Origin of the sequence: Streptomyces sp. NPDC002619, assembly GCF_042889305.1 — a bacterium.
Taxonomy (GTDB): Bacteria; Actinomycetota; Actinomycetes; order Streptomycetales; family Streptomycetaceae; genus Streptomyces.
Genome location: NZ_JBIAQV010000021.1, coordinates 39,310 through 138,516, shown reverse-complemented (window position 1 = coordinate 138,516; position 99,207 = coordinate 39,310). Strand labels below are relative to the sequence as shown.

Sequence of the window (99,207 nt, the reverse complement as noted above, 5' to 3'; positions counted from 1 at the left end):
CGACACCGGCAAGCCCACCAACAACTGGGATTCCTACGGGATCCTGTACGCGCTGCTGCACGTCAGCTTCTATGCCGCCCGGCCGGAGCCGTGGGAGCTTCTCCACACCGCAATGGCCCGGTTCGAACCGGAGGCGGTAACCCCGTTTCGGCTGTGCTACGACGCGTACGTCGATGCCACCCGCACCGCCGACACGGTCCGGGAGGGTCTCGCCGACGCCTTCGCGGCCCTGCCCGCCGACGCGGCACCCTGGCAGCTCAGGCCCCTGTTCGCCGCGGCCCAAGCGATAGACGCCCTGTCCGACTACCGCCACCTGGTCCGCAGCATGATCGAACGGGAACGCGACCGCGGCGCGATCGCCCTGGTCATTCCCGGGTTGCTGGCGCTCAGCAGCGACTCCTGGGTCCGCGGGCAGTGGGACGAGACCGAGAGCCTGGCGCGGGAGGGGCTGGACCTGGCGACGGTCTACGGCTATCACCTGTTTGAGGGCCAGTTTCGGTGCTACCTGGCACTCATCGCCGCCGCCCGCGGCAACGTGGACCTCGCCCAATCCCTGACCGACGAGATCACGACCTGGGCGGTGCCCCGTGGCATCAAAGTGACGCAGGCGTACGCCCCGCGGGCGCGCATGCTCGCGGCCCTCAGTCAGGGCGACTACGAGGCAGCCTACGTACAGGCGTCCCGGGTCAACCCACCCGGCACGCCCAGCCCCGGCATCCCCGGCCGCTGGATGGTCATGGACCTGGTTGAGGCGGCGGTCCGCACCGGTCGCATCGACCAGGCCCGCGCCCACGTCACCGCCGCTCAACAGGCGGGCATCCACCGCATCTCCCCCCGCACGGCGCTGATGACCGCCGGGGCTGCCGCCTTGGCCGCCGACGACGACGAAGCCGGCCCCCTGTTCGAGGCAGCCCTGTCCCTGCCCGAAGCCGCCAAGTGGCCATGGGAACACGCCCGCATCCAACTCGCCTACGGACAATGGCTACGCCGCACTCGCGACACCACCCGAGCACGCCTGCACCTGGGCGCCGCCCTCGAAACCTTCGACCGGCTCGGCGCCCAAACGATGGCGCAGCGGGCCCGCAACGAGCTACGTGCCACCGGCGTTGCCACCACCACCGGGCCCGACGCGCCGGCAGCCGCGTTGACCGTGCAGGAACGGCAGATCGCAGAGCTGGCGGCCATGGGCCTGACCAACAAGCAGATCGGCGAACGGCTGTTCCTGTCCCACCGCACGGTCGGCTCCCATCTGCACCGGCTGTATCCCAAGCTTGGTATCACCTCACGCGCCGCGCTCCGCGCCGCCCTGGAGCCGATGGCACCCGTCGAGGACGACCAGGCCGCACAGGCGGTATCCCTCACCGAAGACCAAGACAGCCGGCAATCCGGTCCTGCCACGCATGACTGAACCTTGCCGAATCGCATGACCGGTTGGTCAATGTACCCATCGTGCTGAAGTACCGGCGTTCCACCGATCACACTGAACCGCCCCGGCTCGAATGGAGACTCGGCGGCGACTGGAAACGGAGCCACAGCCACCGCGCCAGTCCCCGACCCTCCTCAGATCCACCCTCGCTTGGCGGCTTCGGTGCCCAGCTGGAAGCGGGTGTCGAGGCCGAGCTGGGACGCGATCGCGGCGATCCGGTGGGTCACGGTGCGCGCGCTCGTCCCCAGTTGCCGGGCGATCGCCTGGTCCTTATAGCCCGCTTGCAACATTCTCAACAGCAAGAGGTCATCCGTGCTCGGCTGGTCGGGGGTCTCCGGGGCCGTCGAGACGATGGGTTGTGCCCGCTGCCAGTAGACGTCGAACAGCTCGAGGATTGCATCGAGCAGACCCGACCGATGGACGACGGTGATTTTGTCGTACTGTCCTCCGATCAGTGCGAGCAGCGCGACATGACGGTCCATGATCCGCAGCCTGAACGGCAGGGTCGGCAGGAGCCGCGCCTGTTCGCCGAGTTGGGCGAGGCAGGTGATCAGCTCGAATCGGCCGGGCTGCTCCAGCTCCTCCGGGGTGTGGACGGCCCGTATGTCGACGCCGCGGCCCAGCAGGTCCCTCGTGAAGGTCTCCTCCAACTCGGTGCTGTACGGGCCCAGGTACGGGGGCCGGTCAAGAACCCAGAAGTGGGTGCACATCGATTGGGTCAGCTCGGCCACCCGTAGAGTGACCTCCGCCTCACCAGTGATCACCTCCACCAGCTCGGTCGGATCCCCCTGCAGCCGGTTGGCGCGGTACTCACTTGCCAGGTCATCGACCGCGTCCCACACCGCGGTGAACGCCGCCTCGGTATCGGCTCGGCGCCTGGCGAGCAGTGCGCTCAACGCGGTCCGCGGGCTGACCGGCTGGCACTGGCCGTGCCGTTCTCTTCGCAGCACGCCCAGTTCCACCAACCGGGCCACCGCGTGCCGTATCCGGCTGGGTGTAGTGCCCAGGTGTTCGGCGATCTCCCACGCTGTCCGGTCCGGCTTGGCCAGATAAGCGCGGTAGACCCGCTCGTCGAACTCGCTGATCCCAAGGGCACCGAGCACCGGACGTCCTCCTGGTCGGCACCGCCCGGCGGGCCTGTTGGCGCGATTCGCCAGCTGGCGATTTCAGACACGAGTCTGATCTGTACATCTCCCGGCCACAAGCCTTAACTCTGATCGTCCATGCCCACCGGCCGCGCGATCCCAGAACCCCCACGATCGGTCCACGGCGTCGGCCGTCCGATCCTCTGCCGATCCGTCACTTCACCCGACATGTCTGCCACGAGAACCGCGCCGCGCCCGCAATACAGGGAGTTGCACTTGCGCCCAGGAAGACGGTCCCCGCTGCCGTTGGTCGCGTCTGTGGTGAGCAACGGTGGGTTCGAGAGCGGAACCACACCGTCGACGACGACAGGGGTGAGATCGCCCACTTTGGCCCGCACTTCGCGTGGCTGGACGGGTAGGGCTTCCCGCACATCGACAACGCCACCAAGTCGGCGACCGTTCCGGCAGGCTGCAAGGCGTCGCTCAGCCTGTGGCTGCATATCGGCACCGCCGGGAGTGGCGGCATCGCCCACGTCACGATGACCGTCAAGGCAGTTGATCGGCCCGCCTCGGCCGAAAACCTACAACGGTGCCCCTTAGGCCGCCCTTTGACGTTTTTTGGCGTTCTATTCCCTCTTCATCAATGGAGTTCCCTTTGCCCACCCCATTCCCCCGCAGATCGAAGCTGATAGCTTTCGGGTCTGCCCTGGCGATCCTGACGGTCATCCCGCCGTCATTCGCCACCGCGTCGGCCACCACGCCCGGGGCGACGAACGCATCGGATGCCGCCGGAGCCCGTCCCGGCGTGCAACAGACCGTCACCCTGATCACCGGGGACAAGGTCACCGTCACCACCGCCGCCGACGGCACCGAGACCAAAGAGGTCAAGGGACCGCACGGTGAAGCCGTCGGGTTCCAGAGCAGCCAGCGCGGAAAAGACACCTACGTCTACCCCAACTCCACCCTGCCGTACGTCTCCGCCGGACTCCTCGACAAGAATCTGTTCAATGTCACGCAGCTCCTCGCCGACGGCTACGACGACGCGCACAGCAACCATCTCCCCCTGATCGTCAACTACACCGACAGCGCCGCCCGCGCCGGTGTCCGCGCCCCGGCGCTTCCCGCCGGAGCCGCGAAGATCCACACCCTCAGCAGCATCAAGGGCGCCGCGCTGACCGAGAGCCGCGACCACGCCGCCGACTTCTGGTCCGGGCTCACCAAGGGGACCAGCGCGCAGAGTTTCGCGCGTGCCACCGGCGGCGCCCAGCCCTCCTTCTCCGACGGCATCGCCAAGGTGTGGCTGGACGGGAAGGTCAAGGCCGACCTGGCCGACACCACCGCGCAGATCGGCGCCCCGGAGGTATGGGCGGGCGGCAACACCGCTAAGGGCGTCGACGTCGCCGTGCTGGACACCGGCGTGGACAACACCCACCCGGACCTGGCAGACCGCATCGCCGGCTCAGCCAGCTTCGTGCCCGACGAAGACGCTCTCCAGGACGTCGTGGGCCATGGCACGCACGTCGCCTCCATCATCGCCGGCACCGGCGCCGCCTCGGACGGCCAGGAGAAGGGCGTCGCCCCCGGCGCCTCGCTGCACATCGGCAAGGTACTCAAAACGAAGTGCGACGCCATTGGTTGCGATGGCGTGGGCCAGGTGTCGTGGATCCTTGCGGGCATGGAGTGGGCTGCCCGCGACCAGCACGCCAAGATCATCAATATGAGTCTCGGAGGCAGCTCGTCCGACGGCACCGACCCGTTGAGCCAGGCCGTCAACGATCTCAGCAAGGAGACCGGCGCGCTCTTCGTCGTCGCCGCGGGCAACGGCAGCGGAGCCCCGGGAACCGTCGCCTCGCCGGGCACCGCGGACGCCGCGCTCACCGTCGGCGCCGTGGACGGCTCCGACCAGCTCACCAACTTCTCCAGCCAGGGTCCGCGCGAGGGCGACTTCGGGATCAAGCCGGAGATCACCGCACCGGGATTCGACGTGCTTGCGGCAAATTCGTCCCAAGCCACCTGGACCAACAACACTGACCCCTACAGGGCGATGAGCGGCACCTCGATGGCCGCTCCGCACGTCGCGGGAGCCGCCGCGCTGCTGGCCGCAGCGCACCCGGATTGGACGGGCCAGCAGCTCAAGGATGCCCTGATCAACTCCGCCCAGGCCACCCCGCAGTACACCCCCTATGAGGCCGGTGCCGGCCGCGTGGACGTCGCGGCCGCTGTGCGGGACACGGTGTTCGCGACCGGCAGCGCCTACGCCGGCTACGACCTGTGGCCACATGAGCCCGGTAAGACGGTCGACAAGGAGGTGACCTACACCAACACCGCCGACACCCCGGTCACCCTCAACCTGGCGATCAACGTGATTGACGCGCCTGAGGGTCTGTTCACCCTGTCCGCCCCGCGGGTCACCGTGCCTGCCCACGGCACCAGCAAGGTCACCTACACGGCCAACCTGGACAAGGCCCCCCTGGACAGCCGCTTCAGCGGCATGATCGACGCCTCCGACGCCGACGGCAAGGTCCTCGCCCACACCCTCATCGGAGTGGGCAAGGAACCGAGGAGCTACAACCTCGCGATCACCGTCAAGGACCGCAGCGGAAAGCCGCTCCCCGGGATGCTCACCGTGGCGGGAAAGAACATCTGCAAGGCAGCGCTACCCTGCTCGGCGCCGGACTTCTCGCTCTACACGCTCGATTCGTCGGGCACGGGCACCATCCGGCTGCCGGTCGGCACGTACGCCGCGTGGTTCCAAGGCGACGTGCAGGGCACGCACGGCCCGCACTCCCTGGGCCTGGCGATGCTGAGCGCTCCCGAGATCGTCCTGGACCAGGATCGAGCGGTCACGCTGGACGCATCACAGGCACGGCAGGTCACGGCCGTCACTCCCCAGAAGACGGTCGACGCTGAGGCCCAGATGCAGGCCTACCGGTCCTTCGGCCCCGACGACAACGTGATGAGCATCGGGCCCGGGCTGGGAGACGGTGGGTACGGGTTCCTGCCCGAGCCCTATTACGACAGCTTGTGGGCGCTGCCCACCGGAGAGAAGGTCACTGAGGGTAAGTTCTCCTTCGGCGTGCGCTGGCGCAAGGAGGAGCCCAAGCTGACGGTGGACTCCGACACGCGGAGCTTCGACGACCTGCGGGTTCAGGTTGCCAAAACGCCTCTGCCCAAGGGCCGGATGAAGCTCGACACCGTCTTCGCCGGACAGGGCACCGAGGCCGACTACGCCGGACTGCGGGCCCAGGGCAAGGTCGCCGTGGTGCGGCAGCACGACGACGACCACTCGGTGGAGCAGCAGGCGGACGCGGCAGCGGCTGCCGGCGCACGGCTGCTGCTGGTCGTCAACGACGGGACGGGACGGCTGCAACCCTGGACCAACCCCGTGCTGGTGCCGGGCATCCTTCCGCCGGTCACGGTAGCCACGCTCACCCGTGACGAGGGCGAAGAACTGATCTCCGAGATCCAGCACGGTCCGACCCCGCTGACCGTGGGTTCCAACCCCACCACCGACTACCTGTACGACCTCTTCCATGTCTACGACGGCGCTGTGCCCGCTGACCTGACCTACCGGCCGGCGGTGAAGGACTTGGCCCGCGTCAACGTCTCCTTCCGCAACTACCAGCCGGACAGGGCGAACGAGTACCGCAAGGACATCTGGCACGGATGGGAAGTTTCCAGCCCTGTGGCACACGAGGCTCCGGCCCAGGGTGAGCGCATTGACTGGGTCTCCACAGAGGAGGACACCACGTGGGCGACCAAGGCCGAACTCCCCGGTGAAGTCCAGGAAAATTCCGCCCCGGTGCACTACAAGGCGGGCACGACCACCGATGAGCACTGGTTCGGCCCGATCGAGCGTCCCCGCGTCACTTTCCTGCCGACCCGGTTCAACAGCGAGATCTACGCGTCCATCCCGGGCTGGGGCGACTCCGGTACGGCACACATGGGCTCCGCCGCCGCCGCAGATAACCCCCAAGTCCTGGACAACGTGAAGCTCTACCAGGGCGACACGCTCCTGGCTGAGTCGGGCAGCGACTTTGTCGACCGTTTCGGACTCAGCCCCGAGCGCCTTCCCTACCGGCTCGTCTCGGAGAATTCCCGGGGCCTGTGGACGAACCCGTACTCCACCAGCACACGGACCGAGTGGGGGTTCACCTCGGCGGCCAATGAGCCCGGTACGCCCGCCGTGGCTCTGCCGTTGATCCAGCTCGACTACAACGTCGACACCGACACCGCGGGCAAGGCACGCCGGAACGCCGACCTCACGGTCACGCCCTCCCACGTTCCGCTCCCGGGAGTACCGAGCTCCAAGACGATCGGCGACGTCACCCTTGACGTCTCCTACGACGACGGCGCCACCTGGCACAAGGCGGAACTCAACCACATCGGTGACGGCTGGAAGACCACACTGCACGCCCCGGCCGACGCCACGTACGTCACCCTGCGTGCCTCCGCGCACGACGACCAGGGCAACAGCGTCACCCAGAGCATCACCCGCGCCTTCGGGCTGAAGTAACCACCCTCAACCCCGTCACCCGGGCGGGGCCGCCCACCGCGGCCCCGCCCGGGTGGACAGGCCTGGTTCCAGGCCGTCGTGGACTGGGCCGCGTTCCGGGGGCGAGGCCCTCGGCTACTGGCGCGGGGCCGTCTGTGGGCCGTCCCAGGGAGGCCAACGACGACCAATGACGATAGACAACGACGACGTCCGTGCTGGTCAGACCGACGGCGCCTTCGATCCGCCGAGGTGACTGACCCAGGTCATCACTTCTTCGACGTGTGAGATACGACGTCCGCTCGGACGTGGGATGTCCCGAGGGCCGCCACCTGCACAGTGCAGGTGGCGGCCCTCGGCCGTGTTTCGGCCATGTTCGGGACGGCCGTGCTTCGGCCGTGTTCGGGGACGGTGGCCTCAGCGCACCAGCACCACTACGACGCCGCCGCTGTTGAAGCCGTACCCGCCGTACCCTCCGTACCCGCCGTACCCGCCGTACCCGCCGAACCCGCCGTACCCTCCGTACCCGCCGTAGAAGCCGTTGCCGAAGAAGTTCCGGTTCCCGAAGCCGTAGCCGCAGTTGCCCCAGCTGTTGTAACAGCCTCGGTTGGTGGAGATCTGGGTCGAGACCTGGTTGGGGGTCGCGGCGGACGCCGCAGAAGCTGTGGCGATTGTGGCGCCACCTGCGAGCAGGACACCGACAGCGGAGACTGCGGCGAAACGCCTAGCACGTTGTGCCTTCATGGGGGATACCTTCCTTCCACCCTGTCGTGCGGTTTTCCTGCACGAGACGGATGGCCGCGACCTCAGAGCGAAAGTCGGGCGCGGTCCTTGGTCACCTATTGAGACTAGACCCGCCACGAGCAGTCAGCATCCTGAGGGCGACGGGGTGCGAAGCCGTGGCCCGTACAACCTTCCGCCCTTCCCAGAACTCCTACTGTCGGGAGATCATCCACCCTGGCTCTGTCCGACGAGAGAAGTGGCAACGGGGATGACGGAACAGGACGACTGGCAGCGCGAGTTCGACCACAGGTGGGCGAGCTCGGCCGAGCACAAGGAGCCCTCCGCGCGGGCCCGGATGCTCGCCGCCCGCTGGAAGGAGAACCCCCCGGACCCGACCCCGTTCCGCGCCGACCCGGACCCCGTGACGTCCCGCCGCTCGCCTTGGACATCGACGGCGATCGTGCTCGGCTGCGTGGCCGCGGTGATCGTCCTGCTGGGATACGCGCAGCTGCACGGGCCGTATTAGAGGGGACCGTACGGGTTCGCCGGAGCCCAGCGTGCGCGTGCGGTGGCTCACAGGGACCTTTTGCTGCTCCTAGGGCCGTTCGCGACCTGTTCATGGGAGTCCGTAGGTGCACACTGGATGGCGGGACGAGTGCATGACTGCGGGGTGATGGCAGATGCAGAGCCGCTTCCGGAGCGATCGGCGGTTGACCGCGCGCATGGGGATCACGCTGTTCCTGCTCGGGTTGCTGTACGTGGCGTTCGTGGCCGCGTTGATCGTGTTGCTGAAGTCTTGGGTGCTGGTCGTGGTGCTCGCGGCGGGGCTGCTCGTCGCGCAGTACTGGTTCTCCGACCGGGTCGCGCTGTACGCGATGCACGGCCGGACCGTGGAGCGGGAGGAGTATCCCGACCTGCACGGGGTGGTCGACCGGCTGTGCGCCCAGGCCGACATGCCCAAGCCGGTGGTCGCCGTCTCCGACATCGACATGCCGAACGCGTTCGCGACCGGCCGGAACCCCAATCACGCGGTGATCTGCGTGACCAACGGTCTGCTACGACGCCTGGAGCCGGCCGAGCTGGAGGGCGTGCTCGCGCACGAGCTGTCGCACGTCGCGCACAAGGACGTCGCGGTGATCACGGTCGCGTCGTTCCTCGGGGTGCTCGCGGGTCTGATGGTGCGGTTCGCCTTCTACTCGCAGCTCTTCCGCGGGCGCAAGGACCAGAACACGCTGATGGTGTTCGCCGGAATCATGGGCATCTCGGCGGCCGTCTACGCGCTCAGCTTCCTGCTGATCCGGGCGCTGTCCCGGTACCGCGAGCTGGCCGCCGACCGCGCCGCCGCGCTGCTGACCGGCCGCCCCTCAGCGCTGGCCTCCGCGCTGACCAAGGTCTCCGGGGACATCGCGAGGATCCCGACGAAGGACCTGCGTACGGCCCAGGCCTTCAACGCCTTCTACTTCACTCCGGCGCTGGGTGCCGAGCCCGGACTGTCCCGGTACTTCTCGACCCACCCCAGCCTTGAGCAGCGGCTGGAGCAGCTGGGCCGGATCTCCGCAGAGCTGGGTGAGGCGGCGACGCCGGGGAGGGCGGGCTGAGCATGGGCCTGATGGACATCCTCCTGGGCCGTACGAAGCCCGTCGCACCCGACCTCGACCAGCTCTTCGCGCTGCCCTCGGCGGCCGTGACCCTCGAGGCCGCGGCCGGGTTCACGCCGACCGGGGGCGGCGCGGTGTGTTTCGCGACCGTCGAGGGCGCGGCCTTCGAGCAGACGCACCGGGAGGTCCAGGCCCTGCTCGACGCGGATGCGGAGCGCAGTGGTCCGCCGGTGGAGCTGCGGCAGGACGCCTACGGCTACTCCTGGCTTGTGTCGCGGCGCACCCCGGACCAGTTGCCGCAGCTGGTCAACGATCTGCACGCGGTGAACAGTTCGATGGAGGCCAACGGCTTCGGCCCGCAGCTGCTGTGCTCCCTGGCCGGGTTCGAGGACGACGGCGGCCGGCGGCTCGCGCTCGTCTACCTCTACAAGCGGGGCACCTTCTACCCCTTCGCGCCGCTGCCCGGCGAGGCGCAACGGCGCGACAACGCTTTGGAGTTGCAGGTGAAGGCGACCCTCGCGAACGACCTGCGGATCGAGCAGGACCTGAGCCGGTGGTTCCCGGTGTGGGGAGCCCCCGGCCTGTGACCGAAGGCTCCCCGGGACCTCACTTGCCCCGCTCCTGGCGCCGGGTCTCGAACGGGCGCTCGCGGCGGTAGCGGCGCTCCCACTTGGCCTGGCGGTCACGGCGCTCGCGGTACGCCTGGTAGGTGTTGGGCGCGCCGGCTCCCCCACCGGGCGAGGACGCCGAGGTCGATGAAGAGGACGAGGACGAGGACGACCCCCGCCCGTACTGCAGGTACAGGAAGAGCACGGCGACGGCGGCGAGCCACCAGCCGTGGTTTCCGAATCCCAGGATCACCAGGACGACGGTCCCGGATATGACGATGGTGCCCATCACGGGCCTCCGTGTGCGTGGGTGGTTGAGCGGTGTCGAGACTAGCCCCGACTCCGCAGGGTGCTGCCGCTCCTGCGGAAAGCGGAGGTGAGCGGCTCCGCAACGCGTGTCCAGCGTAGGGAGCCGGTCACGCGCCGTGCATCTCCTTTTTGCGCTGGCTGTGACTGCCGTAACGGGTGTGACCGATGTGAGTGAATGGGCCGATGACCGAGCCCTCGAAGCGCATCGATTTCACCTACAGGTACGACGGCGAGGCACTCAGCGGTGTCCACGACGGCAGCCCCGGCCGGGCCGCCGTGGTCCTCCTGCACGGTGCCGGAAACGGCAGCAAGGAGCGACTGCTGCCGCTGCTCGACGAGTTCACCGCCCGCGGCTGCCAAGTCCTCGCCTTCGACTTCTCCGGCCACGGCGAAAGCACAGGCGAGCTGAGTGAGTTGAGCCTGCGGCGGCGCTACGAGCAGGCGGTGGAGGTGATGGACGCGTACGTGCCGCGGAACGAACCCCTGATCCTGGTCGGCTTCAGCATGAGCGGCCAGACGGCAGCCGACCTGGCCGGACACTACGGCGCCCGGGTCGCGGCCCTCGGCCTGTGCGCACCCGCGGTGTACGCACCGGAGGCCTGGGACCTACCGTTCGGCACCGGCGAGGCCCGATTCAGCGAAGTCATCCGCACCCCGGAAAGCTGGCGCCGGTCCCCCGCGTTCGACGTACTGCGGTCATACACGGGCCGAGCGGTGCTGGCGGTCCCGGGCACGGACACGGTGATCCCACCGGAGGTGACGGAGGCGATCCAGGAGTCCCTGACCGCCAGATCCCAGTACACCCGCTTCGAACTCCCCGACGCCGACCACATGTTGGGCCTGTGGTTCCGCGATCATCCGGGGGACTGCGGGGAGTTCGCGGAAGCGTTGCTCACGGGTCTGGGTGACGGCGGCTGGGCGGCAACGCGCGGCTGGGTGGCCAAGCAGCTGCCGGAGGGCCGTACGGTCGTCGACAGCCGTTTCCTGTCGGGCGGTTGGAGTTCCCAGATGCGCGGACTCACGCTCGACGACGGCACCGACCTTGTCCTGCGCACCTTCGTGAAGCCCTTCTTCCGCCATCACGCCCCGGGCCTGCTGACCCGCGAGGCCGACGTTCTCGGGCTGCTGGCCACGCACGAGGACGTCCCGGCCCCCGTGCCGGTCGCGGTGGACGCCACGGCCGAACACTGCGACCACCCCAGCCTGTTGATGTCCCAGCTGCCGGGCCGGGTCCGGGTGGACGACGACGATCTGGAGCACCGGCTCGACCTGCTGGCGGCCCAGCTCGTCCGCATCCACGAGGTCGTCCCCGACGAGCGTCCGCGCGCGTATCAGGCGTGGACCTCGGCGGACCGGGTGCGTGTCCCGCCCGGCGGGCTCTGGGAGCGGGCGGTGGACGTCCTGCGCCGCGACACACCGCCGTACGAGGGCTGCTTCCTGCACCGGGACTTCCACCCCGGGAACGTGCTGTTCGCGGGCGTGGGCGACGCGCTGCGGGTGACCGGGGTGGTGGACTGGGTGGAGACCTCGTGGGGTCCCGCCGACCTCGACGTCGCCCACTGCTCGACCGCACTCGCGCTGCTGCACGGCCCGGAGCACGGGCTGGGCTTCCGTGCCCGTTACGAGGCGGCGGGCGGCCGGGCGCAGGCCGCCGCACCGGACCACCTCTACTGGCGCCTCCTGGATGCCCTCGCCTACTCCCCGGACGCGGCCAAACTCGCCTCGCCCTGGCGCGAACTGGGCCGCACCGACCTCACGTCGGAGGTGCTGGCCGGGCGGCTTGAGGCGTATGTGGGCGGGCTGATGGAGTGGTACGGCTGACGTGCGCAGGTGAGCCGCGCGGCTGAGGCGGCCCGGTGAGTCGTGGCGCCGGAGTTGGGCGGACGCCCGGTCACGCGCCCGGGGCCGCCTCCACCACTCCTGCCGCGACCGCTGCGCCGAGGGAGGCGTGGTCGGTGTGGGTCTGGTCGGCGTAGCTTCTGGCGAAGTCGGCGATCGCTCGGTCGAAGGTGTCCGCCGTGCCCAGGTAGGACGCGATGGCGATGCGGTCGCCGGAGCGGGCGTGGGCGCGGGCCAGGGCCGTGCCGCACAGGCGGGCGTAGGCGAGCAGGCCGGCCGGGTTCATTCCGGCGACGTCGGCCGAGCCCTTCATGTCGCGCAGTTGGCGCCAGTAGAAGGCGCGGCCCTGCGGGCCGGTCATCCAGCCCAGGAAGATGTCGCCGGCGGCCTGGAGCAGACGCTGGCCCGCGACGACGCGGTGTCCGGGGTGGACGTACGGCCCGGTGGGCAGGTGCTCCTCCAGTACGGACTTGCGGGCCTCCTTGATCTGCAGGAACAGCGGGTCGTCGGTGTCGCGCCCGGCGAGCAGCACGATGAAGCACCGGGTGCCGACGCTGCCGACGCCGGCGACCTTGCGGGCCGCGTCCACGAAGCGGTAGCGGTCCAGCAGGAGGCGGCGCTCCTCGGAGAGGGTGGAGCGGTAGTCGCTGAAGATCTTCCGCAGGGAGGCCTCGTCGGAGGCTCCGGCGGGTTCGAGGAGCGGTGGGTCGTGGATGATGCGCCGACGGCCGTCGACCGTCTCCGTCAGTCTGCCGACGGCCTGGAGGTTGGTGCGGCGGCGGGCGCGGGTGAGGCTGGACGACAGGCGCCGGCGCTGCCGGGCGCAGCGCAGGAGCGGTACCAGGCTGTCGGCGTCGATGCGCTCGTACCAGACGGCCAGTTCGCCGAGCCGGGCCAGCCGCCGCATGCCGGTGCGGTAGGCGGCGACGGCGGCCAGGACCGCCCGCTGGACCTTGGCCTCGCCGTGCCCGTGCTCGCGCCCGGCGACGGCGATGGAGGCGGCGAGCCGTTTGACGTCCCACTCGAACGGGCCGGGGAAGGTCTCGTCGAAGTCGTTGAGGTCGAAGAGCAGGGACCGCTCCGGCGAGGCGTACACGCCGAAGTTGAGCAGATGGGCGTCGCCGCACAGCTGCACGGTGAGCCCGGTGTGCGGCTGGCCGGCGAGGTCGGCGGCCATGACGGCGGCCGCGCCGTTCAGGAAGGCGAACGGCGAGCCGGCCATCCTGCCGTACCGGATGGGCAGCAGTTCCGGGAGCCGGTCGCGACACTGTCGATCCAGTACGGCGACGGGATCGCGCCGGTCGACGGGCGGGAGCCAGAGGGCGTGCGCGGAGCGGGAGACGCGTTTGCGGGCAGCCTTGCCGCGGCCCACACGGTCGGCGGGGCTGTTCATACGGCGCGCCTTCCTCTGGTCTGGTCACCTCCTGATCGCAGTGAAAGCCCGACCGCGGGCGCCCGCACTCCGGGGATGGATGTTCGGGTGACGAGCGGACGGCCCGGGGCGGGGGCCGATTGTCAGTGGCATCGGCGAGGATGCGAGCCAAGGGACACCGGCCGGAAGGTGGCGGAGGCAGACATGAGCGGTGGCGGGCGGCGGCACATCGACGCGGCGGAGCGGCGGGCCCGGCTCGCCGTACGGCACCGACTGGCCGGTACGGCACGGGCGGCGGCTCCCGAGGAGGTCGCCGCGGCGCTGGTCGCGCTGCACGGCTCGGACCCGGCGACGGTGCACCTCGCGGTGGGCGCGCGGCTGGCGGAGCCGGTCAAGGCGGTGCCGGAGACCGAGCGGGCCCTGTACGAGGACCGCACGCTGGTGCGGATGCACGGCATGCGGCACACGGTGTTCGTGTTCCCGGCCGCGCTCACGGCCGTGGTCCACGCGTCGACGGGCCTCACGGTCGCCGCTCGCGAACGGGCCGCACTCTTCAAGGCCATGGCGAAGGCGGGTGCCCCGGACGCGGCCTGGCTGGCGGAGGTCGAAACGTCGACGCTGGCCGCCCTGGCCCGGCGCGGGCAGGCGACGGCGACGGAGTTGGCGGCCGACGAACCGCGCCTGCGCGAGCAGTTCGTGTACGCGGCCGGGAAGAGCTACGAGGGCATCCACACCGTCTCGACGCGCCTGCTGAAGGTGCTGGGCGTCGAGGGCAAGGTGGTCCGGGGGCGGCCCCTGGGCTCATGGACGTCGAGCCAGTTCCGCTGGGCGGTGGCGCCGGAGCACCCCGAGCTGGACGAGGCGGAGGCACAGGCCGAGTTGCTGCGCCACTGGCTCAGGGCGTGCGGCCCGGCGACGGAGGCCGACCTCAAGTGGTGGACGGGGTGGCGGGTCACGGAGGTCCGCCGGGCACTGACGGCGATCGGCGCGGAGCCGGTGTCGCTGGACGAGGGCACGACGGGATACGTGACGCGGGAGGACACCGAGCCGGTCGCGGCCCCGGGGGAACCCTGGGCGGCCTTCCTCCCCGCCCTGGACCCGACGGCGATGGCCTGGCAGCACCGAGACTGGTATCTCGCACCGGAACTACGGCCCCAACTCTTCGACCGCAGCGGCAACGTGGGGCCGACGGTGTGGTGGAACGGCCGGGTGGTCGGCGGGTGGGCGCAACGCGCGGACGGGGAGCTCGCGTGGCGGGTGCTGGACCCGGGCGTGGGGCGCGCGGCGGAGACTGCGATCGCGGAAGCGGCGGAACGGGTGCGGGGCGTGGTGGCCGAGGCCCGGGTGACACCTCGTTTCCGGACGCCGCTGGAGAAGGAGTTGTCGGCCTGAAGGAGCGACCTCTCTGTCGAGAGAACGCCGGGCGCCCCCAAGAAACAATGGGCACCCGGCGCCACGGCTCACCTCGAGTAGCGCATCAGCGCCCGCACCATGTGGCACGTGGTGTCCGACGGCGGATGCACACCGATCCGCGCGGCCGTGCTGCGGATCGTCTCGTTGCGGGCCTGGTTCGGGACGTACACGCCGGAGTCGAGCAAGGCTATGGCCAGACGCATGGCCTTGAGACGGCGGTTGTGCGTGACGTACCACTCGCGCGGGCGCCCCGGCGGCAGCTGACGCTTCGCCACGGGCGCGTACGGCAGATCGAGCTGGACGGGTCGCTTCGCGGTGGACTGGGTGGGCAGCGGCTTCGGCTTCAAGGCGGCAGCGGGCACGGGCATCCTCCTGTCGCGGTCAGGACGCCGTACGGAACTCCCGGCGACGCCCTCGAACACTGCTTCCAGTCTACTGCCGGGCACTGACATCCGGGGAGCCGAAAATTCCGCCAAAATCCCTGGTCAGCAAGGAAGTTGTGACCGTGTCACGGCAGGGCAGCGAGATACTCGTGAGGCGATGAGAATTCGAACAGGATACTCCTGGACCGACGAGACAGGCCTTGCCCGCCGCCCACGGTTACCGTGGCTCCATGGAAATCTGGATCAACCCCGCCTGTTCCAAGTGCCGCAGCGCTGTCAGTCTCCTCGACGCCGAGGGGGCCGAGTACACCGTCCGCCGGTATCTGGAGGACGTGCCGAGCGTGGACGAGATCAAGGGTGTGCTCGAGGGGCTCGGGCTTGAGCCGTGGGACATCACGCGTACCCAGGAAGCGGTGGCGAAGGAACTGGGGCTCAAGGAGTGGCCGCGGGACGAGGACTCCCGGGAGCGGTGGATCGACGCTCTCGTCGCGCACCCCAAGCTCATCCAGCGGCCCATCATCACCGCGGACGACGGCACGGCGGTCGTGGCTCGTACGGATGAGGCCGTGCGGGACGCTCTCTCGCGCACCCAGGACTGACAGCACCTCAATTCCACTGTGACGCAGGTTACTTCTGCGACTCGTGCAACCGCTGAGTAACCTCGTTCGGCATCTCGTACATAGCGGCGTACGCTCCCCTACCTCTTCAGGAGGCGCGCATGTCGCGTAGGAGAACTCCCGGCACGAAGAAGAAGATCGGCCTGCTCGTCGGTGCCGCGGCGGTGGCGGGCGGCGGGGCCTTCGTCATGGCGGCCACCTCGAACGCGGCCCAGAGCCCAACGCAGAACGCCCGGCCCCTGTCCGCCGCGAACTCGACGGTCTGCCAGGGGCTGGCCACCGCCCTCGGCAACAACGAGAAGTTCATCGACGGCCAGCGGGCCGCCCCGGACGCGCAGTCCGAGGCCCGGATCGCCAACCGGCAGGCCGTCATCGAGCAGATCAAGGTCCAGCAGAAGGCGGCCGGTTGTGTCGTTGGGGAGTCGGCTCAGGGCTCCCAGACGACACCGCCCGCGCAGAACGGACAGCAGAACCCGGCGGGCGGCCAGCAGTCCGCGCCGCCCGCGCCGCCCGCGCAGGCCGGGTCCGGGCAGCAGGTCTGCAACGGCTCCACGGTCACCCTCTCCGGCGAAGCCGGTGCCCCGGCGGCGTCCAGCAACCAGTTCCCCGCGGGGACCACACTGAAGGTCACCAACCTGGACAACAACAAGTCCACGACCGTGAAGGTGACCTCCGTGTCCGGGAGTTGTGTCCTTCTGAACAACGCCGCCTTCGAACAGGTCCGGGAGCCCGGCAAGTTCCTGATCCGCCGTGCGCTGATCGAGAAGGTGGGGTGAGGCTCAGCCGTCGAGGAACGCGGTGAGGCGGCGGCCGAGGTCCTTGGGCGCGGACTGGGGCAGCGCGTGGTGCGAGACGTCCGGGAGTACGGCCGTCTCCGCGTGCGGCAGCAGCCGGCCCGCTTCTGCCGCCACGCCGTAGGTGTCATGTGTCCTGCTGTTCCCGGCCAGGAGCAGCAGGATCGGCATGTCGAGGGCGCGTAGCGCGTCCGGCTTGGGGCGGGGGCCCGTCACCGGCCTCTCAGCAGGGAAGCCGGCCGCCCTCTCCTGGAGGCTCAGCCAGTCCGGGTCCAGGGGTGCTCCCCCTGTCTCCCAGGTCAGGAAGGCGCGGACGCGGGCCGGTGTGGGTCGCAGCAGCATCGGCAGAGCGTGGAGCAGGTAGGCCGCCTTGAATCCGGCGAAGCACTGGGTCGGATCCAGGAGGAACAGGCGGCGTATCCGGTCCGGTGCGTGCAGGGCTTGGTGCAGGGCGATCCAGGCGCCGTACGAGTGCCCGCCCAGATCCAACTCCCCGGCGCCCAGGGCGTCGAGCAGCGCGTCGAGCCAGGCGGTCAGGTCGGCGACCGTACGGAGGCCGCCCGGAGCGCTGCGGCCGGGGACGCCGGGCAGGTCCGGCGCCAGGACTCGGCGGGTGCGGGACAGGTCGGCGGCCTGGGCGTACCAGGAGGCGGAGGTCGCTCCGCCGCCGCCCGGCAGGAGGAGCAGCGGGGGTGCCGCGCGCGAGCCGCAGGCGTTGACGTGCGTGTCGCCGAAGGGTGTGGGGACCGTCAGCGCCTCGCGGTCCGCCGGCCACTTCGCCATGACCTTGTCGTACGCAACCCGGAAGGCTTCGTCGTCGTACGTGCCCATGGAACCCCCTTATTATCTCGTTGGGCGAGATACTTGCTCAACGAGATAATAGCCGGAGGTTCCGTATGTCAGCCCGCCCCGATCCCGAAATGGAGATCGTTCATCTGCTGCGCTCGGTGGCCCTCGAACTCGGCCTGCACAGTGCCCGGTTCGCGAGCCGGAACGGCATGCACCCGACGGACGTACGGGCCCTGATCGCGCTGATGGACGCCCGGCGGGCCGGCGAGGAGACGACCGCCGGGCGGCTCGGCGCCGCGCTCGGGCTCAACTCGGCCGGAACCACGGCACTGGTGGACCGGCTGGAGCGGGCCGGTCATGTGCGGCGGGTGCGCGGGGAAGGGGACCGGCGGAAGGTCGTCATCGAGGTGGACGAGCGCGCGGTCGAGCTCGGCTGGTCCTTCTTCGGGCCGCTGATCGACCGGTCTGTGGAGCTGCTACGGGGGTACGACGAGCGGGAACTGGCCGCGATCCGGGGCTTCCTGACGGGGGTGCGGGACGCCGCCGACGAGGACGGGCAATAGCCTCCCGAACCCTGCTGACCTGGCTGGCGAATTGTCCCCCCTACCCCACCCCAACCCCCCTCACAACGTGAGCCGCAGCACAGAACGAGCAGGTAACACGGGGTTCACAACCGGGCAATGATCGGGAAATCGCCTGTTGACAAGCTGCCGGGCATCACCCAGCGGTGCCGCAGCGCCGCAGCACCCGCAAGTGCGCCCAGACACACCCCGAAGGATGTGGCCCCGTGAGCTACAAGGCTGAGTACATCTGGATCGACGGCACCGAGCCGACGGCCAAGCTGCGTTCGAAGACGAAGATCCTCGCCGACGATGCCAAGGGTGCCGAGCTTCCGATCTGGGGCTTCGACGGGTCCTCCACCAACCAGGCCGAGGGCCACGCCTCGGACTGTGTCCTCAAGCCGGTCTTCTCCTGCCCGGACCCGATCCGCGGCGGTGACGACGTCCTCGTGCTGTGCGAGGTCCTCAACATCGACTTCACGCCGCACGTCTCCAACACCCGTGCCGCGCTGAGCGAGGTCGCCGAGAAGTTCGCCGCGCAGGCGCCGATCTTCGGCATCGAGCAGGAGTACACCTTCTTCGACGGCTCCCGTCCGCTGGGCTTCCCCGAGAGCGGCTTCCCGGCCCCTCAGGGCGGCTACTACTGCGGTGTCGGCGCCGACGAGATCTTCGGCCGCGAGATCGTCGAGGCCCACCTGGAGAACTGCCTGCAGGCCGGTCTGGGCATCTCCGGCATCAACGCCGAGGTCATGCCGGGCCAGTGGGAGTTTCAGGTCGGCCCGCTGTCCCCGCTGGAGGTCTCCGACCAGCTGTGGGTGGCCCGCTGGCTGCTCTACCGCACCGCCGAGGACTTCGGTGTCTCCGCGACCCTGGACCCGAAGCCGGTCAAGGGCGACTGGAACGGTGCGGGCGCGCACACCAACTTCTCCACCAAGGCGATGCGCGAGGGCTACGACGCGATCATCACCGCGTGCGAGTCGCTCGGTGAGGGCTCCAAGCCCCTCGACCACGTCAAGAACTACGGTGCCGGCATCGACGACCGTCTGACGGGCCTGCACGAGACCGCCCCGTGGAACGAGTACTCGTACGGCGTCTCCGACCGCGGCGCCTCGGTCCGTATCCCCTGGCAGGTCGAGAAGGACGGCAAGGGCTACATCGAGGACCGCCGTCCGAACGCCAACGTCGACCCGTACGTCGTGACGCGGCTGATCGTCGACACCTGCTGCACCGCGCTGGAGAAGGCCGGCCAGGTCTGATCCGCGCCATCGGCTCCTCGAAGGGGCGCCCACCTCCGAGGTGGGCGCCCCTTCGTGCTGTCCGCACTGTGGGACGGTGATCCGGACCAGCCGTCCGCTCAGTGAGAGGAGCTCCTGTTACGGGTCGGTGTCTGCTTCAATGGGCGCATGGCCAGCTTCCAGAAGTACACCGCGACGGGTCGCCATGACCTCGAGCCCTTCTGGCCTTCCCGTCAGCATCACGACTACGACCGGGTGTGTTGCCGCGCGACGAACGCGCCGGCCCTCTAAAGCCGCACACCCCGGTCTTCGGCCGGCGCGACACGACGTACGTCCCTCGACGGGCCCCGACCACGAATCGCGGCCGTCGTCCTGACCGACGAACCTCTCGCGTGAAAGAGCTGACCTCTCATGGCGACCACTCGTTCCTTCTCCACCGCCGACCTCACCGCCCCGGCCGCGCTCCCCGCGAACGGCTCCCGGCACCGGCTGCGCGCCGTCGACCGGGATGATGTGGTCGACGTGGCGGACTTTCTGCCGCCGGGCGCCACCTGGCTGCCGGCGCCGCAGCACACCCTGCCCACCCTGCCCGGCCAGCCGCCGATGATCGGCTACCTGGTGCTGGTCCCGGCCGACCAGCAGCCGCCGTTCCTGCCGGTCGCGGTGCCGGACCGGCCCGAGGAAGCCACTCAGGCTCCGCGGGGCGGCGGCTACGAACCGCTGGTCCGTATCGACTCCGTACAGCGCACCGCCCAGGTGGCCGGCCGGGATCTCGACCTCACATACCTGGAGTTCGAGCTCCTCGCCCACCTCGTGGCGCACCCGGGCCGGGTGCACACGCGGGACCAACTGGTCACCACGGTCTGGGGCTACGGGCACGTGGGCGACGGCCGCACGGTCGACGTCCACATCGCCCGGCTGCGCCGCAAGCTGGGCGTGGAGCACCGCCAGGCGATCCAGACGGTCCGCCGCGTCGGCTACAAGTACACGCCGCCGACGGGCCGCTGACCCCTCTGCCCTCGGCAGAAAGCGGTTCCGTCCCACGGCCCGGCCGTGCACGATCACCAGCATGAGACTTCTGATGCTGGGCGGTACGGAGTTCGTGGGGCGGGCCGTCGCGGAGTCGGCGCTGCGGCGCGGCTGGGAGGTGACCGTCTTCCACCGGGGCCGCCACCAACCCCCGGCCGGGGTACGGTCGTTGCACGGCGATCGCACCGTCCCGGACGGGCTCGCCGCGCTCGCCGACGGCGGCCCGTGGGACGCCGTGGTCGACACCTGGTCGGCCGCGCCCCGCGCCGTGCGGGAGACGGCGCGGCTGCTGCGGGGCCGCGCCGGGCGGTACGTGTATGTGTCGAGCCGGTCGGTGTACGCCTTTCCGCCGGCCGACGACCGGGCGCTGGTCGAGGGCGCCTCGGCGGACGCCGATCAGACCGAGTACGCGCTCGACAAGCGGGGCGGTGAGCTGGCCGCCGTCGAGGCCTTCGGCGCGGACCGCTCGCTGCTGGTGCGGGCCGGGCTGATCCTCGGGCCGTACGAGAACGTGGGCCGGCTGCCCTGGTGGCTGAACCGCGTCGCGCGCGGCGGACCGGTGCTCGCGCCGGGACCGCGTGACCTGCGCCTGCAGTACATCGACGTGCGCGACCTCGCCGAATGGATCCTCGGGGCGGTGGAGCGAGGGCTCGACGGGCCGTACGACCTCGTCTCGCCGCCCGGGCACACCACGACGAGCGCCTTCCTGGAGGCGTGCGTGAAGACCACTGGCGGCCCGGCCGAACTGCGCTGGACCGCGCCGGACGTCGTCCTCGGCGCCGGCATCCAGCCGTGGACCGAACTGCCCGTGTGGGTGCCGCCGGACAGCGACCTGTACGACGCCCTGCACACCGCGGACGTCTCGCGGGCGCTGGCCACGGGGCTGACCTGCCGTCCCGTCGAGGAGACCGTCGCCGACACCTGGGCCTGGCTGCGGGACATCGGGGGCACCGCGCCCCTGCGGCCGGACCGCACGGGCAAGGGGCTCGACCCGAAGGTGGAGGCAAGGGTGCTGGGACTGTCCGGGGGTGTACCTGGCACCACCCCCTGACATGGGACTTCGGGCCAGTGACCGGCACGTGCGGCTCGGCCAGACTGGGGCCATGAACACCGGGACGAAGAGCGGCGACGTACGTACGAAGGCATGGGCCGCGGTGCTGGCCGCCGTGCAGGGACTCTCGCTGGCGGTGGCGATGCTTCCGGTGGCGATCGTGTGCTTCACCCTGACCGTGGTGTCCATCGGGCTGATTCCGATCGGCATCGGCATCGTCACGACCCCGTCGGTCCTGGGCGCGGTGCGGCGGTTCGCGGACACGCGGCGCAGGCTGGCGGCCGAGTGGTCCGGGATCCGGATCCCCTCGGCCTACCGGCCGATACCGCCGGACGCCAACCCCTGGGCGCGCACCTTCGGCATGCTCCGCGATCCGCAGACCTGGCGGGACGTGCTGTGGCTGCCGGTGGACATGACGGCAGGCTTCGTCACGGCGCTGCTCCCGGCCGCCCTGCTCTTCTACCCCTTCGAGGGGTTCGTGGTGGCGGCCGGACTCTGGCGGGCGCTCTCGGACGGCAGGACCTACTGGTACGGCTTCGTGCCGGTCACCGGACAGCCGACCGCGCTCGCCGCCGCGGCCCTGGGCGCCGTACTGCTCGTGGTCGCCTACCACGTCACCCCGCGCCTGCTGCCCGTCCACTTCCAACTCACCCGGGCCATACTGGTCCCCGATCAGGGCGAACTGGCCGAACGCGTACGTGTGTTGACCGAGACGCGGCGCGACGCCGTCGACACCTCCGCGGCCGAACTGCGCCGCATCGAACGGGACCTGCACGACGGGGCGCAGGCCAGGCTGGTCGCCATGGGCATGGACCTCGGCACCATCGAGATGCTCGTGGACAAGGACCCGGCGCAGGCGAGGGAGTTGATCGCCCAGGCCCGCCGCAACTCCGTCGACGCCCTGGCCGAGCTGCGCGACCTGGTGCGCGGCATCCATCCGCCGGTGCTGGCGGAGCGCGGACTCGGCGACGCCGTGAGGGCGTTGGCGCTGCGGCTGCCGGTGACCACGGAGGTGACCGTGGAGCTGTCCGGCCGCGCGAAGGCGCCCGTCGAGTCGGCCGCGTACTTCGCGGTGAGCGAGGTGCTCACCAACGCGGTCAAGCACTCGGGCGCCGACCGGATCTGGGTCGACCTGCACCACGCCGACGGGATGCTGCGGGCCACCGTCACCGACAACGGCCGGGGCGGCGCAGCGATCGGAGCCGGTTCCGGGCTGGCCGGAGTCGAGCGGCGACTGGGTACATTCGACGGTGTCCTGGCCGTCAGCAGCCCCGCGGGCGGTCCCACCATGGTGACCATGGAGCTTCCGTGCGCGTTGTCCTAGCCGAAGACCTGTTCCTGCTGCGCGACGGACTGGTCCGGATGCTGGAGGCCTACGACTTCGAGATCGCGGCGGCCGTCGAGACCGGACCCGAACTCGCACGTGCCCTGGCCGAGTTGGAGCCGGACGTCGCCGTGGTGGACGTACGGCTGCCCCCGACGCACACCGACGAGGGCCTGCAGTGCGCGCTGGGGGCCCGCCGGGACCGGCCGGGGCTGCCGGTGCTGGTCCTGTCCCAGCACGTGGAGCAGCTGTACGCACGGGAGTTGCTGGCCGACGGCAGCGGCGGAGTGGGCTATCTGCTGAAGGACCGGGTGTTCGACGCGGAGCAGTTCGTGGACGCCGTACGACGGGTGGCGGCGGGCGGTACGGCGATGGATCCGCAGGTGATCCAGCAACTGCTGTCCCGGCGGGCCGCCGACGACCAGCCGCTCGGCCGGCTGACACCGCGCGAGCTGGAGGTGCTGGAGCTGATGGCACAGGGCCGGTCGAATGCGGCGATCGCCACGCAACTCGTCGTCACGGAACGGGCGATCGCCAAACACACCTCCAACATCTTCGCCAAACTGGGACTCGAGGTGTCGGACGACGACAATCGGCGCGTCCTGGCGGTGCTGGCCTACCTCGACCAGGGCCGCTGACGGTTCGCGGTGCGCCACAACTTCCGGTACTGAAGAGGAAGTTGCGGCGCGGTACCGCATGCGAAGCCGACAGAAGTCCGTGTGCCGGCTGAACACCTCTGCGTCGGCGTCCGTATGAGAGGGCGCCGCTTCACTTCGGTGGGGTGCCATTGCGGCGTGCCCCAGCGAAGTCAGAGGAGTTCCGTGACTCCGCTCCCCCTCCCGCAGAGGGGGGCTTCCAACCCGAAGGTTGCGGTCCAGCCCGAACCGATCCCGTGTGGGACAAACGGGAATTACCACACGACAGGGACGCGACTACCCCACCAGCCGAACCTGGTGGTGCTCTCGCTAGGAGACCGATGGGACGCAACACACGAAAACGCCGTACGCCGCTGGCTACCAAGGCCATTGCCGCATCGGCGGCCCTAGCGCTCGGTGGGGGCGGGCTGATCTGGGCGAACTTCTATGCCTCTGCGCACGAGTCGGACTCGGCGCAGAACTACACGAAGGCCGCGGGCACACAGGTGGCGACGATCTCCTGCCCGGACATCGGCCAGAAGCTGACGAACGTGCCGGACCAGGCTCGCGCCGACGTCGACGGTGAACTGGCCAACCTGGACGGCCAGATCACCGAGGCCTACCAGCGGCTGGCGACCACCCGGGACGCGCAGGCCAGGGACGCGAGTTTCGTCCAGAACTCCATCCTCCAGCCGCTGAAGGAACGCCGGGCGGTGATCATCGACCGCATCAAGCTGGAGATCACCCGCGTCGGCGGCACCTCGCCCGCCGGTCTGGAGACCCTGGCCGCCTGCACCGGCAGCAGCGCCGGACAGACCAACGCGGGCGGCGGGCAGAACACCGGCGGCAACACCGCGAGCCCTGCTCCCAGCGCGAGCGCCAGTGCCGGCGGCGGTCAGAACGGCGGTGGTCAGCAGGCGAACAACGGCGGCCAGGCCGGCAACGGTCCGGCGGCGGCCGACTTCGTCGACATCACGACGGTCCAGGCGAACGTCGCTGCCAAGCCGCGCCGCACCGGCAGCGCCTCGACGGGCTCGTTCACCACCCGGTGCGGTGTCAACGCCAACAAGAACCACAACACCGACAACGTGATCGTGGCGCCGGGCGTGACCAACGGCGCGCACCACCTGCACGACTACGTCGGCAACCAGAAGGTCAACGCGTTCTCCAGCAACGACACGTTCCTGCAGGGCGGAACCAGCTGCCAGAACAAGAACGACCTGTCGGCGTACTACTGGCCGGTGGTCCGTGTTCAGGACGGCACGCAGGACTTCGACCAGAACGCGGACGGCGGCGGCAAGGAGGGCAACGTCGGGCGGATCGCCGTCCCGTCGCAGGCCCAGATCAAGTACGTCGGCTCCCCGACCAGCAAGGTCGTCGCGATGCCGCAGTTCCTGCGCATCATCACCGGTGACGCCAAGGCCTTCGTCAACGGCACCGCGAACGCCAACGCGCACTGGAGCTGCACCGGGTTCGAGAACAAGGTCCAGCTGACGGACAAGTACCCGATCTGCCCGCGGGGCAGCCAGGTGGTCCGCTCGTTCGCGTTCCAGAGCTGCTGGGACGGGACGAACATCGACAGCGCCAACCACCGCACGCACGTGGCCTTCGCCGACGCGGGTGGCAACTGCCAGAACGGGTTCAAGGCGATCCCGCAGCTGACGATGCGCCTGGTGTACAACGTGCCGCGGCCGAGCATCCAGAACGGCGTGGTGAAGAACGCCTACGCGGTGGACGGCTTCCCGGAGCAGCTGCACAAGCCGATCACCGACCACGACGACTTCATCGCGGTCACGACCGGCGGCCTGGCGAACAAGATCGCCAGCTGTGTCAACCGGGGCCAGCGCTGCTAGTCACACCCCCCCAGGAAAGCGGGCGGTGGGAATCTCCCACCGCCCGCTTTTCTTGTGCCCGCGCCCGCCCGGCGCTCTGGTCAGCCGCCGTGGGCGTGGTGGTCGGCCCCGGTCTCCAGGTCGCCGCCGAGCGTGCCGCGCAGCGCCTTGACGACGCCGTCGTCACCGACGGCCACCCACTTGCGGCCCACGAGGTAGTAACCGCCGTAGTCCTTCGCATCGTTGATCCACTCGCGCTGGCCGCGGTCGGTGGCGAAGGTGGCGAGGACGAACTTGCCGTCGGGGTTCTTGCAGATGGCCTGGCGGAGTTCGTCGGCGTCGGTCTGGATGTCCGGCTCGCACTTCACCTCGGCGGCCAGGCTCTCCAGGCTTCCGGTGGCGGTGGGCGGCACGGCCTGCGCGCCGTTCCCGGAGCCGCAGCCCGCCAGCGCCAGTGCGGCCGCGCCGAGCAGCGCGCTTCTCAACCTCATCTGTTCCTCCGGTCCTGTGGGCGGACAGCATGCCGCACGAGGCCCCGGCGCGGGGCCCGCCCTTCGATACGGCCCGCACGGCCACCGCGCTCAAATTCGCCGCCCCAGCAGGCAGACGTGTGCGAGGGTGAGCCGGTGAACCGCGACTGGGAAGACCGTGTGACCGCCGCCTGGGCGACCCTCGACGACTATCCGGACACTGCATCAAATAGCAGCTCCGCTGCGGGTGCCGCCGACTTCCGTGCCGTCATCGACGCGCTTGTGGCCGAGCTGCCCGAGGACAGCCCGCTGGGCCCCTTCGAGCGGGCCTGTGCCTGGGACTCGACCGGGCACTCGGACCGGGCGGTGCCGCTGTACCGGGAGGCCCTGGCGCGCGGCCTGGACGGCTACAAGGGCCGCCGAGCCAAGATCCAGCTCTCCAGCTCGCTGCGGAACACCGGGCACGCGGAGGAGGGCGTCAAGCTGCTCACCCCGGAACTGGACGCGCCGTCCGATGAGTTGGACGACGCCGTGCGCGCCTGTCTCGCCCTGTGTCTGTCCAGCCTCGGCCGCGACCGCGAGGGCCTGTCCCTGGTCCTCGGCGCCCTGGCCCCCCATCTGCCGCGCTACCAGCGCTCGATGGCCAACTACGCGCGGCTGCTGGTCGATCCCGAGGACTGAGTCACCCGCGCTCGGGTGACCAACCAAGGAGTCGCTCGTTCTCCCGGATGTGCAGTCACAGGATGTAGCCCAGCGACACACGCCCGCCCACTCCAGCCCGGTGGTCGATGTCGAGCAGGCCGAGGCCGCGCTCGTCGAGCACTATCCGCGGCTGGTCCGGCTCGCCTATCTGGTGCTGCCGCCGGGCCTCGGCCGCAGTCGCCGCGTCCTGACCGCGCACGCCCTCGTCCAGCGGGCCCTGCCCCGGGGCCGCCGGCAGACGCCCGTGATCCCGGCCCAGTCGTCGGGCCGCGACGGCGACCCGGGGTACGCGTTCGTCCGGCTCCAGGTCGTGCGTACGGCCCTGGAGGCGGAGCTCCCGCTGTCGTGGAACGCGTGGCCCAAGCGCGCGCAGCTGCCGCCGCTGCTCCCCCAGGTGTGGGGCCTCAAGCTGTTCCCGCGCTCGGGCGGCGCCGACGAACTCGCCCTGGACCAGCGCCTCGCGGCCCTCACCGGCGCGGCCCGTGCGGCGTACGTGCTGCGAGGTCTGGAGCGGCTCCCGGACGGCGACGTGCAGCGGGTGCTGACGGCCGCCGGCGCCGAGGACCCGGACGCCGCGCTGGCGGAGGCGAACGGCGTGCCCGCGCAGTACGCGCTGCTCGGCTCCCCCGAGTTCGACCCGTGCTCGCTGCAGGCCCGGCCCACCGATCTGTTGCGGCGCAGGCAGCACACCCGGGCGGCACTCGCCGCGGCCGCCGCGCTCGCGGTGTGCGGGGTGCTGATCGCGCTGCCGGACGGCGGCTGGGGCCCGGACGGCGCCGCGGCTCCCGCGTACGCGAAGAACCCGGCGGCCGAAGCCGCCCTGGATCCGGGCCGGCTGGTCCGGGTGGCGCCCACCGCGTGGAAGTCCGCCGCCCGCACCGACTTCTCCGTGTGGCCCGCCCGCGGCGCCCTCACCGGCGACTCCGCGCTGCTGCGCCGCGCCCTCGCCGTGTGGGCCCGCCCCGGTGGGTCGGTGCGCGTCTCGGCGACCCCCGGCACCCAGACCGGCGGCCCGGCCGGACCGCCCCAGCTGCTGTACGCGGGCGAGGTCGACAGGGCGCGCGTGGTGATCCTGTACGACGGTCTGCGCATCGCCCGCTACGCCGAGCCGAAGAACGGCGACGAGGGTGCGGCGCTGGACTTCGCGCGCGTCGACGGCGCGACCGGTGCCGCGGCGAGCGCGCTCGTGCTGGGCCGCTCCGACGGCAACGTCCGCTATCTGACCGCGCCCTGGGTGACGAAGGCGGCCGAGCGGGACCTGCTGAAGCCCGGTGCGGGCGCGATGGACCTCGACCTGACCTACGGGGTCACCGCCCCGCTGGACAGCCCGGCGCTGCGGCCCGGGACGTGCACGTCGTGGAACGTCCTGCAGCTGACCGGCCCGTCCGGCACCGGGCTGTCCACGGACCTCGGCGAACTGGTCCCCGCGCACCTCACCACCGGCCGGCCCGGCCAGGTCCACGAGGCGTCCGGGGACGCGGCGCTGCGCACCTGGGCGCCGTACGCCTGCTCGCTGTCGGCGTCACGCGCGGCGGGCGTGAGCAGTGTCAACGCCTGGGCGTACGCCGACCAGCAGCTGCCCGAGGCGGGCGGCACGGCATCCTGGGTGTGCACCCGGGCCGAGACCTGGCGGGGCGAAGGGTCGCTGGCGCTGGCCCAGTTCCACACGCCGGGCGGGCCGTACGGGGCGGTCGCGGCGAAGGGTGCCGGTGTGCCGGCGTGCGGTCCTCGTGACCCGCACGTGCTGGCCGGGGTGCTGTGGAAGTCCGGCTCCGGGTCCTGGTACCTGCTGGCCGCGGGCGGCAGGGACACCGCGTCGGTCCGCACGACCGGCGGGGTCACCGCCGACGCCCGGGGCAGTCGGCTCACCGTACGGGCCAAGCAGGGGGCACAGGCCCAGCTGACGGGCACGCTGGAGGACGGGTCGTCGCTGAGCGGGCTGCACTGACGTCGCTGAGCGGGCTGCGCTGACCGGACCCACCAGTCGTTGACACTGGCGTCAACAAGTCCGCGCACGGGGGTTTCCCCCGGACTTACCCGTCAGTACATTGACGCCATGTCTAACACGCAGGCCCGGCCGCCGGAGTCCGAGCGCATCGCTCTCAAGGCCCGCAAGGTGTCCTTCTCGTGGGAGGACACCCCACTGCACTGGGTGCCCGGCGATCCGTTCGCCACGCACACCATCAACGTGCTCCATATGCTCCTGCCCGCCGGTGAACGCTGGTTCGTGCACGTCTACAAGCAGGCGCTGCCGCTCATCAGGGACGACCGGCTGCGCGAGGACGTCATCGGGTTCATCGGGCAGGAGGCGATGCACTCCCAGGCCCACGACGAGGTGCTGCCCCATCTGAAGGAGCAGGGGCTCGACCCGACGCCGTACACCGCGCAGGTCGACTGGTTCTTCGAGAAGCTGCTCGGCGACCGCACGCTGCCCCCGGGCAAGGCCCGCAGGTGGTGGCTCCTGGAGCGGGTGGCGCTCATCGCGGCCATCGAGCACTACACCGCGTTCCTCGGCGACTGGGTGCTGAGCGCCCAGGAGCTGGACCGGCGCGGGGCCGATCCGACCATGCTGGACCTGCTGCGCTGGCACGGCGCCGAGGAGGTCGAGCACCGGTCCGTCGCCTTCGACCTGTTCATGCACGTCGACGGGAGCTACCGGCGCCGGGTGCGCACCTGGGCGCTGGCCTTCTCCGCGCTGGTGTTCCTGTGGCAGCGCGGGGCGCGTTTCTTCATGGAGAACGACCCCACGCTCGCCGACGGCAAGGCGAGTTTCAAGGACTTCTACGCCGGCGGCAGGCGCGGCACGCTGCCCGCGACCGGCGACATGCTCAAGTCCATCCCCCGCTATCTGAGCCGGAGTTACCACCCCTCGCAGGAGGGCTCCACCGAGCAGGCCGTCGCCTATCTCGCGTCCTCCCCCGCAGCTGTCGCCGCCGTCGCCGCCGTCGCCGCCGAGAAGGGTGCCGCATGATGCCGAAGCTCCGGACCGTCGTCGTCCTCGCGGGTGCCGCGCTGCTCGCCCGGCGCGCGCTGCGGCGTCGTATCGAGGGCTCGCCGCTGTGGCCGATGCCGTCCCTGGACCCGCCGGTCTCCGGACGGCCGCGGTCGCGGGCGCTCCGGCTGCTGGTCACCTCGCACGAGACGGTGGCCGACGGCGTCGTACGACTGCGTCTGGAGGGACACGACCTGCCGCGCTGGGAGCCGGGCGCGCATCTCGACCTGGTGCTGCCGTCCGGGCTGGTGCGGCAGTACTCGCTGTGCGGGGACCCGGAGGACACCTCGTCGTACACGGTCGCGACGCGGCTGGTCGAGGACGGCCGGGGCGGTTCGCGCGAGGTGCACGAGCAGGTGACCGAGGGCATGGAGCTGGAGGTGCGGGGGCCGCGCAACCGGTTCCCGCTCGTCGACGCGCCGGCGTATGTGTTCGTCGCCGGTGGGATCGGGATCACCCCGGTGCTGCCGATGCTGCGGGCGCTGCCGGAGGGCGCCGAGTGGCGGCTGCTGTACGGCGGTCGGACGCGGGTGTCGATGCCGTTCCTGGAGGAGGTCGAGAAGCTGGCCGGGGACGGGCGGCTCACCGTCGTCGCGGAGGACGAGGACGGACGGCCGGACCTGGACGGGCTGTTGGCGGACCTGGCCGAGGGCACCGCCGTCTACTGCTGTGGTCCGGAAGGGCTGATGACGACGGTGGAGGAGCGGGTGCCGGTGAGCGCCACGCTGCACCTGGAGCGGTTCGCGCCGCGCAAGTCGGCCGGTGGCGACACGGAGTTCGAGGTCGAACTGCGAAGCAGCGGACGGACGTTGACCGTGCCGGCCGACTCCAGCGTGCTCGCGGCCGTGCGGGCGGAGTTCCCGTCCACGGCGTACTCCTGCGAGCAGGGGTTCTGCGGGACCTGTCAACAGCGGGTGCTGGAGGGCGATGTGGACCACCGGGACGAGCTGCTGACCGACTCCGAGCGGTCCGACTCGATGCTGATCTGCGTCTCGCGGTCCCGAAGTGAACGTCTTGTGCTGGACATGTGACGAATCCATGTGAACACGCCCGTCGATCCGGTCCGTTCGGGGCCGGAATCGATCGGTAGGGTGTTCGCATGAGTACCGGGGTTCGCCGCAGAATGGGAGTCGACGAACGACGGCAACAGTTGATCGGCGTCGCCCTCGAACTGTTCAGCCGCCGCTCGCCCGACGAGGTGTCGATCGACGAGATAGCGGCGACCGCGGGCATCTCGCGCCCGCTGGTCTACCACTACTTCCCCGGCAAACTCAGCTTGTACGAGGCCGCGTTGAAGCGAGCGGCGGAGGATCTGGCGGGCCGGTTCGCGGAGCCGCACGACGGTCCGGTGGGCGCCCGACTGCTGCGTGTGATGCGCCGGTTCTTCGACTTCGTGGAGGAACACGGGCCCGGCTTCTCGGCGTTGATGCGCGGCGGCCCGGCGGTGGGCTCCTCGACGACGAACGCGCTCATCAACTCGGTTCGGCAGTCCGCGTACGAGCAGATCCTCTCGCATCTGGAGATCTCCGATCCCCCGCCGCGCCTGGAACTCGTCGTCCGCTCCTGGATCTCGCTCGCCGAGTCGACCGCGCTGATCTGGCTGGACGGCCGCCGCATCCCGCGCGCCGAGCTGGAGGTCCAGCTCGTGCAAGACCTCGCGGCGCTCACGGCGGTCAGCGCCGCCCACGACGAGGAGATGGCCGCGCTCCTGCGCGGGATGGTCAGGGACGAACCGGCCGACGGCACCTTCGCGGAACTCGTCGGCCGACTCATCTCCCTGGCGCCCTAGACCGCCTTGCGGTAGGACGGGTCGAGGTCGCGCACCTCGGCCGACAGGTGCAGCGTGACCCCGTCGGCCGGCTCGATGCGCTTGCTCAGCAGCTCCACCACGGCCTCGGCGAGTTCCGCCTTGGCCTCGGTGGTCCGTCCGGCGAGCAGGGCGATCGTGACATGAACGATCGCCGGCCCGTCCGCGTCCGCCCCCACGACCTCGTCCTCGGTCCGCACGACCCTCGTCTTGCACGCTTCGAGCCGCGCGGACGCCTTCTCGACGACCACCGGGTGCAGTGCGACCGCGAGCTCGCTCCAGTCGACGTGATCGAGCGCCGGTGACCGGTCGATGGTGATCTGGGGCATGAGCACTCCTGTTCTACGGCAACGGCCTCACCCTAGTTCGCGGCCCGCGTGAACACCGCCACGGTCCGCGCCGGGACGCTGAACGTGCCCGATCCGGCCGCGTACGAGGAGGTCTTCACCACCGCGTCCGCGCCGTCGGCCTGCACCGGGTGCAGCCGGTACGAGGTCCCGGCGAGGGCGCCGATCCGCTGCTCCTGCTCCTGCGGGGTGGCGTTGAAGACCACGACCAGGTCACCGAGCTTCATGGTGATCACACCCGGCGTCTCGTCCTTGCCGGACAGCGGGAAGGACATCTGGTCCTGCACCTGCACGGCCGTACCGAGAGAGAACGCCTGCTCTGTCGTGCGAATCCGCAGCAGGTCCTGGTACGCCGCCGACGTCCCCGTGATCTGCGGGCACCCGACGCTCACCGAGCCCAGCAGAGGCTTCGCGTATGGCCACTTGGACTCGTTGTCGGCCGCCATCGGCAGACCCCGGCCGAAGCCGTTGCCGTCCGCGCAGTTCCAGTGGATGGCGTTGAACCAGTCGCCACTGTCGAACGAGTTGCGGTCCAGGGACTTGGAGCGCAGCAGGTCGGTGCCCGCCTGGGACAGGGCCGGGCCCTGCGAGAGGGCGGCCGTGGCCATCGCCAGCACCTGCATCCGGGCCCGGTCGGGCGCACTCGTCCCGGCGGGCAGCTTGTAGGTGAGGGCGTCGAACAGCGACTCGTTGTCGTGCGCGTCGACATACGCGAGGGCGTCGCCGGGCGCGTCCGCGTAGCCGGCGGGCGAGCCGTTGTAGTCGACCTCGGCGCCGGTGACCTCCTTGCCGTCGTCATCGGTGAAGTGGTACTTCGCCAGGTTGCCGGTCAGGCCGACCTTGATCAGGTCCTGGTAGTGCAGGAGGCGGGCCTTCTGCTCGGCCGAAGTGCCGTTGCTGGTCGATGAGTTGGGATCGGTGTAGAGCCCCGACGCGAAGCCCTGCACGCCCGGGTCCGAGTCGAAGGGACCGCCGCCGCGCACCGCGTCCCGGGCCCGGTCGGAGAAGGTGGCGATGCCGGTGCCGGCCATGTTCTGCTGCGTGGCCTGCACGAAGCGCGCGTCGTTCGCGACCTCGCCGAAGTTCCAGCCCTCGCCGTACAGAATGATCTTCTTGCCGTCGACGCCGTCCTTCTCGAGGGTCAGCGCGTCGAGGGCCTTGCGCACGGCGAGGATGTTGGCCTTCGGGTGGTGGCCCATGAGGTCGAAGCGGAACCCGTCGACCTTGTACTCCTTGGCCCAGGTGACGATCGAGTCCACGACGAGCTTGCCCATCATGGCGTTCTCGGTCGCGGTGTTGGCGCAGCAGGTGCTGTTGGCCACGCTGCCGTCGGCGAGGAGCCGCTGGTAATAGCCCGGCACGACCTGGTCGAGGACGCTGGTGTCCGCCTGTCCGCCGGCCGCCGTGTGGTTGTAGACGACGTCCATGACGACCCTGAGGCCGTCCTCGTTCAGCGACTTGACCATCTGCCGGAACTGGACCGTGCGCGCGGTGCCGTCCGGGTCGGTGGCGTAGGAACCCTCGGGAACCGTGTAGTGGTACGGGTCGTAGCCCCAGTTGTAGGCGTCCCTGGCGGCGGCCTTCGCCACGCACTCCTGCTGCTTCTCGGAGTCGGCGGCGTAGGAGGCGAGGTCACAGTCGGGGCTCGACTGGTCCGCCTTCTTCTCGGGGATGGTCGCAATGTCGAAGGCGGGCAGCAGATGGACGTACGACGTCCCCGACTTGGCGAGCTCCCGCAGGTGCTTCGAGCCGTCGCTGTCCTTGTCCGTGAAGGCGAGATAGCTGCCCTGGTCCTTCGCCGGGACCGTCTTGTCCGCGACGGAGAAGTCCCGGATGTGCAGTTCCTGGATCTGGGCGTCCTTCAGCGGTACGGCCTTGGGCTTGGCCAGGGTCGACCAGCCGCCCGGGGCAAGGGACCTGTCGTTCAGGTCGACGACCAGGCTGCGCTCGGAGTTCGCGGTGAGCGCGACCGAGTAGGGGTCGGTGACCTCGTTGGTGACGAGCTTGCGGACGCTGGGCGCCCAGACCTTCACGACGTACCGGTAGGGCTTGTTCTTCCAGGACGCGGGGCCGGTGACGGACCAGACGCCGGTGGTGCCGTCGCGGTGCATCGCCCGAAGGGTTCCGTCGAGGTCGAGCGCCACGCTCTGCGCGGTCGGCGCCCACACGGCGAGGGTCGGCTTCCCGTCGTGGAAGACCGGCCCGAGGTCCGCCTTCGTCGCGCCGGGGTACAGATCGTCGAGCACGCCGGCGATCTGTACGCCGGTCGCGGCCAGCACGGCACCGTTGGCCGCGCGCTGGGAGGCCACGAGCTGGCCGCGCAGTGCCTCACGCACCCGGTCGCGGTCGCGTGGGTCGACGGACCAGGCGGTGTAGTCCTTCAGGTGCGGGAACTTGGCCTTCTGGGCGTCGGTGAGCGTGGACTTCGTGAGGCGGATCCACCGCTCGTCGTCGCTGGTCAGCGTCCCGTCCTTGACGGCGATCGAGCCGTCGTGGGAGGCGAGCAGCTGGGTGGAGGCAGCGCCTTCGACGCCGTTCCAGGCGAGGGTGTCGCGGTCGATCCAGATCGCCTTGGAGGTGGTCAGGTCGAGGGCGGCCGCGCTGCCTGCGGGCTGCGGAAGCAGGTACTTCTCCTGGCCGTTCAACAGCCACACCTCGTAGCCGTTGGCCTTGAGGTCCAGGGACTGGTCGGAAGCGAGGTCCTTCTCGTCGCCCTTGTGGATGATGTAGCTGAGGCTGCCGGCACCCTCGGTGAGCGGTACCTCGAAGACCGCGCCATAGGCATCAGTCTTCACCGGCTTCAGGGGGTTCGACCAGTCGGTGGGGTTCGCGGCGCCCGTCCAGACGTGCAGGCCCCAGCCGTCGTAGTTCCCGTCGGCGCGGTGGTAGTGGATGACCGCCTTGGTCCTGTCCTGCGCCGGGTAGTCGGGCCGCTGCGTGAGTACGTCCGGCTTGCCCTGCTCGACCCAGACCTCACCGGTCTTGGTGACGTCGATGGACCGGTCGGCGGAGACGTCCTTGTTGCCGTCCTTGTCGATGACCAGGAACCCGACGTTCGACGCGCCCGGCTTGAGCTTGACGTAGGCGAAGGCGCCGTAGGCGTCGCGGCCGACGAAGGGGTGGCTGTTCGGCCAGGTCGTGGACTCGCCGTCGGCGAGGTCGCCCCAGGCGTACAGGCCCCAGTTCGCATAGTCGCCGTCGGTGCGCTTGTAGTGGACGATCGCGTAGTCCCGGGAGGAGGCCGTGGGGACCTCGGGCGCGGGCGGGGTGCCGGTGATGCTCGCGGCGCTGGCGCTCGCGGTGCGTCCGGCCGAGTCGATCACGACGGCCTTGTAGCGCAGGGCGGTGCCGGACGGTACGTCCTTGCCGATGGCCTGGGTGACCTTGTACGGCGCGTGGTCGGCGGAGCCGAGGGTGCGCCACTTGCCGTTGCCGACCTGGGCGGCGAAGACGACCCGGTTGAGCTGTCCTCCGTCGACGTCAGCTGACAGTTCGACGGTCCCGGTGGCTCCGCTGGCCGGGGCCTTGAGCGTGATGGTCGGCTCGGTGGCGGGCTCGGCGAGTGCGCCGACCGCCTTGAGGACGACGGCGGAACCGGCCGGGACGGTCACGGTGAGCTTGCGGTCGGCGCCGGTCGTCGCGGTGGCGTCCGTGCCGTAGACACCCCGGTACGACATGCCCGCCGAGCCGGTCGCGAAGGTGGCGGACTTCTCGGTGTCCGCGTTGTTGAAGGCGACGACGTACTCGGCGCCCGTCTTCGCGTCCGTACGGGTGAAGGCGTAGATCCCGGCGCCGTCGGCCGCGTAGCGCTCGGTCTGGACGCCGTCCGTCAGGGCCGGGTTGGCCTTGCGGAGCTTGGAGAGGGCGGCGATGTCCTTGTAGAGCGGTGCGCTCGTGTCGTAGGCGTCGTTCGCGTGGGTGCGGTCGGTGCCGATCTCGTCGTCGTCGAGGTAGTCGGCGACCTTGGACGCGAACATCGTCTGGCGGGCGTCCTTGTCGCCGCCGGAGCCGGTGAAGCCCTGCTCGTCGCCGTAGTAGACGACCGGGTTGCCGCGGCTGAGGAACATCAGCTCGTTGGCCAGCTTGTCCCTGCGCAGGATCTCGGCGTCGCTCGCGTTCGGGTTGTCCTGCTTGAGGAAGTACCCGATGCGGCCCATGTCGTGGTTGCCGAGGAAGGTGACCTGCTCGTAGGCGTTGGCCTTGTCGGTCGTGTACTTGTAGTCGTCGCCGAAGACCGATGCCAGCCGCTGCGCGCTGCCGCCCTGGGAGGCGTAGGCGCGGGCCGCGTCCTGGAAGGGGAAGTCGAGGGTGGCGTCGAGGCGACCCTGGGTGACATACGGGGACGTGATCGACGTGTCGGCGGAGTAGACCTCGCCGAACATGAAGAAGTTCTTACGGCCGTGCGCGGCGGCGTAGGCGTCCAGCGCGGTCGCCCACTGCGTCCAGAACTCCATGTTCACGTGCTTGACGGTGTCGATGCGGAACCCGTCGACGCCGAAGTCCCGTACCCAGCGCTCATAGATCTTCTCCATGCCGCTGACGACCTCGGGACGCTCGGTCCACAGGTCGTCGAGGCCGGAGAAGTCGCCGTAGGTGGTGGACTCACCGGCGTACGTGGAGTCGCCCCGGTTGTGGTACATCGTCGGGTCGTTGAGCCAGGCCGGGACCTTGCTGTCGCTCGTGACCTTCGGGGTGCGCGGGAAGGAGTCGGCGTCCACGGACGGGAACGTCCGGCTGCCGTCGGCGTAGTCGGCGTCGTCGAAGGGCCGGCCGTCCTTGGTCAGGTACGGGAAGGCGCCCTTGGAGAGATAGTCATAGGACTTCTCCTCGTAGTCGACGACGTCGGCCGTGTGGTTGGTGATGACGTCGAAGAAGACCTTCATGCCCTTGGCGTGCGCCTTGGAGATGAGGGTCGACAGGTCCTTGTTGGTGCCGAAGTGCGGGTCGACCTGGGTGAAGTCGGTGATCCAGTAACCGTGGTAGCCGGCCGAGGCGTCGCTGCCCGTGCCCTGCACCGGGCGGTTCTTGAAGATGGGCGCCATCCAGATGGCGGTGGTGCCCAGGTCCTTGATGTAGTCGAGCCGCTTGGTCAGGCCCTTGAGGTCGCCGCCCTGGTAGAAGCCCTTGTCCGTGGGGTCGTACCCGGTGCTCAGCCGTGAACCGGTCAGCCCGCCCTGGTCGTTCGACGTGTCGCCGTTGGCGAAACGGTCCGGCATGACGAAGTAGAACTGTTCGCGGGTGTCGTCGTGCCGGGCGGGCGCGGCGGCCAGCTGCTCGGTGGACGGGGGCGCGGGCGGAGTGGCCGCCGTCGCGGCGAGCGGCTGCACGAGGGCGGCGGTGAGGGCGGCGACGGCGACGGCCGCGACCCGTCTGACGTGTGGGGTGCGGCGCGTACGGGGCGCCGGCCATCTCGGTATCACAGGCATGAACTCCTTGCGCTTGCGGCTCTCTTGGGCTCGGCCCACACCGCGGCACGGCTCCGGTGCCGGGCGCCCGCGCGACCGTATCGCTGCCGAAAGGCTTACAGCAATAGTCTTGAAACTCTGAGAAAGAGTTTTCACGGGCGCCCTTGAATCATGTCGGGCACCGGAAGGTGCGGGTCAGCAGCTGGACTTGCCCGCGTAGATCGCCAGGGCGGTGTTCGCGCCCAGGGTCGCGGTGAACTGGCCGCTCGAATTGACCGTCACCGTCGTGTTGTTCTGCACGTTGCAGTACGTGCCCGCGGGCAGGGACGTCTGGTACGTGCGGCTCAGCGAGAAGGACTCGTGGTTGATGGCGACATAGCCCTTGCCGCCCCGGCCGAAGGCGATGGCCTGGTAGCCGTTGTCCCACCAGTTGGTCACCGACTGGCCGCGGGTCGCGTTGCGGAAGGCGACCATCGACTTGATCTCGGGCCAGGCGTGCTGGCACTTCCAGCCGTCCTGCCAGCAGGCGTTCACCGTGCCGCCGTTGGGCGGGCCCGCGTCCGCGTCCGACCACTCGTAGCCGGAGTTGATGTCCGGGGCGCCGTACGGATACGCCAGCATGAAGACGTTGGCCAGCGTGTAGTTGGCGCCGTCCTTGTAGTTGAGGGTGGAGCCGTTGCGCTCGGTGTCGTGGTTGTCGACGAAGACACCGGCCACCGAGCTGCTCATATAGCCCCAGCCCTCACCGAAGTTGCTCAGGTAGGCGAGGCGCTCGTTGTTGAAGACCCTCTTGAGGTCGTAGGCGTAGCGGAACTCCTGGACGTCGCCGTTGCCCGTGTACTCGGTGGGCTGGACCGCCTCGCCCGCGCCGTAGATGACCTCCTGCTTCCAGTAGGCGTTCGGGTTCGTCAGCCGGGACTTGATGTTCGCGAGGTCGGCGGTGTCGATGTGCTTGGCCGCGTCGATGCGGAAGCCGTCCACACCCAGGCTGAGCAGGTCGTTCATATAGCCGGCGATGGTCTTGCGGACGTACTCCTCGCCGGTGTCGAGATCGGCGAGGCCGACCAGTTCGCAGTGTTGGACGTTCCAGCGGTCCTGGTAGTTGGAGACCTGGGCGGTGCAGTCGTCGAAGTCGTAGACGGAGTACAGGCCGGGGTAGTCGTACTTGGTGTACGACGAGCCGCCCGTGCCGGTGCCGCTGCCCGCCGACATGTGATTGATCACGGTGTCGACGACGACCTTCACACCGGCCGAGTGGCAGGTGTTCACCATGTTCTGGAACGCAGTACGGTCGCCCAGGCGGCCGGCGATCTTGTAGCTGACCGGCTGGTACGACGTCCACCACTGCGAGCCCTGTATGTGCTCGGCGGGCGGGCTGACCTGGACGTAGCCGTAGCCGGCGGGGCCCAGGGTGTTGGTGCACTCGCGGGCCACCGAGGCGTACTTCCACTCGAAGAGGACGGCGGTGACGTCCTTGGTGCCGGGCGGGGAGGCCTGTGCGACCGTCGGGACCATGACAAATGTGGCGGCCGTGAGGGCGAGGGCCGCGGCGAGGGTTCTGCGTGCCATGTGGGGGTCCTTCTCCGTTGAAGGGGCGGAACCGAGTTGAAGGTTCTTGCTGAAAACTTTCAACTACCTTGCGGTGACGCAGATATTAAAGGCCCGCCGCCTGAAAAGGCAGCGGGCCGCGTGAAGTTGATGCAAGAACTTGCGCAGGGGCCGTCAGGCCGTGGTCCACCACACCGTGGTGTCGGCCGGGACCTTGGTCTCCCCGTCGGCCTCGGTCACCTCACCGCTGGTGAGCAGCACGCGCCCGTACGCCGGGGTCGTCACCGACTCCCCCGTCGTGTTGGCGACGCACACGAACTCCCCGCGCCGGAAAGCCAGGACGCCCTCCGGGGCGCGCAGCCACTCCACCGCGTCACCGGCGCCGAGGTCTGGCTGGGACCGGCGGGCGGCGAGCGCCGAGCGGTACAGCTCAAGCGTCGAGCCCGGCACCCCGTCCTGCGCCTCCACGCTCAGCTCGGCCCAGGCCGGGGGCTGCGGCAGCCAGCTCCCGCCGCTGCCGAAGCCGTACGACGAGCCCTCCCGCGTCCACGGGATCGGCACCCGGCAGCCGTCACGGAAGCCGTCCTGGCCTGCGCCCCGGAAGTAGGCGGGGTCCTGCCGGACGCCGTCGGGCAGGTCGACGACGTCCGGCAGACCCAGCTCCTCACCCTGGTAGATGTACGCCGAACCGGGCAGCGCCAGCATCAGCAGGGTGGCGGCACGGGCGCGACGCAGGCCCAGTTCGCGGTCACCGGAGGTACGGATCTGGGTGCCGAGGCCGGGCGGGTTGGCGAAGCGGGTGGCGTGGCGGGTGACGTCGTGGTTGGAGAGCACCCAGGTGGCGGGGGCGCCGACCGGGCGCATGGCCTCCAGGGTGCGGTCGATGACCCCGCGGAGTTCGTCCGCGTCCCACTCCGTGCTCAGGTACTGGAAGTTGAAGGCCTGGTGCAGTTCGTCGGGGCGCACGTAGTTGGCGGTGCGCTCGACAGTCGGGGTCCACGCCTCCGCGACGAAGATTCGCTCACCCGCATACTCGTCGAGGATGGTGCGCCACTGGCGGTAGATGGTGTGCACGCCGTCCTGGTCGAAGAACGGCATGACATCGTTGCCCAGCAGCTTCAGCTGGTCGTGGGAGCCCAGGTCCGGCAGGCCCTCGGCCTTGACCAGCCCGTGCGCCACGTCGATGCGGAAGCCGTCCACGCCCATGTCCAGCCAGAAGCGCAGGATGGAGCGGAACTCGTCGCCGACGGCTGGGTGTTCCCAGTTGAAGTCGGGCTGCTCCGGGGCGAAGAGGTGCAGATACCACTCGCCGGCCGAGCCGTCCGGTTCGGTGACCCGCGTCCACGCCGGGCCGCCGAAGATGGACTCCCAGTCGTTGGGCGGGAGTTCACCGTGCTCGCCCTTGCCGGGGCGGAAGTGGTAGCGGTCGCGGAGGGGAGAATCCGGGCCCTCCGCCAGCGCCCGCTTGAACCACTCGTACTGGTCCGAGGAGTGGTTGGGGACCAGGTCGACGATGATGCGCAGGCTCAGCTCGTGGGCGTCGCGGATCAGCGCGTCGGCGTCCAGGAGGTTGCCGAACATGGGGTCCACGGCACGGTAGTCGGCCACGTCGTAGCCCGCGTCGGCCTGCGGCGAGGCGTAGAACGGGCTGAGCCACACGGCGTCCACGCCGAGGTCGCGCAGATACGGGAGTCTGGACCGCACGCCCTCCAGGTCGCCCATGCCGTCGCCGTTGCTGTCGGCGAAGCTGCGCGGATAGACCTGGTAGATCACCGCGTCCCGCCACCAGTCGCGGTGGCCCGCGACGGTGGCGAGGGCGGTGTTCGGGGCCGGGTCGGCGGAGTGCTGGCTCATGGCGTCCTTGGTACGTAAAGGAGGTTGGATCGTGGGGGGCTTGGGTTCGGCGGCGGCCGTCAGCCCTTCGTGCCGCCGGCGGTGAGTCCGGTCACCAGGTTCTTCTGCACGAGGTAGAAGAACGCGGAGACGGGTATCGCGACCAGCACGGCGGTCGCCGCCATCAGGTTGCGCTGCGCGTCGTGCTCGCTGACGAAGCTCTGCAGGCCCACGGCGAAGGTGTACTTGCTGTCGTCCAGCATGAACGTCGAGGCGAAGGCGACCTCGCCGAACGCGGTGATGAAGTTGTAGAACGCGGCGACGGCGAGTCCGGGCTTGGCCAACGGCAGGATCAGCCGGGCGAACGTGCCGAAGGGGCTGAGTCCGTCGACGCGTCCCGCCTCGTCGATCTCGAAGGGGATCGTGTCGAAGTAGCCCTTGAGCAGCCAGGCGCTGTAGGGCACCGCGGTCGAGCAGTAGACGAGGATCAGGCCGAGGTAGCTGTCGATGAGCTGCAGGTCCGAGAGGATCTGGTACATCGGCACGATGAGCACGGCGATCGGGAACATCTGGGTGACCAGCAGGACCCACATCAGCTTCTTGTAGCCGGGGAAGCGCATACGGGAGACGGCGTAGCCGGTGGTCGCGGCGACGAGGACGCCGATGACCGTGGTGCCCAGGGAGACGATCAGCGAGCTCTTCATCCAGTCGAAGAAGCCCGTGTGCTGGAGGACGAACGAGTAGTTGTCGAACGTCATCTTCTTCCAGATGCCGCCCGGGTGCAGATAGTCGTCCTTGTCCGGGCCAAGGGACAGGAAGATCAGCCAGGCGATCGGGAAGAGCGCGACGAGGCTCGCGACGATCAGGATGCCGTGGGAGGCGAGGGAGGCGACGAGGCCGCGCTCGCCGCGGCGGCGCACGGGGCCGCGGTTCAGTGCGGCGAGTGCCTGGGGGGTCACCGGCTTGTCGGCGGTGATCTCGGGGGGCGTGGTGGTACTCATCGGAACTCCTTCCTCAGATCGCGAGCTGCTGGTCATTGCGGTTCAGCCAGCGACGGTAGAACGAGGTGAAGACGATCAGGATCGCCAGCAGCAGGATGCCGTAGGCGGCCGACTGGGCGAAGTCGCGCGGCTGCTGTCCGAAGCCCAGGTAGTAAGCCCAGGTCACGAGGATCTGCGCGTCGGGGGCGGTGTTGCCGAACAGCAGGAAGATCACGGCGAACTGGTTGAACGTCCAGATGATGCCGAGCAGTACGACGGTGGAGCTGACTGACCTAAGACCGGGCAGGGTGACATACCTGAAGCGCTGCCAGGCGTTCGCGCCGTCCATCTCCGCGGCCTCGTACAGGGTGGAGTCGATGGACTGCAGGCCACCGAGCAGCGAGACCATCATGAACGGCACACCGCACCAGGTGTTGACCATGATCGCGGCGAACCGCTGCCAGAAGGTGTCCTCCAGCCACAGCGGTGTCGGCAGATGCACCGCCTCGAGCGCGGAGTTGATGATGCCGCCGTCGGCGAGCATGAACCGCCAGCCGAACACGGTGACGAAGGTGGGCACGGCCCACGGCAGGATCAGGATCAGCCGGTAGAAGGTGCGGCCGCGCAGCTTCTGGTTGAGCAGCAGGGCCAGACCCAGGCCGATGGCGTAGTGGAGGGCGACACACAGGGCGGTCCACACGATCGTCCAGACGAAGTGCGACCAGAACCTGTCGTACGACGTCGGGCCGAACAGGATGTCCTTGTAGTTGTCGAGCCCGATGAACTTGTACGTGGCGTCGATGTGGTTGACGCCGATCGTCCGCGCCGTGTTGAGGCTGTTGGCGTCGGTGAGCGTGAGGTAGAGGCCGTACACCAGGGGGTACAGCACGAGGACGCCGAGCACGATCGCGACGGGCGCGATCATCGCGTACGCGTACCAGTGCTTCTGGTAGCCGTTCTTGATGCGCTGCCCCAGCCCGGGCCGAGGCGCGCGGTCACCGCGGCGCTTGCCGGTCGCGCGGTCGATGGCGACTGTCATGGTTCGACACCTTCAGAAAAGATCAGGGGTTGGGCTGGGCACAGGCCGGTGGCCGCCGGATCCCTCCCCCCGGATTACAGGGAGATCCGGCGGCCACTCGGGGCTTACTTGCTGAAGTCCGGGACCAGCTTGGCGATCGCCAGCTCGGCGTTGCTCAGACCCTTGTCCAGGGACTCCTTGCCACCGGCGATCTTCGGCAGCTCGGTGTCCAGCGGGCCCCACAGGGAGCTGTACTCGGGCAGCGCCGGGCGCGGCTGGGCGGCGGCCAGGACACCCTGGTAGCCGGCGATGCCCGGGTCCGCCTTGACCTCGGCCGTGTAGGCGTCGTCACGGGTGGGCAGCGTCGAGTTCTTCAGGGCGATGGTCTCCTGGGACTTCGCCGAGGTCATGAAGTTGACGAACTTCAGGGCCGCGTCCTGGTGGGCCTTGTCCGAACCGGCGTACACGGAGAGGTTGTGACCGCCGGTCGGGGCGCCCGCCTTGCCGGAGGAGCCGGCCGGGACGGTGGCGATGCCGAGGTTGGACTTGTCCGTGAACGCGGAACCCTTGTAGAAGTTCGTGATCTCCCAGGGGCCCTGGATGATCGCGGCGACCTTGCCGTTGACGAACGCGTCCTGGATGTGGGCGTAGGCGTCGGCGGTGGTGTCGGCCTTGTGCAGGCCCTTGCCGGAGTACAGGCCCAGCCAGGTGCCGTACGCCTTCTTCGCGGCGTCCGAGGTGATCGTGATCTTCTTGGCGGAGGCGTCGACGGTGTCGGTGCCCTCGCCGTAGAGGAAGGACTGCGCGTAGTAGGCCTGGGTGGAGCCCCAGTAGCCGTCCTGGCCGGTCTTGGCCTTGATCTTCGCGGCGTCGGACTTCAGCTCATCCCAGGTCTTGGGCGCCTCGCTGATGCCGGCCTTCTCGAAGAGGGACTTGTTGTAGACCAGCGCGAGGGTGTCGGTGACCAGCGGCACGCCATAGGTCTTGCCGTCGAACTGGGCCTGCTGGATCAGGCTGGACTGGAACTTGTCCTTGTCCGCGAGGGCCGCGGTGCCGTCCAGCGGCAGGAAGTAGCCCTTCTTCGCGAAGGCCGGGGTCCAGCCGACCTCGGAGCGCAGCACGTCCGGGGCACCCTTGGAGCCGGCGGCCGTGTCGAACTTGTTCTGCGCCTGGTCGAAGGGCACGTTGACGTACTTGACCTTGATGTTCTTGTTGGCGGCCTCGAACTGCTTGACCAAGGCCTGGTACGTCGGCGCCTCATTGGTGGCGTTGGAGGTGTCCCACCAGGTGATGGTGACCGGGCCGTCCGACTTGCTGTCGCTGTCGCTCCCGCCGCACGCCGTCGCCGTGAGGGCGAGGGACGCCACCAGCGCGGAGGCCGCTATGCCACGCCGCATGAGTTCTCCTTGAGGGTTAAAGCCCGTGTGATGCGGGGAGCGGTCCCGTCCGCTCCCTGCGACTTGCCGACTGCGCCGTTGCGGCCGCCGGGCGACGTGAACGTAACAGCGATGCAACCGTTGCGAAAGACCTTGCAGAAAAAAAGTGCAAGAGGACACTGTGGTTACCTTGTCGTGACCCGTCAGCGGGCCGCAGAGTCTTGTGCAAGACTCTGCAAGCTCTTGCCGTGCGAGACCGAACAGAAGGACGAGGGAGCGCGATGACGCAGCAACCGGCGGCGGGCCGTGGGACCGCTCGCGCACGTCGTCCCATCGGTGTGCAAGGCGGGGTACGGCCGGTACAGTCCGGTGGCGTGACCACACGGCTTGCCGACATCGCAGCGCAGGCGGGGGTGAGCGAAGCGACCGTCAGCCGCGTCCTCAACGGGAAGCCGGGCGTAGCCGCCACCACCCGACAGTCCGTGCTGGCCGCGCTGGACGTCCTCGGCTACGAGCGTCCGGTACGGCTGCGGCAGCGCAGCGAGGGCCTGGTGGGCCTGATCACCCCGGAGCTGGAGAACCCGATATTCCCTGCCCTGGCGCAGGTCATCGGGCAGGCCCTGACCCGCCAGGGCTACACGCCGGTGCTCGCCACGCAGACCCCGGGCGGGTCGACGGAGGACGAGCTGACCGAGATGCTGGTGGACCGCGGGGTCGCCGGGATCATCTATGTCTCCGGACTGCACGCGGACACCACCGCCGACATGCAGCGCTACGAGCGACTGCGGGCGCAGGGCGTGCCGTTCGTGCTGGTCGACGGTTTCTCGCCGAAGGTGCAGGCGCCGTTCATCTCGCCGGACGACCGGGCGGCGATGACGCTGGCGGTGACGCATCTGATCTCGCTCGGACACACCCGCATCGGTCTCGCCCTCGGCCCGAAGCGTTTCGTGCCGGTGCAGCGCAAGATCGAGGGCTTCGTGCGGGCGGTGCAGGACCAGTTGGGGCTGGACGCGGGGCGCATCGAGACGGAGCTGGTGCAGCACTCGCTGTACACCCTGGAGGGCGGCCAGGCGGCGGCCGCCGCGCTCATCGACCGTGACTGCACCGCGGTGGTGTGCGCCAGCGACATGATGGCGCTGGGCGCGATACGGGCCGCACGGCAGCGGGGTCTCGAGGTGCCCCGGGACGTCTCCGTGGTGGGCTTCGACGACTCCCCGCTCATCGCCTTCACGGACCCGCCGCTGACGACGATCCGCAAGCCGGTCCCGGCGATGGGGCAGGCCGCGGTGCGGACTCTGCTGGAGGAGATCGGCGGGACGCCCGCGCCGCACAGTGAGTTCGTGTTCATGCCGGAACTGGTGGTGCGGGGCTCTACCGCTTCGGCGCCCGGGGAGCGGGTTCGGGCCTGAGTTCCCCTGGATCCCTGGGAATCGTCCTCTCGTCGTAGAACATGCGGCCCGGACCCGACCTTGGGATGACCTGTCGGGGAAGGCTTTTCTGGCAGACTCTGTGCCTATGAGTGACTCGACCGTGACAGAGCCGGAAGGTCGCGAGCAGTCGGCCGTTCCGCAGGCCGTCACGGGTGGGGACGAGCGGGGTCTCCTGCGTCGGTTGCGCACTCCCCGGCGGCCCCGGTTGTGGTTCGAGATCCTTCTGATCGCGGTGAGTTACTGGACGTACTCGCTCATCCGCAACGCGGTGCCGGAGCAGAAGAGCGCGGCACTGCGCAACGCCGACTGGATCTGGAAGGCCGAGCACCAGCTGGGAATCGCCGTCGAGGGGTCGGTCAATCGTTCCGTGGACTCGGTGACTTGGCTGATCGTCGGCATGAACTACTACTACGCGACGCTGCACTTCGTGGTGACGCTGGGGGTATTGGTCTGGCTCTTCCGCAGCCACCCCGGGCGCTACGCGGCGACGCGGCTGGTGCTGTTCGCGACGACGGGTGTGGCCCTGGTCGGTTACTACCTGTATCCGCTTGCTCCTCCCCGGTTGATGAACGGCGGCCGCTTCACCGACACCGTGATGGTCCACCACACGTGGGGTTCCATGGCCTCCGGCGACCTCAAGCACATGTCCAACCAGTACGCGGCGATGCCGTCGATGCACATCGGCTGGTCCCTGTGGGCCGGGCTGACCGTCTTCGCGCTGGCGTCGGTGCCGTGGGTGCGGGTGCTGGGGCTGCTGTACCCGGCGCTGACGCTCCTCGTCATCGTGTCCACCGCCAACCATTTCTGGCTGGACGCGGTGGGTGGTCTGCTGTGTCTCGCCTTCGGGTTCGCCCTGGCACGCCTCTGGTACGGCGCCCTGCCGTACTCCCTGCCCCGCGTGGTGCCGGTGCGGGGGGTGCGCGGGACGCTGCTCGGGGCTCACGCGCCGTAGAACAGTTCCTCCACCACCGCCCGGGCCCTGCGGGTCGTACGGCGGTAGGCGTCGAGCATGTCGCCGACGTGGCCCGAGCCGTAGCCGAGGTAGCGGCCTACGGCGGCGAGTTCGCGGCCGTCGGTGGGGAAGGTGTCGCCGGCCCGGCCGCGGACCAGCATGACCGCGTTGCGGACGCGGGTGGCGAGCACCCAGGCCTCGTCGAGTATGGCGGCGTCCTCGCCCGAGATGAGGCGCTCCGCGCAGGCCGCCGCCAGGGCCTCACGGGTGCGGGTCGTGCGCAGGCCCGGTTCCGCCCAGCCGTGGCGGAGCTGGAGCAGCTGGACCGTCCACTCGACGTCGGACAGGCCGCCGGGGCCGAGCTTGGCGTGGAGCTTCGGGTCGGCGCCGCGCGGCAGGCGTTCGGACTCCATACGGGCCTTCAGGCGCCGGATCTCGCGGACCGCCTCGTCGCCCAGGCCCTCGGCGGGGTAGCGCAGCGGGTCGATCAGGTCGATGAATCGGCGGCCGAGGTCCTCGTCACCGGCGACCGGTTCCGCGCGCAGCAGCGCCTGCGACTCCCAGACCAGGGACCAGCGGCGGTAGTACGCCTCGTACGACTTCAGGGTGCGCACGAGCGGGCCCGACTTGCCCTCCGGGCGCAGGTCCGCGTCGATCAGCAGGGGCGGGTCCGCGCTGGGGATCTGCAGCAGGCGGCGCATCTCGGAGACCACCTTGTTCGCCGCCTCGGAGGCCTCCCGTTCGTCCACGCCGTCCCGCGGCTCGTGCACGAACAGGACGTCGGCGTCGGAGCCGTAGCCCAGTTCGTGGCCGCCGAAGCGGCCCATGCCGATGATCGTGAAGCGGGTGGGCAGGGTGTCGCCCCAGCCCTCGCGGACGACCGCGCGCAGGGTGCCGGCGAGCGTGGCCGCCGTCAGGTCGGAGACCGCGCCGCCCACCCGGTCGACCAGCGCGCCCTCGTCCGCCTCGGCCGGATTGGACTCGGTGCCGTAGGAGTCGACGATGTCCGCGGCGGCCGTACGGAACAGTTCTCGGCGGCGGACGCCTCGGGCGGCGGTTACTCCTTGTTCTGCGGTGGGTGCGCGGCCGACTGCGGCCAGGATTTCTTGTTCCAGGGGGGTTCGGCCGCGTGGTGCCAGTCCGCCGCCTTCGCCGTCGCCCAGCAGGGCCACTGCTTCGGGCGCGCGCATCAGCAGGTCGGGGGCCAGGCGGCCGGCGGACAGGACTCGGGCCAGGTTCTCGGCGGCTGCTCCTTCGTCGCGCAGCAAGCGCAGGTACCACGGGGTCTTGCCGAGCGCGTCGGAGACCTTGCGGAAGTTGAGCAGGCCCGCGTCCGGGTCGGCCGAGTCGGCGAACCAGCCGAGGAGGACGGGCAGCAGGGTGCGCTGGATGGCTGCCTTACGGGTGACGCCGGAGGCCAGCGCCTCCAGGTGGCGCAGGGCGGCGGCGGGGTCGGCGTAGCCGAGGGCGACGAGGCGTTCGCGGGCTGCCTCGGGGCTCAACCTGGCCTCTACGGGGGCGAGTTGGGCGACCGCGTCGAGCAGCGGGCGGTAGAAGAGCTTCTCGTGCAATCGTCGTACGACGCCGGTGTGCCGTTTCCACTCGCGGGTCAGCTCGGTCACCGGGTCGGCGCGCAGGCCCAGGGAGCGGCCCAGGCGGCGCAGGTCGGTCTCGTCCTCGGGGACGAGGTGGGTGCGGCGCAGGCGGTAGAGCTGGATGCGGTGCTCCATGGAGCGCAGGAAGCGGTACGCGTCGTCGAGTTGGACGGCGTCCGCGCGGCCCACGTAGCCACCGCTTGCCAGCGCTTGGAGGGCGTCCAGGGTGGTGCGGCTGCGGAGTGAGACATCGGCGCGGCCATGCACCAACTGCAGGAGCTGTACGGCGAATTCGACGTCCCTGAGGCCGCCGGGGCCGAGCTTCAGCTCGCGTTCGATCTCGGCCACGGGGATGTTCTCGACGACCCTGCGGCGCATCTTCTGTACGTCCGCGACGAAGTTGTCGCGTTCTGCCGCCTTCCAGACGAGGGGTTCCACCACCGCCATGTAGTCCTCGCCCAGTTCCACGTCGCCCGCTACCGGGCGGGCCTTCAGCAGTGCCTGGAACTCCCAGGTCTTGGCCCAGCGTTGGTAGTAGGCAACGTGGCTGCTGAGGGTGCGTACGAGGGGGCCGTTGCGGCCCTCGGGGCGGAGGTTGGCGTCCACTGGCCAGATGGAGCCCTCGACCGTGGTCTCCGAGCATATCCGCATCATGTGCGAGGCGAGGCCGGTCGCGGCTCTGATCGCCTTGCCCTCGTCCGCGCCGTCCGTCGACTCGCCTACGAAGATCACGTCCACGTCGGAGACGTAGTTCAGCTCGTGGCCGCCGCACTTGCCCATCGCGATCACCGCGAGGCGGCACAGCGCGGCGTCCTCGGGGGCGGCGGTGCGGGCGATGGCGAGGGCGGCGCGGAGGGTGGCGGTGGCCAGGTCGGCCAGTTCGGCGGCGGTCTGGGCGACGTCGATCGTGCCGTTCACGTCTCGGGCGGCGATGGACAGGAGGCAGCGGCGGTACGCGATGCGGAGGGTGACCGGGTCGGTGGCCTCGGCCAGGCCGCCCTCGAACTCCTCCACGCCGGGGTGGAGGTCCCGGGGCTCGTAGGTGACCAGGGTCTCCCAGTCGCGGGGGTGGCGGGCCAGGTGGTCGGCGAGGGCGGCGGAGGCGCCCAGGACTCCGAGGAGGCGGTCGCGCAGCGGCTTGGCCGCTATCAGGGTGTCCAGGAGTTCGCGGTGGGCGGTGTGGTCGGGCTGGGCCTCCAGGAGGCGTACGAAGCCGTGCAGGGCCAGGTCGGGGTCGGCGGTGGCGCCGAGGGCCTCCAGGAGCACGGGGTCGTTGCGCACGGGTGCGAGCTCGGGGCCGTCCAGGAGGCGCTCTGCGGCGGAGGGGTCGGTGAAGCCGTGCCGCAGAAGGCGTGTGAAGGTGCTGCTCCTGCGCCCCGGCGTCATCCGCGGCCTCCCCTCGGATCAAGGTCGTCCTCGATCGAGCGTAGCCGGATCGGAGTGGGGTGGCTCCGTGGCGGGAGGGTGCGACTTTCGGGGGTGCGTTCACGTGCGGGATGCCTGCGGCGCCTGTGCGTGTGTGGGGGCTTGTGCAGCGCCCTGGCGTGGTGGGTGAGTCGGTGCCGCGCCGGGGGGTGTCCGTCCTCGGTCCGGCGGGCTGGTTGTGTGTTTCGTACCCCGGGTTTTCGCCGGCCGCTGCGGGCGGACACCCCCCGCCACGTCCCCTTCCCACCGTGGGCGGCCGGCCCTCCGTGGCGCGTATTCGCCTTCTGCGTCCGTGGCGCGTATTCGCCTTCTGGTGGCACCGCCGTGCGTTTTCCGCTTCGGTGAAGGGAGCCGAGACGACGGAGGAGTCGTTCATGGACATGACGCTCGAAGTGATCATCCTGCCGGTCACGGACGTCGACCGGGCCAAGGAGTTCTACCGGGACAAGGTCGGGTTTCATGTCGACCTTGACGGCGAGGTGATGGAGGGCATGCGGATCGTGCAGCTCACGCCGCCGGGGTCGGGGTGTTCGATCGCGCTCGTGGATGGGTTGCAGGTGCCGACAGGGACGCCGGAGCCGGGGTCGTATCACGGTATGCAGCTGTGTGTGGCCGATGCGAAGGCGGCGTACGAGGAGCTGCGCGGGCGGGGGTTGGAGGTGAGCGAGCCGCAGCAGTTCGCGCCGCAGGACGGGGCCACGTTCATGTATTTCAAGGACCCTGATGGCAACGGGTGGGCCATTCAGGAGTATCGGCGGCGTGCGAGTGAGCCGTTGCACCAGGTGTTGGCCCAACTGGCGGGGCAGAGGCAGTAGTTCACACGCTCTTCATCCGCCCGGTTGGGTGAGGTCGGGCGGGGGAATGTTGGCGTGAGCATGCTCTGTCCGCATCGCCAACCCCGTCCTTCCCCCCTCCGGAGGTTGTTGTGTCCGGCAGTTCCGTGTACCGCCGTGCCCGCGCCGTCGTGGCGTCCGGTGCAGCCCTCGCCGCGGCCGCGTTCGGTCTGTGGACCGGGCTCGGTGGCCAGTCCGCGCACGCCGCGGGCGCCGTGCCGAGCCCGGACCACGTCGTTGTCGTGGTCTTCGAGAACCACGCCTACAGCCAGGTCATCGGATCCTCCAGCGCGCCCTACATCAACTCGCTCAAGACCGGCGGCGCCAACCTGAGCCAGTCCTACGCGATCACCCACCCGAGCCAGCCGAACTACTTCGCCCTGTTCTCCGGCTCCACCCAGGGCATCACGGACGACAGCTGCTACACCCCCGGCTTCTCCTCGGCCGCCAACCTGGCCTCCGAGCAGATCGCGGCCGGCCGCAGCTGGGCCAGCTACAACGAGACCCTGCCCAGCCAGGGCTCGACCACGTGCAGCAGCGGCAAGTACGCGCGCAAGCACAACCCGTGGTTCGGGTTCAGCAACGTGCCGACGTCGAGTGCCAAGACGTTCGCGCAGTTCCCGACCGACTACTCGACGCTGCCCCAGATGTCGTTCGTGGTCCCCAACCTGTGCAGCGACATGCACGACTGCTCGGTGTCGACCGGTGACACCTGGCTGAAGAACAACCTGGGCGCCTACGCGACCTGGGCCAAGACCCACAACAGCCTCCTCGTCGTCACCTTCGACGAGGACAACCGGCTGGCCGGCAACCGCATCCCGACCGTCCTGTACGGCCAGCCGGTGACCGCGGGTTCGTCGTCCACCACGACCTACAACCACTACGACCTGCTGCGCACCCTGGAGGACACCCAGGGCCTGACCACGCACGCGGGCAACGCGGCCTCCGCCAAGGACATCACCGGCATCTGGGCGTCGTGACGTGTACGTAGCGGACAGCCGCGCGAGTACGCCGGCGTCCGCGAGCGGTGCCGTCCGGTCTTCCGCCGGGCGGCGCCGTGCCGCGGTCGCTCCCACCGTGCTCGCCCTCGGCGCGGTCAGCCTGATCACCGACGTCTCGTCCGAGATGGTCACGGCGGTGCTACCGCTGTATCTGGTGGCGGGGCTCGGTCTGTCGCCGCTGGGCTTCGGGCTCCTGGACGGTATCTACAACGGTTTCTCGGCGCTGGTGCGCTTGGCGGGGGGCCACCTCGCCGACCGCGGCGGGGGCCGGCACAAGTGGGTGGCCGGGTTCGGTTACGGCATCTCCGCGGTGTGCAAGCCGCTGCTGCTGCTCGCGCACAGCCTGACGCCGATCGGCCTGATCCTGGCCGCCGACCGCACGGGCAAGGGGCTGCGCACGGCCCCGCGCGACGCCTTGATCTCCCTTTCCAGTACGCCGGAGACGCGTGGCCGCGCCTTCGGGGTGCACCGTGCCATGGACACGGCGGGTGCGCTGCTGGGTCCGCTCGTGGCGTTCCTGATCCTTCGAGCCACGGTGGACGGGTACGACGCGGTGTTCACGGTGAGTTTCTGTGTGGCCGTGATCGGCGTGCTGGTGCTGGTGCTGTTCGTGCCGGGTGGGCGGGCCGCGGGCCGCGTGGCGGAGGGGTCGGGCACGCGTCCCACCCTGAAGGCGGCCGTAGGCCTGCTGCGCCGCCGTGAGCTGCGCCGTATCACGGTCTGTGCGCTGCTGCTCGGGCTGGCCACGGTCAGTGACTCCTTCGTCTATCTGCTGTTGCAGCGGCGGCTCGGCGTCCCGGACCGCTGGTTCGCGCTGTTGCCGCTGGGAACGGCCGCCGCGTTCCTTCTCCTCGCGGTGCCGCTGGGGCGGCTCGCGGACCGGTGGGGGCGCTGGCGTGTGTTCCTGGCCGGGCACGGCTCACTGCTTCTGGCTTACGCCCTGCTGCTCACGTCCTGGCACGGCACGGCCCTGCCGTACGCGGTGCTCGCCCTGCACGGTGCCTTCTACGCGGCCACCGACGGCGTGCTGATGGCGGCCGCCTCGGACGGCGTCCCGGAGGAACTGCGCTCCTCGGGGCTGGCGGTGGTGCAGACGGGTCAGGCGATGGCCCGGTTCGCCTGCTCGCTCGGCTTCGGTGCGGCCTGGACGCTGTGGGGCGACCGTACGGCGCTGGCGGCGACCACCGTGGCGCTGGCGGTGTGCGCCGCGTTCTCCTTCACCCTCCGCCCGAACACCCTCGGCACGACCCGGGAGCCCGCTTCATGACCGTACGGTCCCGCATCATCGTTCTGCTGTCGGCCGTCGTCGTGCTGGCGGCGGTCGCGCTGGCGGCCGTCCTGCACGCCTCGGCACGGGCGGAGCGCCGTGACCACACTCAGGCGGGCGGCCCGGAGGTGACGTCGGGCGAGGTGAGCCTGACGATGCCGGGCCGCATGGTGTTCCGCAACATGGCGTGGGGCCCTCACCGCGACGAGCTGACCACGGTCCCGGCGTCGGACCCGGCCGGCCCGCGCACCGCCTCCGGCGTCAAGTGCCTGCGTTTCTACGCCACTTCGGGCACCGGTGTGTGTCTCCAGGCGGTGCACGGCGCGCTCTCGGACACGTACCGGGCGGTGATCCTGGACGCACACCTGAAGACCACGGCCCACTACGACGTCCCCGGCATCCCGTCCCGCGCCCGGGTCTCCCCCACCGGTCACTTCGCCGCCTGGACGGCGTTCGTCGGCGGCGACTCGTACGCGGGCACGAACTTCTCGACGCGCACGGCGATCGTGGACACGAGGACGGGTGAGCTGACGCCGTCCCTGGAGGCGTACCGAGTCATCAAGGACGGCCACACCTACCGGGCGTCGGACGTCAACTTCTGGGGCGCGACGTTCGCGGCGGACGACCGCACGTTCTACGCGACGCTGGCGACGAAGGGGAAGACCTACCTGGTCCGCGGCGACCTGCGCACCCGCACGGTCACCACCCTCCACACGAACGTCGAATGCCCGTCCCTCTCCCCCGACGGCACCCGCATCGCCTACAAGAAACGCGTCAAGGGCCTGTCCAAGGACGCCCCTTGGCGCCTGTACGTCCTCGACCTGCGGACGATGCACGAAACCCCGCTCGCCGAGCGACGAAGCGTCGACGACCAGGCGGTGTGGCGGGACGCACATACGGTCGTGTACGCACTGCCGGGCGACTACGGGGCGGATCTGTACGAGGTCCCGGCCGACGGCACGGGGAAGCCGCGGCGCATCAGCACGGCGGCGGTGTCTCCGGCGTTCCTGAGCCAGTCATGACGCTGACGTCACAGATCGTCGGGAAGAGCCGCATCTCGCACACCCGTGAAGTGGGCGAGCGGAGGTTCGCGTCCGCCGCCGCACCACGCCCGGGCCCGGCTGGTGGCCAACGTGGACACAACTGAGCCCCGCCCCTGTTGCATTGGGGTGGGGCTCCATCGCTGCTCAAGCAGAGTCCGCTTCTTTCAGAAGGAGTTCGTCACCCGCCGGGAAACGCGCCGTGCCGCCCTCTTTCCAGGTGACGACGACAGCTAACCCGCCCATTGGACCACGCGCCGTGGTCGCCGCCTTGACGGTGCGCCACCTGACCTCGTACCCGATCACGTCGCCCGGGGCGAGGAGGGCTGCACACTTGGTAGGGATCGTTAACCGTTCTCGTCGACGGGCCGGATGCGGGTCAAAGGGGCCTCCCACTCGATGCCACCCCCTTTCGGCCGCATGTACGCCGTTCGGCTGAAGAGCCTGTTGCCCTCCTTCGTGCGTTCCTCGATCACGCCTTGCAGCTCGCCCGTACGTCCGTTCTCGGCGTCTTCGACCAACGTTCCCTGCGGGTACGGCAGCTTGCCGTGGCTGAGCGTGGTCGGCGGCTTCTCTCGTGTCCGTGGCATGGCCCCTCGTCTCACCTGTGCATACGTCTCTCACACAAGAGAACTGCCGCCGAGCAGACCGAACTTGCACACCCCTTGCACAAGGCCCGGGCGTACCGGCTCATCGCTACTCCGTGCCCGCAGCCGACACTGCCGGGGCCGCTGTCCACGGCTTCGAAGCTCAGGACCGGAACCAGCGAGGTCGCGGCGGTCTTCGACGTGGGCGCGACGCCGGTTGCGACGTGGGAGGGACGGGATGAGGGTGGGAAGGGGGAATATCCGATCGAACATCGAACGGAGTTCTCATGGAAGCGAGAAAGTCCGACCTGTACGCGCGTGACCTGACGGAAGCGCACTGGATCAGGAGCAGTAAGAGCACGACGGGCCCGTACTGCGTCGAGGTGGCGGAGCTCGGCGACGGAGCCGTCGCGATCCGCGACTCGAACAACAGGGACCTGCCGTCTCTGCGGTTCACCGCAGAGGAATGGATGGCATTCCGGGACGGAGTGCGGAACGGCGAATTCGGCTAGGAAGCACCGCGTCTCACTCGCTTGACGGGCCGGCTCGCCGAGGCAGATCGACCGCCCTGGCAAGCGGGCCCGCCAAGTCCCGAGCTCGGCAGTCGCACTACGGGTCACTGTTCAGTTGATTCGGCGCCAGGCAGTCCCTGAAAAAGAACTCCCTCAATGCAGGGGCGAGGAGGGACCATTGCGCGGTGACCCAAATAAATCGCTAGTGGGCGATCAACAGGCTCAAGTCGTTCCTTGACACTGCCTCCATCACGTACGTGCCAGACGCTCCGAACACCATCGGGTTCGCGTACTACAAGCTCAACAAGCCCAAGGCCGAGGTGCAGTCTTCGGCTCAGATCACCGAGCAGGTCTTGGATCGAGTCCTCCCCGGCTGGCGAACCGCTGATTGGCCCGAAGCCAAGAAGCAGCCGTACTGGCGGCACCGGGAGGCGGCTCATCGGGCAATCTCGCAGCTGGAGGCTGAACAGGAACTGATCGAAAATCTCGGAAGCGGCGCACCCCAGCTTGATGCTGCGACGTTGCACCGATGGGTGTGGGGAAGCGTTCAGGGGCTTTGGAGCAGTGGGCACTTCCGTGAAGCGGTGGGAATGGCAGCCAAGGCGATCAACGCCCAGGCTCAGGCCAAGCTGGGGCGGAAGGACCTCTCCGAGGCGAAGCTCCTGGGAGAGGCCTTCTCCACCAAGCCGCCAAGCGGCGGGCATCCACGGCTCCGCCTCGGAGACGACGACGGAAGCGACACGTTCAGGAGCCGTCACGAAGGTGCGGCCGGCTTCGCCCGTGGTGTCTACTCCGCGATCCGCAACCCCATCGCCCACGAAATCGATCACGAGCTGGACGAGAACGAAGCACTTGAGCAATTGGCAGCGTTCAGCATCTCGCTCGATGGATCGACGACGCGGACGTGGAAACCACGCCGTGAGCGCGGACGACATCAGTAACGACGCGCTGTAGGCCTACGCCTCGCCTAGAGCCAGCGGTGCCGACACCCAGACGGGCTCGTTTCTCTCGCCCACAGACGGCCCAGGACCGCAGAACGGCTCCGGGGAGACAACCCTGTGGTCGTCTCTCCGGGGCCTCTTGGATCAGCAATACCGCTCTGACCTGCGCCTACAGCACCGGCAGGTTCTTCCGCAGCTCGAACGCGGTGACCTCGCTGCGGTACTCCTCCCACTCCTGCTTCTTGTTGCGCAGGAAGAAGTCGAAGACGTGTTCGCCCAGGGTTTCGGCGACCAGGTCGCTGCGTTGCATCAGGGCCAGGGCCTCGCCCAGGTTCTGGGGCAGGGGCTCGATGCCCATCGCTCGGCGTTCGGCGTCGGAGAGGGCCCAGACGTCGTCCTCGGCGCCCGGCGGGAGTTCGTAGCCCTCCTCGATGCCCTTGAGACCGGCGGCCAGCAGGACGGCGTACGCCAGGTAGGGGTTGGTGCCCGAGTCGATGGAGCGGACCTCGATCCGCGCGGAGCCCGTCTTGCCGGGCTTGTACATAGGGACGCGGACCAGGGCCGAGCGGTTGTTGTGGCCCCAGCAGATGTAGGACGGGGCCTCGCCGCCGGCGCCCGCCGTGCGCTCTGAGCCGCCCCAGATGCGCTTGTAGGAGTTCACCCACTGGTTGGTGACGGCCGAGATCTCCGCCGCGTGCTTCAGCAGGCCCGCGATGAAGGAGCGGCCGACCTTGGAGAGCTGGTACTCGGCGCCCGATTCGTAGAACGCGTTCCGGTCGCCCTCGAAGAGGGACAGGTGCGTGTGCATGCCGCTGCCGGGGTGCTCCGAGAACGGCTTCGGCATGAACGTCGCCTGCACGCCCTGCTCCAGGGCCACCTGCTTCATGACCAGGCGGAACGTCATGATGTTGTCGGCCGTGGAGAGGGCGTCGGCGTAGCGGAGGTCGATCTCCTGCTGGCCGGGAGCGCCCTCATGGTGGGAGAACTCCACCGAGATGCCCATCGACTCCAGCATGGTGATCGCCTGGCGGCGGAAGTCCATGCCCACGTTCTGCGGGGTGTGGTCGAAGTAGCCCGAGTTGTCGGCGGGCGTCGGCCGCGTGCCGTCCAGCGGGCGGTCCTTCAGCAGGAAGAACTCGATCTCCGGGTGGGTGTAGAAGGTGAAGCCCAGGTCGGAGGTCTTGGCGAGGGCGCGCTTGAGGACGTAGCGCGGGTCGGCGAAGGACGCGGAGCCGTCCGGCATGAGGATGTCGCAGAACATGCGGGCGGTGCCGGGGGTCTCGGCGCGCCACGGCAGGACCTGGAAGGTGGACGGGTCCGGCTTGGCGATCATGTCGGACTCGTAGACCCGGGCGAAGCCCTCGATCGCGGAGCCGTCGAAGCCGATGCCCTCGTCGAAGGCCTGTTCCAGCTCGGCTGGTGCCACGGCCACGGACTTGAGGAAGCCCAGCACGTCCGTGAACCACAGGCGTACGAACCGGATGTCGCGCTCCTCCAACGTACGGAGCACGAACTCCTGCTGCTTGTCCATCTTCCGCTTCCCCATCCTTGCTGGTCAGGCCACCTGCCCCGGTACCGCGGGAGAGACGGTCGGGCACCTGAGCATCCCACCACAACAGCATTTCGTGCGCGTTGCGGACCATGATCGGCCACCCGACTCGGCGCCGAACGCCTCACGTACGGCGGGTGTACCGCTCTGCCGCCCATCTTGCCTGCTCGGACCGACATCCGTAATGGCGGACCGTGCTCACCCCCCGAACTTTAATTTGCATCTCAGATGCAAGTTTAATTAACGTGGGCATCCGCCGAGTCCATAAGGAGTCACCATGCTGTCCGAGCAGTCCGCTGCCACCGTCCGTGCGACCCTCCCCGCCGTCGCCGCGTCCCTCGACACGATCACCGAGCGCTTCTACGCCGGGATGTTCGCCGCCCGCCCCGAACTCCTGCGCGATCTGTTCAACCGCGGCAACCAGGCCGCGGGCACCCAGCGCCAGGCCCTCGCCGGGTCCATCGCCGCCTTCGCCACCCACCTGCTGGACCACCCGGACCAGCGGCCCGACGCGATGCTCGGCCGCATCGCCCACAAGCACGCCTCCCTGGGCATCACGCCGGAGCAGTACGCGATCGTCCACGAGCACCTCTTCGCCGCGATCGTCGACGTCCTCGGCGAGGCCGTGACGCCCGAGGTCGCGGCCGCCTGGGACGAGGTCTACTGGCTGATGGCGAACGCCCTGATCGCCATCGAGAAGCGGCTGTACGACGAGCACGGCGGCCGTGACCTGCGGCGCTGGGAGGTCGTCGAGCGGGTCGCCGAGACCTCCGAGGTCGCCTCCTTCCGGCTGCGGCCGGTGGACGGCGGCCCGGTCGCCTCCTTCCGGGCGGGGCAGTACGTCTCCGTCCGCGCCGAACTCCCGGACGGCGCCCGGCAGATACGGCAGTACAGCCTCTCCGGCGCCCCCGGCGAGTCGGTGCGGCAGTTCAGCGTCAAGCGGGTGCGCGAGGACGGCGCACCCGACGGTGAGGTCTCCAACCATCTGCACGCGCGCGTGGACGTCGGCAGCGTGCTCGAGCTCTCCGAGCCGTACGGCGACCTCGTCCTCGAGGGCACCCAGGACACCCCGGTGCTCCTCGCCTCCGCCGGCATCGGCGTCACCCCCATGATCGCGATGCTGGCCCACCTCGCCGAGACCGGCCACCGGGCCCCGGTCACCGTCGTGCACGGCGACCGCTCCCCCGCCCACCACGCGCTGCGATCCGACCACGAGACGTACACGGAGAAGCTGCCGGACGCCTCAGCGCACTTCTTCTACGAGCGGGACGCGGAGCCGGGCACCCGCACCGGACGGGTGGACCTCGACGGCATCGCCGTACCAGAGGGCACGCGCGCGTACCTGTGCGGACCGCTGCCCTTCATGCGGGCGGTGCGCGCCCAGCTGATCGACAGGGGCGTGGCCCCGGCCGACATCCACTACGAGGTGTTCGGCCCGGACCTGTGGCTGGCCCAGACCGCCGCTTAGGGGCGCCGGGAGATTCCCAGCAGCAGCGGACCCGTCGGTGCCGCCACGACGTCCTCCAGTGTCAGCGGGTCCAGTGAGGCGTAGAACGCCTCCTGGGCCCGGCGCAGGGCGCCGCGCAGTTTGCAGGCGGGGCTCAGGGGGCACGGGGTGGCGCCCTCGCACTCGACGACCTCACCATCACCCTCGAAGCGGCGCACCACGGCCCCGACGGACGCCGTACGCCCCTTCTCCGTGAGAGCGAGCCCGCCGCCCCGGCCGCGACGGGCGTCGACCAGGCCCAGGTGCTGGAGCTCGGCGACCACCTTCGCGGCGTGCGTGTACGGCACGTCCATGTCCTCGGCGACCTGCCGGGTCGTGGGAGTGGACGCGTCAGCGACCGCGAGCCGCATCAGAACCCGCAGTGCCAGATCGGTGGAACGCAGCAACCGCATACGTGAATGGTAGGTAATACGCATCCCGCGTTCCAAATATCCGGTTCACATCACGATTCATCTTCTGGTTCCCGCGACCTCCCTACGGCAGGACGCCCCCGCCCCCTTACGATCAGTGGGCCCCACCGTCCCCGTACGTCCCGTCGATCCCCCCAGAAGGACACCGTCATGGGTTCCGGCAAGAAGAGCAGCAACGCGGCGCGCAAGGCGCGGATAGAGGAGATGCGGCGTGCCGAGCGGTCCCGCGAGCGCCGCAACCGGGCCCTCACCATCGGCGCGAGCGTGGTGGTCGTGGCTGGTCTGGTCGTCGGCGGTGTCGTCCTCGTGCAGTCGCAGTCCGGTAAGAACGACGCGGCGAGCGACTCCAAGGGGTCCGGGCACTTCGTGGCCGGCGCGGACGGCGTGCAGACCTGGTCGGGGAAGCTGTCGCGGACGCACGTCAGCACGGACGTGACGTACCCGATGCACCCGCCGGTGGGCGGCAACCACAATCCGGTGTGGCTCAACTGCAACGGCGACGTCTACACCTCGCCCGTCAAGGACGAGAACGCCGTGCACTCGCTGGAGCACGGCGCGGTGTGGGTGACGTACACCGACAAGGCGGCGAAGACGGACGTGGACGCACTCGCGGCCAAGGTGAAGAAGACGCCGTACTCGCTGATGAGCCCGTACGAGAACCAGGCGTCGCCGCTCGTCCTGTCGGCATGGGGCCACCAGTTGGCCGTGAAGAGCGCCGACGACCCGGCCGTGGACAAGTTCTTCTCGACGTACGTCCAGGGCAAGCAGACGCCCGAGCCGGGCGCCTCGTGCACCGGCGGGGCGATGAAGTGAGGCCGCGCTTCGCCTGGATCGCGGGGGCCGCGGCGGCCCTGCTCGTCGCGGCCGGCGCGATCACCTACGCGGTCGCCGAGGACGGCGGCTCCGGCACGGGGACGCCGTCCTCCGACTCCGCGGACGCGGGGTTCGCGCGGGACATGGCGATCCACCACCAGCAGGCCGTCGAGATGTCGTACATCGTGCGCGACCGGACGAAGGACGAGGAAGTCCGGCGGCTCGCCTACGACATCGCGCAGACGCAGGCCAACCAGCGCGGCATGCTGCTGGGTTGGCTGGATCTGTGGGAGCTGCCGAAGGTGTCCGCCAAGCCGCCGATGGACTGGATGGGCATGGGCGACATGGCCTCCGGCGAGGACGGCGCGCTGATGCCGGGCATGGCGACGAACGCCGAGATGAAGAAGCTCGGCACGCTGAACGGCAGGCAGGCGGAGGTCTTCTACCTGCAGCTCATGACGGGCCATCACAAGGGCGGTATCCACATGGCGGAGGGCTGCGTCGCCAAGTGCTCGGTCGGCGTGGAGAAGAAGCTCGCGCAGGGGATGGTCGACGCGCAGCAGTCGGAGATCCAGTTGATGTCCGACATGCTCAAGGAGCGGGGCGCCGCGCCGCGTTCGTAACACGACCGCAAGGACGAAAAGCCCAATTCGCCCTTTCTGACGCTTCCTTGAGCTTCTCTTGACTTTTACGTGCCCCAGGCATGAACGGTTCATCGCAAGAGTGGCCCTCATCGTGTGATCCATTACGGGCCACCTGCCGCCGCGGGCCCCCGGTGGATCGGCGACCACCAACCACTACATGCATGCGAACCGCAATGCAGGGGGTTCTATGAGATCCAACCGCGCCACCACGCGCGTCGGAGTGAGCCTGGCAGCGACACTGCCGATGCTCGCCGGCGCGCTGGCGTTCGGCATACCTGCGGCGCACGCCGCGGACACACCGGGCCGGGACTCGCTCGCGGGCACCAAGCCCGCGTGGGCCACGGCCAGGGCGGACAAGGGCGCCACCTCGAACAGCGCCCAGGTCTCCGCCCGCGTCTACCTGGCCGGCCGGAACGCCTCCGGTCTGGCCGCCTACGCGAAGGCGGTCTCCGACCCGTCCTCGCCGTTGTACGGCAAGTACCTGAGCGCCAAGCAGGTGCAGGCGCGCTTCGGCGCGACCAAGGCCCAGGTGGCCGCCGTCAAGTCCTGGCTGAACGCGGCCGGGCTGAAGGTCACCGAGGTCACGCAGCACTACGTCGCCGTCACCGGTGACGTGGCCGCCGCCGAGAAGGCGTTCGGCACCCAGCTGCACAACTTCGCCAAGGGCTCCAAGACGTACCGCGCGCCGTCGTCGACGGCCTCGGTGCCTCAGAGCCTGAAGGGCGCCGTCCTGACCGTGACCGGTCTGGACAGCGCGCCGCACCGGGCGAGCCACCAGGACCAACTGCCCCCGCCGGACGCCGTGTTCAATAACGCCGGGCCGTTCTCCTCGTACTACGGCTCGAACATCGCGAGCACGCTGCCGGACGCGTACGGCACGAAGATCCCGTACGCCGTCCAGGGTTACACCGGCAAGCAGCTGCGCGCCGCCTACGGTGCGGGCACCGCCACCGGCAAGGGCGTCCGCGTCGCGATCACGGACGCCTATGCCTCGCCGACCATCGGCTTCGACGCGGCCACCTACGCGAACAAGCACGGTGACGCGGCCTGGAAGACCGGTCAGCTGCACCAGGTGCTGCCGAAGAACTACAAGAAGACCGTCGAGTGCGGCGCGGCCGGCTGGTACGGCGAGGAGACCCTCGACGTCGAGGCCGTGCACGCGGTCGCGCCGGCCGCCGACGTCACGTACGTGGGCGCCGCCTCCTGCTTCGACGACGACCTGCTCGACTCGCTCGGCAAGATCGTCGACAACCACCTGGCCGACATCGTCTCCAACTCCTGGGGCGACATCGAGGCCAACCAGACGCCGGACCTGGCCGCCGCCTACGACCAGGTCTTCCAGCTCGGCGCGGTGGAGGGCATCGGCTTCTACTTCTCCTCCGGCGACAACGGCGACGAGGTCGCCCACACCGGCACGAAGCAGGTCGACACCCCGGCCAACTCGGCGTGGGTGACGGCGGTCGGCGGTACCTCGCTGGCCGTCGGCAAGGGCGACACGTACCTGTGGGAGACCGGCTGGGGCACCGAGAAGGCCTCGCTGTCCGCGGACGGCACCAGCTGGACCAACTTCCCCGGCGCGTTCACCTCGGGCGCGGGCGGCGGCACCAGCAGCACGGTGGCGGAGCCCTCGTACCAGAAGGGTGTCGTCCCGAAGGCGCTGGCCACGGCCAACAGCCCGGCCGGCAACCGCGTCGTCCCGGACATCTCGGCGATCGCCGACCCGAACACCGGTTTCAAGGTCGGCCAGACGCAGACCTTCCCGGACGGGTCGCAGCAGTACAGCGAGTACCGCATCGGCGGCACCTCGCTGGCCGCGCCGGTGATCGCGGCCGTCCAGGCCCTGGCCCAGGAGGCCCGGGGCGGCCAGGCCATCGGCTTCGCCAACCCGGTGATCTACGCCAAGTACGGCTCGAAGGCGTACCACGACGTCACGGACAACCCGACGGGCCACGGCCTGGCGGTCGCCCGCGTCGACTTCGCCAACAGCTTCGACGCCGCCGACGGCCTGCTGACCTCGGTCCGCAGCCTCGGGCAGGACAGCTCGCTCAAGGCCGTGAAGGGCTACGACGACGTGACCGGCGTGGGTACGCCCGCGAACGGCTACGTCGAGTCGTTCCGCCGCCACTGACCGGACAGTGAGTGGGGTGGCGTGGGGTGCACCACACCCCGCGCCACCCCATTGCGTCGTACTGACGATTACACTGGGCGCGTGCCTCAACTTCGTCTCGCCCTGAATCAGATCGACTCGCGCGTCGGCGACCTCGCCGCGAACGCCGACTCGGTCGTCCGCTGGACCCGGCACTCCGCCGAGCAGGGAGCGCACCTGGTGGCGTTCCCGGAGATGGTGCTGACCGGGTATCCCGTCGAGGATCTGGTGCTGCGCTCCTCCTTCGTCGAGGCCTCCCGCGCCGCGCTGCGCTCGCTGGCCGCCCGCCTCGCCGACGAGGGCCTCGGGGAGCTGCCGGTGGTCGTCGGCTACCTCGACCGCTCCGAGACCGCCCAGCCCAGGTTCGGACAGCCGGCCGGCGCCCCGCAGGACGCGGGCGCGGTGCTGCACCGGGGCGAGGTGGCCCTGGCCTTCGCCAAGCACCACCTGCCCAACTACGGCGTCTTCGACGAGTTCCGCTACTTCGTGCCCGGCGACACCATGCCGGTGATCCGGGTGCACGGGGTGGACGTGGCCCTCGCCATCTGCGAGGACCTGTGGCAGGACGGCGGCCGGGTGCCGGCGGCGCGCTCCGCGGGCGCGGGCCTGCTGCTGTCCATCAACGCCTCGCCGTTCGAGGTCAACAAGGACGACACCCGTCTTGAGCTCGTCCGCAAGCGCGCCCAGGAAGCGGGCTGCACCACCGCCTACGTCGCCATGATGGGCGGCCAGGACGAGCTGGTCTTCGACGGCGACACGATCGTGGTCGACTCCGCCGGCGAAGTGATCGCACGGGCCCCGCAGTTCGCGGAGGAGTGCATGCTCCTGGACCTGGACCTGCCGGCGGCCGAATCCGCCGCGCCCACGGGGGTCGTCGACGACGGTCTGCGCATCGACCGCGTGGTCCTGTCCGAGGACCCGCTGCCCGCGTACGAGCCGGAGCACAAGGGCGTGTACGCGGACCGCCTGGACGACGCCGAGGAGATGTACTCGGCGCTGGTCGTGGGCCTGCGGGCGTACGCCCGGAAGAACGGCTTCAAGTCCGTCCTGATCGGTCTGTCCGGCGGCATCGACTCGGCGCTGGTCGCCGCGCTCGCCTGCGACGCGGTGGGCGCACAGAACGTGTACGGCGTCTCGATGCCGTCGAAGTACTCCTCGGACCACTCCAAGGGCGACGCGGCGGAACTGGCGCGCCGTACGGGCCTCAACTTCCGCACGGTGTCGATCGCGCCGATGTTCGACGCGTACATGGACTCGCTGGGCCTGACGGGCCTTGCGGAGGAAAACCTCCAGTCCCGGCTGCGAGGCACGCTGCTGATGGCGATCTCCAACCAGGAGGGCCATATTGTCCTGGCCCCCGGCAACAAGTCCGAGCTGGCGGTGGGCTATTCGACGCTGTACGGCGACTCGGTGGGCGCGTACGGCCCGATCAAGGACGTGTACAAGACGTCGGTCTTCCGGCTGGCCGAGTGGCGCAACCGGGCGGCGCTGGAGCGGCGCGAGACCCCGCCGATCCCCGAGAACTCGATCACCAAGCCGCCGAGCGCGGAGCTGCGTCCCGGCCAGGTCGACACGGACTCCCTGCCGGACTACCCGGTTCTGGACGCGATCCTCGATCTGTACGTCGACCGCGACAAGGGCGCTGACGCCATCGTCGCGGCGGGGTTCGATGCGGCGCTGGTGACGAAGACGCTGCGGATGGTCGATGCGGCGGAGTACAAGCGCCGCCAGTACCCGCCGGGCACGAAGATCTCGCCGAAGGGCTTCGGCAAGGACCGTCGGCTGCCGATCACCAACGGCTGGCGCGAGTCGGTGTGAGCGGGGGGCTCCGCCCTGGGACGCCCCTTTTCGCCCACCCGACTCGGTCGGTTGAGAGGCTGGGCCACGTGCGGTTTGTGGTCGGGTGCGGGTTCGATGTGACTGGTCGCGCCCACGCGACGGAGCCGCACATCGATACAGCCCCGCGCCCCTTTCGGGGCGTTGTACAGCCGTCAGGGCTGCAATGCCTCCGCCTGCTCCGGCACATGTCCGGCCACCAACCGCTCCCGGCCAAAGGACAGCGCGCCCCGGCGGCGATCCACCCGGTACGCCACTCCGGCCACGCCAAGACCCAGCGCTGCCAGGGCTGCGCCCGCGACCGCCGGTGACGTCACGCCGAAGCCCGCTGCCAGGGCCAGGCCGCCGATCCAGGCGCCGCCTGCGTTGGCGAGGTTGAAGGCCGCCTGGTTCGCCGAGGACGCCAGGGACGGGGCGGCCGACGCCTTCTCCATGACCATCAGCTGGAGTGGGGAGCCCGTGACGAAGGCGGCCATGCCGAGGAGGGCCACTGCCAGGGCCGCGCTCCACTCCGCCCGCATCAGGACCGGGAACAGCACCAGCACCGCCGCCAAGGACGCCAGCCCGCCGAAGAGCGTGCCGCGCATCGCGTGGTCGGCGAGGCGGCCGCCCAGCAGGTTGCCCGCGGTCGCGCCCACGCCGAACAGCGCGAGGAGCAGCGTGACACTGCCCTCGGTGAAGCCGGCGGCGTCCGTCAGCATCGGCGTGACGTAGCTGTACGCCGCGAACAGGGCGCCGAAGCCCGCCACCGTCGTACCGAGGGCGAGCCAGACGGGAAGCGACCTCAAGGCCGCCAGTTCGCTGCGCAGTCCACCGGTCGGGGCGTGGGTGTGGTCGTGCGGGATCAGCAGGGCCAGCGACGCTATCGCCGCGAGGCCGATGACGCTCACCCCGAGGAAGGTCGCCCGCCAGCCCAGGTGCTGGCCGGTCAGTGTCGCCACCGGGACGCCCGCGACGTTGGCGATGGTCAGGCCGAGGAACATCAGGGAGACCGAGCGGGCCTTGCGTTCGGGGGCGACCATGTCCGTCGCGACGACCGCGCCGACGCCGAAGAAGGCGCCGTGCGGCAGACCGCTCAGGAAGCGGGCGGCCAGCAGGGAGTCGTAGCCGGGGGCGAAGGCGGACAGGGCGTTGCCCGCGATGAACAGGGCCATCAGGGAGATGAGGACCGTGCGTCGGGACAGGCGGGCGGTCACGGCCGCGAGCAGCGGGGCGCCGATCACCACACCCAGCGCGTACGCGGAGACCAGGTGACCGGCGCTGGGGATGGAGACGTGCAGGTCGTCCGCGACGTCGGGCAGCAGGCCCATCATCACGAACTCGGTCGTGCCGATGCCGAAGGCGCCGACGGCCAGGGCGAGCAGGGCCAGAGGCATGGAGTGCCTGTGCCTTTCACGGGGTCGCGGGAGTGCAGGGTCCGCACAGTTTATGTTCACGTACGGAACAAAGCCTCTCAGGCCCAGTATTCCGGCCGGTTAAGTCGGCATTCCGGCGGGTTAAGACGACGTGTCGACCTTCACCCGCGCCGCCACCGGCAGATGGTCGCTGCCCGTGGCGGGCAGGGTCCACGAGCTCTCCGGCTCGATGCCCTTGACCATGATCTGGTCGATCCGCGCCATCGGGAACGACGCCGGCCAGCTGAACCCGAAGCCGCTGCCGGCCGCGCCCTGCGTCGAACGCATCTGGGAGGTCACGGCGTTGAGCGCCCGGTCGTTCATCGTGCCGTTCAGGTCGCCGAGCAGCACGACCTGCTTCTGGGTCTCGCCGGCGATGGCCTCACCGAGCGCGTCGGCGCTCGTGTCGCGCTGGCGGGCGGTGAACCCGGCTTCCATCTTCACGCGGACCGAGGGGAGGTGGGCGACGTACACCGCGAGCGGTCCGTCGGGGGTCGTCACGGTGGCCCGCATCGCGCGCTGCCAGCCCAGCTTGATGTCGACGGCCTTGACACCGGTCATCGGGTACTTGCTCCACAGCCCGACCGTGCCGACGACCGCATGGTGCTTGTACGTCGACGCCAGCGCCCGCTCGTAGACCGGGACCGCGGACGCCTTCAGCTCCTCCAGCGCCACCACGTCTGCACCGGACGCGGCCACGTCACGGGCCGTACCGGCCGGGTCCGGGTTGTCGGCGTTGACGTTGTGGGTGGCCACCACGAGGTTGCCGCCGGAGCCGGTCCGGTCGGTGAGCAGCCCGCCGAAGAGGTTCAGCCAGACGATCGCCGGCAGCAGCACCGCGATCAGCGCGGTCGCCGACCTGCGGACCAGGCCGAGCACCAGCAGCACCGGGATCAGCAGGCCGAGCCAGGGCAGGAAGGTCTCGGTGAGACTGCCGAGGTTGCCCACGGTGTTGGGGATGCGCGAGTGCAGCAGCATCACCAGGGCGAGGAGGATCGCCACGGCCGCGAGGAGGAGGCCACGGCGCCAGATCCGGGGATCGCCGCGCCAGCCGTCGAGCAGGCGCCGGAGTCTGGAGCCCCGGTGCTCGGGCCCCGAGCCGCCGTTGTCCTTCTCCGTCATGTACGCCTGCTGCGCCATACCGTCTGCCTCACTGCCTGCCGTGCACACCGTCTTCCCCCGGGTTACGACCCTAGGGGATGATCGGTTCCGTTCCGCCGTCCCATGACGGCCGTACGGAAGACCAGGACGAACGAGCCCGCACCCTGGGTTCCGGTTACCGCCGGGACGGGCGGGGTCTGTGACAAAACGCGCACATTCGGGCTAGACGTCGGGCGCGCTGACGGGCCGCAGGCCTGCGAGCACGGTGTCGACGATCTGCTCCGGCAGGCCCTCGGGCAGGTCGAGGTCGGAGCGCAGCACGGACCGTACGAGCATGGGGCCGACGAACATGTCGTTGGCCAGCTCGATGTCGACGTCCGCTCGGAGTTCGCCGCCTTGCTGGCCCCGGCGCAGGACCTCCAGGCCCAGATTGCGCCGGGGCGCTATCACGTTCGCGTGGTACGCGGCCCAGAGCTTGGGGCTGCTCTTCATCTGGGCCTGGACGTTGTGCAGGATCGCCGACGACCGGTTGACGAGGCCCCGTTGGCGCAGGGATTCGAGCAGTACGACGAGGTCGTCGCGCATCGAGGTGCCGGGGAGTTCGGGGTCGGGGGGCTCGGCGGCGCGCATGACGTCGACGAACAGTTCCTCCTTGCCGCTCCAGCGGCGGTAGATGGTCGCCTTGCCGACGCCGGCCGTGCGCGCGACGCGCTCGATGGAGAGCTCGGCGAGGGGCACGCCCTCCTCCAGGAGCCTCATCACGCCTTCCAGGATGGCGCGTTCCACGGCCTCGCTGCGCGGGCGCCCCCGGGTGGGAGGGCACTGCTGCGACCGGCTCTCGGCAAAGCTCACGTCACTCCGTCCTTTCGCTGCGCTGCGGGGATTGTCCCGCAGCGCCCTCCTTCCCCCGTGACGCCTCTCCGCCGCTTCGTCCGCCGACTCTAGTCGGCGGCGGCGACCAACTCTTGTTCCTGATTGCCCTCCTGCGGTGCCGGCGGCTTGCCGGGCAGGAACAGCGCCGTCACCACGGCGCCGACGAGTGCGATGACGGTCCCGCACAGCGCGGTGACGTGCATGGCGTGCAGGAAGGCGTCGTTGGCGGGGCCGATCAGGGCGTTGCCCTGCGGGCCGAGCTTGGCGGCGACGCCCAGGGTGGCCTCGATGGACTCGCCGGCGGTGTCCCTCAGGCCGGGCGGCAGCAGGCCGAGCTTGTCCTCGATGCCGCTGCGGTACGCCGTGGCCAGGACCGAGCCGAGCACGGCGATGCCGAGGGCGCCGCCGACCTGGCGGAAGGTGTTGCTGAGCGCGGACGCGGAGCCCGCCTTCTCGCGGGGCAGGGCCTGCATGATGACGACGGAGGTCGGCGTCATGATGTGCGCCATGCCGGTGCCCATGAGGAAGAAGACGACCTCCAGGAACCAGATCGGCGTGTCCGTCTCGAAGGTGGCGAAGACGCCCAGCATCGCGGCGATCAGGATCAGACCGGCGGTCGTGGTCGCCTTGTTGCCGAAGCGGTCCACGACGAGACGGGCGCGCGGCGCGAAGATCATCTGTGCGGCGGCCAGCGGCAGCATCAGCAGTCCGGACTGCAGCGGCGAGTAGCCGCGCACGCTCTGGGTGTAGAAGACCGAGAAGAAGGTCACGCCCATCAGCGCGAAGAACACGAGCGCGATGGCGCTCATGGCGGCCGAGAAGACCTTGTTCTTGAAGTAGCTGACGTCCAGGGACGGGTGGTCGCTGCGCTTCTCGAAGATCACGAAGCCGGCGAGGACGACGACACCGGCTGCAATGGTCGCCAGCACCTTGGCGTCGGTGAAGTCGGCCAGCTCGCCGCCCTTGATGATGCCGTAGACGAGCAGGACAAGGCCGACGACGGACAGTACGACGCCGACGGGGTCGAGCCGGCCGGGCTTCGGGTCGCGCGAGTCGGGCACGAGCCAGACCATCAGCGCGAGCGCGAGGATCACGATCGGCACGTTGATGAGGAAGACGGAACCCCACCAGAAGTGGTCGAGGAGGGCGCCGCCGGTGATCGGTCCGATGGCGATGGCGAGGCCGACGCCGCCCGCCCAGATGCCGATGGCCTTGGGCTGCTCCTCGCGCTCGAAGACGTTCATCAGGACGGCGAGGGTGGCGGGCATGACGAAGGCGGCGCCGAGCGCCATGAGCGCGCGGTACGCGATGAGCTGGCCCGGGGAGCCGGATTCGGCGGCGAGGGCCGAGCCGACGCCGAACACGACGAGCCCGCCGAGCAGGACCTTCTTGCGGCCGAGGCGGTCGCCGATGAGGCCCGCGGTGAACAGCAGGCCCGCGAAGACGAGGGTGTACGAGTTGATGGCCCACTCGATCTCGCTCTGGGTGGCACCCAGCCCGGTCGGAGCCGGCGTGGAGATCGTCTTGATCGCGACGTTCAGGATCGAGTTGTCCAGCACCACGATCAGCAGGCTGAGCATCAGGACGCCGAGGATCGCCCAGCGGCGCCGGTGCACCGCTTCGGGTATCCGGGGGGCGTGGACGGCAGGAGTTGTCATGTGTACGACCCTAGGCTCATTCCGATACGGAACCGTCTCGTATCCTATTTCCTTTGCCGAGACCTTACGCGGCCCCGCGTACGGGAACGCGAGGCCGCGCAAGGGATCACACGGGGGGTCCTCTGGCCCCGTCCGGCAAGGGATGCCACCATGGAGAGGATCCGGGGACGCCGTCAGGGCGCCTCGAGATGACCTGAAGGAGCCGTTGCTATGACGCAGCTTCCGGCTGCCCAGACGAAGCCCTCCGACGGCAGCAAGGCGCTGTACGGGGGCAAGGGCACGCGCCGCATCACGGTCCGCGACATCGCCCTCGCCAAGGAGCGGGGCGAGAAGTGGCCCATGCTCACCGCGTACGACGCGATGACCGCGTCCGTGTTCGACGAGGCCGGGATCCCGGTGATCCTGGTCGGCGACTCGGCGGGCAACTGTCACCTCGGGTACGAGACCACCGTGCCCGTCACCCTCGACGAGATGACCATGCTGTCCGCGGCGGTCGTGCGCGGCACCCAGCGCTCCCTGATCGTCGCCGACCTGCCCTTCGGCTCCTACCAGGAGGGCCCGGTGCAGGCGCTGCGCTCGGCGACCCGGCTGGTCAAGGAGGCCGGCGTCGGCGCCGTGAAGCTGGAGGGCGGCGAGCGCTCGCACGACCAGATCCGGCTGCTCGTCGAGTCCGGCATCCCGGTGATGGCCCACATCGGCCTGACCCCGCAGTCCGTCAACGCCATGGGCTACCGCGTCCAGGGGCGCGGCGAGGAGGCTGCCCAGCAACTGCTGCGCGACGCCAAGGCCGTGCAGGACGCGGGCGCGTTCTCAGTGGTCCTCGAGCTGGTTCCGGCGGAGCTGGCGGCCGAGGTGACGCGTGTGCTGCACATCCCGACGGTCGGCATCGGCGCGGGTCCGGAGACGGACGCGCAGGTCCTGGTGTGGACGGACATGATGGGGCTGACCTCGGGTCGCGTCCCCAAGTTCGTCAAGAAGTACGCCGACCTGCGCGAGGTCATGGGCAACGCGGCGAAGGCGTTCGCGGAGGACGTCGTGGGCGGGACGTTCCCGCTGGAGGAGCACTCGGTTCACTGAGCTGCTCCGTCCACTGAGCCACTGCGGAAACACCACGGACAGCCCCGCCGATCTTCCCCCGTCGGCGGGGCTGTCCCCCTTTCTTTTGCTTGTCGGCGCTTTGTAGGCGCCCTGTCGGTGGTTTGTCGGTGGGGGCTGGCACTGTCCTTCCCATGACGCGAACCGACAAGAACCCAGGCGGCGAGAGCCACGCAGTGACCGTGCGGGGGCTGGTCAAGCACTACGGCGAGACCAGGGCGCTGGACGGTGTCGACCTCGATGTGCGCGAGGGCACCGTGATGGGTGTGCTCGGGCCGAACGGTGCCGGCAAGACCACCCTCGTACGCATCCTGTCCACCCTGCTCGCCCCGGACGCCGGCCAGGCGACCGTGGCCGGATACGACGTCGTACGGCAGCCGCGGCAGCTGCGCCGGGTCATCGGACTCACCGGTCAGTACGCGTCGGTCGACGAGAAGCTCCCGGGCTGGGAGAACCTGTACATGATCGGGCGGCTGCTCGACCTGCCCCGCAAGGAGGCCCGTAAGCGCGCCGACGAGCTGCTGGAGCGGTTCTCGCTGACCGAGGCCGCGCGGCGCCCGGCGTCGACGTACTCCGGCGGTATGCGGCGGCGGCTCGACCTGGCCGCGTCGATGATCGGACGGCCCCAGGTGCTGTTCCTGGACGAGCCGACGACCGGTCTCGACCCCCGTACCCGCAACGAGGTGTGGGACGAGGTCAAGGCCATGGTCGGGGACGGGGTCACCGTCCTGCTGACCACGCAGTACATGGAGGAGGCCGAGCAGCTCGCCTCCGAGCTGACCGTCGTGGACCGGGGCAAGGTCATCGCGGGCGGCCGTATCGAGGAGCTGAAGGCCCGGGTCGGCGGGCGCACGCTGCGGGTGCGGCCCGCCGATCCGCTGGAGCTGCGCCCGCTCGCCGGGATGCTGGACGAGCTGGGCATCACCGGGCTCGCCGCCACGACGGTGGACAGCGACAGCGGCACGCTGCTGGTGCCGATCCTCAGTGACGAGCAGCTGACCGCGGTGGTCGGCGCGGTCACCGCGCGCGGCATCACCATCTCCTCGATCGTCACCGAACTGCCCAGCCTGGACGAGGTGTTCCTGTCCCTCACCGGCCACCGCGCCAGTGCCCCGCAGGACGACGCCGCGTCGCACACCGACACCCGTGAAGAGGTCGCCGTATGACCGCCCACCCGTCTCCCACCGCCACCCTGCCCGAGGCGCTTCGCGCCGCCCCTTCAATCGCTGTATCTCCGACCGACGGCCGCATCCCGCTGCGCTCGCACCTGCGCCACACCGGTGCGCTCATCCGCCGCAATCTGCTGTGGATCCGCCAGGACCCGGAGTCGATGTTCGACGCGCTGCTGATGCCGGTCGTCTTCACCCTGCTGTTCGTGTACGTCTTCGGCGGCTCGATCGGGCAGGCGCTGGGCGGCGGACAGCAGGGGTATGTGCAGTACGTGATCCCCGGCATGATCTCGATGATGAGCATGACGCTGTCCCAGAGCGTCGGCACCGGCTTCAGCCAGGACTTCAACTCCGGTGTCATGGACCGGTTCCGGTCGCTGCCGATCGGGCGCGGCTCGGTGCTCTTCGCGAAGATCGCGGTGGAGCTGGCCCGGATGCTGTTCGCGACGGCGGTGCTGATGGTCGTCGCCGTGCTGGTCGGATTCGACATCACCAACTGGCTCGGTCTGTTCGCCGCCGTGGGGCTGTCCGCGCTGTTTGCCTCGTCGATCATGTGGGTGTTCCTCACCCTCGGCGTCGTCCTGAAGAACGCGCAGTCCGTGCAGGCGATGGGCTTCCTGGTGCTGTTCCCGCTGCAGTTCGGCTCGTCGATCTTCGCGCCGACCAAGTCGATGCCGGGCTGGCTCCAGCACTTCACCGACTACAACCCGCTGTCCACGCTCGCGGACGCGGCCCGTGGGCTCATGGTGGGCGGTCCCGTCGCCCACGACCTGTGGGTGACGGTGGCCTGGTCGGTGGCGATCACCGCCGTGATGGGGCCGGTCGCCATCCACAAGTTCCGTACGAAGAGCTGAGGTTCGGGAGCCGTGCGGCTCCGTGACTCAGACCAGGGCGGTGGCCTCCGCGAGGGAGAGGCCACCGCCCTCGGCGTACGCGGTGTCGTACGCGGCACCGTCGAGCCCGGCCCGCACCCGGGTCTCGGCCAGGTCCCACACCCGGCGTTCGAGGGTGGAGACGACGTGGCCGGACGGCCGCAGGGCCTCGGCGGCGCCCAGACAGCGGGCGGCGTCGGCGGCGCGGCCCGCGCCGTCGCGACCGGCCAGGGCCGTCGCGGCGACGGTCAGGCAGATGGCGTTCAGGTGCGGGGTGATGGCCTGGGCCAGCGGGTCGCCGGCGTACCGCAGCGCCGTGCGGATCCGGTCCACGGCGTCCTCGTCCCGCCCGTCGAGGGCTTCCACCAGGGCCTCCTGGGCGAGGATCATCGCATCGAAGACGATGAAGTGCGCGATCTTGAACTCCTCGCGCAGGAGCCGGAGTTGTTCGCGTGCGTCGGAGAGCCGGCCGGTCAGGACGAGCCAGCAGGTGAGGAACAGCCGGGCGGCGGGCATGCCCTCGTTGTGCGTGCCGTCGTTGGCGGCGAGGACCTCGCGCAGCAGGCGTTCGCCGCGCTCCCCCTCGCCGGCCTCGAGGAGCACCGCGCCGAGGCGGGCGCCTAGGATGGCCAGCTGGGCGCGGGCGCCGAGGCGTTCGGCGTGATCCATGGCGGCCCGGTAGTCGACGGCGGCCGACTGGTACTCGCCTTTACGCTCGTGCGCCTCGCCGCGCGCGGACAGCGCCTCGGCGGTGCCCCACTCGTCGCCGAGGCGGGTGAAGATCTCCAGTGACTCGTCGGCGTCGCGGCCCGCGTCGCCCGCCCAGGCGGTGCGGTTGGCGAGGAGGTTGGCGCGCAGTTGCAGACAGCCGGCCAGCTCCCACTCGAAGCCGGGGGTGGCGCGGCAGGTCTCGACACAGGCGTCGATGATCTCGGTCAGCCGCTCCGAGCCGCCGGTGAGCATGACGGCGTAGAACCAGACCAGGCCCGGGGACCGGCAGGTCTGCGGCATTCCCGGCTCGTACGTCTGGGCGACGGCCCGCAGCTTGGCCTGCGCCTCGGGGGTCTGCCAGCGCTCCATGTCGGTGTCCATACAGGCGAGATGGGCGAGATGGACACCGCGCCGGGCCTCGGTGAGGAGTTCGCCGGTGAGCGGGGGCGGGCTGTCGGTGCAGCGCTCCCACACCGGCCGGGCATGGCGGACTGGCTCGGTGAAGGGGTCCGGGCCCAGGTTCATGGCCTCCTGGCACCAGTTGCGGGCCTCGATGCGCAGGTCGCGCATCTGCCAGTACCAGACGAGGGAGAGGACCAGGCAGAGCGCCTCCTGTTCGTCACGCTGGGCGACGGCGTGCCGCAGGGCCGTGCGCAGGTTCTCGTACTCCAGCTGGAACCGTTCCACGGCGGCGCGCTGGCCGTGGCCGCGCAGCAACGCGTCGGTGGTGCGGGCGAGTTCGCGGAAGTAGGTGAGGTGAGCGCGCTCGGCCGCCGCCCGCTGTCCGGACTCGTCGAGGCGTTCGGCGGCGTACTCGGCGACGGTCTCCAGGAGCCGGTAGCGCATCGCGCCGTCGGGTCCGGGGGCGGCCACGACGAGGGACTTGTCGACGAGGGAGCCGAGCGCGTCGAGGGCGACCAGGCCGCAGACGGCCTCGGTGGCGGCGAGGTCGCAGCCGCCCGCGAAGACCGACAGCCTGCGCAGGACGTCCCGTTCGTCCTCGTCGAGCAGGTCCCACGACCAGTCGACGACGGCGCGCAGCGTCTGCTGGCGGGGCAGCAGCGTACGGCTGCCGGAGGTGAGCAGCCGGAAGCGGTCGTCGAGCCGGTCGGCGATCTGGCGCGGAGAGAGCATGCGCAGGCGGGCGGCGGCGAGTTCGATGCCGAGGGGCAGTCCGTCGAGCCTGCGGCAGATCTCGGCGCAGGCCGCGGCGGTCTCGTCGTCGGCCTCTATACGGAAACCGGGCCGGGCCGCCGCGCCGCGGTCGGCGAGCAGTCGCAGCGCGACCGGCTCGGGCAGCGGCTCCACCGGGCGCAGCAACTCCCCCGGCACGCCGAGGGGTTCGCGGCTGGTGGCGAGAACGGTGAGGCCGGGGCAGCGCTCCAGGAGCCGCTCGACCAGACGGGCCGCCGCGTCCACCACGTGCTCGCAGTTGTCGAGCACGATCAGCATGCGGCGTCTGGCGCAGTGTTCGACGAGGCGCTCGACGGGGTCGTCGTGCCGCTCGGAGACGGCGCGCATGCTCTCGGCGCCGGCGCCGTGCAGCACGGTCTCACGGGCGCCGAGCGCGGTGAGTACGGCCTCCGGTACGGCGTCCGGGTCGTCGACGGGCGCGAGCTCGGCCAGCCAGACCCCGTCCGGTGCGGCATCCCGCACCCCCTCGGCGACCTCCTGGGACAGCCGAGTCTTCCCGGCCCCACCGGGCCCGAGCAGGGTGACGAGCCGGGCGGTCGCGAGGTCGTCCCGGATGGCCAGCATGTCCGTTTCCCGGCCGACGAAGGAGGTGAGGCGGGCGGGGAGGTTGCCGGGGCGGGGGGTGGTGGGGGCGGCTTCGGGATGGGACGGGGCGCCGTTGGTCGGGGTGGCGCCGTTCGCCCGGGCGGGAGCGCCACCGGGCACAGGTTCTGGGCGGTACGCGGCGCCGTCAGCGGGGGCGGTGGGACGGACGGGCTCAGTGGGTCCGGTCGGCCCGGTCAGCCCAGCGGGCGGCGCGGTCGGCTCCGTCGCCTCATCCGGCCCGGTGGGCGCCGTGGGCCCGGTCCGGGTGATGGGCTTCGTGGTCAGCAACTCCGCGTGCAAGGACCTCAGTTCCGGTCCCGGGTCCGTGCCGAGGCGGTCCGCGAGCAGGTGGCGTACGTCCTCGTAGGCGGCCAGTGCCTCCGCTGTGCGGCCCGCGTCGCGCAGGGCGCGCAGGCGCAGGGTCTGGAGGGGCTCGTCCAGGGGGTGGCTGTCGCACAGGGCCGTGAGCTCGGGCAGGGACTGTTCCACGTGGCCGAGGGCGAGGGCCGCCGTGTGCCTGGCGCGCAGGGCGTCGAGGCGGCGGGCGTCCAGGCGGGCCGTCTCGGCGGTGCGGTCGGGCAGGTCGGCGAGGGCGGGGCCGTGCCACAGGGCGAGGGCGTCGTCGAGGACGGCGGCCGCCTTGGCGGGGTCGCTGTCGGCCAGGGCGCGCAGGCCGTCGCCGGTCAGCCGCTCGAAGCGGTGCAGGTCGATGTCGTCGGGGGCAGCGGCGAGCCGGTAGCCCCCGTCCACGGAGGCGACGGCGTCGGCGCCGAGTGCCCGGCGCAGCCGTCCGACCAGTGCCTGCAGCGCGCCGGTCGAGTCGGCGGGCGTGTCCGCGCCCCACACCTCGTCGACGAGCAGCCCCACGGGCACGGCCCGGCCGGGCCTGAGGGCCAGCACGGTCAGCAGGGCACGCAGCCGCGCCCCGCCCACGGGAACGGCCGTGCCGTCGGGGCGGAGTGCCTGGGTGGTGCCGAGGATGCGGTAGCGCACGGGGTCCATTGTCTCCGGTGGTGTCGGAACGGGTCACGGGGTTACGGCGGCGCGGCGGCAGGGCTTCCCACACACCACCTTCCTAGGAACCGAACACCGGCCGCGAGACGTTTTCCCCGTGCGCCCGGTACGGTCGGGCACGCCGTCCGCCCTCGGTCCACAGGAGCCCCGCCCATGACCACCGCCACCACCACCAGCCGCCACAGTGACCGGCGGGTCAGTCCCGTCTTCGTCGGGATCCTGGCCGTCACCGCCGTCGCCGGGTGGGCCACCTGGACCGGGTTCGCCGAGCAGCCGGGCGTCGCCGTGTTCCTGTTCGTGACGGCGGCCTGGATCGTGTCCCTGTGTCTGCACGAGTACGCGCACGCGCGCACCGCCCTGCACAGCGGCGACATCACGGTCGGCGCGAAGGGCTACCTCACGCTGAACCCGCTCAAGTACACGCACGCCCTGCTCAGCATCGTGCTCCCCGTGCTCTTCCTGATCATGGGCGGCATCGGTCTGCCGGGCGGCGCCGTGTTCATCGAGCGCGGCCGGATCCAGGGGCGGTGGCGGCACAGTCTGATCTCGGCCGCGGGGCCCCTGACGAACGTGCTGTTCGCCGCCGTGTGCACCGCGCCGTTCTGGCTGCACGCATTGGACGGCGTGCCGCTGGAGTTCCGGTTCGCGCTCGCCTTCCTCGCCCTGCTCCAGGTCACGGCGGCGATCCTGAACTTCCTGCCGGTGCCGGGCCTCGACGGCTACGGCGTGCTCGAGCCGTGGCTGTCGTACAAGGTGAAGCGCCAGGTCGAGCCGTTCGCGCCGTTCGGCCTGCTGTTCGTGTTCGCGCTGCTGTGGCTGCCGGCGGTCAACATCGCGTTCTTCGACATGATCGACGCGATCCTGCGGGGTCTCGGGGTCAGCGAGGCCTACACGTTCGCCGGCCGGCAGCTCTACCGGTTCTGGTAGGAGGCCCGGCCGCGCTTGACGTAGTACCACGTCATGTTGGACGACAGCCCCGCGAGCAGTATCCACACGATGCCCAGCCAGCTGCCCTGGACGAAGGAGACGATCGCCGCGGCCACGGCGAGGACGCAGACGACGAGGGTGTAGAGGGCGAGGCGGGGCATGTCGGTCGGCTCCTGTCGGGGGGACACTGCTGGGCACTGATAAGCACGGTTTGCGGCCACCAGTGTCCCCCATGCGCTCATACGTCCGTGACGCGGAGCCCGGCGTGTGCCTTGTAGCGGCGGTTCACGGAGATCAGGTTCGCGACCAGCGACTCCACCTGGTGGGCGTTGCGCAGCCGGCCCGCGAAGATGCCGCGCATGCCCGGGATGCGTCCGGCCAGCGCCTGGACGATCTCCACGTCGGCGCGCTCCTCACCCAGGACCATGACGTCGGTGTCGATCTCCTCGATCTCCGGGTCCTCGAGGAGAACCGCCGACAGATGGTGGAAGGCGGCCGTCACCCGCGAGTCCGGCAGCAGGGCCGCGGCCTGTTCCGCCGCGCTGCCCTCCTCCGGCTTGATCGCGTAGGCGCCCTTCTTGTCGAAGCCGAGCGGGTTGACGCAGTCCACGACGAGCTTGCCGGCCAGTTCCTCGCGCAGGGACTCCAGCGTCTTGCCGTGGCCGTCCCAGGGCACGGCGACGATCACGAGGTCGCTGCGGCGCGCGGTCTCGGCGTTGGCATAGCCCTCGACGCCGTGGCCGATCTCCTCGGCGGCGGCCTGTGCGCGCTCGGCGGCCCGGGAGCCGATGAGCACCTTCTGGCCGGCCCGGGCGAGCCGATAGGCGAGGCCCTTGCCCTGCGGGCCGGTGCCGCCGAGCACGCCCACGACGAGTCCGGAGACGTCGGGCAGGTCCCAGGGATCCTTGGCGGGGGCCTTCGCGGGCTGCTGTGCGCTGTCGTTAGAGGTCATGGGCCGACTCTACGTCCGCTCCCCCGCCTGATCAGGTCAGGTCCGCCACCGGGACCCGGCGGAAGGTGATCGTCTCGTAGGCGCTGAAGTCACCGGTCTCGTAGAGGAGTCCGACGGTGTCCCGGTCGACGCGGACGAGGTCGGAGTAGGCGGCGGGCAGTCCGTCGGCCGTGTGCACCGGGCGCCAGGTGGTGCCGCCGTCGGTGGAGGCGCGGAGGGTCATGAGGGCGCGGAAGCGGGCGTCGCCGGGGCCGGAGCAGAGGAGCAGGTCGGGGTCGCGGAGCTGGAGGACGCTCGCCTGGCAGACGGGGGCGGTGAGGCCGGCCTGCGGGCGGAAGGGCTTGACGAGCGTGCGCCCGCCGTCCGCGGAGTGGGCGTCGGCCCGGTTGCCGGGGGAACGGGAGTCGGTGCGGGTGTTGAAGTAGACGCGGCCGTCGGGGAGTTCGGCGGCGGTGGTCTCGTTGACGTTGATGTATCCGTCGGTGCCGTCGTCGAGGTAGCCGAGGTCCCAGGTCTCACCGCGGTCGTCGCTCAGCAAGCAGTGGCCGCCGTGGTGGTGGGGCTCGGTGCCGGTGTCGGTGCCGGTGGGCGGCACGGAGTGGTTGCCGGGGACGACGACGCGGCCGGTGCTCAGCTGGATCGCGTGGCCGGGGGTGGTGGCGTACCAGCGCCAGCCGGGCCGCTTCACCGACTCGGTGATCTCCCTCGGCGCGGACCAGGTGACGCCGTCGTCGTCGCTGTGCCGGACCCACACCCGGCGGCCGTCGGCGGGCGCGATCTCACCGCGCAGGATGGCGGCCTCGGTGGCGTGGGCGGCGGCGCGGACGTGGACGAGCAGGATGCGGCCGGTGTCGAGGACGACCGGGGCGGGGTTTCCGGCGAGGTCCGGGGCGCCGGGCGCGGCGACCTGGAGCGGGCCCCAGGTGCGGCCGCCGTCCGTGGAGCGGCGCAGCACGATGTCGATACGGCCGTGGTCGGCGGCGGAATCGACCCGGCCCTCGCAGAAGGCCAGCAGGGTGCCGGCGTGCGAGGCGACGACCGCCGGGATCCGGTAGCTCGCGTAGCCCTCGCTGCCCGCGCGGAAGGGGACGGTGACGTCGGTCATGCGGCGGCTCCTCATCGGTCCTGAGCTCAAGTGACCGTTGTCTTTCCCCGTGGCGGGCGAATTCGCGGTGAACTCGGCGTCAAGAGTGGCCGGTTGCGGCAGGATGCGGTCGTATGGATGCCGTACGGGTTGCGCTGCTGCGCGAAGTGCTCGCCGGGACCGAGTGGTTGGGGTCGACGCGGCGGTTCGCCGGGGTGCTGCGCGGGTCCGTGGTGGCGCACGGGGGCGGGCTGCTGCTCGTGGGCACGCCGGAGTACGAGCCGTGGCATCTGGCGGCGCATCTGGTCGACGAGGCCGCATGGTCGGGAACGCCGGAGCTGGCGCCCACTCTCGTACGGCACGACGCGCGCCCCTCGGATCCGGCGCACCTGGCCGTCGGGCCGGGGCGGCTCGGGGCGGCACGGCGCGGGGAGACGCTGCTGGTCGTGGCCCCGGTTCCGGCCTCGGAGCCCGCGCCGCTCCTCGAGCGGGTGCACGACGCGCGGCGGGCCGGGGTGACGGTGCTGGCCCTGGGGTCCGGTGACGGCGACCTGGCCACGATGGCGCACGAGACGCTGGCCGTGCCGGAGGGGGCGGAGCTGGACCTCGACACGGTGCAGCACCTGGTGAGCGCGGCGGCCGGCGAGAACGGAAGCTCTCCGAGAGCTCGCCGACGCTTCCGTGACCGTCTGTCCCGCCTGGCGGAAACACTGACGGCACCGCCGCCTGCCCCTTGGTGACTTGCCCCCCGACTTGGCCGGTTCCCTGCCTTCGGCAGAACAGCCACGAAGCCCGACGTGGCCGACGCGGGCGGGACCCCGGCGGCTGACCGGCCGCGCGAAAAACGTTTGCCCCACCGTCTCCCCCCGTCCGACCATGAACCCTCGTGACCACCCGTGCCCTTCTCCCCGATCTCGCTCCCTGGCGGGCCTCCGGTGACTTCCGGAAGTTGTGGGTCTCGGGGCTCGTCACCAACTTCGGCAGTTTCCTCACGTTCGTCGCGCTGCCGGTGCAGGTGAAGGAGCTGACCGGGTCCGCGGCGGCGGTCGGGGCGATCGGGGCCGTGGAGCTGGTGCCGCTGGTGGTGTTCGGGCTGTACGGCGGGGCGCTCGCAGACGCTCTGGACAAGCGGAAGCTGATCGTGTGGACGGAGGCCGCGCAGGGTCTGCTGAGCGCGCTACTGCTGCTCAACGCGCTGCTGCCGCGGCCGGTCGTCTGGCCGCTGTACGTCGTCGCCGCCCTCTCCTCCGCCGTCGGTTCGGTCCAGCGCCCGGCGCTGGACTCGCTGTGGCCCCGGATCGTGGCGCACGAGCAGCTGCCCGCCGCCGCAGCGCTGAACTCCCTGCGCTGGACGGTCGGCGGCGTCGCGGGCCCAGCGCTCGCCGGTGTCGTCGTGGCGTACGCCGGACTCGGCTGGGCGTACGCCGCCGACCTGTTGACCTTCGTCGTGTCGGTCGTCCTGATCGTCGGCATCGCCCCCGCCCCCGCGTCCCACGAGGCCGCGAAGCCGTCGCTGAGCGCGATCGTCGAAGGCGCCCGGTACGCCTGGAGCCGCAAGGAGCTGCTCGGCACGTATGTCGTCGACATCGCGGCGATGCTGCTCGCGATGCCGCTGGCCGTACTGCCGTTCCTCGCGGACGAGCTGCACGCAGAGTGGTCGCTGGGTCTGATGTACGCCACGATCCCCGCCGGGGCGCTGCTGGTGAGCCTGACCAGTGGGTGGGCCTCGCGGGTCCATCGGCACGGGCTGATGGTGGTCGTCGCGGCCGTGCTGTGGGGCCTGTCGGTGGCCGCCGCGGGCGCCGTCGCCAATGTGTGGCTCGTGCTGCTGTTCCTGACGATCGGCGGCGGCTGCGACATGGTCAGCGGGATCTTCCGCGCCGCGATGTGGAACCAGACGATCCCGGACGAGCTGCGCGGCCGGCTCGCCGGGATCGAGCTGCTGTCGTACTCGGTGGGGCCTCAGCTCGGCCAGGTCCGCGCGGGCGGCTTCGCCGCGTGGCTGGGCGTACGGGCCTCCGTCTGGTCCGGCGGGGTGCTGTGCGCGGGTGCGGTGGGGTTGCTGGCGCTGTGCCTGCCGAAGCTGATGACGTACGACGCGCGGACCAACGAGCACGCGGTACGACGGCGGGAACAGCACGCGGCCGCCACAAAAGCGGTAAAGGGCTGACCGGCCCCGTCGGTCACCGTCGGTCGAAGTCAGCCGCCGCAGGCCGGCGTCGGCCGTCGTCGGGCGCCATCAGTCGCCGCCGGCCAGTCGCCGGTCGCCGACCGGTCGCCGGCCGGCGTCAGCTGCCGTCGGTCGCTCGCCGGTCGTCGGTCGCTGTCAGCCATCGCTGGTCGTCGTCAGTCGTCGTCGGAGTCCCGGGCCGGGGCGTCGTGCCAGCGTGGGTCGTTCTCCCACTCGAGGTTCCGCTCGCGGGCGGTGTCCATCGCGTGCTCGGCCTCCGCCCTGGTGGCGTACGGCCCGAAGCGGTCCTTGGCCGGGCACTCCGGCCCTTCCTCGACCTTCTTGTGTTCCAGGCAGTAGTACCACTCGCCGGGCTTGGCGACCGTCCGCTTCTTGAACAAGGGCATGGTCTGCTCCTCTCGCCGGCGATCGCCACCGATCGCCACGGACATGTTCCCCCATGCCCGCTGGTTAGACTCGCTTGCATGTCAGGCCAGTCGCTGCTCGTACCAGGAGAGCTCTCTCCCACCCGTTCGGTACCCGGAAACATCCGCCGCCCCGAGTACGTCGGCAAGCCCGCGCCGACGCCGTACACCGGCCCGGAGGTGCAGACGCCCGAGACGATCGAGGCGATGCGTGTCGCCGGGCGGATCGCCGCGCGGGCGATGGAGGAGGCCGCGAAGATCATCGCGCCGGGCGTGACCACGGACCAGCTGGACAAAGTCGCCCACGACTACATGATCGACCATGGCGCCTACCCGTCCACGCTGGGCTACCGCGGCTTCCCCAAGTCGCTGTGCACCAGCGTCAACGAGGTCATCTGCCACGGCATCCCGGACTCGACGGTGCTGCGGGACGGCGACATCGTCAACCTGGACGTGACCGCGTACATCGGCGGGGTGCACGGCGACAACAACGCGACGTACCTGGTCGGGGACGTGGACGAGGAGTCGCGGCTGCTGGTGGAGCGGACCCGGGAGTCCCTGAACCGGGCGATCAAGGCGGTCAGGCCGGGCCGGCAGATCAACATCATCGGCCGGGTCATCGAGTCGTACGCCAAGCGCTTCGGCTACGGCGTGGTCCGGGACTTCACCGGCCACGGCATCAACGCGTCCTTCCACTCCGGGCTGATCATCCCGCACTACGACAGCCCGCACGCGACGACGGTCATGCAGCCGGGGATGACCTTCACGATCGAGCCGATGCTGACGCTGGGGACGCACGAGTACGACATGTGGGACGACGGCTGGACGGTCGTGACCAAGGACCGCAGGCGGACGGCCCAGTTCGAGCACACGCTGGTGGTGACGGAGACGGGCGCGGACATCCTCACCCTGCCCTGACCAGCCCTGATCGTGTACTGAGCCCGCTCTCAGGTGAGGGCGGGCTTTGTCTTGTACGCTTTTACCGACAGAGTGTCGGCAAAAAAGGTGGCCGCATGCAGTCCTTCTCGACAGTCATCCGTACCGCGTCCCACGAGCAGCACGTGGTGGCGGAAACCTCGACGTTCATGAGCGACCTGCTCGGCGGCAGGCTCGGCGTGGACGCGTACGCGCGATATACGGAGCAGCTGTGGTTCGTGTACGAGGCGCTGGAGGCCGGGGCCGAGCGGCTGGCGTCGGACCCGGTGGCCGGGCCCTTCGTCCGGCCGGAGCTGTACCGGCTCGCCGCGCTGGAGCGGGACCTGGCGCATCTGCGGGGGCCGGGCTGGCGGGCGGGACTGAGCGCCCTGCCGGCGACCGAGGCCTACGCGGACCGGGTGCGGGAGTGCGCCGAGCGATGGCCCGCGGGGTATGTCGCGCACCACTACACCCGCTACCTCGGCGACCTCTCGGGCGGGCAGATCATCCGCGACCGGGCGGAGAAGGCATGGGGCTTCGCCAAGAAGGGCGACGGGGTCCGGTTCTATGTGTTCGAGGAGATCCCCAACCCCGCCTCGTTCAAGCGGAGTTACCGGGAGCTGCTGGACGCGGTCGCCGCCGATGAGCTGGAGAGGCAGCGGATCGTGGCCGAGTGCGGGACGGCGTTCGCGCTGAACACCGGGGTGTTCAGCGCCCTGGGTGACGAGTTTCCGCTGAGTGCCTAGCCCTCAGGACTCAGGCTGGCGCTCCAGGAACACCCGCCCGCCGACCTCCACCCACCCCTGCGGCTGCGGTGCCGTCAGGATCTGGGAGCCCGCGCCCTGGCGGATGTTGAGCGCGCGACCCAGGCGGTCGGTGAGGAGCAGGGCCGCCGCGCCGGTCGCCTCGTCCTCCTCGATCCCGTCGTCACGGCCCGGGAAGGCGCGGGCGCGGACACGGCCGGCGGCCTCGTCCTCCCAGGCCCAGGCATATGTCCTCCCCCAGACTTCGTCCGGGGGGACCCCCATCTCGCTTCGCTCACCGGGGGGCGGCACCGTCAGCGCGTCCACCTCGGCCGCCGTGGCGTACTGACGCAGGGTGCGCGGCGGGACCCACTCCGGGCGGGCCTCGATCCAGCTGAACTCGCCGTCCAGACGGGCACCGACGACACCGGCGGGCGTGACCAGTTCGGGCACGTCCAGGAGCCAGGCCGCGCCGACGCAGGGGTGCCCGGCGAAGGGCAGGCGCAGGGTGGGGGTGTAGATGTCGATGACCCCGCGCTCGGGGTCGTCCACGAACACGGTCTCACTGAAGCCGAGCTTCGCGGCGAACGCCTGTCGCGCGCCCCGGTCCGCCAACACCGAGCCGTCGCGGACGACGCCGAGCTCGTTGCCGTATCCACCGTTCGGCGCGCAGAAGACACGCAGCACGTCGTAGTCAGTCACGGGGGCATTCAAACACCACGGCCTCCGCAAGTGCGTCCCAGGCGGGGGCGCCGCCAGGGATGCCGGACCCTCGCCTCCCGCTGCCCCGCGGTGCCGGCCACCCTTCCCCCTGACTCCGCCTTGCCGTTCATTGGCGTCCCTTTTGAGCCGTCGAGATCAAGCCGAGTCTGTGATCTTTTCGTGAGAACTGATTCACGACCCCGAGGGGTGTAGGTGAGGTAAGCCTCAGGTAAGTTAGGGCAGCCTCACCACACCGTTCCCGCTTGGAGCCCGTATGCGAGCCGTCCGACTTACCGTCACCGCCGCCGCCACGGTGGCCGCCCTGACCGCCATCACGGCCTGCACGGCGAAGAGCGACGCCAAGGACGGCGACGCCATCAAGGTCACCGCCGCGGACTCCACGTGCGAGACGTCCGCCAAGTCGGTCCCGGCCGGGCAGGTCACGCTGCAGATCGAGAACAAGGGGTCCAGGGCCACCGAGGTCGAGATCCTGTTCCCCGACGACCGGATCGTCTCCGAGAAGGAGAACATCGGCCCGGGCACCAAGTACACGCTGACCGCCGAGGTGAAGGCGGGCTCGTACGAGATAGCCTGTGTCCCGGGCATGAAGGGCCGCGGCGTGCGGCAGAAGCTGACCGTCACCGGCGGCTCGGCCGCCGCCAAGCGGGACCCGCAGCTGGACAAGGCGGTAGCCGACTACCGCGAGTACGCGCAGGAGCAGGCCGACGCGACGCTGCCGCTCGTCGGGACCTTCGTGAAGGCCATCAAGGACGGCGACCTCGCCGCCGCCCAGAAGGCGTACGCGCCCTCGCGCCTGGGCTGGGAGCGCACCGAGCCGGTCGCCGAGTCCTTCGGTGACATCGACCCCAAGGTCGACGTCCGCGCGGACGGCCTGGAGGACGGCCAGAAGTGGACGGGCTGGCACCGCCTGGAGAAGGCCCTCTGGCAGGACAAGAAGATCGGCGACGAGGAGAAGACCCTCGCCGACCAGCTGGTGACGGACCTCAAGGACTGGCAGGGCCGGGTCGGCAAGGCCGAGATCACCCCGACCTCCATGGCCAACGGCGCCAAGGAGCTCCTCGACGAGGTCGCCACCGGCAAGGTCACCGGCGAGGAGGACCGCTACTCGCACACCGACCTGGTCGACTTCAAGGGCAACGTCGAGGGCGCCCAGAAGGCGTACGAGCTGCTCAAGCCGGTCGCCGCGAAGAACGACTCGGCCCTCACCACGGAGTTGGACAAGCAGTTCGGCGCCCTCAACACGCTGCTCGACAAGTACCGCGCCGACAAGACCTCGTACGACTTCGTGTCGTACGACAAAGTCACCAAGGACCAGCGCAAGGAACTGTCGGACGCGGTGAACGCGCTCGCCGAGCCGCTGTCCAAGCTCGCCGCCGCCGTCGTGACGAAGTAGGGCCACCACCATGACCGAGACCCAGGCAAACGATTCCCCCTCGCGTCGCGCGCTGATCGGCTGGGGCGGGGCCGGGCTCGCGCTCGGTGCCGCCGCGGCCGGCGGCACGGTCGCGATGACCAAGGTCGGCAACGACGTGGACCCGGCCGCCGCCGAGACGGGCGGCGCGGTGGAGTTCCACGGCGCCCACCAGGCGGGCATCGCCACGCCGGTGCAGGACCGGCTGCACTTCGCCGCGTTCGACGTGAAGACCGAGGACCGCGCCGAGTTCATCCAGCTGCTGAAGGACTGGACGGCGGCGGCCCGCCGGATCACCGCCGGGCAGGCGGTAGGCGAGGGCGCGTACGGCGGGCTCGCCGAGGCGCCGCCGGACGACACCGGTGAGGCCCTCGGCCTCAAGCCCTCGCGGCTGACGCTGACGATCGGCTTCGGACCGTCCCTGTTCGAGAAGTTCGGCCTCGCGGACAAGCGGCCTGAGGCCCTGGTCGACCTGCCCAAGTTCCCCGGTGACAACCTGGACCGGACCCGCACCGGCGGCGACCTGTGCATCCAGGCCTGCGCGGACGACCCGCAGGTCGCCGTGCACGCCATCCGCAACCTGGCCCGCATCGGCTTCGGCAAGGTCGCCATCCGCTGGTCGCAGCTCGGCTTCGGCAAGACCTCGTCGACCACGCCGGACGCCCAGACGCCGCGCAACCTCATGGGGTTCAAGGACGGCACCCGCAACATCGCGGGCACGGAGACGGACCGGCTGAAGAAGTTCGTGTGGGTCGGGGACGGGGACGGTCCCGGCTGGATGGCAGGCGGCTCGTACCTCGTCGCCCGGCGCATCCGCATGAACATCGAGACCTGGGACCGGACCTCGCTGCAGGAGCAGGAGGACGTCTTCGGCCGTGACAAGGGCGAGGGCGCTCCGGTCGGCAAGGCCAAGGAGCACGACGAGCCGTTCCTGAAGGCGATGAAGCCGGACGCGCACGTGCGGCTCGCGCACCCCGACTCCAACAACGGGATCACGATCCTGCGCCGGGGCTACTCCTTCACCGACGGCACGGACGGCCTCGGCCGCCTCGACGCCGGTCTGTTCTTCCTGGCCTACCAGCGCGACGTCCGTGAAGGCTTCATCCCGCTCCAGCGGCAGCTGTCCGCCATGGACGCGCTCAACGAGTACATCCAGCACGTGGGTTCGGCCGTGTTCGCCGTCCCGCCCGGCGTCCGGGACAAGGACGACTGGTGGGGCCGCACGCTGTTCTCCAAGGAGGCGTAGCCCGTGTTCTCCAACTACCTGATCGGCCTGCGCGAGGGGCTGGAAGCCAGCCTGGTCGTCTGCATCCTGATCGCCTATCTGGTCAAGACAGACCGCAGGGACGCCCTGAGGCCGATCTGGATCGGCATCGCCATCGCGATCGCCATCGCGATGGGCTTCGGCGCCGCGCTCGAATTCGGCTCCCAGGAGCTGACGTTCGAGGCGCAGGAGGCGCTGGGCGGCTCGCTGTCGATCCTCGCCGTCGGCCTGGTGACCTGGATGGTGTTCTGGATGCGGCGCACCGCCCGGCATCTGAAGTCCGAGCTGCACGGCAAGCTGGACGCCGCCCTGGCGCTCGGCACGGGCGCGCTGGTCGCCACCGCGTTCCTGGCCGTCGGCCGGGAAGGCCTGGAGACCGCGCTGTTCGTGTGGGCGTCCGTGCACGCGGCCAGCGACGGCACCCCGCGCCCGCTGATCGGCGTCGCCCTGGGCCTGGCCACCGCGGTCCTGCTGGGCTGGCTGTTCTACCGGGGCGCCCTGAGGATCAACCTGGCCAAGTTCTTCACCTGGACCGGCGGCATGCTGGTCGTCGTGGCGGCGGGCGTGCTGGCGTACGGCGTCCACGACCTGCAGGAGGCCAACTGGATCCCGGGCATCCGCAAGTTGGCCTTCGACATCAGCGACACGATCCCGCCGGACAGCTGGTACGGGACGCTGTTGAAGGGCGTCTTCAACTTCCAGCCGGACCCGACGGTCCTTCAGGTCACGGTGTGGCTGCTGTACCTGATCCCGACGCTCGCGATCTTCCTCGCCCCGGTAGGGTTCGCCTCCGGGAAGGGGAAGGTGAAGGCACCTGATGAGCAGGGATCGCAGCCCTCGAAGGCTCCGCAGGCGTGACCGGAACGCACTCGTAGCGGCCTCGCTGACCGCGCTGTCCCTGACGGCGAGCGGATGCGTGGTGGTGCACGGGGAGCGCGAGGTGCTTCCCGCCACCACCAGGGCCGAGGCCGCGAAGGCGCTTCAGCGGTTCACCGACGCCTACAACGCGGCGGACAAGGCGTACGACCGCTCCCTGGACGCGGACTACGTCACCGGCGCCCTCGCCGACATCGACGGGGCCCGGCTGACGGCGGGGCACGCCAACAGCCCCGGCGGGAACGCCGCGCACCAGCCGCTGAAGCTGTCGGACGCGAAGTTCACCATTCCCAGGAAGGCCGGCTGGCCGCGCTGGTTCGTCGCCGACGCCCACGCCAACAAGGGCGGCAACGCGCGCTGGCTGTTCGTTTTCACGCGCCACAGCCTGGCCGAGCCGTTCCAGGTGGCGTATCTGACGCTGGTGGCGCCCGGTGCCGTACCCGCGATAAAGAAGGACAAGGACGGCTGGGCCGAGGCCGTACCGGCCGACTCTCCCGAAATGGCCGTACGGCCGCAGGACTTGAGTGCGCGGTACACGACGTACCTGAAGAGCGGCGGCAGCGGTTTCGCGGCCGGTCTGCACACCAGCGGGTGGCGCGCGACGCGGGCGAAGGAGGCCAGCAGGCCGGGACTCGCCACGCAGTACATCGACGAGCCGCTGACGAACGGGGACTACGCCCCGCTGGCGCTGCGCACGGCGGACGGCGGGGCGCTGGTGTTCTTCACCTCGCACCACTACGAGAAGCGCACCGCCGCCGCGGGCGCCTCGGTCCCGACCCCGAACAAGGACGTCCAGGCCCTGACGAAGGGCGAGATCAAGCAGTCCCTGACGCTGGAGTTCGTCTCGAACGAGATCGCCGTGGACCCGAAGCGGGGCACGGACACCGGCGACGTGTCGCTGCTGGGGCGCATCCAGGGGCTTACGGCGGCGCAGGGCGAGTAGAGCCCGACGTCAGTGGGGCAGGGGCCAGGCCGACGTCCCGTGGCAGGGTTCCGCGGCGGCGTGGCGGGCGCAGGCGTCCGTGAGGGTTTCCAGGAGGCTCAGCGGGTCGGGGAGGGCGTGTTCCGGGCCGCGTACCCAGCGGATCGTCCGGTCGTCGTCGCCGGGGAGCCGGGCGGGCGGTACGAGCACGTACGAGCCGCGGCAGTGCCAGCGCAGGCCGGGGTGCTCGTCCATGGTCTCGGGGTGGCAGTCCAGCTCGCAGGGCCACCACTCGTCCTCGTCCTCGGGCGTGCCCCGGGTGAGGGTGAAGAACAGCATGCGGCCGTCGTCGCTCTCGGCGACCGGGCCGGTCTCGACGCCGGCGGAGTCGAGGCGCTCCAGCGCTTCCCGGCCGGCTTCCAGGGGGACGTCCAGGACGTCGTGCGTCATGCCGGTCGCGGTGATGAAGTTGGCCTGCGGCTGGTGCCGGGCCCAGCGCTCGATCTGGGCGCGGTCGGTGGTGGACTGCGTCTGCCAGGCGAACGACACCGGGTGCCGGGCGGGGGTGGGACAGCCGACGCGGTCGCAGGAACAGCCGTAGCCCGGTGCGGGGTGCGCGGCGGGCGCCAGGGGCAGTCCCGCGTCGGCGGCGGCGAGCAGCAGGGCCTCACGGCCTCCGTCGTCGGCGGCCGCCTGTGGACGGCGTCCGCGCAACCACTGGGAGAGTTTGCCCTGCCTGCCGGTCCGGCCGCCGAACGTCGCGCTCATATATCCCCTCGCCTCGCCATCGTGTCAACGCCGTGTGCAATAGGTTCAATGGGATCAATAGTCGCACCATCCCGCGCCGCTCCCGACCAAGGCGGTGGTCAGCGCGGGGCGAGGCCGTACAGGGCGTAGTCGACCAGGGTGTCCGTGTAGTCGTACGAGATCGGTCCGGTGTGCTGGAGCCAGCGCTGGGCGAGGGGCGAGACGAAGAGTTCCAGGGCGATGCGCGGGTCCACCTCGGGGCGTACGGCACCCGCGTCCTGCGCGGAGCGCAGCCGGTCGACGTACAGCTGGAGCTGGGGTTCGAGGAGCTTCGCGACGAACTCGCGGCCGAGCGGCTCGTTGACCAGGCCCTCGGCGGCCAGGGCACGGGCGGGAGCCTCGAAGCGGGGGTCGAGCAGCTCGTCGACCGTGGCCCGCAGGACGGTCTTGAGGTCGGCGGCGAGATCACCCGTGTCCGGGATCACGTACGGCTCCTGCCCGAGGTCGCGGGCGGCCTGCTCGCCCAGGTCGAGAAAGGCCTCGAGGAGTACGTCCGCCTTGGACGACCACCACCGGTAGATGGTCTGCTTGCCGACCCCGGCCCGGGCGGCGATCCCCTCGACGGTGGTCTTCGGGTACCCGGCCTCGGCGACGAGCGCGAGGGCGGCGGCGTAGATCGCGCGCCGGGACCTCTCGCTGCGGCGGGTGGCGTCGGGGACGGGCTTCTTGACCATGGGGCCGAAGCTACCAGGGGGGTGAGACGGGGCGTCTCGCGAAGGGGCCCTAGGCGTCCGCCGGGGGCCAGCGGTCGCCCCAGTCCGAGTCCCGGGCCGCCTTGTACAGGTCGCCGTGGCGTTTGGTGACCGTCGTGCGGCGCAGCTGCTCGTCGGCCTCGCACAGGTCGAGGATCACCTGGCCCTTGCGGATCTGCGGGCGGCGGACCACGCGGGCGGGCGCCGGGTCGGCCGGGAGGCGGGTGGCGGCGACGTAGCTGAACTTCTCGTCCTCGTACGGCAGTGAGCCGCCTTTGACCTGCCGGTGCAGGGAGGAGCGGCTGACCCGCGCGGAGAAGTGGCACCAGTCGGTGCCGGGGACGATGGGGCAGGCGGCGCTGTGCGGACAGGGCGCGGCGACGTGGAACCCGGCGCGGACCAGCCGGTCGCGGGCCTCGATCACGCGGGCGTAGCCGTCGGGTGTGCCGGCCTCGACGATCACGACGGCCTGCGCGGCGGACGCGGCGGCGTCGACGAGCGCGGCGCGGTCGGGTCCGGCGAGTTCGTTGAGGACGTAGGAGACGGTGACGAGGTCGACGGGGTCGAGGGTGAGCGCGGCGCCGATGCGGGCGCGCTGCCAGTGGGCGTCCCGGAGCGCCGGGTTGGCGGCGGCGAGCTCCCGGCCGAGGGCGAGCGCGGGCTCGGCCCAGTCGAGCACGGTCACCGGGCGGGTGCCGTCCCAGGTGGCGCTGACCGCCCAGGTGGCCGCGCCGGTGCCGCCGCCGACGTCCACATGGCTGCCCGGGATCCACGCGGGCACGGCCGCCGCGAACGCGTCCAGCGCCGTGCGCACGGCCTCGAAGGTCGCGGGCATGCGGTAGGCGGCGTACGCGGCCACATCGGCGCGGTCCCTGAGGATCGGCGTGTCGGTCGGGGTACGGCCGCGGTAGTTGGCGATCAGCCTCTCGACGGCTCCGGCGGCTTGTTTGGGCGGGAGCCCGTCGAGCAACTCCGTGAGCGCGGAGCGGAGGGTGTCGGACGGGGAGACTGGGGCGTTCACCTGGCGATTCTAAAAGGGCCGGGGTAGCGCCCCAAAGGGGCGCGGGGCTGTGCCAATATGCGGCTCCGCCGCGCGGGCGCGACCAGCCACATACGTGCCGCAGACGATCGACGACATATCGCGGCACTTCCAGCGAAGCGTCAGGTCCCCCTGACCGCCCGCGCCAACCGCGTCGCCAGGTTCGCCCGCGGCCCGCTGTCCGCCGGTCGTCTCACCGGATGCACCGTGTTCGCCAGGATCACCAGGAATGTCTCTGTCATCGGGTCGAGGACGAGCGACGTGCCCGTGAAGCCCGTGTGGCCCGCCGCTCCGCTGCCCGCCAGCTCGCCCATGAACCAGGGCTGGTCCACGGCGAAGCCCAGCCCCGGCGCGGTCAGCAGAAGCTCCACGAGGTCGGGGCCGAGTATGCGGGCGGGGCCGTACGAGCCGCCCGCGAGCAGGGTCCGGCAGAACACCGCGAGGTCCCTGCCGGTGGAGAACAGGCCCGCGTGGCCCGCGACCCCACCCAGCGCCCAGGCGTTCTCGTCGTGGACCACGCCCCGCAGCATCCCGCGGTCCGCCTTGGCCCAGGGCCGCCGCTGGTACTCCGTGGCGGCCGCCCCGGGGCACGGTCCGAAGCCGGTCGCCGTCATGCCCAGCGGCCGGGTGATCCCCTCGTGGACGAGGACGTCGAGCGTGCGGCCGGTGACGCGTTCGAGGGCGAACTGGAGCAGCAGCATGTTCAGGTCGGAGTAGAGATACGTCCCCGGCTCCCCCGTCGGCGGCTCCACGCGCAGCAGGGCCAGCCGCTGCGCGTCGTCCCGGCAGTCGTACAACGGGAGTTCGGGGCGCAGCCCTGAGGTGTGGGTGAGCAGCTGCCGTACGGTGATGCCGTGCCTGGCGGCCGCCCGGAACTCCGGCAGGTAGTCGCCGACGCGGGCGTCCATGCCGAGGGTGCCCCGCTCGATCTGCTGCACGGCGGCCACCGACGTGCACAGCTTGGTGAGGGAGGCCAGGTCGAAGGGGGTGTCGACGGTCGCCGGCACCCGGACGGCGCGCGGCAGTTCGACACCGGTGTCGGTGATGGGGTCGTAGGAGGCGTAGCGCACCGCGAAGCCGGCCGCCTCCTGGACGGCGATCACCGGGCCGCGTCCGGCGACCACGACGACACCCGGCGCCCAGGGGTGGTCGCCGGTGGTGAGGTCGTGCGCCTCGCGGACCAGGTGCCGCAGTTCCGTGGGGTCGAGCCCGGCCTTTTCCGGTGTGTCGACGCGCAGTCTCGGTGCGCTCAGCTCCCCGCTCCCTTCACACTCGCACGGGCGTTCCAGGGTCGGCACATTCCCATGAAGCAGGCCAGCGCCACCAGCGCGCCCGCCAGTTGGACGACGGCCATCGGTACGGCGGTGTGCTCACCGGCGACGCCGACGAGCGGCGAGGCGATCGCGCCGACGAGGAAGGAGGAGGTGCCGAGCAGCGCGGAGGCCGAGCCGGCGGCGTGTCGGGTGCGCAGCAGGGCGAGCGACTGGGCGTTGGGGAGGGTCACGCCCATCGCGGACATCAGCACGAACAGCGCGGCGGCGACGGGCCCGAGGCCGACGTGCCCGAAGGCGCCGGTGGACATCAGCAGCAGGGCGGTCGCGGCCAGGACGGTGACCGCGAGCCCTGCGGCCAGCACCTTGTCCAGGCTCACCCGGCCGACCAGCAGCTTGCCGTTGACCTGCCCGGCGACGACCAGCCCGACCGAGTTGAGGCCGAACAGCAGGCTGAAGGTCTGCGGAGAGGCGCCGTAGATCTCCTGGATGACAAAAGGAGACGCCGCTATATATGCGAACAGCGCGGCGAAGGCGAAGCCGCCCGCGAGCATGTAGCCGGTGAAGGGCAGGTCGGTGAGCAGGCCGCGCATCGCGCGCAGGGCCTCGCCGACGCCTCCCGCGTGGCGTTCGGCGGGCGGCAGGGTCTCGGGCAGCCGCGCCCGGACGACTGCCGCGAGGACGGCTCCGACGACCGTCAGGACCACGAACACGCCGCGCCAGTCGGTCACACGGAGGATCTGTCCGCCGATCAGCGGGGCCACGATCGGGGCGACGCCGGAGATCAGCATCAGGGTGGAGAAGAAGCGGGCCATCGCCACCCCGTCGTACAGGTCGCGTACGACGGCCCGGGCGATGACGATCCCGGCGGCGCCCGCGAGGCCCTGCGCCAGCCGGAACGCGACCAGCGTCTCGACGTTCGGGGCGAGTGCGCACAGGGCGGTGGCGACGAGGTAGACGGCGAGACCGGCGAGGAGCGGGCGGCGGCGGCCCCAGCGGTCGCTCATCGGGCCGACCACCAGCTGGCCGAGCGCCATCCCGGCGAGGCATGCGGTGAGCGTGAGCTGGACCGTCGCGGCGGGCGCGTGCAGGGAGCGGGTGACCTCCGGCAGGGACGGAAGGTACATGTCCATCGCGAGCGGGGGCGTGGCGGTGAGGCCACCGAGGACGACCGTGACGAGGACGCCGGTACGGCGTGCCGCGCGGCCGGCGGGCTTGCGGACCGCCGGGCCCTGTTCCCGTTCCGGTGTCGACGCCGCCGCGTGCTCCGCCATGTGCCCCTCCCCTTCCGATGCCTTTGGTTGAACCGGCACCTATGCTCTCAGCTCGTACACAGTGCCGAGGTCACACGAGCGAGGGCGGGCCGGGATGGCGGAGCAGAGCGTGCGGTGGGGGATCCTGGCGACGGGCGGGATCGCGGCCGCGTTCGCGGCGGACCTGGTGGATCTGCCCGACGCGGAGATCGTGGCAGTGGCGTCGCGCAGCCAGGACTCGGCCCGGGCGTTCGCCGAGCGGTTCGGGATCGGCCGGGCGTACGGCGACTGGGAGTCGCTGGCGCGGGACGAGGACATCGATGTCGTGTACGTCGCCACGCCGCACTCGGCGCACCGGGCGGCCGCCGGGCTGTGTCTGGAGGCCGGGCGGAACGTGCTGTGCGAGAAGGCGTTCACGCTGAACTCGCGCGAGGCCGAGGAACTGGTCGCGCTGGCGAAGGAGCGCGGCAGCTTCCTGATGGAAGCGATGTGGATGTACTGCAACCCCCTGATCCAGCGGCTGAAGGCACTGGTCCGCGAAGGCGCGATCGGCGAAGTGCGCACCGTGCAGGCCGACTTCGGTCTCGAGGGTCCCTTCCCGCCCGCGCACCGACTGCGCAACCCCGCGCTGGGCGGGGGCGCGCTGCTCGACCTCGGGGTCTACCCGGTGTCGTTCGCGCAGCTGCTGCTCGGCGAACCGGCGGACGTCACGGCGCGCGCGGTGCTCTCCGAGGAGGGCGTCGACCTCCAGACGGGCGCCCTGCTCGCGTGGGAGAGCGGCGCGCTGGCCTCGGTGCACTGCTCGATCGTCGGCGGTACGGCCATCACCGCGTCGGTGACCGGGTCGCACGGCCGCATCGACGTGCCGTCCGGGTTCTTCCACCCCGAGCGGTTCGTCCTGCACCGCGACGGCCGTGACCCGGAGGAGTTCGGTCTCGACCCGGCCGACGGGCCGCGGCAGACGATGCGGCACGAGGCGCGGGAGGTGATGCGCGCGCTGCGCGCCGGCGAAACCGAGTCGCCGCTCGTCCCGCTGGACGGCACGCTCGCGGTGATGCGGACCCTGGACCGGGTGCGGGAGCTGACCGGGGTGCGCTACCCCGGCGAAGCGTGACCTGAGCCGAGGGGCTCCCTAGGCTGCGGCCCCATGAATGCCAAACAATCGAGGATCGCGGTGGTGACCGGTGCCGGTTCCGGCATCGGGCGGGCGGTGGCCGTGGAACTGCTGCGCGCCGGCTGGTCGGTGGCGCTGGCCGGGCGGCGTGCTCAGACGCTGGAGGAGACGGCCGCGCTGGTTCCCGAGAGCGCCGCTCTCGCCGTACCCACCGATGTCGCGCGGCCGGACGAGGTCGCGGAACTCTTCGCCGCCGTGCGGGACCACTTCGGGCGGGTCGACCTGCTGTTCAACAACGCGGGGACCTTCGGCCCGGGCGGGGTCCCGGTCGAGGAGCTGCCGTACGACGCGTGGCGGCACGTGGTGGACACCAACCTCAACGGGGCGTTCCTGTGTGCGCAGGCGGCGTACCGGCAGATGAAGGAGCAGGATCCGCAGGGCGGCCGGATCATCAACAACGGCTCGATCTCCGCCCACACGCCCCGCCCCCACTCGGTGGCCTACACCGCGACCAAGCACGCGCTGACCGGCCTGACCAAGTCGCTGTCGCTGGACGGGCGGCCGTACCGGATCGCCGTCGGGCAGATCGACATCGGCAACGCGGCGACCGACATGACGGCGCGCATGCAGACGGGTGCGCTCCAGGCCAACGGTCAGGTCGCGCCCGAGCCGGTGATGGACGTCGCCGATGTGGCACGCACCGTACGGCACATGGCGGAGCTGCCGCTGGAGGCGAACGTGCAGTTCGCGACGGTGCTGGCGACGGCGATGCCGTACGTCGGGCGGGGCTGAGAACTCCCGCGACAGGCAACCTAATTCGTCAACTCGTCAACTTGCACAAACGGAGTTGAAACCTCCGGACCATTGCAGCCGGTCAGGGCCTTATGCTCAACTTACCTACACGAGAGCTTCACAGTTGAGGCACACGGGTTCCGTTGACCATTCCGAGGGGGAGTCGGCAGCCGTTCCACCGAGCCGGGTTGGGGGTGGACCTCGCGAGGGACCGCGGGGTACGCACCGGCGGGTGGAACGGCTGCCGCGAAAGCCGTCCGGCGAAGGCGCGGGGCGCTCAGCCGCGGTGCCTGCCCTTCCGGTCGGTTCCGGCCGTCGTCGCCCTGCGCCGCCGTAGCGCCAACGCGCCCGCACCCAGCACCGCGACCGCTCCCGTGGCTCCCTCCAGCAGGCGCCAGGACGATGTGCCCTTGGCCGCCGGGACCGGGGCGCTCGCTGCCTCCTGGGCCGGTCGGGCCGCGGGGTTCGGGGCGCCGCCCTCGCTCAGCGGAGTGACCAGCGTGCCCACCGGACGGAGCGAACTCCCCTTGTCGAAGCCCCAGTCGAGCAGTGCGGCGGTCTCCTCGTAGACGGCGTTGCTGCCGTTGGCGGGGTGCATCACGGTGACCAGGAGGGTGCGGCCGCCGCGGGTGGCCGCACCGGTGAAGGTGTTGCCGGCGTCGCTGGTGTAGCCGTTCTTCACCCCGATCAGGCCGTCGTACGTGCCCAGGCCCCACGCCCCCGTCAGCAGCCGGTCGGTGTTCTGGATCTGGAACGTCTTCTTCCCGCCGGCCGGGAAGTCGGCGGTCCGCGTGCGGCAGTAGGCGCGGAAGTCGTCGTCCGCCAGCCCGTGCCGGGCGAACAGCGTCAGGTCGTACGCCGACGACAGCTGGCCCGGGTGGTCGAAGCCGTCGGGGCTGACCACATGGGTGTCCAGGGCCTGCAGATCCTCGGCCCTGGCCTGCATCTCGGCGACCGTCCGCGCGACCCCGCCGTTCATGTGGGCGAGCACGTGCACCGCGTCGTTCCCGGAGCGCAGGAACACGCCCTGCCACAACTGCTCGACGGTGTAGGTGATCCCGGGCTTGATCCCGACCAGGCTGGAGCCGTAGGGGATGTCGGCGAGGTCGGCGTCGGTGACCTGGTGCCGGTCGGTCCGCGCGAACTTCTTCAGCAGGGTGTCCGCGAACAGCATCTTCAGCGTGGACGCCGGCGCCAGCCGCCGGTGCGCCCCGTACGAGGCGAGCACCTCCCCGCTCGCGGCGTCGGCGAGGAGCCAGGAGCGTGCCGTGAGCTTCCCCGGCAGCCCCGTGGCACCCCGCACCTGGATTCCGTCACGGGCCAGCCGTTCCCCGCCGACGACGCGCGGGGCGGCGGAGGCGGAGGGGGCCGCGGACAGGGGAAGGGCGGCGGCCGTGAGTCCGAGGGCGGCACGTCGCGTGAGCCGAGTGGAATCGCGCATTCCGGGACCGTACACGCCACCCAACAGCGTTTTCCTGGGAGGAACCCCTCTACGGCCTAGGAATTTACTGTCTTATGAAAATCTGGCCCCTAGTGTTCACTTTCTCAGGCCTCGCACACCCCGTGCTCAGCCCCCCGCAAAGGTTCGTCCCTAGGTTGTGGCCGCGCCCACAGCGGGCGCCAAGAACCTTCGAGGAACGGGATGTTTGGCATCTATCTCAAGCGCGAACTGGGCCGCAGAAAGAAGGCGGCCCTGGTCATCGCACTGGGTCTGGCGCTCGGTATCGCGCTGGTCATCACCGTCGACTCGGTGTCGGCCGGTATGCAGCAGGCTCAGGACAAGGTCCTCAAGTCCCTCTACGGCCTCGGCACCGACATGACGGTCACCAAGGCCCGGACGGCGCCGGGGAGCGGGAGCTCGCAGGGGCCGAGCTTCCGGTTCGACGCCAAGTCGAGCTCCACGTCCACCCAGAGTTCGGACCGGGTGATGACGCAGGGTGGTCAGGCCCTGAAGTCCTCGCTGGTCGCACAGGTCGCGGCCCAGAAGGGCGTCGCGGGCGCGGTCGGCGCGCTCTCCCTGAACGTGACCAAGGTCGACGGCTCCTTCACCCGGGGCAAGGCGCAGAGCTCCGGTGGTGACACCGGCGGTGGTCCCGGTGCCGGCGGCGGGAGCGGTCAGCCGCAGGTGCAGGGCGGCGGCGCCGACTTCAACGTCAACAGCTACTCCGTGGCCGGCGTCGACGTCACCGACCAGGACCTCGGCCCGCTCGCCGCGATGAAGATCACCTCCGGCCGGACGTTCACGGCGGCACAGACCGACGCGAAGGTCGCGGTCGTGAGCAAGTCGTACGCCAAGGAGAAGAAGTACAAGGTCGGCTCGACCTTCAAGATCTCCGGCACCAAGTACACAGTCATCGGCGTCGCGACGCCGGACAGCAGCGAGTCCACGACCGACGTCTATCTGCCGCTCAAGCAGGCGCAGACGCTGGGCGACGCGAAGAACAAGGTCACCACCATCTACGTCAAGGCGACCGACTCCCAGCAGATCGCCGTCGTCAAGAAGACCATCCAGAGCAATATCTCCGGTACGACGGTCACCACGTCCTCCGATCTCGCCTCCACCGTCTCGGGCTCGCTGTCCACCGCCTCCGATCTGGCGGCCGGCGTCGGCAAGTGGCTGTCGGTCGCGGTGCTGGCCGCGGCGTTCCTGGTGGCGGCGCTGCTGACCTCCTCGGCCGTGTCCCGGCGGGTGCGGGAGTTCGGCACCCTGAAGGCGCTGGGCTGGCCGAGCCGCAAGGTCACCCGGCAGGTGGTCGGCGAATCCCTCGTCAACGGACTCATCGGCGGCGCCCTCGGCATCGCGCTGGGCCTGGTCGCGGCGTACACGGTGACAGCGATCAGCCCGAAGCTGACCGCGCAGCTCGGCGGGACGGGCGGCGGACCCGGCGGCGGCATGGGCGGCGGGCCCGGCCGGCAGTCCGCGTCGAACACCATGGAGATTGCGCTGTCCGCGCCGGTCTCGCCGACCACCATCGCGCTCGCGGTGGGTCTCGCGGTCGCCGGCGGTCTGATCGCCGGTGCCATGGGCGGCTGGCGCGCGTCCCGGATGCGCCCGGCGGACGCGCTGCGCAGCGTGTCGTAGCACACCCCCAAGCCGGGGCGCCGCCTCCACTCCCCCCGAGACGCGGCGCCCCGCCCCTCTCCCACGACCTCAACGGAGCACCCATGTACAGACTCAGCGGCGTCAGCAAGCGCTACACGCGCGGCAAGGAGACGGTGGAGGCACTGCGCGGCGTCGACCTCTCCATCGAGGACGGCGACCAGCTCGTCATCCAGGGCCCCACGGGCGGCGGCAAGTCCACCCTCCTGCAGATGATCGGCGGCCTGGACCGCCCCACCTCCGGCAGCGTCGAGCTGGACGGCGTCGACCTCGCCACGATCGGCGAGGCCCGGCTGACCCGGCTGCGCGCCGAGAAGATCGGCATCATCTTCCAGGCGTTCAACCTGATCCCGACGCTCACCGCCCAGGAGAACGTCGAGACCGCCCTGGTCCCGCTCGGCGTGCAGCCCGCCGAACGCCGTGAGCGCGCGGCCGAGGCGCTGCGCTCGGTCGGCCTCGGCGAGCGCCTCCGGCACGTCCCGTCCGAACTGTCCGGGGGCCAGCAGCAGCGCGTCGCGATCGCCCGCGCGCTGGTCAAGCGGCCGAAGGTGCTGCTCGCCGACGAGCCCACCGGCAACCTCGACGAGGGCACCCGCGACGACATCATGGGCCTGCTCGAAGGGCTGTGGCGGGAGCACGGGCTGACCTTCGTCATGGTCACCCACGACTCCGCCATCGCGCGCCGCGCTCCGCGCGTAGCCACCATCAGGGCCGGGCAGATCTCCCTGGCCGAGCAGCGCCTGACCTCCCGGTGAGGGGCGGCCCGCTCACCGCCCGAGCAGACGGTCGACCTCGGTCAACTGCCCGACGGTGAGCGGCCCGTGGACGAGGGTGCCCGCGTTCTCCTCGGCCTGGGCGACCGCGCCCCGCGCGTAGCCACCTTCAAGGCCGGGCAGATCTCCCTGGCCGAGCAGCGCCTGACCTCCCGGTGAGGGGCGGCCCGCTCACCGCCCGAGCAGACGGTCGACCTCGGTCAACTGC

Annotated in this window: 84 protein-coding genes; 50 read left to right on the top strand and 34 right to left on the bottom strand. The window is 70.4% G+C overall.

Translation table 11 applies throughout. The features are described from left to right. On the top strand, positions 1–1,408 hold a 1,408-nt coding region (locus tag ACFYXB_RS28400), incomplete at its 5' end, for a response regulator transcription factor (RefSeq protein WP_389587129.1). 152 nt (positions 1,409–1,560) lie between these two features. Here the strand turns inward: ACFYXB_RS28400 and ACFYXB_RS28395 are convergent. Further along, positions 1,561–2,529, bottom strand: a complete 969-nt coding sequence (locus tag ACFYXB_RS28395) for a helix-turn-helix domain-containing protein (RefSeq protein WP_389587127.1) — start codon at positions 2,527–2,529, stop codon at positions 1,561–1,563. Between the two features lie 787 nt (positions 2,530–3,316). Here ACFYXB_RS28395 and ACFYXB_RS28390 point away from each other — a divergent pair. Further along, positions 3,317–7,027: a S8 family serine peptidase gene (locus tag ACFYXB_RS28390; RefSeq protein WP_389587126.1), complete on the top strand. Its 3,711-nt coding sequence runs from the start codon at positions 3,317–3,319 to the stop codon at positions 7,025–7,027. Between the two features lie 393 nt (positions 7,028–7,420). On the opposite strand, the gene ACFYXB_RS28385 is transcribed toward ACFYXB_RS28390, so the two are convergent. Then, positions 7,421–7,747: a hypothetical protein gene (locus ACFYXB_RS28385; RefSeq protein ID WP_389587124.1), complete on the bottom strand. Its 327-nt coding sequence runs from the start codon at positions 7,745–7,747 to the stop codon at positions 7,421–7,423. Between the two features lie 247 nt (positions 7,748–7,994). Here ACFYXB_RS28385 and ACFYXB_RS28380 point away from each other — a divergent pair, with 247 nt between their 5' ends. The 3 genes from ACFYXB_RS28380 to ACFYXB_RS28370 all read left to right on the top strand — a co-directional run bounded on the left by ACFYXB_RS28380 (position 7,995) and on the right by ACFYXB_RS28370 (position 9,911). Continuing rightward, the gene (locus ACFYXB_RS28380) at positions 7,995–8,252 is read left to right on the top strand and encodes a hypothetical protein (protein WP_351362236.1); all 258 of its coding nucleotides are present in this window, start codon (positions 7,995–7,997) and stop codon (positions 8,250–8,252) included. A 154-nt stretch (positions 8,253–8,406) separates the two neighbouring features. After that, complete coding sequence (gene htpX / locus ACFYXB_RS28375; RefSeq protein WP_389587122.1) at positions 8,407–9,324, top strand: zinc metalloprotease HtpX; 918 nt, start codon at positions 8,407–8,409, stop codon at positions 9,322–9,324. Between the two features lie 2 nt (positions 9,325–9,326). Further along, positions 9,327–9,911, top strand: a complete 585-nt coding sequence (locus ACFYXB_RS28370; protein WP_351362230.1) for a hypothetical protein — start codon at positions 9,327–9,329, stop codon at positions 9,909–9,911. 19 nt (positions 9,912–9,930) lie between these two features. Here the strand turns inward: ACFYXB_RS28370 and ACFYXB_RS28365 are convergent, their stop codons facing one another. Next, a complete protein-coding gene (locus ACFYXB_RS28365; protein ID WP_389587120.1) occupies positions 9,931–10,221 on the bottom strand; it encodes a hypothetical protein in 291 nt (96 codons plus the stop codon). A gap of 203 nt (positions 10,222–10,424) precedes the next feature. On the opposite strand from ACFYXB_RS28365, the gene ACFYXB_RS28360 reads away from it, so the two are divergent. Continuing rightward, positions 10,425–12,062: an alpha/beta fold hydrolase gene (locus ACFYXB_RS28360; RefSeq protein WP_389587118.1), complete on the top strand. Its 1,638-nt coding sequence runs from the start codon at positions 10,425–10,427 to the stop codon at positions 12,060–12,062. A gap of 70 nt (positions 12,063–12,132) precedes the next feature. Here the strand turns inward: ACFYXB_RS28360 and ACFYXB_RS28355 are convergent, their stop codons facing one another. Further along, a complete protein-coding gene (locus ACFYXB_RS28355) occupies positions 12,133–13,473 on the bottom strand; it encodes a DUF2252 domain-containing protein (protein WP_389587116.1) in 1,341 nt (446 codons plus the stop codon). Positions 13,474–13,656: 183 nt separating this feature from the next. Here ACFYXB_RS28355 and ACFYXB_RS28350 point away from each other — a divergent pair, with 183 nt between their 5' ends. Further along, positions 13,657–14,844 (top strand): winged helix DNA-binding domain-containing protein, encoded by a 1,188-nt coding sequence (locus ACFYXB_RS28350; RefSeq protein WP_389587114.1) that lies wholly within the window; start codon positions 13,657–13,659, stop codon positions 14,842–14,844. A gap of 68 nt (positions 14,845–14,912) precedes the next feature. Here the strand turns inward: ACFYXB_RS28350 and ACFYXB_RS28345 are convergent, their stop codons facing one another. Continuing rightward, entirely contained in the window at positions 14,913–15,227 is a 315-nt protein-coding gene (locus tag ACFYXB_RS28345) for a hypothetical protein (RefSeq protein ID WP_389587112.1), read from the bottom strand. Positions 15,228–15,478: 251 nt separating this feature from the next. Here ACFYXB_RS28345 and ACFYXB_RS28340 point away from each other — a divergent pair, with 251 nt between their 5' ends. Together ACFYXB_RS28340 and ACFYXB_RS28335 are read left to right on the top strand one after the other, a co-directional pair. After that, positions 15,479–15,847 (top strand): arsenate reductase family protein, encoded by a 369-nt coding sequence (locus tag ACFYXB_RS28340; RefSeq protein ID WP_389587110.1) that lies wholly within the window; start codon positions 15,479–15,481, stop codon positions 15,845–15,847. 119 nt (positions 15,848–15,966) lie between these two features. Then, positions 15,967–16,641, top strand: coding sequence for a hypothetical protein (locus tag ACFYXB_RS28335; RefSeq protein WP_389587108.1), 675 nt, complete (start codon positions 15,967–15,969; stop codon positions 16,639–16,641). Positions 16,642–16,644: 3 nt separating this feature from the next. Here the strand turns inward: ACFYXB_RS28335 and ACFYXB_RS28330 are convergent, their stop codons facing one another. Beyond that, complete coding sequence (locus ACFYXB_RS28330; protein ID WP_389587106.1) at positions 16,645–17,490, bottom strand: alpha/beta fold hydrolase; 846 nt, start codon at positions 17,488–17,490, stop codon at positions 16,645–16,647. Between the two features lie 65 nt (positions 17,491–17,555). Here ACFYXB_RS28330 and ACFYXB_RS28325 point away from each other — a divergent pair, with 65 nt between their 5' ends. The 7 genes from ACFYXB_RS28325 to ACFYXB_RS28295 all read left to right on the top strand — a co-directional run bounded on the left by ACFYXB_RS28325 (position 17,556) and on the right by ACFYXB_RS28295 (position 25,135). Beyond that, entirely contained in the window at positions 17,556–18,011 is a 456-nt protein-coding gene (locus ACFYXB_RS28325) for a MarR family winged helix-turn-helix transcriptional regulator (RefSeq protein WP_389587104.1), read from the top strand. A 224-nt stretch (positions 18,012–18,235) separates the two neighbouring features. Continuing rightward, complete coding sequence (gene glnII / locus ACFYXB_RS28320; RefSeq protein WP_389587102.1) at positions 18,236–19,264, top strand: glutamine synthetase; 1,029 nt, start codon at positions 18,236–18,238, stop codon at positions 19,262–19,264. A 390-nt stretch (positions 19,265–19,654) separates the two neighbouring features. After that, positions 19,655–20,251: a winged helix-turn-helix domain-containing protein gene (locus tag ACFYXB_RS28315; protein ID WP_389587100.1), complete on the top strand. Its 597-nt coding sequence runs from the start codon at positions 19,655–19,657 to the stop codon at positions 20,249–20,251. A gap of 61 nt (positions 20,252–20,312) precedes the next feature. After that, a complete protein-coding gene (locus ACFYXB_RS28310) occupies positions 20,313–21,323 on the top strand; it encodes an NAD-dependent epimerase/dehydratase family protein (RefSeq protein WP_389587098.1) in 1,011 nt (336 codons plus the stop codon). Positions 21,324–21,375: 52 nt separating this feature from the next. Continuing rightward, positions 21,376–22,647: a sensor histidine kinase gene (locus ACFYXB_RS28305; RefSeq protein WP_389587096.1), complete on the top strand. Its 1,272-nt coding sequence runs from the start codon at positions 21,376–21,378 to the stop codon at positions 22,645–22,647. Then, a complete protein-coding gene (locus ACFYXB_RS28300) occupies positions 22,632–23,285 on the top strand; it encodes a LuxR C-terminal-related transcriptional regulator (RefSeq protein ID WP_388508833.1) in 654 nt (217 codons plus the stop codon). Before ACFYXB_RS28305 ends, ACFYXB_RS28300 begins: the two co-directional genes overlap by 16 nt. Before the next feature lie 338 nt (positions 23,286–23,623). After that, a complete protein-coding gene (locus ACFYXB_RS28295) occupies positions 23,624–25,135 on the top strand; it encodes a DUF1996 domain-containing protein (RefSeq protein ID WP_389587094.1) in 1,512 nt (503 codons plus the stop codon). Positions 25,136–25,215: 80 nt separating this feature from the next. Here ACFYXB_RS28295 and ACFYXB_RS28290 read toward each other — a convergent pair whose 3' ends face one another. After that, complete coding sequence (locus ACFYXB_RS28290) at positions 25,216–25,605, bottom strand: hypothetical protein (protein WP_389587093.1); 390 nt, start codon at positions 25,603–25,605, stop codon at positions 25,216–25,218. 135 nt (positions 25,606–25,740) lie between these two features. On the opposite strand from ACFYXB_RS28290, the gene ACFYXB_RS28285 reads away from it, so the two are divergent. The 5 genes from ACFYXB_RS28285 (at position 25,741) to ACFYXB_RS28265 (ending at position 31,067) form a co-directional block, all read left to right on the top strand. Further along, positions 25,741–26,265 carry a tetratricopeptide repeat protein gene (locus ACFYXB_RS28285; RefSeq protein WP_389587091.1) on the top strand — a complete coding sequence of 175 codons (525 nt, stop codon included), beginning with the start codon at positions 25,741–25,743 and terminating at the stop codon, positions 26,263–26,265. 49 nt (positions 26,266–26,314) lie between these two features. Then, complete coding sequence (locus tag ACFYXB_RS28280) at positions 26,315–28,234, top strand: hypothetical protein (protein ID WP_389587089.1); 1,920 nt, start codon at positions 26,315–26,317, stop codon at positions 28,232–28,234. Between the two features lie 108 nt (positions 28,235–28,342). Beyond that, positions 28,343–29,257 carry a metal-dependent hydrolase gene (locus tag ACFYXB_RS28275; RefSeq protein WP_389587087.1) on the top strand — a complete coding sequence of 305 codons (915 nt, stop codon included), beginning with the start codon at positions 28,343–28,345 and terminating at the stop codon, positions 29,255–29,257. Then, positions 29,257–30,309 (top strand): PDR/VanB family oxidoreductase, encoded by a 1,053-nt coding sequence (locus ACFYXB_RS28270; RefSeq protein ID WP_389587133.1) that lies wholly within the window; start codon positions 29,257–29,259, stop codon positions 30,307–30,309. Before ACFYXB_RS28275 ends, ACFYXB_RS28270 begins: the two co-directional genes overlap by 1 nt. Positions 30,310–30,377: 68 nt before the next feature. Then, the gene (locus ACFYXB_RS28265; RefSeq protein ID WP_351359312.1) at positions 30,378–31,067 is read left to right on the top strand and encodes a TetR/AcrR family transcriptional regulator; all 690 of its coding nucleotides are present in this window, start codon (positions 30,378–30,380) and stop codon (positions 31,065–31,067) included. Here ACFYXB_RS28265 and ACFYXB_RS28260 read toward each other — a convergent pair. The 7 genes from ACFYXB_RS28260 to ACFYXB_RS28230 form a co-directional block, all read right to left on the bottom strand. Then, a complete protein-coding gene (locus ACFYXB_RS28260) occupies positions 31,064–31,414 on the bottom strand; it encodes a 5-carboxymethyl-2-hydroxymuconate Delta-isomerase (protein ID WP_388503800.1) in 351 nt (116 codons plus the stop codon). The two genes, ACFYXB_RS28265 and ACFYXB_RS28260, sit on opposite strands and share 4 nt — an antisense overlap. A 32-nt stretch (positions 31,415–31,446) precedes the next feature. Then, positions 31,447–36,858: a pullulanase-type alpha-1,6-glucosidase gene (gene pulA / locus ACFYXB_RS28255; RefSeq protein WP_389587084.1), complete on the bottom strand. Its 5,412-nt coding sequence runs from the start codon at positions 36,856–36,858 to the stop codon at positions 31,447–31,449. Positions 36,859–37,032: 174 nt separating this feature from the next. Beyond that, positions 37,033–38,406: an alpha-amylase family protein gene (locus tag ACFYXB_RS28250; RefSeq protein WP_389587082.1), complete on the bottom strand. Its 1,374-nt coding sequence runs from the start codon at positions 38,404–38,406 to the stop codon at positions 37,033–37,035. 153 nt (positions 38,407–38,559) lie between these two features. Further along, positions 38,560–40,239, bottom strand: coding sequence for a glycoside hydrolase family 13 protein (locus ACFYXB_RS28245; RefSeq protein ID WP_351359323.1), 1,680 nt, complete (start codon positions 40,237–40,239; stop codon positions 38,560–38,562). 59 nt (positions 40,240–40,298) lie between these two features. Then, positions 40,299–41,219 (bottom strand): carbohydrate ABC transporter permease, encoded by a 921-nt coding sequence (locus tag ACFYXB_RS28240; RefSeq protein ID WP_351359326.1) that lies wholly within the window; start codon positions 41,217–41,219, stop codon positions 40,299–40,301. A 13-nt stretch (positions 41,220–41,232) separates the two neighbouring features. After that, complete coding sequence (locus ACFYXB_RS28235; protein ID WP_351359329.1) at positions 41,233–42,237, bottom strand: sugar ABC transporter permease; 1,005 nt, start codon at positions 42,235–42,237, stop codon at positions 41,233–41,235. Between the two features lie 104 nt (positions 42,238–42,341). After that, a complete protein-coding gene (locus tag ACFYXB_RS28230) occupies positions 42,342–43,613 on the bottom strand; it encodes an extracellular solute-binding protein (RefSeq protein WP_351359332.1) in 1,272 nt (423 codons plus the stop codon). Between the two features lie 353 nt (positions 43,614–43,966). On the opposite strand from ACFYXB_RS28230, the gene ACFYXB_RS28225 reads away from it, so the two are divergent. Further along, positions 43,967–45,001 carry a LacI family DNA-binding transcriptional regulator gene (locus tag ACFYXB_RS28225; RefSeq protein ID WP_389587079.1) on the top strand — a complete coding sequence of 345 codons (1,035 nt, stop codon included), beginning with the start codon at positions 43,967–43,969 and terminating at the stop codon, positions 44,999–45,001. 106 nt (positions 45,002–45,107) lie between these two features. Continuing rightward, positions 45,108–45,974 (top strand): phosphatase PAP2 family protein, encoded by an 867-nt coding sequence (locus ACFYXB_RS28220; RefSeq protein WP_389587077.1) that lies wholly within the window; start codon positions 45,108–45,110, stop codon positions 45,972–45,974. On the opposite strand, the gene ACFYXB_RS28215 is transcribed toward ACFYXB_RS28220, so the two are convergent. After that, entirely contained in the window at positions 45,962–48,955 is a 2,994-nt protein-coding gene (locus ACFYXB_RS28215) for a bifunctional [glutamine synthetase] adenylyltransferase/[glutamine synthetase]-adenylyl-L-tyrosine phosphorylase (protein WP_389587075.1), read from the bottom strand. The two genes, ACFYXB_RS28220 and ACFYXB_RS28215, sit on opposite strands and share 13 nt — an antisense overlap. A gap of 413 nt (positions 48,956–49,368) precedes the next feature. Here ACFYXB_RS28215 and ACFYXB_RS28210 point away from each other — a divergent pair, with 413 nt between their 5' ends. From ACFYXB_RS28210 to ACFYXB_RS28195, 4 genes are all read left to right on the top strand, one after another. After that, complete coding sequence (locus tag ACFYXB_RS28210) at positions 49,369–49,809, top strand: VOC family protein (protein ID WP_351359343.1); 441 nt, start codon at positions 49,369–49,371, stop codon at positions 49,807–49,809. 110 nt (positions 49,810–49,919) lie between these two features. Continuing rightward, complete coding sequence (locus ACFYXB_RS28205) at positions 49,920–50,807, top strand: alkaline phosphatase family protein (protein WP_351359346.1); 888 nt, start codon at positions 49,920–49,922, stop codon at positions 50,805–50,807. Position 50,808: 1 nt separating this feature from the next. Then, a complete protein-coding gene (locus ACFYXB_RS28200; RefSeq protein ID WP_389587073.1) occupies positions 50,809–52,095 on the top strand; it encodes an MFS transporter in 1,287 nt (428 codons plus the stop codon). After that, entirely contained in the window at positions 52,092–53,117 is a 1,026-nt protein-coding gene (locus ACFYXB_RS28195) for a TolB family protein (RefSeq protein ID WP_389587071.1), read from the top strand. The genes ACFYXB_RS28200 and ACFYXB_RS28195 overlap by 4 nt, the downstream gene beginning before the upstream one ends. A 365-nt stretch (positions 53,118–53,482) precedes the next feature. Here the strand turns inward: ACFYXB_RS28195 and ACFYXB_RS28190 are convergent, their stop codons facing one another. Further along, a complete protein-coding gene (locus ACFYXB_RS28190; protein WP_389587069.1) occupies positions 53,483–53,725 on the bottom strand; it encodes a hypothetical protein in 243 nt (80 codons plus the stop codon). A 284-nt stretch (positions 53,726–54,009) separates the two neighbouring features. On the opposite strand from ACFYXB_RS28190, the gene ACFYXB_RS28185 reads away from it, so the two are divergent. Next, entirely contained in the window at positions 54,010–54,234 is a 225-nt protein-coding gene (locus ACFYXB_RS28185; RefSeq protein WP_389587067.1) for a DUF397 domain-containing protein, read from the top strand. Between the two features lie 257 nt (positions 54,235–54,491). Then, positions 54,492–55,175, top strand: a complete 684-nt coding sequence (locus ACFYXB_RS28180) for a TIGR02391 family protein (RefSeq protein ID WP_389587065.1) — start codon at positions 54,492–54,494, stop codon at positions 55,173–55,175. 169 nt (positions 55,176–55,344) lie between these two features. Here the strand turns inward: ACFYXB_RS28180 and ACFYXB_RS28175 are convergent, their stop codons facing one another. Then, positions 55,345–56,706: a glutamine synthetase family protein gene (locus ACFYXB_RS28175; protein WP_389587063.1), complete on the bottom strand. Its 1,362-nt coding sequence runs from the start codon at positions 56,704–56,706 to the stop codon at positions 55,345–55,347. A gap of 295 nt (positions 56,707–57,001) precedes the next feature. Here ACFYXB_RS28175 and ACFYXB_RS28170 point away from each other — a divergent pair, with 295 nt between their 5' ends. Continuing rightward, entirely contained in the window at positions 57,002–58,192 is a 1,191-nt protein-coding gene (locus ACFYXB_RS28170; RefSeq protein ID WP_389587061.1) for a globin domain-containing protein, read from the top strand. Here ACFYXB_RS28170 and ACFYXB_RS28165 read toward each other — a convergent pair. Continuing rightward, positions 58,189–58,623, bottom strand: coding sequence for an Rrf2 family transcriptional regulator (locus ACFYXB_RS28165; RefSeq protein WP_351352253.1), 435 nt, complete (start codon positions 58,621–58,623; stop codon positions 58,189–58,191). The two genes, ACFYXB_RS28170 and ACFYXB_RS28165, sit on opposite strands and share 4 nt — an antisense overlap. A 168-nt stretch (positions 58,624–58,791) precedes the next feature. Here ACFYXB_RS28165 and ACFYXB_RS28160 point away from each other — a divergent pair, with 168 nt between their 5' ends. The 4 genes from ACFYXB_RS28160 to ACFYXB_RS28145 all read left to right on the top strand — a co-directional run bounded on the left by ACFYXB_RS28160 (position 58,792) and on the right by ACFYXB_RS28145 (position 64,062). Beyond that, positions 58,792–59,454 carry a DUF3105 domain-containing protein gene (locus ACFYXB_RS28160; RefSeq protein ID WP_389587059.1) on the top strand — a complete coding sequence of 221 codons (663 nt, stop codon included), beginning with the start codon at positions 58,792–58,794 and terminating at the stop codon, positions 59,452–59,454. Continuing rightward, positions 59,451–60,077, top strand: a complete 627-nt coding sequence (locus tag ACFYXB_RS28155; RefSeq protein ID WP_389587057.1) for a DUF305 domain-containing protein — start codon at positions 59,451–59,453, stop codon at positions 60,075–60,077. Before ACFYXB_RS28160 ends, ACFYXB_RS28155 begins: the two co-directional genes overlap by 4 nt. Positions 60,078–60,285: 208 nt before the next feature. Beyond that, positions 60,286–62,226, top strand: coding sequence for a protease pro-enzyme activation domain-containing protein (locus tag ACFYXB_RS28150; RefSeq protein WP_389587055.1), 1,941 nt, complete (start codon positions 60,286–60,288; stop codon positions 62,224–62,226). A gap of 81 nt (positions 62,227–62,307) precedes the next feature. Further along, entirely contained in the window at positions 62,308–64,062 is a 1,755-nt protein-coding gene (locus tag ACFYXB_RS28145) for an NAD+ synthase (RefSeq protein ID WP_389587053.1), read from the top strand. A 173-nt stretch (positions 64,063–64,235) separates the two neighbouring features. On the opposite strand, the gene ACFYXB_RS28140 is transcribed toward ACFYXB_RS28145, so the two are convergent. The 4 genes from ACFYXB_RS28140 to ACFYXB_RS28125 form a co-directional block, all read right to left on the bottom strand. Beyond that, positions 64,236–65,456 (bottom strand): MFS transporter, encoded by a 1,221-nt coding sequence (locus tag ACFYXB_RS28140; protein ID WP_389587051.1) that lies wholly within the window; start codon positions 65,454–65,456, stop codon positions 64,236–64,238. A 120-nt stretch (positions 65,457–65,576) separates the two neighbouring features. Further along, a complete protein-coding gene (locus tag ACFYXB_RS28135) occupies positions 65,577–66,614 on the bottom strand; it encodes an endonuclease/exonuclease/phosphatase family protein (protein WP_389587049.1) in 1,038 nt (345 codons plus the stop codon). 183 nt (positions 66,615–66,797) lie between these two features. After that, positions 66,798–67,427, bottom strand: coding sequence for a TetR/AcrR family transcriptional regulator (locus ACFYXB_RS28130; RefSeq protein WP_389587047.1), 630 nt, complete (start codon positions 67,425–67,427; stop codon positions 66,798–66,800). Positions 67,428–67,516: 89 nt separating this feature from the next. Then, a complete protein-coding gene (locus ACFYXB_RS28125) occupies positions 67,517–69,106 on the bottom strand; it encodes an MFS transporter (RefSeq protein WP_389587045.1) in 1,590 nt (529 codons plus the stop codon). Between the two features lie 210 nt (positions 69,107–69,316). Here ACFYXB_RS28125 and panB point away from each other — a divergent pair, with 210 nt between their 5' ends. The 3 genes from panB (at position 69,317) to ACFYXB_RS28110 (ending at position 72,224) form a co-directional block, all read left to right on the top strand. Continuing rightward, positions 69,317–70,183 carry a 3-methyl-2-oxobutanoate hydroxymethyltransferase gene (gene panB, locus ACFYXB_RS28120; protein ID WP_351352226.1) on the top strand — a complete coding sequence of 289 codons (867 nt, stop codon included), beginning with the start codon at positions 69,317–69,319 and terminating at the stop codon, positions 70,181–70,183. A gap of 152 nt (positions 70,184–70,335) precedes the next feature. Beyond that, the gene (locus ACFYXB_RS28115) at positions 70,336–71,367 is read left to right on the top strand and encodes an ATP-binding cassette domain-containing protein (protein WP_389587042.1); all 1,032 of its coding nucleotides are present in this window, start codon (positions 70,336–70,338) and stop codon (positions 71,365–71,367) included. Then, a complete protein-coding gene (locus ACFYXB_RS28110) occupies positions 71,364–72,224 on the top strand; it encodes an ABC transporter permease (protein WP_389587040.1) in 861 nt (286 codons plus the stop codon). Before ACFYXB_RS28115 ends, ACFYXB_RS28110 begins: the two co-directional genes overlap by 4 nt. A gap of 27 nt (positions 72,225–72,251) precedes the next feature. On the opposite strand, the gene ACFYXB_RS28105 is transcribed toward ACFYXB_RS28110, so the two are convergent. Then, complete coding sequence (locus ACFYXB_RS28105) at positions 72,252–75,734, bottom strand: BTAD domain-containing putative transcriptional regulator (protein WP_389587038.1); 3,483 nt, start codon at positions 75,732–75,734, stop codon at positions 72,252–72,254. A 165-nt stretch (positions 75,735–75,899) separates the two neighbouring features. On the opposite strand from ACFYXB_RS28105, the gene ACFYXB_RS28100 reads away from it, so the two are divergent. After that, positions 75,900–76,673 carry a site-2 protease family protein gene (locus tag ACFYXB_RS28100; protein ID WP_389587036.1) on the top strand — a complete coding sequence of 258 codons (774 nt, stop codon included), beginning with the start codon at positions 75,900–75,902 and terminating at the stop codon, positions 76,671–76,673. Here the strand turns inward: ACFYXB_RS28100 and ACFYXB_RS28095 are convergent. The 3 genes from ACFYXB_RS28095 to ACFYXB_RS28085 all read right to left on the bottom strand — a co-directional run bounded on the left by ACFYXB_RS28095 (position 76,658) and on the right by ACFYXB_RS28085 (position 78,730). After that, positions 76,658–76,834 (bottom strand): hypothetical protein, encoded by a 177-nt coding sequence (locus tag ACFYXB_RS28095; RefSeq protein WP_389587034.1) that lies wholly within the window; start codon positions 76,832–76,834, stop codon positions 76,658–76,660. The genes ACFYXB_RS28100 and ACFYXB_RS28095 overlap by 16 nt on opposite strands. 77 nt (positions 76,835–76,911) lie before the next feature. Then, a complete protein-coding gene (gene npdG / locus ACFYXB_RS28090) occupies positions 76,912–77,625 on the bottom strand; it encodes an NADPH-dependent F420 reductase (protein ID WP_389587032.1) in 714 nt (237 codons plus the stop codon). Between the two features lie 31 nt (positions 77,626–77,656). Further along, positions 77,657–78,730, bottom strand: coding sequence for an exo-alpha-sialidase (locus ACFYXB_RS28085; protein WP_389587031.1), 1,074 nt, complete (start codon positions 78,728–78,730; stop codon positions 77,657–77,659). Between the two features lie 113 nt (positions 78,731–78,843). Between ACFYXB_RS28085 and ACFYXB_RS28080 the strand changes: the two genes are divergently transcribed. Next, the gene (locus tag ACFYXB_RS28080; protein ID WP_351352202.1) at positions 78,844–79,449 is read left to right on the top strand and encodes a hypothetical protein; all 606 of its coding nucleotides are present in this window, start codon (positions 78,844–78,846) and stop codon (positions 79,447–79,449) included. A gap of 146 nt (positions 79,450–79,595) precedes the next feature. Then, positions 79,596–80,879: an MFS transporter gene (locus ACFYXB_RS28075; protein ID WP_389587028.1), complete on the top strand. Its 1,284-nt coding sequence runs from the start codon at positions 79,596–79,598 to the stop codon at positions 80,877–80,879. A 176-nt stretch (positions 80,880–81,055) separates the two neighbouring features. Here ACFYXB_RS28075 and ACFYXB_RS28070 read toward each other — a convergent pair whose 3' ends face one another. Further along, entirely contained in the window at positions 81,056–81,286 is a 231-nt protein-coding gene (locus ACFYXB_RS28070; RefSeq protein WP_351352196.1) for a hypothetical protein, read from the bottom strand. A gap of 78 nt (positions 81,287–81,364) precedes the next feature. Between ACFYXB_RS28070 and map the strand changes: the two genes are divergently transcribed. Both map and ACFYXB_RS28060 read left to right on the top strand, forming a co-directional pair. Continuing rightward, positions 81,365–82,222, top strand: coding sequence for a type I methionyl aminopeptidase (gene map, locus ACFYXB_RS28065; protein ID WP_389587026.1), 858 nt, complete (start codon positions 81,365–81,367; stop codon positions 82,220–82,222). A gap of 95 nt (positions 82,223–82,317) precedes the next feature. Further along, positions 82,318–82,965: a heme oxygenase (biliverdin-producing) gene (locus ACFYXB_RS28060; protein ID WP_389587024.1), complete on the top strand. Its 648-nt coding sequence runs from the start codon at positions 82,318–82,320 to the stop codon at positions 82,963–82,965. Positions 82,966–82,968: 3 nt separating this feature from the next. On the opposite strand, the gene ACFYXB_RS28055 is transcribed toward ACFYXB_RS28060, so the two are convergent. Further along, the gene (locus ACFYXB_RS28055; protein ID WP_389587022.1) at positions 82,969–83,664 is read right to left on the bottom strand and encodes a PhzF family phenazine biosynthesis protein; all 696 of its coding nucleotides are present in this window, start codon (positions 83,662–83,664) and stop codon (positions 82,969–82,971) included. A gap of 274 nt (positions 83,665–83,938) precedes the next feature. On the opposite strand from ACFYXB_RS28055, the gene efeO reads away from it, so the two are divergent. The 4 genes from efeO to ACFYXB_RS28035 are packed head-to-tail and all read left to right on the top strand — an operon-like array spanning position 83,939 to position 88,179. After that, complete coding sequence (efeO, locus tag ACFYXB_RS28050; protein ID WP_351352184.1) at positions 83,939–85,078, top strand: iron uptake system protein EfeO; 1,140 nt, start codon at positions 83,939–83,941, stop codon at positions 85,076–85,078. Positions 85,079–85,088: 10 nt separating this feature from the next. Next, positions 85,089–86,342 carry an iron uptake transporter deferrochelatase/peroxidase subunit gene (gene efeB / locus ACFYXB_RS28045; protein ID WP_389587019.1) on the top strand — a complete coding sequence of 418 codons (1,254 nt, stop codon included), beginning with the start codon at positions 85,089–85,091 and terminating at the stop codon, positions 86,340–86,342. Positions 86,343–86,345: 3 nt separating this feature from the next. Beyond that, positions 86,346–87,218 (top strand): iron uptake transporter permease EfeU, encoded by an 873-nt coding sequence (gene efeU / locus ACFYXB_RS28040; RefSeq protein WP_389587017.1) that lies wholly within the window; start codon positions 86,346–86,348, stop codon positions 87,216–87,218. Further along, entirely contained in the window at positions 87,178–88,179 is a 1,002-nt protein-coding gene (locus tag ACFYXB_RS28035; RefSeq protein ID WP_389587016.1) for a hypothetical protein, read from the top strand. The genes efeU and ACFYXB_RS28035 overlap by 41 nt, the downstream gene beginning before the upstream one ends. Positions 88,180–88,188: 9 nt before the next feature. On the opposite strand, the gene ACFYXB_RS28030 is transcribed toward ACFYXB_RS28035, so the two are convergent. From ACFYXB_RS28030 to ACFYXB_RS28010, 5 genes are all read right to left on the bottom strand, one after another. Continuing rightward, positions 88,189–88,926 carry a bifunctional DNA primase/polymerase gene (locus ACFYXB_RS28030; RefSeq protein WP_389587014.1) on the bottom strand — a complete coding sequence of 246 codons (738 nt, stop codon included), beginning with the start codon at positions 88,924–88,926 and terminating at the stop codon, positions 88,189–88,191. A 98-nt stretch (positions 88,927–89,024) separates the two neighbouring features. Next, the gene (locus tag ACFYXB_RS28025; protein WP_389587013.1) at positions 89,025–89,639 is read right to left on the bottom strand and encodes a TetR/AcrR family transcriptional regulator; all 615 of its coding nucleotides are present in this window, start codon (positions 89,637–89,639) and stop codon (positions 89,025–89,027) included. 49 nt (positions 89,640–89,688) lie between these two features. After that, entirely contained in the window at positions 89,689–90,678 is a 990-nt protein-coding gene (locus tag ACFYXB_RS28020; protein WP_389587011.1) for a small ribosomal subunit Rsm22 family protein, read from the bottom strand. A 140-nt stretch (positions 90,679–90,818) separates the two neighbouring features. Further along, positions 90,819–91,994, bottom strand: a complete 1,176-nt coding sequence (locus tag ACFYXB_RS28015; RefSeq protein WP_389587009.1) for a serine hydrolase domain-containing protein — start codon at positions 91,992–91,994, stop codon at positions 90,819–90,821. After that, positions 91,946–93,241, bottom strand: coding sequence for a multidrug effflux MFS transporter (locus ACFYXB_RS28010; protein ID WP_389587007.1), 1,296 nt, complete (start codon positions 93,239–93,241; stop codon positions 91,946–91,948). The genes ACFYXB_RS28015 and ACFYXB_RS28010 overlap by 49 nt, the downstream gene beginning before the upstream one ends. Before the next feature lie 94 nt (positions 93,242–93,335). On the opposite strand from ACFYXB_RS28010, the gene ACFYXB_RS28005 reads away from it, so the two are divergent. Continuing rightward, a complete protein-coding gene (locus tag ACFYXB_RS28005; protein WP_389587006.1) occupies positions 93,336–94,334 on the top strand; it encodes a Gfo/Idh/MocA family protein in 999 nt (332 codons plus the stop codon). A 33-nt stretch (positions 94,335–94,367) separates the two neighbouring features. Continuing rightward, on the top strand, positions 94,368–95,126 hold the full coding sequence (locus ACFYXB_RS28000) for an SDR family oxidoreductase (protein WP_389587004.1): 759 nt from the start codon (positions 94,368–94,370) through the stop codon (positions 95,124–95,126). 277 nt (positions 95,127–95,403) lie between these two features. Here ACFYXB_RS28000 and ACFYXB_RS27995 read toward each other — a convergent pair whose 3' ends face one another. Beyond that, positions 95,404–96,567: a D-alanyl-D-alanine carboxypeptidase family protein gene (locus ACFYXB_RS27995; RefSeq protein ID WP_389587002.1), complete on the bottom strand. Its 1,164-nt coding sequence runs from the start codon at positions 96,565–96,567 to the stop codon at positions 95,404–95,406. A gap of 201 nt (positions 96,568–96,768) precedes the next feature. Between ACFYXB_RS27995 and ACFYXB_RS27990 the strand changes: the two genes are divergently transcribed. Both ACFYXB_RS27990 and ACFYXB_RS27985 read left to right on the top strand, forming a co-directional pair. Continuing rightward, positions 96,769–98,208, top strand: a complete 1,440-nt coding sequence (locus ACFYXB_RS27990) for an ABC transporter permease (RefSeq protein WP_389587000.1) — start codon at positions 96,769–96,771, stop codon at positions 98,206–98,208. An 83-nt stretch (positions 98,209–98,291) separates the two neighbouring features. After that, positions 98,292–98,981: an ABC transporter ATP-binding protein gene (locus ACFYXB_RS27985; RefSeq protein ID WP_351352146.1), complete on the top strand. Its 690-nt coding sequence runs from the start codon at positions 98,292–98,294 to the stop codon at positions 98,979–98,981. Positions 98,982–99,207 lie beyond the last annotated feature (226 nt).

Bases quoted from the DNA above. Each gene is read 5' to 3' on its own strand.
- ACFYXB_RS28385 (WP_389587124.1), bottom strand. From the start codon at position 7,747: ATGAAGGCACAACGTGCTAGGCGTTTCGCCGCAGTCTCCGCTGTCGGT.
- ACFYXB_RS28380 (WP_351362236.1), top strand. From the start codon at position 7,995: ATGACGGAACAGGACGACTGGCAGCGCGAGTTCGACCACAGGTGGGCG.
- htpX (WP_389587122.1), top strand. From the start codon at position 8,407: ATGCAGAGCCGCTTCCGGAGCGATCGGCGGTTGACCGCGCGCATGGGG.
- ACFYXB_RS28370 (WP_351362230.1), top strand. From the start codon at position 9,327: ATGGGCCTGATGGACATCCTCCTGGGCCGTACGAAGCCCGTCGCACCC.
- ACFYXB_RS28365 (WP_389587120.1), bottom strand. From the start codon at position 10,221: ATGGGCACCATCGTCATATCCGGGACCGTCGTCCTGGTGATCCTGGGA.
- ACFYXB_RS28360 (WP_389587118.1), top strand. From the start codon at position 10,425: ATGACCGAGCCCTCGAAGCGCATCGATTTCACCTACAGGTACGACGGC.
- ACFYXB_RS28355 (WP_389587116.1), bottom strand. From the start codon at position 13,473: ATGAACAGCCCCGCCGACCGTGTGGGCCGCGGCAAGGCTGCCCGCAAA.
- ACFYXB_RS28350 (WP_389587114.1), top strand. From the start codon at position 13,657: ATGAGCGGTGGCGGGCGGCGGCACATCGACGCGGCGGAGCGGCGGGCC.
- ACFYXB_RS28340 (WP_389587110.1), top strand. From the start codon at position 15,479: ATGGAAATCTGGATCAACCCCGCCTGTTCCAAGTGCCGCAGCGCTGTC.
- ACFYXB_RS28335 (WP_389587108.1), top strand. From the start codon at position 15,967: ATGTCGCGTAGGAGAACTCCCGGCACGAAGAAGAAGATCGGCCTGCTC.
- ACFYXB_RS28330 (WP_389587106.1), bottom strand. From the start codon at position 17,490: ATGGGCACGTACGACGACGAAGCCTTCCGGGTTGCGTACGACAAGGTC.
- ACFYXB_RS28325 (WP_389587104.1), top strand. From the start codon at position 17,556: ATGTCAGCCCGCCCCGATCCCGAAATGGAGATCGTTCATCTGCTGCGC.
- ACFYXB_RS28315 (WP_389587100.1), top strand. From the start codon at position 19,655: ATGGCGACCACTCGTTCCTTCTCCACCGCCGACCTCACCGCCCCGGCC.
- ACFYXB_RS28310 (WP_389587098.1), top strand. From the start codon at position 20,313: ATGAGACTTCTGATGCTGGGCGGTACGGAGTTCGTGGGGCGGGCCGTC.
- ACFYXB_RS28305 (WP_389587096.1), top strand. From the start codon at position 21,376: ATGAACACCGGGACGAAGAGCGGCGACGTACGTACGAAGGCATGGGCC.
- ACFYXB_RS28295 (WP_389587094.1), top strand. From the start codon at position 23,624: ATGGGACGCAACACACGAAAACGCCGTACGCCGCTGGCTACCAAGGCC.
- ACFYXB_RS28290 (WP_389587093.1), bottom strand. From the start codon at position 25,605: ATGAGGTTGAGAAGCGCGCTGCTCGGCGCGGCCGCACTGGCGCTGGCG.
- ACFYXB_RS28275 (WP_389587087.1), top strand. From the start codon at position 28,343: ATGTCTAACACGCAGGCCCGGCCGCCGGAGTCCGAGCGCATCGCTCTC.
- ACFYXB_RS28270 (WP_389587133.1), top strand. From the start codon at position 29,257: ATGCCGAAGCTCCGGACCGTCGTCGTCCTCGCGGGTGCCGCGCTGCTC.
- ACFYXB_RS28265 (WP_351359312.1), top strand. From the start codon at position 30,378: ATGAGTACCGGGGTTCGCCGCAGAATGGGAGTCGACGAACGACGGCAA.
- ACFYXB_RS28260 (WP_388503800.1), bottom strand. From the start codon at position 31,414: ATGCCCCAGATCACCATCGACCGGTCACCGGCGCTCGATCACGTCGAC.
- pulA (WP_389587084.1), bottom strand. From the start codon at position 36,858: ATGCCTGTGATACCGAGATGGCCGGCGCCCCGTACGCGCCGCACCCCA.
- ACFYXB_RS28250 (WP_389587082.1), bottom strand. From the start codon at position 38,406: ATGGCACGCAGAACCCTCGCCGCGGCCCTCGCCCTCACGGCCGCCACA.
- ACFYXB_RS28245 (WP_351359323.1), bottom strand. From the start codon at position 40,239: ATGAGCCAGCACTCCGCCGACCCGGCCCCGAACACCGCCCTCGCCACC.
- ACFYXB_RS28240 (WP_351359326.1), bottom strand. From the start codon at position 41,219: ATGAGTACCACCACGCCCCCCGAGATCACCGCCGACAAGCCGGTGACC.
- ACFYXB_RS28235 (WP_351359329.1), bottom strand. From the start codon at position 42,237: ATGACAGTCGCCATCGACCGCGCGACCGGCAAGCGCCGCGGTGACCGC.
- ACFYXB_RS28230 (WP_351359332.1), bottom strand. From the start codon at position 43,613: ATGCGGCGTGGCATAGCGGCCTCCGCGCTGGTGGCGTCCCTCGCCCTC.
- ACFYXB_RS28220 (WP_389587077.1), top strand. From the start codon at position 45,108: ATGAGTGACTCGACCGTGACAGAGCCGGAAGGTCGCGAGCAGTCGGCC.
- ACFYXB_RS28215 (WP_389587075.1), bottom strand. From the start codon at position 48,955: ATGACGCCGGGGCGCAGGAGCAGCACCTTCACACGCCTTCTGCGGCAC.
- ACFYXB_RS28210 (WP_351359343.1), top strand. From the start codon at position 49,369: ATGGACATGACGCTCGAAGTGATCATCCTGCCGGTCACGGACGTCGAC.
- ACFYXB_RS28195 (WP_389587071.1), top strand. From the start codon at position 52,092: ATGACCGTACGGTCCCGCATCATCGTTCTGCTGTCGGCCGTCGTCGTG.
- ACFYXB_RS28190 (WP_389587069.1), bottom strand. From the start codon at position 53,725: ATGCCACGGACACGAGAGAAGCCGCCGACCACGCTCAGCCACGGCAAG.
- ACFYXB_RS28185 (WP_389587067.1), top strand. From the start codon at position 54,010: ATGGAAGCGAGAAAGTCCGACCTGTACGCGCGTGACCTGACGGAAGCG.
- ACFYXB_RS28175 (WP_389587063.1), bottom strand. From the start codon at position 56,706: ATGGACAAGCAGCAGGAGTTCGTGCTCCGTACGTTGGAGGAGCGCGAC.
- ACFYXB_RS28170 (WP_389587061.1), top strand. From the start codon at position 57,002: ATGCTGTCCGAGCAGTCCGCTGCCACCGTCCGTGCGACCCTCCCCGCC.
- ACFYXB_RS28165 (WP_351352253.1), bottom strand. From the start codon at position 58,623: ATGCGGTTGCTGCGTTCCACCGATCTGGCACTGCGGGTTCTGATGCGG.
- ACFYXB_RS28160 (WP_389587059.1), top strand. From the start codon at position 58,792: ATGGGTTCCGGCAAGAAGAGCAGCAACGCGGCGCGCAAGGCGCGGATA.
- ACFYXB_RS28150 (WP_389587055.1), top strand. From the start codon at position 60,286: ATGAGATCCAACCGCGCCACCACGCGCGTCGGAGTGAGCCTGGCAGCG.
- ACFYXB_RS28140 (WP_389587051.1), bottom strand. From the start codon at position 65,456: ATGCCTCTGGCCCTGCTCGCCCTGGCCGTCGGCGCCTTCGGCATCGGC.
- ACFYXB_RS28135 (WP_389587049.1), bottom strand. From the start codon at position 66,614: ATGGCGCAGCAGGCGTACATGACGGAGAAGGACAACGGCGGCTCGGGG.
- ACFYXB_RS28125 (WP_389587045.1), bottom strand. From the start codon at position 69,106: ATGACAACTCCTGCCGTCCACGCCCCCCGGATACCCGAAGCGGTGCAC.
- panB (WP_351352226.1), top strand. From the start codon at position 69,317: ATGACGCAGCTTCCGGCTGCCCAGACGAAGCCCTCCGACGGCAGCAAG.
- ACFYXB_RS28115 (WP_389587042.1), top strand. From the start codon at position 70,336: ATGACGCGAACCGACAAGAACCCAGGCGGCGAGAGCCACGCAGTGACC.
- ACFYXB_RS28110 (WP_389587040.1), top strand. From the start codon at position 71,364: ATGACCGCCCACCCGTCTCCCACCGCCACCCTGCCCGAGGCGCTTCGC.
- ACFYXB_RS28105 (WP_389587038.1), bottom strand. From the start codon at position 75,734: ATGGACCCCGTGCGCTACCGCATCCTCGGCACCACCCAGGCACTCCGC.
- ACFYXB_RS28100 (WP_389587036.1), top strand. From the start codon at position 75,900: ATGACCACCGCCACCACCACCAGCCGCCACAGTGACCGGCGGGTCAGT.
- ACFYXB_RS28095 (WP_389587034.1), bottom strand. From the start codon at position 76,834: ATGCCCCGCCTCGCCCTCTACACCCTCGTCGTCTGCGTCCTCGCCGTG.
- npdG (WP_389587032.1), bottom strand. From the start codon at position 77,625: ATGACCTCTAACGACAGCGCACAGCAGCCCGCGAAGGCCCCCGCCAAG.
- ACFYXB_RS28085 (WP_389587031.1), bottom strand. From the start codon at position 78,730: ATGACCGACGTCACCGTCCCCTTCCGCGCGGGCAGCGAGGGCTACGCG.
- ACFYXB_RS28080 (WP_351352202.1), top strand. From the start codon at position 78,844: ATGGATGCCGTACGGGTTGCGCTGCTGCGCGAAGTGCTCGCCGGGACC.
- ACFYXB_RS28070 (WP_351352196.1), bottom strand. From the start codon at position 81,286: ATGCCCTTGTTCAAGAAGCGGACGGTCGCCAAGCCCGGCGAGTGGTAC.
- map (WP_389587026.1), top strand. From the start codon at position 81,365: ATGTCAGGCCAGTCGCTGCTCGTACCAGGAGAGCTCTCTCCCACCCGT.
- ACFYXB_RS28060 (WP_389587024.1), top strand. From the start codon at position 82,318: ATGCAGTCCTTCTCGACAGTCATCCGTACCGCGTCCCACGAGCAGCAC.
- efeO (WP_351352184.1), top strand. From the start codon at position 83,939: ATGCGAGCCGTCCGACTTACCGTCACCGCCGCCGCCACGGTGGCCGCC.
- efeB (WP_389587019.1), top strand. From the start codon at position 85,089: ATGACCGAGACCCAGGCAAACGATTCCCCCTCGCGTCGCGCGCTGATC.
- ACFYXB_RS28035 (WP_389587016.1), top strand. From the start codon at position 87,178: ATGAGCAGGGATCGCAGCCCTCGAAGGCTCCGCAGGCGTGACCGGAAC.
- ACFYXB_RS28030 (WP_389587014.1), bottom strand. From the start codon at position 88,926: ATGAGCGCGACGTTCGGCGGCCGGACCGGCAGGCAGGGCAAACTCTCC.
- ACFYXB_RS28025 (WP_389587013.1), bottom strand. From the start codon at position 89,639: ATGGTCAAGAAGCCCGTCCCCGACGCCACCCGCCGCAGCGAGAGGTCC.
- ACFYXB_RS28010 (WP_389587007.1), bottom strand. From the start codon at position 93,241: ATGGCGGAGCACGCGGCGGCGTCGACACCGGAACGGGAACAGGGCCCG.
- ACFYXB_RS28005 (WP_389587006.1), top strand. From the start codon at position 93,336: ATGGCGGAGCAGAGCGTGCGGTGGGGGATCCTGGCGACGGGCGGGATC.
- ACFYXB_RS28000 (WP_389587004.1), top strand. From the start codon at position 94,368: ATGAATGCCAAACAATCGAGGATCGCGGTGGTGACCGGTGCCGGTTCC.
- ACFYXB_RS27995 (WP_389587002.1), bottom strand. From the start codon at position 96,567: ATGCGCGATTCCACTCGGCTCACGCGACGTGCCGCCCTCGGACTCACG.
- ACFYXB_RS27990 (WP_389587000.1), top strand. From the start codon at position 96,769: ATGTTTGGCATCTATCTCAAGCGCGAACTGGGCCGCAGAAAGAAGGCG.
- ACFYXB_RS27985 (WP_351352146.1), top strand. From the start codon at position 98,292: ATGTACAGACTCAGCGGCGTCAGCAAGCGCTACACGCGCGGCAAGGAG.